Annotated in this window: 115 protein-coding genes, 1 tRNA gene and 6 pseudogenes (1 of these 122 cut by a window edge); 83 read left to right on the top strand and 39 right to left on the bottom strand. The window is 59.2% G+C overall.

Annotated features, from left to right (window positions below; translation table 11 throughout):
* The 11 genes from Q0O99_RS07265 to Q0O99_RS07215 form a co-directional block, all read left to right on the top strand.
* Positions 1 to 114 carry the 3' end of a BolA family protein gene (locus Q0O99_RS07265; protein WP_293749956.1) on the top strand. The gene continues 129 nt to the left of window position 1, outside the view, so 114 of the gene's 243 nt are visible here — the last part of the coding sequence; its start codon lies off the left edge, out of view; the stop codon is at positions 112 to 114.
* A 38-nt stretch (positions 115 to 152) separates the two neighbouring features.
* Positions 153 to 1,418 carry a UDP-N-acetylglucosamine 1-carboxyvinyltransferase gene (gene murA, locus Q0O99_RS07260; protein WP_293749954.1) on the top strand — a complete coding sequence of 422 codons (1,266 nt, stop codon included), beginning with the start codon at positions 153 to 155 and terminating at the stop codon, positions 1,416 to 1,418.
* A complete protein-coding gene (gene hisG, locus Q0O99_RS07255) occupies positions 1,415 to 2,056 on the top strand; it encodes an ATP phosphoribosyltransferase (RefSeq protein WP_293749952.1) in 642 nt (213 codons plus the stop codon). Before murA ends, hisG begins: the two co-directional genes overlap by 4 nt.
* 14 nt (positions 2,057 to 2,070) lie before the next feature.
* The gene (gene hisD, locus Q0O99_RS07250; protein ID WP_293749965.1) at positions 2,071 to 3,465 is read left to right on the top strand and encodes a histidinol dehydrogenase; all 1,395 of its coding nucleotides are present in this window, start codon (positions 2,071 to 2,073) and stop codon (positions 3,463 to 3,465) included.
* Positions 3,462 to 4,547 (top strand): histidinol-phosphate transaminase, encoded by a 1,086-nt coding sequence (gene hisC, locus Q0O99_RS07245; RefSeq protein ID WP_293749950.1) that lies wholly within the window; start codon positions 3,462 to 3,464, stop codon positions 4,545 to 4,547. Before hisD ends, hisC begins: the two co-directional genes overlap by 4 nt.
* Positions 4,544 to 5,134: an imidazoleglycerol-phosphate dehydratase HisB gene (gene hisB, locus Q0O99_RS07240; protein ID WP_293749948.1), complete on the top strand. Its 591-nt coding sequence runs from the start codon at positions 4,544 to 4,546 to the stop codon at positions 5,132 to 5,134. Before hisC ends, hisB begins: the two co-directional genes overlap by 4 nt.
* Position 5,135: 1 nt before the next feature.
* The gene (gene hisH, locus Q0O99_RS07235) at positions 5,136 to 5,792 is read left to right on the top strand and encodes an imidazole glycerol phosphate synthase subunit HisH (protein WP_293749946.1); all 657 of its coding nucleotides are present in this window, start codon (positions 5,136 to 5,138) and stop codon (positions 5,790 to 5,792) included.
* A gap of 45 nt (positions 5,793 to 5,837) precedes the next feature.
* Entirely contained in the window at positions 5,838 to 6,578 is a 741-nt protein-coding gene (hisA, locus tag Q0O99_RS07230) for a 1-(5-phosphoribosyl)-5-[(5-phosphoribosylamino)methylideneamino]imidazole-4-carboxamide isomerase (RefSeq protein ID WP_019429780.1), read from the top strand.
* Between the two features lie 5 nt (positions 6,579 to 6,583).
* On the top strand, positions 6,584 to 7,441 hold the full coding sequence (locus Q0O99_RS07225) for a D-hexose-6-phosphate mutarotase (RefSeq protein ID WP_293749943.1): 858 nt from the start codon (positions 6,584 to 6,586) through the stop codon (positions 7,439 to 7,441).
* 17 nt (positions 7,442 to 7,458) lie between these two features.
* Positions 7,459 to 8,259 carry an imidazole glycerol phosphate synthase subunit HisF gene (gene hisF / locus Q0O99_RS07220; RefSeq protein WP_293749941.1) on the top strand — a complete coding sequence of 267 codons (801 nt, stop codon included), beginning with the start codon at positions 7,459 to 7,461 and terminating at the stop codon, positions 8,257 to 8,259.
* An 804-nt stretch (positions 8,260 to 9,063) separates the two neighbouring features.
* Positions 9,064 to 9,843 (top strand): class I SAM-dependent methyltransferase, encoded by a 780-nt coding sequence (locus tag Q0O99_RS07215; protein WP_293749939.1) that lies wholly within the window; start codon positions 9,064 to 9,066, stop codon positions 9,841 to 9,843.
* A gap of 41 nt (positions 9,844 to 9,884) precedes the next feature.
* Here Q0O99_RS07215 and Q0O99_RS07210 read toward each other — a convergent pair whose 3' ends face one another.
* A complete protein-coding gene (locus tag Q0O99_RS07210) occupies positions 9,885 to 11,726 on the bottom strand; it encodes a PhoX family phosphatase (protein ID WP_293749937.1) in 1,842 nt (613 codons plus the stop codon).
* Between the two features lie 256 nt (positions 11,727 to 11,982).
* Between Q0O99_RS07210 and hisI the strand changes: the two genes are divergently transcribed.
* From hisI to tatC, 7 genes are all read left to right on the top strand, one after another.
* Positions 11,983 to 12,372, top strand: coding sequence for a phosphoribosyl-AMP cyclohydrolase (gene hisI / locus Q0O99_RS07205; RefSeq protein WP_293749935.1), 390 nt, complete (start codon positions 11,983 to 11,985; stop codon positions 12,370 to 12,372).
* 14 nt (positions 12,373 to 12,386) lie between these two features.
* Positions 12,387 to 12,755, top strand: a complete 369-nt coding sequence (locus Q0O99_RS07200; RefSeq protein ID WP_293749933.1) for a phosphoribosyl-ATP diphosphatase — start codon at positions 12,387 to 12,389, stop codon at positions 12,753 to 12,755.
* Positions 12,756 to 12,800: 45 nt separating this feature from the next.
* Positions 12,801 to 13,163: a hypothetical protein gene (locus tag Q0O99_RS07195; protein WP_293749931.1), complete on the top strand. Its 363-nt coding sequence runs from the start codon at positions 12,801 to 12,803 to the stop codon at positions 13,161 to 13,163.
* Between the two features lie 21 nt (positions 13,164 to 13,184).
* The gene (locus Q0O99_RS07190) at positions 13,185 to 13,541 is read left to right on the top strand and encodes a histidine triad nucleotide-binding protein (protein ID WP_293749929.1); all 357 of its coding nucleotides are present in this window, start codon (positions 13,185 to 13,187) and stop codon (positions 13,539 to 13,541) included.
* Between the two features lie 95 nt (positions 13,542 to 13,636).
* Positions 13,637 to 13,885 (top strand): Sec-independent protein translocase subunit TatA, encoded by a 249-nt coding sequence (tatA, locus tag Q0O99_RS07185; protein WP_293749927.1) that lies wholly within the window; start codon positions 13,637 to 13,639, stop codon positions 13,883 to 13,885.
* Positions 13,886 to 13,911: 26 nt separating this feature from the next.
* Entirely contained in the window at positions 13,912 to 14,379 is a 468-nt protein-coding gene (tatB, locus tag Q0O99_RS07180) for a Sec-independent protein translocase protein TatB (RefSeq protein ID WP_293749925.1), read from the top strand.
* A 42-nt stretch (positions 14,380 to 14,421) separates the two neighbouring features.
* Entirely contained in the window at positions 14,422 to 15,210 is a 789-nt protein-coding gene (tatC, locus tag Q0O99_RS07175) for a twin-arginine translocase subunit TatC (RefSeq protein ID WP_108353509.1), read from the top strand.
* Positions 15,211 to 15,285: 75 nt separating this feature from the next.
* Here tatC and Q0O99_RS07170 read toward each other — a convergent pair whose 3' ends face one another.
* Positions 15,286 to 16,446 carry a trypsin-like peptidase domain-containing protein gene (locus Q0O99_RS07170; RefSeq protein WP_293749923.1) on the bottom strand — a complete coding sequence of 387 codons (1,161 nt, stop codon included), beginning with the start codon at positions 16,444 to 16,446 and terminating at the stop codon, positions 15,286 to 15,288.
* Positions 16,447 to 16,577: 131 nt separating this feature from the next.
* On the opposite strand from Q0O99_RS07170, the gene Q0O99_RS07165 reads away from it, so the two are divergent.
* A complete protein-coding gene (locus Q0O99_RS07165) occupies positions 16,578 to 17,330 on the top strand; it encodes a Nif3-like dinuclear metal center hexameric protein (RefSeq protein WP_293749921.1) in 753 nt (250 codons plus the stop codon).
* Between the two features lie 17 nt (positions 17,331 to 17,347).
* On the top strand, positions 17,348 to 18,418 hold the full coding sequence (pdxA, locus tag Q0O99_RS07160) for a 4-hydroxythreonine-4-phosphate dehydrogenase PdxA (RefSeq protein ID WP_293749920.1): 1,071 nt from the start codon (positions 17,348 to 17,350) through the stop codon (positions 18,416 to 18,418).
* An 11-nt stretch (positions 18,419 to 18,429) separates the two neighbouring features.
* On the opposite strand, the gene mscL is transcribed toward pdxA, so the two are convergent.
* A complete protein-coding gene (mscL, locus tag Q0O99_RS07155) occupies positions 18,430 to 18,861 on the bottom strand; it encodes a large conductance mechanosensitive channel protein MscL (protein ID WP_293749919.1) in 432 nt (143 codons plus the stop codon).
* Between the two features lie 138 nt (positions 18,862 to 18,999).
* Between mscL and petA the strand changes: the two genes are divergently transcribed.
* The 6 genes from petA (at position 19,000) to Q0O99_RS07125 (ending at position 23,146) form a co-directional block, all read left to right on the top strand.
* Positions 19,000 to 19,596, top strand: coding sequence for a ubiquinol-cytochrome c reductase iron-sulfur subunit (petA, locus tag Q0O99_RS07150; protein ID WP_293749918.1), 597 nt, complete (start codon positions 19,000 to 19,002; stop codon positions 19,594 to 19,596).
* A gap of 11 nt (positions 19,597 to 19,607) precedes the next feature.
* Positions 19,608 to 21,041, top strand: coding sequence for a cytochrome bc complex cytochrome b subunit (locus tag Q0O99_RS07145; RefSeq protein ID WP_293749917.1), 1,434 nt, complete (start codon positions 19,608 to 19,610; stop codon positions 21,039 to 21,041).
* Positions 21,042 to 21,061: 20 nt separating this feature from the next.
* Positions 21,062 to 21,826 (top strand): cytochrome c1, encoded by a 765-nt coding sequence (locus Q0O99_RS07140; protein ID WP_293749915.1) that lies wholly within the window; start codon positions 21,062 to 21,064, stop codon positions 21,824 to 21,826.
* Positions 21,827 to 21,917: 91 nt separating this feature from the next.
* Positions 21,918 to 22,529, top strand: coding sequence for a glutathione S-transferase N-terminal domain-containing protein (locus Q0O99_RS07135; RefSeq protein ID WP_062406307.1), 612 nt, complete (start codon positions 21,918 to 21,920; stop codon positions 22,527 to 22,529).
* A gap of 43 nt (positions 22,530 to 22,572) precedes the next feature.
* Positions 22,573 to 23,016 (top strand): ClpXP protease specificity-enhancing factor, encoded by a 444-nt coding sequence (locus tag Q0O99_RS07130; RefSeq protein WP_293749911.1) that lies wholly within the window; start codon positions 22,573 to 22,575, stop codon positions 23,014 to 23,016.
* A 54-nt stretch (positions 23,017 to 23,070) separates the two neighbouring features.
* Positions 23,071 to 23,146 (top strand) — tRNA-Thr (locus Q0O99_RS07125).
* A gap of 72 nt (positions 23,147 to 23,218) precedes the next feature.
* Here the strand turns inward: Q0O99_RS07125 and Q0O99_RS07120 are convergent.
* On the bottom strand, positions 23,219 to 23,521 hold the full coding sequence (locus tag Q0O99_RS07120; RefSeq protein ID WP_293749909.1) for a DciA family protein: 303 nt from the start codon (positions 23,519 to 23,521) through the stop codon (positions 23,219 to 23,221).
* A gap of 240 nt (positions 23,522 to 23,761) precedes the next feature.
* Here Q0O99_RS07120 and secA point away from each other — a divergent pair, with 240 nt between their 5' ends.
* The 4 genes from secA (at position 23,762) to Q0O99_RS07100 (ending at position 29,215) form a co-directional block, all read left to right on the top strand.
* On the top strand, positions 23,762 to 26,530 hold the full coding sequence (gene secA, locus Q0O99_RS07115) for a preprotein translocase subunit SecA (RefSeq protein ID WP_293749907.1): 2,769 nt from the start codon (positions 23,762 to 23,764) through the stop codon (positions 26,528 to 26,530).
* A gap of 89 nt (positions 26,531 to 26,619) precedes the next feature.
* The gene (gene argJ / locus Q0O99_RS07110; protein ID WP_293749906.1) at positions 26,620 to 27,849 is read left to right on the top strand and encodes a bifunctional glutamate N-acetyltransferase/amino-acid acetyltransferase ArgJ; all 1,230 of its coding nucleotides are present in this window, start codon (positions 26,620 to 26,622) and stop codon (positions 27,847 to 27,849) included.
* Positions 27,846 to 28,736, top strand: coding sequence for an ATP-binding protein (locus Q0O99_RS07105; protein ID WP_293749904.1), 891 nt, complete (start codon positions 27,846 to 27,848; stop codon positions 28,734 to 28,736). Before argJ ends, Q0O99_RS07105 begins: the two co-directional genes overlap by 4 nt.
* On the top strand, positions 28,733 to 29,215 hold the full coding sequence (locus tag Q0O99_RS07100) for an NUDIX domain-containing protein (RefSeq protein WP_293749902.1): 483 nt from the start codon (positions 28,733 to 28,735) through the stop codon (positions 29,213 to 29,215). The genes Q0O99_RS07105 and Q0O99_RS07100 overlap by 4 nt, the downstream gene beginning before the upstream one ends.
* An 8-nt stretch (positions 29,216 to 29,223) precedes the next feature.
* Here the strand turns inward: Q0O99_RS07100 and Q0O99_RS07095 are convergent, their stop codons facing one another.
* The 6 genes and pseudogenes from Q0O99_RS07095 to Q0O99_RS07070 all read right to left on the bottom strand — a co-directional run.
* Positions 29,224 to 29,439, bottom strand: coding sequence for a DNA gyrase inhibitor YacG (locus Q0O99_RS07095; protein ID WP_293749900.1), 216 nt, complete (start codon positions 29,437 to 29,439; stop codon positions 29,224 to 29,226).
* Positions 29,436 to 30,191, bottom strand: a complete 756-nt coding sequence (gene zapD / locus Q0O99_RS07090; RefSeq protein WP_293749898.1) for a cell division protein ZapD — start codon at positions 30,189 to 30,191, stop codon at positions 29,436 to 29,438. The genes Q0O99_RS07095 and zapD overlap by 4 nt, the downstream gene beginning before the upstream one ends.
* 22 nt (positions 30,192 to 30,213) lie before the next feature.
* Positions 30,214 to 30,828 (bottom strand): dephospho-CoA kinase, encoded by a 615-nt coding sequence (coaE, locus tag Q0O99_RS07085; protein ID WP_293749897.1) that lies wholly within the window; start codon positions 30,826 to 30,828, stop codon positions 30,214 to 30,216.
* 6 nt (positions 30,829 to 30,834) lie between these two features.
* Positions 30,835 to 31,653, bottom strand: coding sequence for an A24 family peptidase (locus Q0O99_RS07080; RefSeq protein WP_293749895.1), 819 nt, complete (start codon positions 31,651 to 31,653; stop codon positions 30,835 to 30,837).
* A 1-nt stretch (position 31,654) separates the two neighbouring features.
* Positions 31,655 to 32,869, bottom strand: a complete 1,215-nt coding sequence (locus Q0O99_RS07075; RefSeq protein ID WP_293749893.1) for a type II secretion system F family protein — start codon at positions 32,867 to 32,869, stop codon at positions 31,655 to 31,657.
* Positions 32,866 to 34,041 (bottom strand): annotated as a pseudogene (locus Q0O99_RS07070) (GspE/PulE family protein); the annotation flags it as partial. The pseudogene Q0O99_RS07070 and the gene Q0O99_RS07075, both read right to left, overlap by 4 nt.
* 250 nt (positions 34,042 to 34,291) lie before the next feature.
* On the opposite strand from Q0O99_RS07070, the pseudogene Q0O99_RS07065 reads away from it, so the two are divergent.
* Both Q0O99_RS07065 and Q0O99_RS07060 read left to right on the top strand, forming a co-directional pair.
* A pseudogene (locus Q0O99_RS07065) lies at positions 34,292 to 34,765 on the top strand (NAD(P)-dependent oxidoreductase); the annotation flags it as partial.
* Positions 34,751 to 35,185, top strand: a complete 435-nt coding sequence (locus tag Q0O99_RS07060) for an NAD-binding protein (RefSeq protein WP_293749963.1) — start codon at positions 34,751 to 34,753, stop codon at positions 35,183 to 35,185. The pseudogene Q0O99_RS07065 and the gene Q0O99_RS07060, both read left to right, overlap by 15 nt.
* A 28-nt stretch (positions 35,186 to 35,213) precedes the next feature.
* Here Q0O99_RS07060 and Q0O99_RS07055 read toward each other — a convergent pair whose 3' ends face one another.
* From Q0O99_RS07055 to Q0O99_RS07045, 3 genes are all read right to left on the bottom strand, one after another.
* Positions 35,214 to 36,209, bottom strand: coding sequence for a tripartite tricarboxylate transporter substrate binding protein (locus tag Q0O99_RS07055; RefSeq protein WP_293749892.1), 996 nt, complete (start codon positions 36,207 to 36,209; stop codon positions 35,214 to 35,216).
* A 239-nt stretch (positions 36,210 to 36,448) separates the two neighbouring features.
* Positions 36,449 to 36,850: a surface-adhesin E family protein gene (locus tag Q0O99_RS07050; protein ID WP_293749890.1), complete on the bottom strand. Its 402-nt coding sequence runs from the start codon at positions 36,848 to 36,850 to the stop codon at positions 36,449 to 36,451.
* Positions 36,851 to 36,874: 24 nt separating this feature from the next.
* Positions 36,875 to 37,858 carry a polyprenyl synthetase family protein gene (locus Q0O99_RS07045; RefSeq protein ID WP_293749888.1) on the bottom strand — a complete coding sequence of 328 codons (984 nt, stop codon included), beginning with the start codon at positions 37,856 to 37,858 and terminating at the stop codon, positions 36,875 to 36,877.
* A 212-nt stretch (positions 37,859 to 38,070) separates the two neighbouring features.
* On the opposite strand from Q0O99_RS07045, the gene rplU reads away from it, so the two are divergent.
* The 4 genes from rplU (at position 38,071) to proB (ending at position 41,077) form a co-directional block, all read left to right on the top strand.
* On the top strand, positions 38,071 to 38,382 hold the full coding sequence (rplU, locus tag Q0O99_RS07040; RefSeq protein ID WP_293749886.1) for a 50S ribosomal protein L21: 312 nt from the start codon (positions 38,071 to 38,073) through the stop codon (positions 38,380 to 38,382).
* Positions 38,383 to 38,394: 12 nt separating this feature from the next.
* Positions 38,395 to 38,655, top strand: a complete 261-nt coding sequence (gene rpmA, locus Q0O99_RS07035) for a 50S ribosomal protein L27 (protein WP_293749884.1) — start codon at positions 38,395 to 38,397, stop codon at positions 38,653 to 38,655.
* A gap of 103 nt (positions 38,656 to 38,758) precedes the next feature.
* Positions 38,759 to 39,883, top strand: coding sequence for an Obg family GTPase CgtA (gene cgtA / locus Q0O99_RS07030; RefSeq protein ID WP_293749882.1), 1,125 nt, complete (start codon positions 38,759 to 38,761; stop codon positions 39,881 to 39,883).
* Positions 39,884 to 39,940: 57 nt separating this feature from the next.
* Positions 39,941 to 41,077, top strand: coding sequence for a glutamate 5-kinase (gene proB, locus Q0O99_RS07025; RefSeq protein WP_293749881.1), 1,137 nt, complete (start codon positions 39,941 to 39,943; stop codon positions 41,075 to 41,077).
* A 35-nt stretch (positions 41,078 to 41,112) separates the two neighbouring features.
* On the opposite strand, the gene Q0O99_RS07020 is transcribed toward proB, so the two are convergent.
* Entirely contained in the window at positions 41,113 to 41,727 is a 615-nt protein-coding gene (locus tag Q0O99_RS07020; RefSeq protein WP_293749879.1) for an RNA pyrophosphohydrolase, read from the bottom strand.
* A gap of 99 nt (positions 41,728 to 41,826) precedes the next feature.
* Here Q0O99_RS07020 and Q0O99_RS07015 point away from each other — a divergent pair, with 99 nt between their 5' ends.
* The 5 genes from Q0O99_RS07015 to Q0O99_RS06995 all read left to right on the top strand — a co-directional run bounded on the left by Q0O99_RS07015 (position 41,827) and on the right by Q0O99_RS06995 (position 46,932).
* Complete coding sequence (locus tag Q0O99_RS07015; protein ID WP_293749877.1) at positions 41,827 to 43,572, top strand: proline--tRNA ligase; 1,746 nt, start codon at positions 41,827 to 41,829, stop codon at positions 43,570 to 43,572.
* A gap of 17 nt (positions 43,573 to 43,589) precedes the next feature.
* Entirely contained in the window at positions 43,590 to 44,216 is a 627-nt protein-coding gene (locus tag Q0O99_RS07010) for a lytic transglycosylase domain-containing protein (RefSeq protein ID WP_293749875.1), read from the top strand.
* Positions 44,217 to 44,285: 69 nt separating this feature from the next.
* Positions 44,286 to 44,684 carry a GntR family transcriptional regulator gene (locus tag Q0O99_RS07005; protein ID WP_293749873.1) on the top strand — a complete coding sequence of 133 codons (399 nt, stop codon included), beginning with the start codon at positions 44,286 to 44,288 and terminating at the stop codon, positions 44,682 to 44,684.
* Entirely contained in the window at positions 44,681 to 45,514 is an 834-nt protein-coding gene (locus Q0O99_RS07000; RefSeq protein WP_293749871.1) for an ABC transporter ATP-binding protein, read from the top strand. The genes Q0O99_RS07005 and Q0O99_RS07000 overlap by 4 nt, the downstream gene beginning before the upstream one ends.
* Positions 45,511 to 46,932: a hypothetical protein gene (locus Q0O99_RS06995; protein WP_293749869.1), complete on the top strand. Its 1,422-nt coding sequence runs from the start codon at positions 45,511 to 45,513 to the stop codon at positions 46,930 to 46,932. Before Q0O99_RS07000 ends, Q0O99_RS06995 begins: the two co-directional genes overlap by 4 nt.
* A 76-nt stretch (positions 46,933 to 47,008) precedes the next feature.
* On the opposite strand, the gene grxD is transcribed toward Q0O99_RS06995, so the two are convergent.
* From grxD to hemA, 4 genes are all read right to left on the bottom strand, one after another.
* Positions 47,009 to 47,332, bottom strand: coding sequence for a Grx4 family monothiol glutaredoxin (grxD, locus tag Q0O99_RS06990; protein WP_090043594.1), 324 nt, complete (start codon positions 47,330 to 47,332; stop codon positions 47,009 to 47,011).
* Between the two features lie 85 nt (positions 47,333 to 47,417).
* The gene (gene prmC / locus Q0O99_RS06985; protein WP_293749866.1) at positions 47,418 to 48,260 is read right to left on the bottom strand and encodes a peptide chain release factor N(5)-glutamine methyltransferase; all 843 of its coding nucleotides are present in this window, start codon (positions 48,258 to 48,260) and stop codon (positions 47,418 to 47,420) included.
* Entirely contained in the window at positions 48,257 to 49,345 is a 1,089-nt protein-coding gene (prfA, locus tag Q0O99_RS06980) for a peptide chain release factor 1 (protein WP_293749864.1), read from the bottom strand. Before prfA ends, prmC begins: the two co-directional genes overlap by 4 nt.
* Positions 49,346 to 49,440: 95 nt before the next feature.
* Positions 49,441 to 50,712, bottom strand: a complete 1,272-nt coding sequence (gene hemA / locus Q0O99_RS06975; protein ID WP_293749863.1) for a glutamyl-tRNA reductase — start codon at positions 50,710 to 50,712, stop codon at positions 49,441 to 49,443.
* Between the two features lie 136 nt (positions 50,713 to 50,848).
* Between hemA and Q0O99_RS06970 the strand changes: the two genes are divergently transcribed.
* The gene (locus Q0O99_RS06970; protein WP_293749861.1) at positions 50,849 to 51,124 is read left to right on the top strand and encodes a hypothetical protein; all 276 of its coding nucleotides are present in this window, start codon (positions 50,849 to 50,851) and stop codon (positions 51,122 to 51,124) included.
* A 46-nt stretch (positions 51,125 to 51,170) separates the two neighbouring features.
* Here Q0O99_RS06970 and ugpQ read toward each other — a convergent pair whose 3' ends face one another.
* The 5 genes from ugpQ to ugpB form a co-directional block, all read right to left on the bottom strand.
* Positions 51,171 to 51,914 carry a glycerophosphodiester phosphodiesterase gene (gene ugpQ, locus Q0O99_RS06965; protein WP_293749859.1) on the bottom strand — a complete coding sequence of 248 codons (744 nt, stop codon included), beginning with the start codon at positions 51,912 to 51,914 and terminating at the stop codon, positions 51,171 to 51,173.
* Positions 51,914 to 52,933 carry a sn-glycerol-3-phosphate ABC transporter ATP-binding protein UgpC gene (gene ugpC, locus Q0O99_RS06960; protein WP_293749857.1) on the bottom strand — a complete coding sequence of 340 codons (1,020 nt, stop codon included), beginning with the start codon at positions 52,931 to 52,933 and terminating at the stop codon, positions 51,914 to 51,916. Before ugpC ends, ugpQ begins: the two co-directional genes overlap by 1 nt.
* Before the next feature lie 10 nt (positions 52,934 to 52,943).
* Positions 52,944 to 53,801: a sn-glycerol-3-phosphate ABC transporter permease UgpE gene (gene ugpE, locus Q0O99_RS06955; RefSeq protein WP_293749855.1), complete on the bottom strand. Its 858-nt coding sequence runs from the start codon at positions 53,799 to 53,801 to the stop codon at positions 52,944 to 52,946.
* A gap of 19 nt (positions 53,802 to 53,820) precedes the next feature.
* A complete protein-coding gene (gene ugpA, locus Q0O99_RS06950) occupies positions 53,821 to 54,708 on the bottom strand; it encodes a sn-glycerol-3-phosphate ABC transporter permease UgpA (RefSeq protein WP_293749853.1) in 888 nt (295 codons plus the stop codon).
* Positions 54,709 to 54,793: 85 nt separating this feature from the next.
* Positions 54,794 to 56,098: a sn-glycerol-3-phosphate ABC transporter substrate-binding protein UgpB gene (gene ugpB, locus Q0O99_RS06945; protein ID WP_293749851.1), complete on the bottom strand. Its 1,305-nt coding sequence runs from the start codon at positions 56,096 to 56,098 to the stop codon at positions 54,794 to 54,796.
* Between the two features lie 271 nt (positions 56,099 to 56,369).
* Between ugpB and Q0O99_RS06940 the strand changes: the two genes are divergently transcribed.
* From Q0O99_RS06940 to aspS, 10 genes are all read left to right on the top strand, one after another.
* Positions 56,370 to 60,248: an FAD/FMN-binding oxidoreductase gene (locus Q0O99_RS06940; RefSeq protein ID WP_293749849.1), complete on the top strand. Its 3,879-nt coding sequence runs from the start codon at positions 56,370 to 56,372 to the stop codon at positions 60,246 to 60,248.
* Positions 60,249 to 60,264: 16 nt separating this feature from the next.
* Positions 60,265 to 60,684: a DUF971 domain-containing protein gene (locus Q0O99_RS06935; protein ID WP_293749847.1), complete on the top strand. Its 420-nt coding sequence runs from the start codon at positions 60,265 to 60,267 to the stop codon at positions 60,682 to 60,684.
* A 10-nt stretch (positions 60,685 to 60,694) separates the two neighbouring features.
* Positions 60,695 to 61,426 (top strand): bifunctional demethylmenaquinone methyltransferase/2-methoxy-6-polyprenyl-1,4-benzoquinol methylase UbiE, encoded by a 732-nt coding sequence (ubiE, locus tag Q0O99_RS06930; RefSeq protein WP_293749845.1) that lies wholly within the window; start codon positions 60,695 to 60,697, stop codon positions 61,424 to 61,426.
* A 35-nt stretch (positions 61,427 to 61,461) separates the two neighbouring features.
* On the top strand, positions 61,462 to 62,469 hold the full coding sequence (locus Q0O99_RS06925; protein ID WP_293749844.1) for a Tim44 domain-containing protein: 1,008 nt from the start codon (positions 61,462 to 61,464) through the stop codon (positions 62,467 to 62,469).
* A gap of 48 nt (positions 62,470 to 62,517) precedes the next feature.
* The gene (locus Q0O99_RS06920) at positions 62,518 to 63,078 is read left to right on the top strand and encodes a hypothetical protein (RefSeq protein ID WP_293749842.1); all 561 of its coding nucleotides are present in this window, start codon (positions 62,518 to 62,520) and stop codon (positions 63,076 to 63,078) included.
* Positions 63,078 to 64,652, top strand: a complete 1,575-nt coding sequence (gene ubiB, locus Q0O99_RS06915; protein ID WP_293749961.1) for a ubiquinone biosynthesis regulatory protein kinase UbiB — start codon at positions 63,078 to 63,080, stop codon at positions 64,650 to 64,652. Before Q0O99_RS06920 ends, ubiB begins: the two co-directional genes overlap by 1 nt.
* A gap of 24 nt (positions 64,653 to 64,676) precedes the next feature.
* On the top strand, positions 64,677 to 66,152 hold the full coding sequence (locus Q0O99_RS06910) for a sodium:solute symporter family protein (RefSeq protein ID WP_293749840.1): 1,476 nt from the start codon (positions 64,677 to 64,679) through the stop codon (positions 66,150 to 66,152).
* 114 nt (positions 66,153 to 66,266) lie between these two features.
* A complete protein-coding gene (locus Q0O99_RS06905; protein WP_293749839.1) occupies positions 66,267 to 66,593 on the top strand; it encodes an FmdB family zinc ribbon protein in 327 nt (108 codons plus the stop codon).
* Between the two features lie 36 nt (positions 66,594 to 66,629).
* Positions 66,630 to 67,295, top strand: coding sequence for a DUF502 domain-containing protein (locus tag Q0O99_RS06900; RefSeq protein ID WP_293749838.1), 666 nt, complete (start codon positions 66,630 to 66,632; stop codon positions 67,293 to 67,295).
* A gap of 47 nt (positions 67,296 to 67,342) precedes the next feature.
* Positions 67,343 to 69,157: an aspartate--tRNA ligase gene (gene aspS, locus Q0O99_RS06895; RefSeq protein WP_293749837.1), complete on the top strand. Its 1,815-nt coding sequence runs from the start codon at positions 67,343 to 67,345 to the stop codon at positions 69,155 to 69,157.
* A gap of 234 nt (positions 69,158 to 69,391) precedes the next feature.
* On the opposite strand, the gene Q0O99_RS06890 is transcribed toward aspS, so the two are convergent.
* From Q0O99_RS06890 to Q0O99_RS06880, 3 genes are all read right to left on the bottom strand, one after another.
* Positions 69,392 to 69,829 (bottom strand): RNA-binding protein, encoded by a 438-nt coding sequence (locus Q0O99_RS06890; protein ID WP_293749835.1) that lies wholly within the window; start codon positions 69,827 to 69,829, stop codon positions 69,392 to 69,394.
* A gap of 277 nt (positions 69,830 to 70,106) precedes the next feature.
* Positions 70,107 to 70,619 (bottom strand): lytic transglycosylase domain-containing protein, encoded by a 513-nt coding sequence (locus Q0O99_RS06885; RefSeq protein WP_293749834.1) that lies wholly within the window; start codon positions 70,617 to 70,619, stop codon positions 70,107 to 70,109.
* Positions 70,620 to 70,725: 106 nt separating this feature from the next.
* Positions 70,726 to 71,373 carry an ATP-binding cassette domain-containing protein gene (locus Q0O99_RS06880; RefSeq protein WP_293749833.1) on the bottom strand — a complete coding sequence of 216 codons (648 nt, stop codon included), beginning with the start codon at positions 71,371 to 71,373 and terminating at the stop codon, positions 70,726 to 70,728.
* Between the two features lie 71 nt (positions 71,374 to 71,444).
* Here Q0O99_RS06880 and Q0O99_RS06875 point away from each other — a divergent pair, with 71 nt between their 5' ends.
* The 13 genes and pseudogenes from Q0O99_RS06875 to Q0O99_RS06815 form a co-directional block, all read left to right on the top strand.
* Positions 71,445 to 71,729 carry a molybdopterin-dependent oxidoreductase gene (locus Q0O99_RS06875; protein WP_293749832.1) on the top strand — a complete coding sequence of 95 codons (285 nt, stop codon included), beginning with the start codon at positions 71,445 to 71,447 and terminating at the stop codon, positions 71,727 to 71,729.
* Positions 71,730 to 72,024: 295 nt separating this feature from the next.
* The gene (locus Q0O99_RS06870) at positions 72,025 to 73,617 is read left to right on the top strand and encodes a response regulator (RefSeq protein ID WP_293749831.1); all 1,593 of its coding nucleotides are present in this window, start codon (positions 72,025 to 72,027) and stop codon (positions 73,615 to 73,617) included.
* Between the two features lie 93 nt (positions 73,618 to 73,710).
* A complete protein-coding gene (gene nudB / locus Q0O99_RS06865; protein WP_293749830.1) occupies positions 73,711 to 74,193 on the top strand; it encodes a dihydroneopterin triphosphate diphosphatase in 483 nt (160 codons plus the stop codon).
* Positions 74,190 to 74,945 (top strand): endonuclease/exonuclease/phosphatase family protein, encoded by a 756-nt coding sequence (locus Q0O99_RS06860; RefSeq protein WP_293749828.1) that lies wholly within the window; start codon positions 74,190 to 74,192, stop codon positions 74,943 to 74,945. The genes nudB and Q0O99_RS06860 overlap by 4 nt, the downstream gene beginning before the upstream one ends.
* Positions 74,946 to 74,947: 2 nt before the next feature.
* A complete protein-coding gene (gene clsB / locus Q0O99_RS06855) occupies positions 74,948 to 76,174 on the top strand; it encodes a cardiolipin synthase ClsB (RefSeq protein WP_293749826.1) in 1,227 nt (408 codons plus the stop codon).
* An 87-nt stretch (positions 76,175 to 76,261) separates the two neighbouring features.
* Positions 76,262 to 76,996, top strand: coding sequence for a GTP cyclohydrolase I (gene folE, locus Q0O99_RS06850; protein WP_293749824.1), 735 nt, complete (start codon positions 76,262 to 76,264; stop codon positions 76,994 to 76,996).
* Between the two features lie 4 nt (positions 76,997 to 77,000).
* Entirely contained in the window at positions 77,001 to 77,423 is a 423-nt protein-coding gene (locus Q0O99_RS06845; protein ID WP_293749822.1) for a BLUF domain-containing protein, read from the top strand.
* A gap of 37 nt (positions 77,424 to 77,460) precedes the next feature.
* Positions 77,461 to 78,276, top strand: a complete 816-nt coding sequence (locus Q0O99_RS06840; RefSeq protein WP_293749820.1) for a DUF429 domain-containing protein — start codon at positions 77,461 to 77,463, stop codon at positions 78,274 to 78,276.
* A 126-nt stretch (positions 78,277 to 78,402) separates the two neighbouring features.
* Entirely contained in the window at positions 78,403 to 78,900 is a 498-nt protein-coding gene (locus Q0O99_RS06835) for a DinB family protein (RefSeq protein WP_293749818.1), read from the top strand.
* Between the two features lie 55 nt (positions 78,901 to 78,955).
* Complete coding sequence (locus Q0O99_RS06830) at positions 78,956 to 79,204, top strand: DUF1272 domain-containing protein (protein ID WP_293749816.1); 249 nt, start codon at positions 78,956 to 78,958, stop codon at positions 79,202 to 79,204.
* A gap of 27 nt (positions 79,205 to 79,231) precedes the next feature.
* Positions 79,232 to 79,726: a pyridoxamine 5'-phosphate oxidase family protein gene (locus Q0O99_RS06825; RefSeq protein WP_293749814.1), complete on the top strand. Its 495-nt coding sequence runs from the start codon at positions 79,232 to 79,234 to the stop codon at positions 79,724 to 79,726.
* On the top strand, positions 79,723 to 80,178 hold the full coding sequence (locus tag Q0O99_RS06820; protein ID WP_293749812.1) for a GNAT family N-acetyltransferase: 456 nt from the start codon (positions 79,723 to 79,725) through the stop codon (positions 80,176 to 80,178). The genes Q0O99_RS06825 and Q0O99_RS06820 overlap by 4 nt, the downstream gene beginning before the upstream one ends.
* A 301-nt stretch (positions 80,179 to 80,479) precedes the next feature.
* Positions 80,480 to 80,768 (top strand): annotated as a pseudogene (locus Q0O99_RS06815) (PLP-dependent aminotransferase family protein); the annotation flags it as partial.
* Between the two features lie 27 nt (positions 80,769 to 80,795).
* Here the strand turns inward: Q0O99_RS06815 and Q0O99_RS06810 are convergent.
* From Q0O99_RS06810 to Q0O99_RS06795, 4 genes are all read right to left on the bottom strand, one after another.
* A complete protein-coding gene (locus Q0O99_RS06810; protein ID WP_293749810.1) occupies positions 80,796 to 81,587 on the bottom strand; it encodes a hydroxyacylglutathione hydrolase in 792 nt (263 codons plus the stop codon).
* Between the two features lie 380 nt (positions 81,588 to 81,967).
* Positions 81,968 to 82,759, bottom strand: coding sequence for a fumarylacetoacetate hydrolase family protein (locus Q0O99_RS06805; RefSeq protein ID WP_293749808.1), 792 nt, complete (start codon positions 82,757 to 82,759; stop codon positions 81,968 to 81,970).
* Positions 82,756 to 84,216, bottom strand: a complete 1,461-nt coding sequence (locus Q0O99_RS06800; RefSeq protein ID WP_293749806.1) for a sulfatase-like hydrolase/transferase — start codon at positions 84,214 to 84,216, stop codon at positions 82,756 to 82,758. Before Q0O99_RS06800 ends, Q0O99_RS06805 begins: the two co-directional genes overlap by 4 nt.
* Positions 84,217 to 85,191: a tripartite tricarboxylate transporter substrate-binding protein gene (locus Q0O99_RS06795; RefSeq protein WP_293749804.1), complete on the bottom strand. Its 975-nt coding sequence runs from the start codon at positions 85,189 to 85,191 to the stop codon at positions 84,217 to 84,219.
* A 118-nt stretch (positions 85,192 to 85,309) separates the two neighbouring features.
* Between Q0O99_RS06795 and Q0O99_RS06790 the strand changes: the two genes are divergently transcribed.
* On the top strand, positions 85,310 to 86,071 hold the full coding sequence (locus tag Q0O99_RS06790; protein ID WP_293749802.1) for a Crp/Fnr family transcriptional regulator: 762 nt from the start codon (positions 85,310 to 85,312) through the stop codon (positions 86,069 to 86,071).
* Positions 86,072 to 86,265: 194 nt separating this feature from the next.
* Here the strand turns inward: Q0O99_RS06790 and Q0O99_RS06785 are convergent.
* From Q0O99_RS06785 to Q0O99_RS06775, 3 genes and pseudogenes are all read right to left on the bottom strand, one after another.
* Positions 86,266 to 87,095 (bottom strand): annotated as a pseudogene (locus Q0O99_RS06785) (tripartite tricarboxylate transporter substrate-binding protein).
* Positions 87,096 to 87,277: 182 nt separating this feature from the next.
* A complete protein-coding gene (locus Q0O99_RS06780) occupies positions 87,278 to 88,459 on the bottom strand; it encodes a monodechloroaminopyrrolnitrin synthase PrnB family protein (RefSeq protein WP_293749800.1) in 1,182 nt (393 codons plus the stop codon).
* A gap of 32 nt (positions 88,460 to 88,491) precedes the next feature.
* On the bottom strand, positions 88,492 to 89,655 hold the full coding sequence (locus Q0O99_RS06775; RefSeq protein WP_293749798.1) for a pyridoxal phosphate-dependent aminotransferase: 1,164 nt from the start codon (positions 89,653 to 89,655) through the stop codon (positions 88,492 to 88,494).
* Positions 89,656 to 89,943: 288 nt separating this feature from the next.
* On the opposite strand from Q0O99_RS06775, the pseudogene Q0O99_RS06770 reads away from it, so the two are divergent.
* Both Q0O99_RS06770 and Q0O99_RS06765 read left to right on the top strand, forming a co-directional pair.
* Positions 89,944 to 90,078, top strand: a pseudogene (locus Q0O99_RS06770) (IS30 family transposase); the annotation flags it as partial.
* 267 nt (positions 90,079 to 90,345) lie between these two features.
* Positions 90,346 to 91,929 (top strand): sulfatase-like hydrolase/transferase, encoded by a 1,584-nt coding sequence (locus Q0O99_RS06765; RefSeq protein ID WP_293749959.1) that lies wholly within the window; start codon positions 90,346 to 90,348, stop codon positions 91,927 to 91,929.
* Between the two features lie 34 nt (positions 91,930 to 91,963).
* On the opposite strand, the gene Q0O99_RS06760 is transcribed toward Q0O99_RS06765, so the two are convergent.
* Genes Q0O99_RS06760 through Q0O99_RS06750 form a run of 3 tightly spaced genes read right to left on the bottom strand, consistent with a single transcriptional unit; the run spans position 91,964 to position 95,285 of the window.
* Complete coding sequence (locus Q0O99_RS06760) at positions 91,964 to 92,692, bottom strand: SDR family NAD(P)-dependent oxidoreductase (protein WP_293749796.1); 729 nt, start codon at positions 92,690 to 92,692, stop codon at positions 91,964 to 91,966.
* On the bottom strand, positions 92,689 to 94,284 hold the full coding sequence (locus Q0O99_RS06755) for an FAD-dependent monooxygenase (RefSeq protein WP_293749794.1): 1,596 nt from the start codon (positions 94,282 to 94,284) through the stop codon (positions 92,689 to 92,691). Before Q0O99_RS06755 ends, Q0O99_RS06760 begins: the two co-directional genes overlap by 4 nt.
* Complete coding sequence (locus Q0O99_RS06750) at positions 94,281 to 95,285, bottom strand: ABC transporter substrate-binding protein (RefSeq protein WP_293749792.1); 1,005 nt, start codon at positions 95,283 to 95,285, stop codon at positions 94,281 to 94,283. The genes Q0O99_RS06755 and Q0O99_RS06750 overlap by 4 nt, the downstream gene beginning before the upstream one ends.
* A gap of 72 nt (positions 95,286 to 95,357) precedes the next feature.
* Here Q0O99_RS06750 and Q0O99_RS06745 point away from each other — a divergent pair, with 72 nt between their 5' ends.
* From Q0O99_RS06745 to Q0O99_RS06735, 3 genes are read left to right on the top strand one after another with little or no spacing between them, the layout of a single operon-like run.
* Positions 95,358 to 96,158 (top strand): ABC transporter ATP-binding protein, encoded by an 801-nt coding sequence (locus tag Q0O99_RS06745; RefSeq protein ID WP_293749790.1) that lies wholly within the window; start codon positions 95,358 to 95,360, stop codon positions 96,156 to 96,158.
* Positions 96,158 to 96,931 (top strand): ABC transporter permease, encoded by a 774-nt coding sequence (locus Q0O99_RS06740; protein WP_293749788.1) that lies wholly within the window; start codon positions 96,158 to 96,160, stop codon positions 96,929 to 96,931. The genes Q0O99_RS06745 and Q0O99_RS06740 overlap by 1 nt, the downstream gene beginning before the upstream one ends.
* A 16-nt stretch (positions 96,932 to 96,947) precedes the next feature.
* Positions 96,948 to 97,916, top strand: coding sequence for a tripartite tricarboxylate transporter substrate binding protein (locus tag Q0O99_RS06735; protein ID WP_293749787.1), 969 nt, complete (start codon positions 96,948 to 96,950; stop codon positions 97,914 to 97,916).
* On the opposite strand, the gene Q0O99_RS06730 is transcribed toward Q0O99_RS06735, so the two are convergent.
* Positions 97,913 to 98,581, bottom strand: coding sequence for a GntR family transcriptional regulator (locus tag Q0O99_RS06730; RefSeq protein ID WP_293749785.1), 669 nt, complete (start codon positions 98,579 to 98,581; stop codon positions 97,913 to 97,915). The two genes, Q0O99_RS06735 and Q0O99_RS06730, sit on opposite strands and share 4 nt — an antisense overlap.
* A gap of 92 nt (positions 98,582 to 98,673) precedes the next feature.
* Between Q0O99_RS06730 and Q0O99_RS06725 the strand changes: the two genes are divergently transcribed.
* From Q0O99_RS06725 to Q0O99_RS06695, 7 genes are all read left to right on the top strand, one after another.
* A complete protein-coding gene (locus Q0O99_RS06725; protein ID WP_293749784.1) occupies positions 98,674 to 99,090 on the top strand; it encodes a cupin domain-containing protein in 417 nt (138 codons plus the stop codon).
* On the top strand, positions 99,087 to 100,151 hold the full coding sequence (locus Q0O99_RS06720) for an Ldh family oxidoreductase (RefSeq protein ID WP_293749782.1): 1,065 nt from the start codon (positions 99,087 to 99,089) through the stop codon (positions 100,149 to 100,151). Before Q0O99_RS06725 ends, Q0O99_RS06720 begins: the two co-directional genes overlap by 4 nt.
* 29 nt (positions 100,152 to 100,180) lie before the next feature.
* Positions 100,181 to 100,579, top strand: coding sequence for a RidA family protein (locus tag Q0O99_RS06715; RefSeq protein ID WP_293749780.1), 399 nt, complete (start codon positions 100,181 to 100,183; stop codon positions 100,577 to 100,579).
* Between the two features lie 10 nt (positions 100,580 to 100,589).
* On the top strand, positions 100,590 to 101,486 hold the full coding sequence (locus Q0O99_RS06710) for a fumarylacetoacetate hydrolase family protein (RefSeq protein ID WP_293749778.1): 897 nt from the start codon (positions 100,590 to 100,592) through the stop codon (positions 101,484 to 101,486).
* Positions 101,487 to 101,497: 11 nt separating this feature from the next.
* Positions 101,498 to 102,421 carry a VOC family protein gene (locus tag Q0O99_RS06705; protein WP_293749776.1) on the top strand — a complete coding sequence of 308 codons (924 nt, stop codon included), beginning with the start codon at positions 101,498 to 101,500 and terminating at the stop codon, positions 102,419 to 102,421.
* Positions 102,418 to 103,293: an amidohydrolase family protein gene (locus Q0O99_RS06700; RefSeq protein WP_293749775.1), complete on the top strand. Its 876-nt coding sequence runs from the start codon at positions 102,418 to 102,420 to the stop codon at positions 103,291 to 103,293. Before Q0O99_RS06705 ends, Q0O99_RS06700 begins: the two co-directional genes overlap by 4 nt.
* 94 nt (positions 103,294 to 103,387) lie before the next feature.
* Complete coding sequence (locus tag Q0O99_RS06695) at positions 103,388 to 103,525, top strand: hypothetical protein (protein ID WP_293749773.1); 138 nt, start codon at positions 103,388 to 103,390, stop codon at positions 103,523 to 103,525.
* 29 nt (positions 103,526 to 103,554) lie between these two features.
* Here the strand turns inward: Q0O99_RS06695 and Q0O99_RS06690 are convergent.
* Positions 103,555 to 103,828, bottom strand: a pseudogene (locus Q0O99_RS06690) (BrnA antitoxin family protein).
* 151 nt (positions 103,829 to 103,979) lie between these two features.
* Here Q0O99_RS06690 and Q0O99_RS06685 point away from each other — a divergent pair.
* The 5 genes from Q0O99_RS06685 to Q0O99_RS06665 all read left to right on the top strand — a co-directional run bounded on the left by Q0O99_RS06685 (position 103,980) and on the right by Q0O99_RS06665 (position 109,403).
* Positions 103,980 to 105,221, top strand: coding sequence for an ABC transporter substrate-binding protein (locus Q0O99_RS06685; RefSeq protein WP_293749772.1), 1,242 nt, complete (start codon positions 103,980 to 103,982; stop codon positions 105,219 to 105,221).
* Positions 105,222 to 105,367: 146 nt separating this feature from the next.
* Complete coding sequence (locus Q0O99_RS06680; RefSeq protein WP_293749770.1) at positions 105,368 to 106,144, top strand: carbohydrate ABC transporter permease; 777 nt, start codon at positions 105,368 to 105,370, stop codon at positions 106,142 to 106,144.
* Entirely contained in the window at positions 106,141 to 106,983 is an 843-nt protein-coding gene (locus tag Q0O99_RS06675) for a carbohydrate ABC transporter permease (RefSeq protein ID WP_293749768.1), read from the top strand. The genes Q0O99_RS06680 and Q0O99_RS06675 overlap by 4 nt, the downstream gene beginning before the upstream one ends.
* A 16-nt stretch (positions 106,984 to 106,999) precedes the next feature.
* Positions 107,000 to 108,325, top strand: coding sequence for a GH1 family beta-glucosidase (locus Q0O99_RS06670; RefSeq protein ID WP_293749766.1), 1,326 nt, complete (start codon positions 107,000 to 107,002; stop codon positions 108,323 to 108,325).
* 1 nt (position 108,326) lies between these two features.
* Positions 108,327 to 109,403: an ABC transporter ATP-binding protein gene (locus Q0O99_RS06665; RefSeq protein ID WP_293749764.1), complete on the top strand. Its 1,077-nt coding sequence runs from the start codon at positions 108,327 to 108,329 to the stop codon at positions 109,401 to 109,403.
* A gap of 93 nt (positions 109,404 to 109,496) precedes the next feature.
* On the opposite strand, the gene Q0O99_RS06660 is transcribed toward Q0O99_RS06665, so the two are convergent.
* The coding region (locus tag Q0O99_RS06660) for an Ig-like domain-containing protein (RefSeq protein WP_293749762.1) at positions 109,497 to 109,990 on the bottom strand (494 nt) is incomplete at its 5' end.

The following is a 109,990-nucleotide window of genomic DNA, read 5'->3' as shown; positions in this document are numbered from 1 at the left end:
GCGCGGCACCAGCGGGTGTACGCCACGCTGGGACAGAAAATGCACACCGACGAGGTGCACGCCTTGTCGATGAAAACATTCACGCCCGCCGAATGGGCTGCGCAAACCAAATGAAACGAAGGCCTTCGGGCCGCAACGCACCGACCTGACCCATGGACAAACTGATCATTCGCGGCGGCAAGCGCCTGCAAGGCACGCTCGATGTGGCGGGAGCCAAAAATGCCGCTCTGCCCGAGTTGTGCGCCGCTTTGCTGTGCGCCGAACCCGTCACACTGACCAATGTGCCGCGCCTGCAAGACGTCTCGACCATGCTCAAGCTGATCCGCAACATGGGCGTGTCGGCCGAGCATCACGACGACGGCCGCGTCAAGCTGGACGCCGGAGCTTTGAACAACCCTGAAGCGCCATACGAGTTGGTGAAAACCATGCGCGCCTCGGTGCTGGCATTGGGCCCCTTGTTGGCCCGCTTTGGCCACGCCAAGGTGTCTCTGCCTGGCGGCTGCGCCATCGGTTCGCGCCCAGTGGACCAGCACATCAAAGGCCTTCAGGCCATGGGTGCCCTCATCACGGTTGAACACGGTTACATGCTGGCCAGCTTGCCTGCTGGCCGCACGCGTCTGAAGGGCGCGCGCATCACGACCGACATGGTCACGGTGACGGGCACTGAGAATTTCATGATGGCCGCGGCCCTGGCTGAAGGCGAGACGGTGCTGGAAAACGCTGCGCAAGAGCCAGAAATTCCTGATTTGGCCGAGATGCTGATCAAGATGGGTGCCCAGATCGAAGGCCACGGCACACGCCGGATCCGCATTCAGGGTGTGCAGCGTTTGCACGGGGCTCAGCACCAAGTGGTGGCCGACCGCATCGAGACGGGCACTTTTCTTTGCGCGGTTGCGGCCACGGGCGGTGACGTGGTGCTGCGCCACGGCCGTGCCGACCACTTGGAAGTGATCATCGAAAAACTGCGCGAGGCTGGTGCCACCATCGAAGCCGGTGAGGGCTTTATCCGTGTCAAATCTGAAGGCCGCTTGAAAGCCCAGAGCTTTCGCACCACCGAATACCCGGGCTTTCCGACCGACATGCAGGCTCAGTTCATGGCGCTCAACTGCATCTCGCAAGGCGCGAGTAAGGTGACCGAAACGATTTTTGAAAATCGTTTCATGCACGTCAACGAGTTGGTGCGCCTGGGTGCGCACATCCAGATCGATGGCAAAGTCGCGGTGATTGAGGGCGTGCCCAAGTTGTCGGGCGCGACCGTGATGGCCACCGACTTGCGTGCTTCGGCCAGCTTGGTGATCGCCGGCTTGGTGGCTGAGGGTGAAACCACCGTCGAGCGCATCTACCATCTGGACCGCGGTTATGACCGCATGGAAACCAAATTGCGCGCCTTGGGCGCTGACATCGAAAGGGTGAAATGATCACGCTGGCCTTGTCCAAAGGACGCATCTTTGATGAAACCCTGCCGCTGCTCAAAGCCGCTGGCATCGAGGTGCTGGAAGACCCCGAAAAATCCCGCAAGCTGATCTTGCCCACCAACCAGCCCAACGTGCGCGTGGTGCTGGTGCGCGCCAGCGACGTGCCCACCTATGTGGAATACGGCGGTGCCGATTTGGGTGTGACGGGTTTGGACACCTTGATCGAGCACGGCGGCCAAGGCCTGTACCAGCCGCTGGACCTGAACATCGCCAAATGCCGCATGAGTGTGGCTGTGCGCGCCGATGATGACTATGCCGCGCTGGTGCGCACCGGGGCACGCCTGAAGGTGGCCACCAAATACACAGCCATAGCTCGCGACTTTTTTGCCACCAAGGGCGTGCACGTGGACCTGATCAAGCTTTACGGCAGCATGGAGCTGGCGCCGCTCACCGGCTTGGCCGACGCCATTGTCGACTTGGTGTCCACTGGCAACACGCTCAAGGCCAACCACCTGGTCGAGGTCGAACGCATCATGGACATCAGCGCACGCTTGGTGGTCAACCAGGCTGCGCTCAAACTCAAGCAAGCGCCGATCCGCGCCATCATCGACGCCTTTGCGGGTGCGGTGAAGAAAGACTGAACGCCATGGACACGTTGGGCTTGCAGGCCAAACCCTTGCAATTGAACACGCTTGACGCCGGTTTTGAAGCGGCCTTTGCCGCCCGACTGCATTGGTCTGCCGACACCGACGCCGCCATCGAGCAGCGCGTGGTCGACATCCTGGCCGATGTGCAGCAGCGTGGCGACGCGGCGGTACTGGAGTACACCCAACGCTTTGACGGCCTGCAAGCGGCTGACGTGCGCGCCTTGGAGATCACCCAGGCTGAACTCAAAGCGGCACTCGACGGTCTGCCCGCCGCACAACGCGAAGCCCTGCAAGCTGCCGCCACCCGTGTGCGCAGATACCATGAAGCGCAAAAGAAAGCGTCGGGTGAAAGCTGGTCATACCGCGACGAAGATGGCACCTTGCTGGGCCAAAAAGTCACACCACTCGACCGCGTGGGCATTTATGTGCCCGGTGGCAAGGCCGCTTACCCATCTTCTGTTTTGATGAACGCGATTCCCGCCCATGTGGCGGGCGTGCAAGACATCATCATGGTCGTGCCCACGCCCGTGCGCGGCAGCGTGGCCACTGGGGGCTCTGGAGAAGCGGCCGCTTCCAGCCGGGGTGAACGCAATGAACTCGTGTTGGCTGCCGCTTATGTGGCGGGTGTCACGCGGGCCTTCACGGTGGGCGGTGCGCAAGCGGTGGGGGCTTTGGCCTACGGCACCGCCACCATTCCCAAAGTGGACAAAATCACCGGCCCCGGCAACGCCTATGTGGCCAGCGCCAAAAAGCGCGTGTTCGGCACCGTGGGCATCGACATGATCGCGGGCCCCAGCGAAATTTTGGTCTTGGCCGACGGCACCACACCCGCCGAATGGGTGGCGATGGATTTGTTCAGCCAGGCCGAGCACGACGAATTGGCGCAAAGCATTTTGCTGTGCCCCGATGCCGGTTACATCGTCCAAGTGCAGGCCGCCATCGACCGCTTGCTGCCCGAGATGCCACGCCGCAAAATCATAGCCAAATCGCTCAACGACCGGGGTGCCTTGATCCTGACGCGCAACATGGCAGAAGCTTGCGCCATCAGCAACCGCATCGCGCCCGAGCACCTGGAGGTGTCAAGCAGTGAGCCGCATCGCTGGGAGCCACTGCTGCGCCACGCGGGGGCCATCTTTTTGGGCGCGTTCACCAGCGAATCGCTGGGCGACTATTGCGCAGGCCCCAACCACGTCTTGCCCACCAGCGGCACGGCACGTTTTTCGTCGCCTTTGGGCGTATACGACTTCCAAAAACGCAGCAGCCTGATCGAGGTGAGCGAAGCCGGTGCCCAGCCGCTGGGCCGCATTGCTGCCGAGTTGGCCTATGGCGAAGGCCTGCAAGCCCACGCCCGGGCCGCCGAACTCCGTTTGAACCCTGTGCCCCCGATGCGAGACCCGAAATGAGCAACATCAGCCCCCTATTGATGCAACGCATTCGCCAAGACGTGCAATCCATGCACGCCTACGCCATCCAGGAATCGGCGGGCATGGTCAAGCTCGACGCGATGGAGAACCCGCACAGGTTGCCTGCTGATTTGCAAAAGGCTTTGGGCGAGCGACTGGGCGCGTTGGCGCTGAACCGCTACCCCGGCGAGCGTGTGAACGATCTGCGCCATGCGCTGGCCAGCTATGCGGGCATGCCCGAAGGCTTCGACATCATGCTGGGCAACGGCTCAGACGAGTTGATCTCTTTGCTGGCCATGGCCTGCGACGTGCCCGGGGCCAGCATCCTGTCCCCGTTGCCTGGCTTTGTGATGTATGCCATGAGCGCCCAGCTGCAAGGCCTGGCCTTCCACGGTGTGCCGCTCACGGCCGATTTTGAGCTCGACGAAGCCGCCATGCTGGCCGCCATTGACCAGCACAAGCCGTCCATCGTGTACCTGGCGTATCCCAACAACCCCACGGGCAACTTGTGGAGCGACGACACGATCGAGAAGATCGTGCTGGCCCAAGGTGCGCAAGGCGGCTTGGTGGTCATGGACGAGGCCTACCAGCCCTTTGCCAGCCGCAGCTACGCAGGCCGCATCACACGCCACTCGCATGTCTTGCTCATGCGCACGCTCAGCAAGTTTGGCCTGGCCGGTGTGCGTCTGGGCTACATGGTGGGCCCCAAGGCGTTGGTCGCCGAGATCGACAAAGTGCGCCCGCCCTACAACATCAGCGTGCTCAACACCGAGTGCGCCCTGTTCGCGCTGGAGCATGCCGAGGTGTTTGCCGCGCAGGCCCAAGACCTGCGCCAAGAGCGCACCCGCTTGCTGCAAGCGCTGACGGCCTTGCCCGGTGTGCAGCCTTTCCCCAGTGAGGCCAACATGATCCTGGCCCGCGTGCCCGATGCGGCCAAAACCTTTGACGGCCTCAAGGTCCAAGGTGTGCTGATCAAGAACATTTCTAAAATGCACCCGTTGCTGGCCAACTGCCTGCGCCTGACGGTGGGCACCGCCGAAGAAAACGACCAACTCCTTGCCGCACTGAAAGCCTCCCTATGAACCGCACCGCTGCAGTCACCCGCAAGACGGCCGAGACGAACATCCGCGCCGCCATCAACCTGGACGGCACAGGCCAAGCCAAGCTGGCCAGCGGCATTGGTTTTCTGGACCACATGCTGGACCAGATCGCGCGCCACGGCTTGATTGACCTCGACATCGCTTGCGAAGGCGACCTGCACATCGACGGCCACCACACGGTCGAAGACATTGGTATCACCTTGGGCCAGGCCTTTGCGCAAGCCATGGGCGATAAAAAAGGCATCCGCCGTTATGGCCACGCCTATGTGCCGCTGGACGAAGCATTGAGCCGCGTGGTGGTGGATTTTTCGGGTCGCCCTGGTCTGCACATGGACGTGAACTTCACCTCCGGCTCGTTGGGTTCACTCGACACGCAGTTGGTGTACGAATTCTTCCAAGGCTTTGTGAACCACGCGCTGTGCACGCTGCACATCGACAACCTCAAGGGCGTGAACGCGCACCACCAGTGTGAAACCATCTTCAAGGCCTTTGCCCGCGCTGTGCGTGCCGCGCTCGAACTCGACCCCCGCTCGGTCGGTGTGATCCCTTCCACCAAAGGCAGCCTCTGACATGAGCGTGAACCGCGTTGCCGTGGTCGACTACGGCATGGGCAACCTGCGCAGTGTGGCGCAGGCGGTGATGCATGCGGCCTCCAGCGTGGACCATGCCGAGGTCACCGTGACCTCTGACCCGCAAGTCGTGCGCAACGCGCACCGCGTGGTCTTGCCAGGGCAGGGCGCCATGCCCGACTGCATGCGCGAGCTGCGCGAGTCGGGCCTGCTGGACGCTGTGCTTGAAGCTGCTGCCAGCAAACCCCTGTTTGGCGTGTGCGTGGGCATGCAGATGCTGCTGGACCACAGCGACGAAGGCAACACGCCGGGCCTCGGCTTGATCCCTGGCCGCGTCGTTAAGTTCGATCTGGCGGGGCAAATCCAGCCCGATGGCACCCGCTACAAAGTGCCGCAAATGGGTTGGAACCAAGTCTGGCAAGCCTCACCTGCCCACCCGCTGTGGCAGGGCCTTGACGACGGCAGCTGGTATTATTTTGTGCACAGCTTCTACACCCAGGTTGCCAACCCGGCGCACGCTGCGGCCGAAACCGATTACGGTGGCCGTTTTGCGTGTGCCATTGCCCGTGACAATATTTTTGCCACCCAGTTTCACCCCGAAAAAAGCGCGGCCCAAGGCCTGGCCTTGTTCCGCAATTTCCTCCACTGGCAGCCTTGAGTGGTTTTCAGGGCCGTTTTTTCCTTCACCTGCATTTAACTCGCCATGATTCTGATCCCCGCCATTGACCTCAAAGACGGCCACTGCGTTCGCCTCAAACAGGGCGATATGGACCAAGCCACCACCTTTGGGGAAGACCCCGCAGCCATGGCCCGCACCTGGCTCGAAAAAGGCGCACGCCGCTTGCACTTGGTGGATCTGAACGGCGCCTTCGCCGGCAAGCCGCAAAACTTCGGTGCCATCAAGTCCATCCTCAAGGCGGTGGGCGACGACATCCCGGTGCAGCTGGGCGGCGGTATCCGCGATCTGGACACGATTGAAAAATACATCGACAGCGGCTTGCGTTACGTCATCATCGGCACCGCCGCCGTCAAGAACCCCGGCTTTTTGAAAGACGCCTGCACCGCCTTTGGCGGCCACATCATCGTGGGCCTGGACGCCAAAGACGGCAAAGTGGCCACCGACGGCTGGAGCAAGCTGACCGGCCACGAAGTGGTCGATCTGGCCAAGAAGTTCGAAGACTGGGGCGTCGAGTCCATCATCTACACCGACATCGGCCGCGACGGCATGCTGAGCGGCATCAACATCGACGCCACCGTCAAGCTGGCCCAAGCCCTCACCATCCCCGTGATCGCCTCGGGCGGCCTGTCCAACATGGCCGACATCGAGCAGCTGTGCGCGGTGGAGGGCGAAGGCGTGGAAGGCGTGATCTGTGGCCGTGCGGTTTATTCTGGCGACCTCGACTTCGCGCTGGCGCAGCAACGCGCCGACGAACTCAACGGTTGAACCCCATGACTGCGCAGGCCACGGGCCGCGAGACCACCTTCGCGGGCCTGCCCGCCGTCGAGCTGGCCTTGCCCCAGGGCGACACGCTGCGGGTCACGCTGCACGGCGCGCAGGTGCTGTCTTGGGTGTCGGGCGGCCAAGAGCGCCTGTACCTCAGCCCCAAAAGCACCATGGACGGCCAGGCTGCTATTCGCGGCGGTGTGCCAGTGTGCTTTCCGCAGTTCAACCAACGCGGCCCCATGGCCGAGCGCCTGCCCAAACACGGCTTTGCCCGCAACCTGCCTTGGCAGGCCGCTGCACCCGAGCTGTCGGCCGACTGCGTCCAGCTTTGCCTGCATCTGCAAGACAACGCGCACAGCCGCGAATGGTGGCCACAGGCTTTTGCATTGCAACTGCACATCACCCTGCGCCCCGGCGCGCTGCGCATCAGTCTGAACGTACACAACGCCGACACCCAGCCGCTGGCTTTCTCGGGTGCTTTGCACACCTATTTGGCCGTGCCCGATGTGACGCAGGCCACGCTGCAGGGCTTGGGCGGCCAAGCCGAATGGGATGCTGTGGCCAACACCCACGCCAGCGCCGCTGAAACGCTGCAGTTTGCGGCCGAGTTTGACCGCGTGTATGCGGCCAGCAAGCAAGCGCTGCGCCTGAACGAACACCTTTACATCCAACAAAGCGACAGCTGGGCCAACACCGTTGTCTGGAACCCCGCACAAGCCCTGTGCCAACGCTTGGCCGACATGCCCGAAGACGGCTGGCGACACATGATCTGCGTCGAAGCTGCCCAGGTCTATGAGCCCATCACCTTGCCTGCGGGCGAGCGATGGGAAGGCTGGCAGCAGCTGACCGTGCCAACCCCTTGAATTGAAAAGAGCCCCCCATGCTGGCCAAACGCATCATTCCCTGCCTTGACGTGACCGGCGGCCGCGTCGTCAAAGGCGTCAACTTTGTCGAGCTGCGCGATGCCGGCGACCCGGTCGAAATTGCTGCGCGCTACAACGAGCAAGGCGCCGACGAATTGACCTTCTTGGACATCACCGCCACCAGCGATGGCCGCGACGTGATCCTGCACATCATCGAAGCCGTGGCCAGCCAAGTCTTTATTCCGCTCACCGTGGGTGGTGGCGTGCGCACCGTCGAAGACGTGCGCCGCTTGCTCAACGCTGGGGCCGACAAAACCAGCTTCAACTCGGCGGCCATTGCCAACCCGCAAGTCATCCGCGACGCCTCGGCCAAATACGGCGCGCAGTGCATCGTGGTGGCCATCGACGCCAAGAGACGCACGCTTGACGACGAGCAGCGCATCGGCACTCACGGTTTAGCCCTAGGCCCCGGCTGGGACGTGTACAGCCACGGCGGTCGCAAAAACGTGGGTCTGGACGCCGTGGCCTGGGCCCAGCAGATGGCCGAGCACGGCGCAGGCGAAATTTTGCTGACCAGCATGGACCGCGACGGCACCAAAAGCGGCTTTGACTTAGAACTGACCCGTGCCGTCAGCGACGCGGTCAGCGTGCCCGTGATTGCGTCTGGCGGCGTGGGTAATCTGGACCATCTGGCCGACGGCGTGAGCATCGGCGGGGCTGATGCTGTGCTGGCGGCGAGCATCTTTCATTACGGTGAATACACGGTGCAGCAGGCCAAAGAGCGGATGCGCGAACGTGGCATTCAGGTCCGGTTGTGACGTACTGATCAATCGATGACGTTAGAAAATATCGAAACCGCTCCCGCACATGATTGAGCAAACGTGTGGATTTCAAGGATCGTCTTTGCTCGGATGTATCTTGTGAGCTTTGCGGTTCACACTAGTTAGGCTGCACAACCAACATGGCTGCTCTCGTCATCTCTGTTCACTCCAAAAACACACATGCGTTTTCGAAGGACACGCTTGCTTCCATTTCTATTGTGGCAGGCCAAGGGGTGGAAGGGGACGCACATTCCGGGGTAACAGTTCAACACCGGTCACGTGTCGCCAAAGACCCAACCCAACCTTCGCCAAGTTCACCTGATTCATCAGGAATTGCTTGATAAGCTTCAACTTCGAGGGCTACCTGTCCGTTCTGGTCAGATGGGAGAAAACATCACGACAACAGGGCTGCCGCTTCTAAATCTGTCAGCCTGAACGCTGCTGCGCATTGGATCAGACGCAGTACTGAAAATAACGGGTCTTCGCAATCCATGCAGCCAAATTGAAGGGTTCATGCCCGGCTTGTTGGCCGCAGTGCTGGACCGATCGGCCGATGGAGCATTGATTCGCAAAGCAGGTGTAATGGCCGTTGCACTCGAATCAGGCGTCGTGTTTCCAGGGGGCAAAATTGAAATCATTTCGACACCGGAAATACACGTCCCGTTACAGCCAGTCTAGAGTGCAACCTAACCATATGCCCAGCAGGAACCATTGCGGCATGCGACTGAAGGCCCTCTATTTCATTCTGGGCCTTTAGCCCTATGCCGAAACGGTCTGGTTATCCCAAACCTTAGGCTTCAGATGCAAGCACTCTATGACTCCATCGGCACGACGTACACCAAGTCGCGTCAAGCTGACCCTGCAATCGTTCAGGCACTCTCGCAGAGTCTAGGTCTCCTACCTTCACGCGCCTACTTGGACCTTGCATGCGGGACCGGCAATTACACGGTCGCCCTAAGCGGTCTCGGCGGACAGTGGAGCGCGATTGATGTATCGGCCGTCATGCTCACGCAAGCAAGAGATAAGGACAACTCCGTGTCCTGGATTCAATCCAGCGCGGACGCTCTTCCTTTCCCCGACGGGTACTTCGACGGTGCCATCTGCACTCTTGCCATCCACCACTTCTCTGATCTGAGAAGGCCTTTCGCCGAGGTCTACAGAACCCTGCGGGGCGGAAAGTTCGTCCTCTTTACGGGTCTTGCCGAACAAATGCAGCACTACTGGTTGCGCCACTATTTTCCGGAGATGATGGCGCGGTCCATCGCGAACATGCCGACAGAAACGAAGATAACTGAAGCTTTACTGGAGGCGGGCTTCAAGTCAGTGACTGTCGAACCGTTTTTTGTTACCAACGAGCTTCAGGATCTATTTTTTTATTCAGGGAAGCATCGCGCGAGCCTTTACCTGGATCCGACTGTCCGGGCTAACATCAGTTCTTTTGCGCGACTCTCTTGTGAATCTGAAGTTCAGACCGGATTAGCTCAGCTTAGCGCCGACATCAAGAGCGGCGCCTTTCCGAGCATTGCAGCTACATACGCCACAGAGCTTGGCGACTATGCGTATATCCAATGCGCGCGCTGACTCCTAACCCCCTAGCTCAAGCGGAGCGACCAGCGCTATTTTTATGAACCGATGACCTTGCCGTCAGTCCGTTGGATCACTATGGTGGAAGACTTACCCTGGCCGGCCACGGTGCCAGGCCAAGTGGTGGGGTGCTGAATGTTGACGAAAAAGGTCTTAAGGTCTGGTGTGTAAGTCAAACCAGTGATCTCGCAGCCGTCCGGCCCGGTCAGGAAGCGGGTGGATTTTTTCGTGACAGGGTCTACCGAATACATGGCGTTATTGCCGAAAGTGTTGGTCGTGGTCGAGCTGGTTGAAGCGTCGGTTTGCACCCACAAGCGTCCTTTTGGATCAACGTTGATGCCATCTGGGCTGGAGAAGGCATCCCCTTTGATGTTGCCCTGGAGGTTGCTTGCTGTCAGTCGAGGGTCACCACCTTGGATGAAGAGTTCCCAGACAAAGGCGATGGCTTTGGCACTGTTGGCGGTTTCAGTCCAGCGGATGATGTGGCCGTGCGAGTTGCTGACTCGCGGATTTGCGGCATCGATCCTTTTGCGGTTGCCGTTGTTGGTAAAGGTGCAGTAAATGCGGCGGTCCGGACCCACCGTCACCCACTCGGGACGGTCCATCAGGGTGGCACCGGCCACGCGAGCAGCGGCCTTGGTTTCGATCAGCACATCTGACTGCGTGTCAAAGTTGACAGTCGTCGCTGTGGGCGTCACGCCTACATCGAGTTGTGTGACATTACCCAAGTCTTGGGCGCCCGCTACCAGGCCGTTCACGCCTTGCGAAAGCTCAAGCCATTCGCCCGTCCCGTCTGCGTTGAACTTGGCGGCATAGAGCTTTCCGGAGTCCAACAGGTCTTTGTTGGCATCGCGGTTGGTGGGGTTGTACTTGTTGGTGGCCACAAACTTGTACACACAGCCGGGCGTGGAGTCATCCCCCATGTAAATGGCCAGTGTGTTGTCGCTGTCCAGCATGTAAGCTGTGTTTTCGTGGTTGAAGCGGCCCAGAGCCGTGCGCTTGACGGCTGGGAAAACGCCTTGCGGGTCAATTTCTAAAACCCAGCCATAGCCGTTGACAGGTTGTGAGGGGTCAATGTAGTTTTTGGTGGTTTCTTCGCAGGTCAGGTAAGTGCCCCATGGCGTCATGCCGCTGGCGCAGTTGTTGAGCGTGCCGATAGCGGAGTTGCCTGCTGCTGCAGCGGCCGGTCCTCTGAGTTCAAAAGTGGTGTTGCCGCTGAAGCGCTTGTTGAAGCTGGAATTCTTTTTGACCGTCCATTTTCCACCGCTTTGCACCACCTCAATCACCGACACGCCCACTGTGGACAAAAGGCGCTTGCGGGTTTCCGCGTTGGCGTTAGTGATGTAGCTCATCCGGGTCACGCCAAATGCCAAGCCGTCGGGTTCCAAAATGGACAAGTCAGGTGCTTCGTGATTGATGACCAGCAAGCCGCCCACATTGGGATCTACACCGGGCAGGGGGAAAAGAATCATGCCATCGTGGTTACCACCGGACACCTTTTCCATCGCGCCCGAGTCCATGGCAGTACCCGTGAAACCTGTGGCGTCGGCCACGACGGCATCGCCCGCAGAAAACAACACGGAGCTTGTGTAGCCTTGAGGAACCACGACCGTGTTGCCCGTCACCGCTGGAATGCCCTTGAAGCTCAAAGCGTAGAGGTCACCCGCTCCTTCTACTGCCTTGCCGCTTCCGCCCCAGGCGGGAAGCAAGACCGAGCCACTAAGGGCTGCAGCAAATGCTGCACCGACGCCACTACGCAAAATGGTTCTGCGTTGAGCGCCAGCATCTGCCAGCACCTCATGCATCATTTGGCCTGGAATTTCTGCGGTGTTGGTCTGATTGCCTGATACCGCACGGAGTTCATCGGTGATGTATGACATAAATTAAGTCCCTTGAATGAGGTGAATCAGGTGAATCAGGTGAATTTGATGGGTGGTCAAGCGCCGTATGTCAAGTTCACCAACCAATCTAAATGCTTTTTGTAAATGGTTGATGAAAATTATTCGACATTGCGCCAAACTGAAAAGCGTCGGATTTTGAGGAGGCTAGACACTCTGAGAAGATGGCACTCTTATTCATGGCACTGTGGGGTGCCCCTGCAGTCCTGACACCCCAATGTCTTAAGATCACTCCCCTATGAACTGGCTTGATCAAATCAAATGGGACGACAAAGGCCTGGTGCCGGTCATCGCCCAAGAAAAAGACACTGGCGACGTGATGATGTTCGCTTGGATGAACCGTGAGGCGCTGCAAAAGACGGCCGAACTCAAGCGGGCGGTGTATTTCAGCCGTTCGCGCAACAAGCTGTGGTTCAAGGGCGAGGAGTCGGGCCATGTGCAGACAGTGCACGACATCCGCATCGATTGCGACAACGATGTGGTGCTGCTCAAAGTGACGCAGCTGGGGCACGAGCCGGGCATTGCCTGCCACACGGGCCGCCACAGTTGCTTTTTTCAGAGCTTGCAGCCCGACGGCTGGCAGGCTGTGGACCCGGTCCTGAAGGACCCTGAAACCATTTACAAGTGAGTGCCCCAAAGTCTATGACCAACCAGGACATCCTTGACCGCCTCGCTGCCGTGGTCGAAAGCCGCAAACCCGCCAACGGCGGCGACCCCGAAAAAAGCTATGTGGCCCGCTTGCTGCACAAAGGCCCAGACGCCTTTTTGAAGAAGATTGGCGAAGAAGCCACCGAGACCGTGATGGCGGCCAAAGACGTGGACCATGGCGGGGACAAAGCCAAGCTGGTGGGTGAGGTGGCCGACCTGTGGTTCCACAGCATGATCGCGCTGGCACACTATGGCCTGACGCCTGCCGACGTGGTCAACGAGCTGGCCCGCCGCGAGGGCCTGAGCGGCCTGGAAGAAAAAGCCCTGCGCAAAGTGCAAGAGCGCGAGCGCCTGGGTGAGTAAATTGCACGCTTGGGCAAATAACCAGCAGGCTTCGGCGAATAAACCATGAACGACCAACCCATCGACGACAGCACCCACACCATCAGCTGGGTCAGCTACATCTTGCACCTGATCGTGGCGGTGAGCGCCATGATTCCGGGCGCGCAGATGGGCCCGGCCTTGCTGGTGGTGGCGCTGATCATCGATTTGGTCAAAAAGGGCGATGCCCCTGGCTGGGAGGCCACACACTTCAGCTACCGCATCCGCACCGTGATATGGGCGGCTTTGCTGTACCTGGTCACAGCGCCCTTGTGGTTGTTGATGTTTTTCCCAGGCTGGCTGGCCTGGGTGGCCATTTCCATTTGGTTTTTGTACCGCATCGTGCTGGGCATGGTGCGCTTGAACGGGCAGCGACCCGTGGCGGATTGATTTTTTTAAGCTGAGCAGACCATGACCGACGACCATTGTATTTTTTGCAAAATCATCGCAGGCAAGATTCCTTCGCGCAAGGTGCATGAGGACGAGCATGTGTTCGCCTTCCACGACATCAACCCCTGGGCGCCCATCCATTTTCTGATCATTCCCAAACTGCACATCCCTTCGATGGTGCAGCTGACCCCCGAGCACGCTGCCCTGATGGGCCACATGATGACGCTGGCCCCCAAGCTGGCCGCGCAGGAGGGGTGCAACCCTTACCCGGAGGGCGGTTTCCGCACGGTGATCAACAGCGGGACGGAGGGCGGCCAAGAAGTGCACCACCTGCACATGCACATCATGGGCGGTCCGCGGCCATGGTTGCGCGGCTGAAATTTAGAATTGTCATCAAATCCTTGTCTAATCAAGGCAGTTTTTTTGACAGGGCTTCAGCCCTTAGAATCCACCAACTAGTTTAGGAGATTTTCATGGGAACTTTTTCGATTTGGCACTGGCTGATCGTGCTGCTGATCGTGGTCATGGTGTTCGGCACCAAAAAGCTCAGAAACATGGGCTCTGACCTTGGGGGTGCTGTCAAAGGGTTCAAAGACGGCGTGAAGGATGGTGGCGTCAAGCCCGAAGATGGTACGGCGCCAATTGCCGGCCAAGTCACAGCTTCGACCACGGCTCAAACCGAAAAAAACACCATCGACGTTGAAGCCAAGACCAAGTCTTGAACTTTTGAACGACTGAACGCTGCACTGTGCTCGACTTAAGTTTTTCGAAAATGGCCCTCATCGGGGTGGTGGCGTTGATCGTCATCGGGCCCGAAAAGTTGCCCAAAGTGGCTCGCACGCTGGGCGCTTTGCTGGGCAAAGCGCAGCGCTATGTGTCAGACGTCAAGGCTGAGGTCAACCGGTCCATGGACCTCGAAGAGCTCAAAAAGATGAAAGAGACCATGGAGACGGCGGCTCGCGATGTCGAGCAAACTGTCCAAACCACGGCATCTGATTTTGAAAAAGACTGGGCCGAAACAACGGCAGCGCTGAACAGCGATTTACCCGACCTCGAGCCTCCGCCGCCCCATTACAAACGTCCCGAGAAGAACTGGCGTCTCAAGCGGGGTGCGATGCCCCAGTGGTACAAAGCGCGTTCTGGGGTGCGCACCAAAGCCTTGTCGGGTGCCGCCCGCGTGGCCCGTTACCGGCCCAAGCCTCTTAATTCCTTTTGACGTTGGCGCGCTTGCTGCGCGCCCGCTTGACTGACCCATCCCATGTCTGAAACCCCTTCCCAGCCCGACGACGAACTCAAAGGTTCAGAGCAACCTTTTGTGGCGCATTTGATCGAGTTGCGAGACAGGTTGATGTGGGCCGTGGCCGCCGTGGCCGTCGCTGCCGCAGCTTTGGCCATTTACCCGGGGCCAGGCAATTTGTACGACATTTTGGCGGCTCCCCTGGTGGTGCATCTGCCCAAAGGGGCCACCTTGATCGCGACTTCGGTGATTTCGCCTTTCATGGTGCCGCTCAAGATTTTGCTGATGAGTGCCTTCCTCGTTGCTTTGCCGGTGGTCTTGTACCAAGTTTGGGGATTCATTGCGCCAGGCCTTTACAGCCATGAGAAAAAGCTGGTCATGCCTTTGGTGGTCTCCAGCACCTTGCTGTTCTTCATCGGGGTGGCTTTTTGTTATTTCTTTGTGTTCGGCCAGGTTTTCAGCTTCATACAGAGCTTCGCCCCCAAAAGCATCACGGCTGCGCCTGACATTGAAGCCTACCTGAGCTTTGTGCTGTCCATGTTCTTGGCTTTTGGTCTGGCATTTGAAGTGCCGGTGGCCGTGGTGGTGTTGGCCCGCATGGGCGTGGTCACCATTCAAAAGCTCAAGGATTTCCGAGGCTACTTCGTGGTGCTGGCTTTTGTGATCGCCGCTGTGGTCACGCCGCCCGATGTGGTGTCCCAGCTGGCACTGGCCATACCGATGTGCTTGCTCTACGAGCTGGGCATCTGGGCAGCGCAAATCTTCATCAAGCACACCCAGGCCCCAGATGCGGCTGCGGATGGCAGTTGATGTTTTGTTTGGATGAAAACCGAAAAAGGGCCGCCAGGCCCTTTTTTCATGTTCTCCCCAAAGCTTGCATCTCATTTAAGGCGCTTTCTTTTTAGGGGAGGGCCTTTCCGCAGGGGTGAGACGCAAAGACAGTGGGGCTTGTTGGCGCCATATGAGCACCTCGGCAGGCTCGCCTGGCTTCAGGCTGGCGACCTGGTTGAGCAGGTCGGACACGCTGCCCACGGGTTGCTTGGCCACTTGCAGGATCACGTCCCCGGGACGGACGCCCGCTTTGGCTGCCGGGCCGTTTTGCAACACGCCGGTGATGACGACGCCCTGTTGGCTTTGATCAGATTTCACTTTGGGAAGCTGAAAGCTTTCAGCCAGTTCCGGCGACAGGTCTTGTGGCTCCACCCCGATCCAGCCCCGGACGACCTTGCCGTTTTGCAGCAAGTCCTGCATGACTTGTTTGGCTGTCGAGATCGGGATGGCAAAGCCAATGCCCATGCTGCCACCTGAACGGGAGTAGATGGCGGTGTTGATGCCCATCAGGTGGCCATTCACATCGACCAGCGCCCCGCCTGAGTTGCCCGGGTTGATGGCGGCATCGGTCTGGATGAAGTTTTCAAAAGTGTTGATGCCCAATTGGCTGCGGCCCAGGGCGCTGACGATGCCCGAGGTCACGGTCTGGCCCACGCCAAAGGGATTGCCAATGGCCAGCACCACATCGCCCACCTGCAGGTCTTGCAGCTGACCCAAAACGATCACGGGCAGTTTGTCCAGGGAGATTTTCAGCAAGGCCAGATCGGTGTCCGGGTCAGAGCCGATCACTTTGGCCAGCGTCTTGCGGCCATCGCTGAGCACCACTTCAATGTTGTCGGCATCTTCGATGACATGGTTGTTGGTCAGGATATGACCCTCGGCGCTGACGATCACGCCACTGCCCAGGCCACCCGGGTTCTGCTCTTCCTGTTCGCCATAGAAAAACTTGAACCAAGGGTCTTGCCCATGCGGATTTTGGCTTTTGCCTTGGCGGGTGTTGATGCTCACCACCGCTGGGGAGGCTTTTTGCGCTGGCCCGCTCAGACTGCCGACGGGCCGATTGCCGCTGACGGCCGGTGGGGCTTGCAGCAAAGTCATGCCGTCCACCGAGCGCTTGACACCGCGCAGCCATTGAGGCTGGAGCGTGGCCACCACAAACCAGATGGCCAACAAAACGGTCACCCATTGAGAGAATAAAAGCCAATAACGTTTCATGGTTGCAGATTGTCCTTGATTCGGTTGAGTCGCACTTCAAACTGTGCGCATCAACCAGCACAGACGCAAGGACGTGACCCCGTCCGACCTGAGCCACAATGGCGCATCCAAGCCAAGTCAAATCCGTCATCATGACCACTGCCAAAACCCTGGGCCAAGCTTTTGATGCCTTGCTTCAGCCCGAAAAGTTCCGCGATTACGGCCCCAACGGACTGCAAGTTGAAGGAGACCGCGAGGTGCGGCTGCTGGTCAGCGGTGTCACCGCCAGCCGCGCCCTGATCGAAGCGGCCATTGACGCCCAAGCCGACGCCATCGTGGTGCACCACGGCTTGTTCTGGCGCGGTCAAGATGGGCGCATCACGGGTTGGATGCGTGAGCGGCTGCGTTTGCTGCTGGCGCAGGGCATTCACCTGTTCGCCTACCACCTGCCTCTGGACGCTCACCCCGAACTGGGCAACAACGCCCAACTGGCCCGTGTGCTCGGCTTGAAGGCCGATGGCCGATTTGGCGAACAAGACCTGGGTTTTGTAGGGGCGGGCACACAGATTTGGGCGCGGCCTCAGGCCCTGGCCGAGCATGTGGCTGCCGTGCTGGCTCGCCCGGTGACCTGCGTGGGCGATACCGATCGGCCTGTTAGACGCGTCGCCTGGTGCACGGGCGGTGCTCAAAGTTACTTCGAGTCGGCCATTGCCCAAGGCGTAGATGCGTTCATCACCGGTGAAATCTCCGAGCCGCAAGCCCATCTGGCGCGTGAAACCGGCGTGGCCTTTTTGGCCTGCGGACACCATGCCACAGAGCGCTATGGCGCACCTGCCTTGGGCGCGCATGTGGCGCAGGCGCTGGGCATTGCGCACCGTTTCATCGAGATCGACAACCCGGCCTGATGCCGCCCTTTTGCGCCATGAACCTGTCTGACCTGACCCGTCCCATCGCCATCACCCCCGGTGACCCCTGCGGCATTGGCCCCGAAATCATCGCCCGGGCCTGGTTCATTGCGCCTGAACTCACCCAGGGCTGCTTTGTGGCGGGCGATGTGGGCCTGATGCGCCGCGCCATGGCTTTGGTTCAGCCGTCAGTGCGCTACCCGGTTTGTGAAATTGAAACACCAGCGCAAGCCCTTCAAATTCCCCCGAGGTGTCTGCCCGTGCTGCAAGTGGTGCCGGTGGCACCCGAGATGCCTTGGGGCCAAGTCGATGGGCGGGCCGGGCAGTTGGCGGGCGAGGCTGTGTTGTGGGCCACGCGTGCGGCCTTGCGGGACGAGGTGGCCGCGCTGGTCACCGCCCCCTTGCACAAAGAGGCCTTGTACGCTGCAGGGGCACCCTACAACCAATACCCGGGCCACACCGAGTTGCTGCAGGCCGAGGCGGCCCGGCATGCGGGGGTGACGCTCGCGCAAATGCCCGTGCGCATGATGCTGGCCAACGACGAGTTGCGCACGGTGCTGGTGAGCATCCATGTGTCCTTGCGCGAGGCGCTCGACGCCATCACCTTGGACCGGGTTCTGGAGACCTTGCGCATCACCCACACGGCTTTGTCAGCTTTGCTCGGCCGCAGGCCACGCATCGCGGTGGCGGGTGTCAATCCGCACGCGGGCGAGGGCGGCTTGTTTGGACGGGAAGAAATCGAGGTCTTGCAGCCCGCCATGTCGCGGGCCCGCCAAGAGGGTCTGGATGTGCACGGCCCCTGCCCGCCCGATACGGTCTTCATGCGGGCCCGCCAAAAACCGGGTATTCAGCGGGAATTTGATGTGGTGGTGGCCATGTACCACGACCAGGGCTTGATCCCCGTGAAGTACCTGGGGGTGGAGCAGGGGGTGAACGTGACTTTGGGCCTGCCCGTGATCAGGACCAGCCCGGACCACGGCACGGCCATGGACGTGGCCGGGCAAGGATTGGCGGATGCCAGCAGCATGGTCCAGGCCATTCGCATGGCGCGTCAGCTGGTGGCGGGCAAGGCCCATGGCCGGGCCTGAACCCGGAAGTTTCAGGCCTGGTTTTTCAGACTGTCGCGGATTTCACGCAGCAGCAACACGTCTTCAGGCGGGATGGGAGCGGCCTCTGGTGCGGCTGTGGCGGGTTCACTGGCCTTGAGGCGGTTGATCTGGCGCACCATCACAAAAATCAGCAAAGCCAAAATGATGAAGTTCAAGGCGACCGTGACGAAACTGCCATAGGCAAAAACGGCTCCCAGCTTTTTCGCCTCAGCCAATGGCAAGCTGGCCGCTTGACCGGCCAGCGGCAGGTAGTAATTGGCGAAGTCGAGCCCGCCAAACACCAGGCTCACCAACGGCATGATCATGTCGGCCACCAAAGAGTCCACGATCTTGCCAAAGGCCGCACCGATGATCACGCCCACCGCCAGGTCCATGACGTTGCCTTTCAGTGCAAAAGATTTTAATTCCTGAAAAAATGTCATTTTAAATATCCAAAAAAACAAAGTGATGGCTATTGTGCCCCAGTCAGAAGAAAGCTTATCGGGTTGTAAGTCGGTTGTTTGTTTCACTCCGCTACAATTACGGGTTGACCCTGATAACGACTCGCTAAGAGGATTCCCATGAGTGACACCCCAGTCGACAGCAGCAAGCGGACGTGGCTGATTGCCTCCACTTGCGCAGGTGCCGTAGGCGCTGGCTTTGTGGCCACCCCCTTCGTCAGCAGCTTCCAACCCTCCGAGCGGGCCAAAGCGGCCGGTGCGGCCGTAGAGGTGGACATTTCCGCCTTGAACCCGGGCGAAAAGCTCACGGTTGAATGGCGCGGCAAACCCGTGTGGATCATGAAGCGCTCGCCAGAGCAGCTCGAATCCCTGAAAAAAATCGAGGGCCAGTTGGCCGATCCCAGCTCCTTGCGGACCGCCTACCCTACCCCCGAATACGCCAAAAATCAGTACCGATCTATCAAGCCAGAGATCATGGTGGCGGTCGGCATATGCACCCATTTGGGTTGCTCACCATCTGATAAGTTTGCTGCAGGCCCTCAGCCTTCATTGCCTGATGACTGGAATGGCGGCTTCCTGTGCGCCTGCCATGGCTCGACCTTTGACTTAGCCGGCCGCGTGTTCAAGAACAAGCCCGCACCCGACAACCTTGAAGTGCCGCCTCACATGTACCTGTCTGACACCAAGTTGATCATTGGTGAAGACAAGAAGGCTTGATGGAGAACAACATGGCTCAATTCAAAGACATTTCCCCTAACGCCCCCGCTGGCGAAAAGCTGCTCAACTGGGTAGACAACCGCTTCCCTTTGTCCAAGCTGTACAAGGACCACCTGTCCGAGTATTACGCGTCTAAAAATCTGAACATTTGGTACGTATTCGGCGCTTTGTCCCTGCTGGTTTTGGTAATCCAGATCGTGACTGGCATCTTTTTGACGATGCACTACAAGCCAGACGCAGCACTGGCTTTCGCTTCGGTCGAATACATCATGCGCGATGTGTCTTGGGGCTGGTTGATCCGTTACATGCATTCCACCGGTGCTTCGGCTTTCTTTGTGGTGGTGTACCTGCACATGTTCCGGGGTTTGTTGTACGGCTCGTACCGCAAGCCGCGTGAATTGGTCTGGATTTTCGGTTGCGCCATTTTCTTGGTACTGATGGCCGAAGCTTTTATGGGTTACCTGTTGCCTTGGGGCCAAATGTCTTACTGGGGCGCTCAGGTGATCGTGAACTTGTTCTCGGCCATTCCCGTGATTGGCCCTGATTTGGCTTTGCTGATCCGAGGTGACTTTGTGGTGGGCGATGCCACTTTGAACCGATTCTTCAGCTTCCACGTGATTGCCATGCCTTTGGTGCTGTTGGGTCTGGTGGTGGCGCACATCATTGCGCTGCACGAAGTCGGCTCCAACAACCCTGACGGCATCGAAATCAAAGCGTCTGATGCGCCCAAAGACGCCAAAGGTAACCCTTTAGACGGTATCCCTTTTCACCCTTACTACACCGTTCATGACATTTTCTCGGTGAGCGTGTTCTTGATGGCGTTCACGGCGATTGTGTTTTTTGCCCCTGAGATGGGCGGCTATTTTCTTGAATACAACAACTTTATTCCAGCCGATCCATTGACCACGCCTTTGCACATTGCTCCCGTTTGGTACTTTACGCCCTACTATTCGATGTTGCGCGCCATCACCAACGAGATGATGTATGTGTTGGTGGCTTGCGTGGTCATAGGCTCCGTGTTGGCTGTTGCCAAAGGCAAACTGCCCTCATTTCTCAAAGCTGGTGTGGTGGGTGCTGCGGTCTTGATCTGTGCCCTGATGTTGTCCATTGACGCCAAGTTCTGGGGTGTGGTGGTCATGGGCGGTGCTGTGATCATTATGTTTTTCTTGCCATGGCTCGATTACAGCCCTGTCAGGTCGATTCGATATCGACCGGACTGGCACAAGTACATCTACGCTGCCTTTGTCTTTATGTTCATCGTTCTCGGTTACTTGGGTGTTAAGGCACCAGGTGTCTGGGGCATCATCGCTGGACAAGACATCGCAGAACGTGTTTCACAGCTATTCACATTGGGCTATTTCGGTTTCTTTCTCTTGATGCCTTGGTGGAGTAAGCTGGGCACGTTCAAGCAAGTGCCTGACCGCGTGACCTTCACGCCCCACTGAGACCCCGAAGAGTCAAGAACATGAAAAACCTCAAGAAACTCGCATTGGGCTTTGTGATGGCCCTGGGCCTTATCTCTGGAGCTCACGCCGCTGTTGGTGGCATTGCCTGGGACAAGGCTCCCCACAAAACCAACGACTTGGCGGCTTTGCAAAACGGCGCCAAGTTGTTTGTCAATTACTGTCTCAATTGCCACTCCGCGGCTTACATGCGCTACAACCGCCTGAAAGACATCGGTTTGACCGATCAGCAGATCAAGGACAACCTGATGTTTGCCACCGACCGTGTTGGCGACAACATGAAAGTGGCTGTAGACCCTGTGTTGGCCAAAGACTGGTTTGGCAAGAACCCACCCGACTTGACGTTGATGGCCCGCTCGCGTTCAGGTCCCGGTGGTTCAGGTGCAGACTACCTTTACACCTACTTGCGCACGTATCACCGTGATTCGACCAAACCCACAGGTTGGAATAACTTGGCAATGCCCAACGTGGGCATGCCCAATCCGCTGTGGGAATTGCAAGGCGAGCGTGAGCCCGTTTATGTGGAAAAAGAAGAGCATGGTCACAAAGTCCAAATCTTCTCTGGCTGGAAGCAAGTCAAGCCCGGCACCATGACGCCTTTGGAATACGATCAAGCCATTGGTGACTTGGTCGGGTACATGCAATGGATGGCCGAGCCAGGGCAGAACTCCCGTGTGCAAATTGGTGTGTGGGTTTTGATTTTCTTGACCTTCTTTACTTTCATTGCCTGGCGTTTGAATGCGGCATACTGGAAAGACATCAAGTAACTGATCTTTCACCCGGCGATTCAGCCGGGTCCTTTGGAGTGGCAGGTCTTTGGGCCTCCCACTCTTTTTGATTTTTTGAGGAGCCTCCACCATGATGGTGCTTTATTCCGGTACGACCTGCCCTTTCTCACACCGCTGCCGCTTTGTGCTGTTCGAAAAAGGCATGGACTTCGAGATCCGCGATGTGGACTTGTACAACAAGCAAGAAGACATCAATGTGATGAATCCCTACGGTCAGGTGCCGATTCTGGTTGAGCGTGACTTGATCCTGTACGAGTCGAACATCATCAACGAGTACATTGACGAGCGTTTTCCGCACCCCCAGTTGATGCCCGGCGACCCGGTGGACCGTGCCCGCGTGCGTTTGTTCTTGCTCAACTTCGAAAAAGAACTGTTCACCCATGTGCTGACCTTGGAAAATCGCGCCCTCAAAGGCAACGACAAGGCATTGGAAAAAGCCCGCTCACACATCCGCGACCGCCTGACCCAGTTGGCCCCGGTGTTCCTGAAAAACAAGTTCATGCTGGGCGATAACTTCTCCATGCTGGATGTGGCCATTGCCCCTTTATTGTGGCGTCTGGACTACTACGGTATCGAACTCAGCAAAAATGCAGCCCCGTTGCTCAAGTATGCTGAGCGCATTTTTTCGCGTCCTGCCTACATCGAGGCGCTGACGCCTTCTGAAAAGGTCATGCGCAAATAAAGTCCGGTGTTTTCGGGTAATCAATGGCGATGGAGGACAACGCATGATCAGTAACACCGAACTGCCATCTACCAGGCCTTACCTGATTCGCGCCTTGTACGACTGGTGTTCTGAAAATGGCTTCACACCCTATGTGGCGGTGAAGGTGGACAACTCGGTTCAGGTGCCGCGTGAGTACGTGCAAGGTGGCGAAATCGTGCTGAACGTCAGCATGGATGCCACCAGTTCATTGAAGCTGGGCAACGACTTCATCGAGTTCAAAGCCCGCTTTGGTGGCAAGCCGCGTGAAATCATGGTGCCGATCCATCGGGTCATGGCCATCTACGCCCGCGAAAATGGACAGGGCATGGCTTTTCCCGTGAGCGATGAAGAAGCGCCTCCTGCCGCTTTGTCGTCGGTTGAAGGCCCGTCGCTTGCAAGTGCCGACAGCGAGGACAAGCCTGCAGCGCCCAGCCCCAGCAGACCCGCACTCAAGCGGATCAAATAAAAAATTGAGGTGGTGTGCCAAGTCACCTTCGTAGCACGTTAAAATTCAGCCCGTGCCGCTTTAGCTCAGTTGGTAGAGCACCCGCCTTGTAAGCGGTAGGTCGTCAGTTCGAATCCGACAAGCGGCACCAAAATATCAGCCCTGACCCTCAAAAGTCAGGGCTTTTTTGCGCACAAAACTTGCAGCTGAAAACGGTGGGGCCTCATCGATTTTGCACCTTGATGCGGATCGAAGACACCCCCAAACCTTGGCCATTGAGGTGGGCTTGCAAGGCGGGCAGCAATTGACGCAGCTTGGCGGCCACGGCGTTTGAGCTCACCAGCAGACACCAGGCGCCATCTTCAATGGGGCCGGCTTGGATGCTGGCGCGCAAAGGCGCAGGCAGCAAACTGCGAATGGCTTGCAGGCGATCAGAAGAATCGCGCACCCGTCCCATCAGCAGTGAAAAGGTGGGCGACTCTTGGGCGGCTTGTTGCAGGGGAATGGCTTGGTGGCGTCTTTGCATGGCGAGTCTTTGGACTCGATTATCTGGCAAGGCGTGCAGCCTCGGCACAGTGCCATGAAAAGGCTTTCTAAGAGGGCTGGTCAAGCGGCTAAAATCATCCGGTTATACAGGTTGCCCTTAGGTGGCTTGTCGGGTTGGCTGGGTGATGTGCCTGGCGGGCCTGGATTTCATGAAACTTTTAACCAGACAGGATAGACGGTCTGTTTTTCAGCCTCTGTGCTGAATGTGGATCTAATTGACATGGCCATCCCATTCCTCACCAAGATTTTCGGCAGTCGCAACGACCGCTTGCTCAAGCAATACCGCAAAACCGTCGAGCGCATCAACGCCATGGAGGCTGGACTTGAGAGCCTGAGCGACGATGAGCTGAGGGCCAAAACCCAAAATTTCCGTGATCGTGCTGCCACGGGTGAGAGCCTGGATACCTTATTGCCCGAGGCTTTTGCAGTGGTGCGTGAGGGCTCCAAGCGGGTCATGAAGATGCGCCACTTCGATGTGCAGCTCGCCGGTGGCATCGCCTTGCACAATGGCAAGATTGCCGAGATGGGCACGGGTGAGGGCAAAACCCTGACCTCTACGCTGCCGGCCTACCTCAACGCCATCGCAGGCAAGGGCGTGCATGTGGTCACGGTGAACGACTACCTGGCCAGCCGTGATGCCACATGGATGGGCAAGCTCTACAACTTCCTGGGCCTCAAGGTGGGCATTAATTTGCCGCAAATGCCGCGAGAAGACAAACAAGCCGCTTACAACGCTGACATCACCTACGGCACGAACAACGAATACGGTTTCGATTACTTGCGCGACAACATGGTCTACGAAGCCCATGACCGTGTGCAGCGCCCGCTCAACTACGCCATCGTGGACGAGGTTGACTCTATTTTGATCGATGAGGCCCGTACGCCCTTGATCATCAGTGGTCAGGCTGAAGACCACACGGCCACTTACTTGGCGATGAACCAGGTCGTGCCACTGCTCACCCGCCAAGAAGGCGAGGCCGACCCTCGCACGGGCGAGGGCATCATCACACCCGGCGACTTCACGGTCGATGAAAAATCGCACCAGGTTTTCTTGACCGAAGACGGCCATGAAAAAGCCGAAGCCGTGCTCGCGCAAATGGGATTGATCCCAGCAGGCACGAGCCTTTACGACCCGGCCAACATCACGCTGATGCACCACTTGAGCGCTGCTTTGCGTGCGCGACACCTTTACCACCGCGATCAACACTATGTGGTGCAGGAAGGCGAGATCATCATCGTCGACGAATTCACCGGCCGTCTGATGACGGGCCGCCGCTGGAGTGATGGCTTGCATCAGGCGGTGGAGGCCAAAGAGGGTGTGCAAATCCAGGCCGAAAACCAGACGCTGGCCTCCATCACCTTCCAGAACTATTTCCGCTTGTACAACAAAATCGGTGGCATGACGGGCACGGCCGACACAGAGGCCTACGAGTTCCAGGAAATCTATGGGCTGGAGACCATGGTGATTCCGCCGCACCGCAAGAGCCAACGCGAAGACCAGCTGGACCGGGTGTACAAAACCTCGCAAGAACGTTACACCGCGGCCATTGCGGACATCCGCGAATGCTTTGAGAGAGGCCAGCCGGTGCTGGTGGGCACCACCTCGATCGAAAACTCAGAGCTGATTGCGCAACTGCTGGCGCAGCAAAAGCTGCCACACCAGGTGCTCAACGCCAAACAGCACGCCCGCGAGGCGGACATCGTGGCCCAGGCCGGACGACCCGGCATGATCACGATCGCCACCAACATGGCCGGTCGTGGCACCGACATCGTGCTCGGTGGAAACATTGAAAAAGACGTGCAGGCCATTGAAGAAGATGCGAACCTGCCAGAGGGGGTCCGCCATGAAAAAGTGGCTCAGCTGCGCGAGCAATGGAAAGTCGTGCATGAGCAGGTCAAGTCCTTGGGCGGCTTGCGCATCATCGCGACTGAGCGTCATGAGTCACGCCGCATCGACAACCAGCTGCGCGGCCGTTCGGGCCGCCAAGGCGACCCCGGTTCTTCACGCTTTTACCTGAGTCTGGACGACCCGTTGATGCGCATTTTTGCGGGTGACCGTGTGCGCTCCATCATGGACCGGCTGAAGATGCCCGAAGGCGAGGCGATCGAAGCGGGAATCGTCACCCGCAGCATTGAAAGTGCCCAGCGCAAGGTAGAGGCGCGCAACTTTGACGTCCGTAAACAGCTGCTCGAATACGACGACGTGTCCAATGACCAGCGCAGGGTGATTTACCAGCAGCGCAATGACATTCTGGATGCCCAAGACATGCACACCCAGATCACGGCCCTGCGCGAAGGGTGCTTCACCGATCTGGTGCGCCAGTTTGTCCCGGTCGAGTCGGTCGAAGAGCAATGGGATCTGCCGGCTCTGGAAAAAGTGCTGGCTGAAGAGTGGAGCATGACGCTGGATTTGCAAGGCAAGGTCCAAGCTTCCAGCGCTATTTCGGACGAAGACCTGCTGGAGACGGTCGTGACGGCTGCCCATGCACAGTTTCAGTCCAAGCTCGACCAAGTGGGGGCCGAGAGTTTCGTGTCCTTTGAACGCATGATTTTGTTGCAGAGCATCGACACCCACTGGCGCGAACACTTGAGCGCTTTGGACTACCTGCGTCAGGGCATCCACCTGCGGGGCTATGCGCAAAAGCAACCCAAGCAGGAATACAAGCGTGAGGCCTTTGAGTTGTTTGGCCAATTGCTCGACGCTGTGAAAAACGAAGTCACCAAGACTTTGATGATGGTGCGCATCGATTCAGGCGACCAAATACAGCAAGCAGCCCAAGCCATTGAGGAGCGGGCTGAACAGATCAGCAATGTGACTTACAGTGCCCCGGATGAAACAGGACAGCCACAGTTGCATGCTGCCGGAGCCGCTGCAGCTGCCGGTGGGCTGGCCGATTTGGCCAGCACCTGGGGCCAGGTGGGGCGCAACGAGCCTTGCCCTTGTGGCAGTGGCAAAAAATTCAAACAATGCCACGGCAAGCTCGCCTGAAAAGGCGGAGCTTATGAAACGGGCTTCGGCCCGTTTTCTTTGAGCTGCCCCGCTTGTGCTGTGAAACCCTGCTTTTGTGAAGGACCGACATGCCCGTGAACCTGCCCCCCCTTGATTCGGCACAACTCAAACCCATCGCTGGCGTGCGCATCGGCATCGCGCAAGCAGGTGTGCGCAAAGCCAACCGAAAAGACCTCACGGTGTTTTTGCTGGACGAAGGCACCAGCGTGGCGGGTGTGTTCACCCGCAACCGTTTTTGCGCCGCCCCTGTGCAGGTCTGCCGTGAGCACCTGGCCGCGGGCAGCGCCGTGCGCGCCTTGGTCATCAACACCGGCAACGCCAATGCGGGCACGGGTGCACCGGGCTTGGCCCATGCCCACCAGACTTGTGAGGCCTTGGCCAGCTTGCTGCGCTGTACGCCTGCGCAAGTGCTGCCGTTTTCGACGGGTGTGATCATGGAGCCGCTGCCGGTGGACCGCATCGTGGCTGGCCTGCCTGCTGCGCTGACCGATGCGCAAGCCGCCCACTGGGCCGAGGCTGCACAAGGCATCATGACCACCGACACCGTGCCCAAAGCCGCCAGCGCGCAGGTGCAAGTGGGTGGCAAGACCGTCAGCATCACCGGCATCAGCAAAGGTGCTGGCATGATCCGCCCCAACATGGCCACCATGCTGGGCTTTGTGGCCACCGATGCCTGCATCGCCCCGGCCTTGTTGCCTGCGCTGGCCAAGCAACTGGCCGATGGTTCGTTCAACCGCATCACCATCGACGGCGACACCTCGACCAACGACTCCTTCATGTTGATCGCCACGCACAAGGCGGCGCAACCCCCCATCACGTCGCTGGACAGCGCCGACGGTCAGGCTTTGCTTCAGGGCTTGATGCAAGTGGCCCGCCAGTTGGCGCACGCCATCGTGCGCGATGGCGAAGGCGCCACCAAGTTCATCACCGTGCTGATCGAAGGCGGCCGCACGGCCGAGGAATGCCGCCAGGTGGCTTATGCGATCGCGCATTCGCCGCTGGTCAAGACCGCCTTCTTTGCCAGTGACCCGAACCTGGGCCGTATTCTGGCCGCCGTGGGTTATGCGGGCATCGATGATTTGGACCAAGGCCTGATCGAGCTGCACCTGGACGACGTGCATGTGGTCTCGCAAGGTGGTCGCCGCGCCGAATACCGCGAAGAAGACGGCCAGCGCGTCATGAAGGGCAGCGAAATCACCGTGCGCGTGGGCCTGGGCCGGGGCACGGCCAGCGACACTGTGTGGACGTGCGATCTGAGCCACGATTACGTCACCATCAACGCGGATTACCGTTCATGAACTCTCCTGCTTCCTCACCTCTGGATCAACTTTTGGCCAAAGTCAGCCAGTTGGTGGACCGCATCGAGTCGGTCTTGCCCCAACCCCTGTCGGCCCCTGACTGGACGCAAGCCATTGCCTGGCGCTACCGCAAGCGCTCTTCAGGCCATGGTGTGCTGGAGCCGGTGCGCCATGTGGCGGCCATGACGCTGGCTGACCTCAAGGAAATCGACGACCAAAAAGAAAAGCTGCAGCGCAACACCGAACAGTTTGTGCATGGCCATCCGGCCAACAATGTGCTGCTCACGGGCGCACGCGGCACCGGCAAATCCTCGCTCATCAAGGCCTGTCTGAACACCTATGCACCGCAAGGCTTGCGCCTGATCGAGGTGGACAAGGAAGACCTGACCGATTTGCCCGACATCATCGAAGTGGTGGCCGGGCGGGATGAAAAGTTCATTGTGTACTGCGACGACCTGAGCTTTGAAGACGGTGAGCCGGGCTACAAGGCGCTCAAGTCCATTTTGGACGGCACCGTGGCCGCCTCGACCCCCAATGTGCTGGTGTACGCGACCAGCAACCGCCGCCATTTGTTGCCTGAGTACATGAGCGAGAACCTCACCTACAAGCACACCGACGACGGCGAAGTGCACCCGGGTGAAGGCGTGGAAGAGAAGATCTCTCTGTCAGAGCGCTTTGGCCTGTGGATCAGTTTCTATCCCTTCTCACAAGACGAGTATTTGACCATTGCAGGCCAATGGCTCAGCGCTTTGGGCGCCACACCCACGCAAATCGATGCGGCGCGCCCCGATGCGCTGCTCTGGGCTTTGGAGCGCGGCTCACGCAGCGGCCGTGTGGCTTACCAGTTTGCCCGAGACATGATGGGCCGCCAATCGGACCGCGCATGAGCGCAGGCCTGCTGGTCGCAGACGGTGAGCGGGTACGGCTAGACCTGGCAAAGGGCCAGGCCGAGCGCGCCGTGGTCGATGTGGCGGTGGGTGTGTTGCTGCAATCCGATGGCCAGTTTTTACTGACCTCGCGCCCCGAAGGCAAAGTGTATGCAGGCTATTGGGAATTCCCGGGCGGCAAACTTGAAGCGGGCGAGTCGGTCGAGCAAGCGCTGCGCCGAGAACTGCAAGAAGAGCTGGGCATCACCATCGGCCCGCCACAAGTCTGGAAAACCCAAATGGTCGATTACCCTCACGCCTTGGTACGGCTCCATTTTTGCAAGGTGTGGGCGTGGCAAGGCGAGTTGCAAATGCGTGAAGGGCAATCACACGCTTGGCAGACCTTGCCTGTGGCCGTGGTGCCTGTGCTGCCGGGCACCATCCCCGTGTTGACTTGGTTGGCGCAAGAGCGGCAATTCACAGGCCAGACGCACGCCTGAGCTTCACGTCACTGCAGGCGTGGATCGCCAAAAGTCTCGTCGGGCGGGGTCTCGTCGGGCAGTTTGAATTCTTCGCTGGCCCAGGCCCCCAAGTCCACGCCTTTGCAGCGGCCGCTGCAAAACGGGCGGTAAGGGTTGGCGGGGCTGTAAAGGCTCAGGCCTGCACAGGCAGGACAGCGCACGTGGCGTGGTTTGAAAGATTCAGGTGGGTTCACGACGCTCATGCGCACAAGGTCATCTCGAAGGGCACGTCATCGGTCGTGGCCACCAATTTGCCGTCGCTTTGCTGGCGCAGCATGCGAATGACCACCAGCAAGCGATTACAACTGATCTCGGGCGTCAAACCCAAGGAGGGGTCGATCTTCAGGCGCAGCAGCTGAAAGCTTCGCCCTTGGGGCAGGTTTTGTTGCAACTGACCTGAAGTGGCCATGACTTTTTGGCTCGAGCCCGATTCGCGCAGCATTTGCAACAACTGCTCAATGGCTTGAGCCCAAGGCGCAAAAGGCAAAATCCATTGTTGCAAATCACGGGCACGGCTGCTTGCAGCATGGTGCTGCCAAGCGTGATAGGCGGGCAAATCAAATTCGCAAGTACCCCCCGGGATGGCCACACGGCTTCTGAGGGCCATCAGGAAATCATGGTCCGCTAAGTTTTGGCCCATTTTCCCTGTCACATGATTGAGGGCTTCAAAGAGGTGATCGAGTTGCGCAATCAGCCCGTCCAGCGCTTTTTCGGAAATGGCGGGATTCCCCCTGTAAGCGCTATAAACTTGCTTTTGCCGCTCAAGGTCTTTGAGTACCTCGGACTTGAGTTCCGATCGGCCCCCCACCTCCATGATTTCAAACAGGGTGATCAAGGCAAAATGGTGGTCCAGAGCCTGATCGCGCCCGACCAGTTGACCCAAGCGGGAAAACAGCTGCTGCAGTCGCAAATAGGTGCGAATGCGTTCATTAAATGGGTATTCGTACAGTATCACGCGGCATTTTCCAATCACGCCATCATAGCCCGAAGTCGGCGGCAAGCTGAGCCACCCGGGTCTCTAAATCATTAAAACCAAGGCCTTGATTGAAGAGAACGGTATCGGCGCAGGCCAGACGCTGTGAACGCGAGGCTTGTTGAGCCATGATGCGTTCGACCTCTTCGCTGGCCAGGCCACTGCGGGCCATGACCCTTTGCTTTTGGGTCTCGGTATCGCAGTCCACCACGATCACCCGGTCCACCTGTTTGCGCCAACGCTCACCCGACTCCACCAGCAAGGGCACATCAAACACCAAGACATGGTGACCACTTTGCACGGCCGCTTGCGCTTGCACGTTCGTGATCTGGCTGACCAGGGGATGGATGATGTGTTCGAGTTGGCGTTTGGCTCGCGGGTCACGGAAGATGCGATCGCGCATGGCCTGGCGGTTCATGGCGCCGTCCGGGTTGAGCACCTCGTGACCAAAGGTGCGGACGATGGCCGCCATGGCCTGGCCACCTGGGGCCGTGAGGCTGCGAGAAATGGCATCGGCGTCGATGATGGCGGCGCCGCGCCGCGCCAAAAAGCCCGCCACGGTGCTTTTGCCGCTGCCAATGCCGCCGGTCAGGCCAAAGCGCCAAGTGCGATGTGTCATGGACATTCAGATCAAAAACCAGGGCAGGGGGCCCAAAATCATGATCCACAAACCTGCCAACACCAAAAAAGGCCCGAAAGCCAACTGGCCATTGTCCGCCAATTGACCCCGCATTTTGAGCCAGAGGCCGCCGATCATCCCGGAAAAAGAGGCGATCAAGATCAAGGACAGGAACGCGGGCCAGCCCAGCCAAGCCCCCAGGGCGGCCAGCAGTTTGAAGTCGCCTTGACCCATGCCCTCCTTGCCGGTCACGGCTTTGAACAACCAGTAGACCGTCCACAGAAACAGGTAGCCAGCAGCGGCACCCCAAAGGGCTTCATTCAGGCCGATGCCGGTCAACCCCAGACTGGTGGCAATCAAACCCGCCCATGCCAGGGGTTGGGTGATGGCGTCGGGCAGCAAGCGCGTGTCGGCATCGATGGCGGCCAGCGCCACCAAGGCGGCTGCAAATCCCGCCCAGACAAGCGCCTGAAAACCCAAGCCGTGTGCGGCTGCTGCCCACATGAACAGGGCAGATGTAACCAATTCAATGGCCGGGTATCGCCAAGCAATTTGAGCTTGGCAGTGGGCGCATCGGCCGCGCAGTCGAATGAAACTCAGTAGCGGAATGTTCTCGTGCCAAGCCAAGGCGTGTTGGCAGTGTGGGCAGTGCGAACGAGGCACAGCCAGATTGAAGGGGGGTGAGCTCGGTGGGGCCTCGTCTGGCGGGGTGTCCCACTGCGCTTGCAGCATGAGCGGCAAGCGGTGGATCACCACATTCAAGAAACTGCCGATCATCAACCCCAGCAAAGCCGCCAGGCCGAGTGCCAAAACGCTGTCGTTCATGTCAAAAAACTTGCCCCAAACTGAAAATAGGTAGGTACATGGCCACCAAAATGGCCCCAATGAAGCCGCCGAGTACCACGATGATCAGCGGCTCCAGCAAACTGCTCAGGCCATTGACCTGGTCGTCGAGCGCGCTTTCCATCAGGCTACCGGCACGGCTGAGCAAGCTGTCCAAGGCCCCGGTTTCTTCACCTGTGGCGCACAACTGCACGATCATCGCCGGAAAACGCCCGCTTTGGTCCATGCTCTCACTCAAACTTTGGCCCTGCACCACCTGGCGCTGGATTTGCAATGTGGTGCGCGCAAAAACTGCATGATCGCACGCTTGGGCTGTAGGCCCTAAGGCTTCGGTCAAGGGCACGCCCGCAGCCAGCAAGGCCGACAGGGTCTGAGCCCAACGCGCCACCACCGCCGTGGTCAGCAGCGGCCCAAGCACTGGCCAGCGCAGCCACCACCGAGCCAGCCATTGCCGCATGCGGCTGGCTGCTGGGCTGTTGTGTTGTGCTGCCCACAGCAGCAACAGCGCCAAAGGCAGGGCCGCAGGCCAGGCCCGCACCAGTGCGTAGCTCATGCCGACCACCAGTTGCGTGGCCAAGGGCAATTCGGCCCCAAAGGACTGGAACACGTCCTGGAAAACCGGCACCACCAGCACCAGAATCAGCACCAAAATACCCAAGGCCACGGCCATCACCGCGATGGGGTACATCAAGGCCGAACGAATTTTGGAGCGCATTGCCTCGTTTTTTTCCAGCGTCAAAGACAGCCGCTCCATCATCGTGTCCAGAATCCCGGCGGCTTCGCCGGCTTGCACCATGTGCACATACAGGCCGCTGAATTGTTTCGGGTGTTTGGCCAGGGCGTCGTGCAGGGCCACGCCGGCTTCGACATCGCTGCGCACACGGGTCATCACGAGCACCAGACCTTTGGCGCTCATGCTGCGGCACAGCATGGCCAGTGCCTGCACGACGGGCACGCCTGCGCGCAGCATGGCCGCCCATTGGCGCGTCATGACGGCCAGGTCTTTGGCTTTGACGGTATCCGGCGGCGACCACCACAGGCGCTGAAGCTGCACTTTTTGTAGCCCCTGCCTGCGCAGCTGAGCCCGGGCCAAGTCGGCGTTCAGGGCCTGAATTTGACCGCTTTGGGCACGGCCTTGATGGTCGCGGCCGCTCCAGCGAAAGACCGTTGTGGCGCGGGCCGCCGGCAGGGCACTCATGCGCTTTCTCGCGTGGCGGCCAGCACCTCGTCCAATGAGGTGATGCCCTGCAGCACTTTGCGCAAGCCGGCCATGCGCAAGCTGCTCACCCCTTCGCTTCGGGCTTGGCGCGCCATCTCTTGTATCCCAGCTTCATGCAAAACCAGTTGCTGCATCTCGGCGCTGACGGTCATGACCTGGAAAATCCCGGTTCGCCCGGCAAAGCCTTTGTGGCACTGCGGGCAACCCTCGGGCTCGAACACCGGCACGGGGTCTGCTAAGTGCAGACTGGGCGGCCAACCTGCTTTGTGCCAAATCACAGCGGGCACGCTGGCCGCGCGCTTGCAGTGCGTGCACAGGCAGCGCACCAGGCGTTGCGCCGTGATCAAGCTCACACTGGCAGCGATGTTGTAGGGGGCAGTGCCCATGTTGCGCAAGCGCACCAAGGTGGCCGGGGCGTCGTTGGTGTGCAAGGTCGAGAGCACAAGGTGCCCGGTTTGCGCAGCCTGGATGGCGATATTGGCGGTCTCCAGATCGCGCACTTCACCGACCATCAAAATGTCCGGATCTTGGCGCAAAAAAGCACGCAAGGCCACGGCAAAGCTCAGGCCGGGTTTGTCCTGCACATTGACCTGATTGATGCCCGCGAGCTGGATTTCACAGGGGTCTTCCACCGTGGCGATGTTCACTTCGGGCGTGTTCAGCAGGTTCAGACAGGCGTACAAGGATTGCGTCTTGCCCGAGCCGGTGGGGCCTGTCACCAGCACCAACCCGTGCGGTGCGCGGATAGCGGCCTGCAAGCGATCGAGGTCTTCTGCTTCGTAGCCCAGAAGGCTCAAGTCCAGTTGAGACTGCGCGGAGTCCAGCACCCGAATCACCAGTTTTTCACCAAACAAGGTGGGCAAGGTGCTGACACGCAAGTCCAGCTCCCGCCCTTGGGCCAATTGCAGTTTCATGCGGCCGTCTTGCGGCAGGCGCTTTTCGGCAATGTCCAGGCGTGACATCACTTTGATGCGCGATGCCAACCGGTCTTTAAGGGCCATGTGCGGTGAGGCCACCTCGCGCAGTTCTCCATCGATGCGCATGCGTACCCGGTACTGGTGTTCATAAGGCTCAAAGTGCAGGTCAGAGGCCTTGAGCGCCACCGCCTGCTCCAGCAGTTTTTGAACGTAGCTGACCACTGGGGCGTCATCGTGCCCAGTCAGTGGCGGGCGTGTCGGAGCAGAATCCATGATGTACCGTCCATTTGTTGGTAACTAAAATGGTAAATCATGGGACTAGGTGTGTTATTTGTAAATCTATTTAAATGGACTTTGCGGGTCGTGTTGTGTCTTGCCAAGGGCGAGAGACGACTGAAAAAGCGACGCGTCAAGGACCTCTGTTGCAGTGAGTCTTTCGCATTTCCCTCAAAATCAAGGCCATTGAACTGGACAACAGGAGACAAACATGCACGTGGGTATTGCAGGCATCGGCAAGATGGGCGCAGCGATTGGGTCGCGGTTGTTGTCACTGGGCATGCCCGTGACGGTTTGGAACCGCACCGCCGAGCGAGCCCAGTCCTTGGTGGTCACAGGGGCTCAGTGGGCTGAATCACCCAAAGCCTTGGCTGAGTCGGTCGATGTGGTCATCACTTTGCTGACCAATGAGGCGGCGCTCGACGACGTTTATGGTTCGGCATCGGGTTTGCTTGCGGGTAAAGTTCATGACAAGGTGTTCATCGACATGAGCACCGTTCGCCCTGCCAAGCCGCAAGAAATGGCTCAGCGTGCGCAAGCGGTCCAAGCCCGGTTTTTGGAGTGTCCGGTGGGCGGTAGCGTGGGGCCCGCCAAAGAGGGCAAATTGTTGGGCTTTGTCGGTGGCGATGCGCAGGACTTGCAAAAAGTCCAGGCTTTGCTCGACGGGATGTGCCGCCGAGTGGAGCATGTGGGGCCACACGGTGCGGGCGCCACCATGAAACTGGCTGTCAATTTGCCATTGATGGTGTATTGGCAAACTTTGGGCGAGGCACTTTCTTTGGTTGAACCCCTGGGCCTCGACCCCCAGCGCGTGATCGATATCCTGTCTGACTCATCGGGTGGGCCCAACATGCTCAAGGTGCGTGGCGGCATGATTGCCAAGACCCTGAGTCAGCAAAAAAGTGATCAGGTCACCGTCAATGTGGCGACGATGCGCAAAGATATGCAGTCCATGCTGGACTTGGGATCGGCGATGCGTAAGAACTTGCCCCTGACGGCTTTGGCCCTGCAAAAATTCGAAGCTGCCGCACAGAGCGGGCTGGATGCGAAAGATTGTTCAGAGCTGCTGGTGTGGTGGTTGACCCAAGGTGGCCGCGCCTGATTCTGGCGCAGCCACTGGGATGAGGACTTCACTCGAGGCGCATTTCCCGGATGATGGCGCGGAACTGGTCCATCTGCCGGCGCAGCATGGCGTCTTGCTCGGCCGGTGTTGAGCCCACGCCCTCGGCACCTAGATCGTTCAGGCGCTTGACCACATCGGGGTGGCGCACTGCGGCGATCACTTCCTTGTTCAGCCGTTCAATGATGTCCTTGGGCGTTTTGGCTGGGGCGAACACACCGTTCCAGCCTTCCAGTTCAAGGTTGGGAAAGCCCAACTCCCTGACAGTGGGCACATCGGGCAGGCCCGGGATGCGTTTGGATGCCGTCGTGGCAATGGCCTTCAGGGTACCGGCCTTGATCTCGGCCAGGGAGGAAGACAACTGATCGCCACCGACTTGGAGTCGACCCGCTAGCAACTCCTGCTTAAGGGGGGCCGCGCCCTTGAACGGAATGTGGGTGATATTGACTTTGCCTTCTTTTTTGAAGGCCTCACCCAAGACGTGCATGGTGGAGCCCGGACCTGTCGACCCATAGTTGTACTGCAGCGCAGGGTTGCTGCGCAACAAGTTGGCCAGCTCTTTCAGGTCTTTGGCGGGTACGCTGGGACTGGCCGTCCAGACAAAAGGCACATACACGGCGATCGACACCCCTGCAAAGTCGGTGTCCACATTGAAGGGCGAACGGTTGGCCAGAGCTTGCGCCACTGAGGCCAGCGGAAACGACAGGTTGTGCATCAAGATGGTGTAACCATCGGGGGCCGCTTTGGCCATCAGGTCGGCACCGATTGCGCCACCCGCTCCGCCCCGGTTGTCCACCGTGACGGGTTGGCCCATGGATTCGCTCATTTTTTGCGCCACGATACGGGCAACAATGTCGGTGGTGCCTCCTGCAGGGAACGGCACGATCATTTTGATGGGTTTGCTGGGGTAGGACTGCGCCAGGGTTGCGGGGTGAAGCGCCAGCGTCACCAGGCCCAGCAATCCAGAGGCGCAGATTTGGCGCCATTTTTGAGGTATCAAACGCATGAAGTCTCCTTGTGGTTGTGACCTCCTGACCATGCCGAACAGGAAGAAAAATCACTATCACACAAGTCAATTGACCCGACGCATCACCAAAGTGACAAGCGCTAGATCCGCACGCGCCTTTGGGTTGACATGGAGAAGTTCGGTTTTCTCAAGAATTTCAATCCCACAACCAGCGTCCACACGCCGTTAGCAGAGGTAAGTTCATTCAGAGCAGAGTCTGGTGCCTGAATTTGGGTATTTCAGCAGACCCGTCGTGCGATTTTGTGAATGGCCGATGTGGGATCGATGTCCATCCAATCGTGCAGCATGCCTTGGCGACCGATCACCTTGCCTGTCAACATGGCACCACTGTAGTGAGTCAAATGCATCACGCGAGCCATTTTGGCTTTGCAGTTGATCATCAGTTGAGTTTGGACCGACAGATAAGGCTTGCCCTCAGCGGTCGATTGAGTTTTTTTGTAATCGATCGCACTCCAAACAAGCTTACGACCCGCTTCTTGCTGGATGGAATTGGCATCGATGTAGAACATGCCTTGATCGTTCAAAACGATGACTTCCCATTTGGGCGCAGCTGTGCCAGGGGCTGCCAAAACGCAGGACAAGGCGATGAGCACCCTAGTGGATATTTTGAAATACGTCATGTTCATTTTTGCCGGGCGCTCAGCTCAGGTGCGTCGAGCAAGCAGCTGCGATGCCAGCAGCACCATGGCCTGACGGTGGGCGTTGTTTGGCAACTGGAGTGCTGCATCGATGGCCCTTTGGGCCTCGGCGGCGGCGGCATCCCGGGTGGCTTCCAGGGCTCCGGTTTCACGCACGATGGCCACGATGTCGGTCAGCCGTTCCACGCTGCCGGTTTCAATGGCTTCGCGCACGGTTTGGCTTTGTGAGGCGTTGCCGCGCTGAATGGCCAGAATCAAAGGCAAGGTGGCCTTGCCTTCGCGCAGGTCATCACCCAGGTTTTTGCCCATCTCCGTGGCATTGCCGTCGTAGTCGAGCACATCGTCGATCACCTGAAAGGCAGTTCCCAAGGCCTGACCGTAATCAGCGCACGCGGCTTCAATGTCTGAAGAGCTGCCCGCCAGGATGGCGCCCAGACGGGCGCTGGCTTCGAACAACTTGGCAGTTTTGAAGCGAATCACGCGCAAATAGCCTTCTTCGTCCAGCGAGGCATCGTGCATGTTCATCAGTTGCAGCACTTCGCCTTCGGCAATCACGTTGGTGGCATCGGCCAGGGTTTGCATGATGCGCATGCTGCCCGCATCGACCATCATTTGGAATGCGCGCGAATACAAAAAGTCACCCACAAGAACGCTGGCCGGGTTGCCAAAGCGTTCATTCGCCGTGGGCCTGCCGCGCCTGAGGGTGGACTCGTCCACCACATCGTCGTGCAGCAAGGTGGCGGTGTGGATGAATTCGACTACGGCCGCCAGGTTGTGGCGCTGGCCACCGGTGTAGCCCAAGGCCCCGCAAGTGAGCAGCAGCAGGACCGGGCGCAGGCGCTTGCCTCCGGCTGAAATGATGTACCGTGCCACCTCTGCGACCAAAGGCACACCGGAATCGAGGCGCTGGGCAATGACGTGGTCGACCCTGGCCATGTCTGGGGCCACCAGTTCAAGAACGGCTGAGGTGCTGTTTTCTGAAGCAGACAAATGGAGGATCCGACTGGGGAGCTCGGCGGAGCCGAGGCGGGTGGAATAAAACGCACTCAGTGCGAGTTGAGATTATAGAGATCGTCGCGCTTGGCCCCCTGAAACAAGTGCACTGGACAACGCTTCGGATTTGCCATTCATGGGTGGCCGTGCTACAATCGCAGGTTCCTTGGGGATAAGCCCTTGGAAACTTCCATTCAAAGAGGTCATTTATGTACGCAGTCATAAAAACCGGTGGCAAACAGTATCGTGTTGCCGCTGGCGAAAAAATTAAAGTAGAACAGATCGCTGCGGACGTTGGCCAGGAAATCGTGATTGATCAAGTTCTCGCAGTCGGCAACGGCGCAGACCTGAAGATTGGCACGCCCCTGGTGTCCGGCGCAACAGTCACAGTCACCGTGTTGGCACATGGCAAGCACGACAAAGTGCACATCTTCAAGATGCGCCGTCGCAAGCACTATCAGAAACGTCAGGGTCACCGCCAGCAGTTCACAGAACTGCAAATCGGTGCAATCGCTGCCTGAGGAGAATAGGTCATGGCACAGAAAAAAGGCGGCGGCTCTACGCGCAACGGACGTGATTCCAAGCCAAAAATGCTCGGCGTCAAGGCTTTCGGTGGTGAACTGATCAGCGCTGGCGCAATCATCGTTCGTCAACGCGGCACCAAGTTTCATGCTGGCAGCAATGTTGGCATCGGCAAAGACCACACTTTGTTTGCCCTGGTGGACGGCCATGTGTCGTTCTCGACCAAAGGCGAACTGAGCAAGCACATGGTCAACGTGACACCGGCTGTTTAAGCCCGTTGCGCCCATGGCGAAGAGGAGCCCCGCAAGCCGGGGCTTTTCGCATTCTGGCCCGCAGACCTTTTGACCTCGGGCCCACCGCTACACTGGATACCCCATGAAGTTCGTTGACGAAGCCTATATTGACATCTCCGCAGGTGACGGCGGGAACGGCTGCGTCTCGTTCCGCCATGAAAAGTACAAAGAATTCGGTGGCCCCAACGGGGGCGATGGCGGGCGTGGTGGGCACGTCTTCGCTTTTGCAGACATCAACCTGAACACCCTGGTCGATTACCGTTATTCGCGCCGCCACGAGGCCAAGCGCGGCCAGCACGGCATGGGCTCGGACATGTTTGGGGCGGCGGGTGACGACGTCACACTCAAAATGCCGGTGGGCACCATCATCACCGACGCCGAAACCGGCGAAGTGCTGTATGAGCTGCTGGTCCCAGGTGAAACCATCATGATCGCCAAGGGTGGTGATGGGGGCTTTGGCAACATGCGCTTCAAAAGCGCGATCAACCGCGCACCGCGCCAAAAAACGCCTGGCTGGTTGGGGGAGAAGAAAGAGCTCAAACTCGAATTGAAAGTGCTGGCCGATGTCGGTCTGCTGGGCATGCCCAACGCGGGCAAGTCCACTTTCATCGCGGCCGTCTCCAACGCCCGCCCCAAAATCGCCGATTACCCCTTCACCACCTTGCATCCCAACTTGGGTGTGGTGCGCGTCGGCCCCGAGCAAAGCTTTGTGGTGGCCGATGTGCCGGGCTTGATCGAAGGCGCTTCGGAAGGCGCTGGCTTGGGCCATTTGTTCCTGCGCCATTTGCAGCGCACCCGTTTGCTCTTGCACGTGGTTGACTTTGCGCCATTTGACGAGAACGTCGATCCGGTGCAGCAGGCCAAGGCCATCGTGGCGGAGCTTAAAAAATACGATTCCGGTTTGTACAACAAGCCCCGCTGGCTGGTGCTGAACAAGCTGGACATGGTGCCGACCGAGGAGCGAGAGGCGCGGGTGAAAGATTTCATCAAACGCATGCGCTACAAAGGGCCGGTTTTCCAGATCTCGGCCTTGACCCGCGAAGGTTGCGAGCCGCTGATCAAGGAAATCTACAAACACATCCGTGCCCAGCAAATCATCGAGCAGGGCATTGTGGAAATTGACCCCCGCTTCACCGAGCAGGACAAGCCGCAAGAGCCGGATGCCGATGACCCGCGTTTCAAGCCGCTGCCGTCTGATGCGGACTGATTCGGTGGCGTGCGCCTAAATTTGCCCTCTTTTCTTCACGCCCAGTCAATCCCCAGCATGACTTCTGCCGCCGTTTCCAACCTGTTGCGCGACGCGCGCCGCATCGTCGTCAAAGTCGGCTCCAGCCTGGTGACGAACGAAGGGCGTGGCCTGGACGAGGGTGCGATTGGCGAGTGGTGCCGCCAGATGGCGCTGCTCAGCGCCCAAGGCAAAGAGGTGGTCATGGTCTCCAGTGGTGCGATTGCTGAAGGCATGAAGCGCCTAGGCTGGACCACCCGCCCGAGCGAAGTCCCTGCCTTGCAGGCCGCTGCCGCTGTGGGCCAGATGGGCCTGGCGCAAATGTACGAAACCAAGCTGCGCGAAAACGGCATGGGCAGCGCCCAAGTCTTGCTCACGCATGCCGATCTGGCCGACCGCGAGCGCTACCTCAACGCCCGCTCGACTTTGCTCACCTTGCTCCAGCACCGCGTGCTGCCTGTGATCAATGAAAACGATACGGTGGTCAACGACGAGATCAAGTTTGGCGACAACGACACCTTGGGGGCGTTGGTGGCCAACCTGATCGAAGCCGATTTGCTGATCATCCTGACCGACCAAAAAGGTTTGTACACCGCCGACCCGCGCAAAGACCCCTCGGCCACCTTCGTGCATGAGGCTCATGCCGGTGATCCGGCCCTGGAAGCCATGGCGGGCGGTGCGGGCTCCAGCATTGGGCGGGGCGGCATGATCACCAAAATCCTGGCAGCCAAGCGTGCTGCCGGTTCGGGCGCGTCCACTGTGATTGCCTGGGGGCGCGAACCCGATGCGCTGCTGCGCTTGAGTCAAGGTGACAACATGGGCACTTTGCTGGTGGCCCAGACGGCCAAACAGCAAGCGCGCAAACAATGGATGGCCGACCACCTGCAGTTGCGCGGCTCGGTCACGGTGGATGCAGGTGCAGCGCACAAAGTGCTGACCGAAGGCAAGAGTTTGCTGCCCATCGGCATGACGGGCGTCGCGGGTGATTTTTCGCGCGGGGACGTGATCGCCATCCGGGACGAGCAAGGTGCAGAAATTGCCCGAGGCTTGGCCAACTACGCCAGCGCTGAAGCCCGCTTGCTGTGCCGCAAGCCCTCACACGACTACGAGGCCTTGCTGGGTTACACCGCCGAGCCCGAGATGGTGCACCGGGACAACATGATCCTGAGCCGCTGAAGCCAAGGGGGGGAGTCAGCCCATCGCCAGATGGGTCAGCCTTGCGGGTTCGGGTCGAAGCTGGCGCCCGGGGGCAACTCCATGTGCTGGGGAGGCTGCATCTCGCCGTGATCGTGGTCCATGCCGTGATCACGTGGACCCCGGTTGCCGCCACGCAAATAGCGGTTTTGACGCTCTTGCCGAGGCAGGTAGCGGGCCAGTTCAGTCAGCGCCATTTCGTACACGCCACGCTTGAACTCCACCACCACATCGAGCGGCACCCAATAGTCGTTCCAACGCCAAGCGTCAAACTCGGGGTGGTCGGTGGCACGCAAGTTCAGGTGGTGGTCGTGTGTGACCATCTGCAGCAGGTACCAGATTTGTTTCTGGCCCTTGTAAAAGCCGCGTGCATCCCGTCGGATGAAGCGGTCCGGCACCTCATAACGCAACCAGTCGCGGGTTCGGGCCACGATGCGCACATGCTCCGGTTGGAGCCCCACTTCTTCATGCAGTTCGCGGAACATGGCCTGCTCGGGACTTTCGCCCCGATCGATGCCGCCTTGCGGAAATTGCCAGCTGTGGGTTCTGATGCGCTTGCCCCAGAAAACCTGGTTTCTCTGGTTGAGCAGAATGATGCCGACGTTGGGCCTAAAGCCTTCACGGTCAAGCATAATCAACCTCAAATTTTTAAATTGTGTCCATTATGCACGCCGCACCGGCGCATGCTCTTGGATGTTTCCCTGATCCCCCTGCTGAGTTAGCCCGCCGCGATGAAAGCCTCCCAGTTCCTCATATCCACCCTCAAAGAAGCCCCAGCCGACGCCGAGGTGGTCAGCCACAAACTGATGACCCGCGCCGGCATGATCAAAAAGCTGGGTGCGGGCATCTACAACTACATGCCCATGGGTTTGCGCGTGATCCGCAAAGTCGAGGCCATCGTGCGCGAAGAAATGAACCGCGCCGGTGCCATCGAGATGACCATGCCTGTGGTGCAGCCCGCCGAGTTGTGGCAAGAGACCGGCCGCTTTGACAAGATGGGCCCCGAATTGCTGCGCATCAAGGACCGCCACGGCCGCGACTTTGTGATCCAGCCAACCAGTGAAGAGGTGGTGACCGACGTGGTGCGCCAGGAAGTACGCAGCTACAAGCAGCTGCCTAAAAACTTCTACCAAATCCAGACCAAATTCCGCGACGAGCGCCGTCCGCGTTTTGGCCTGATGCGTGGCCGCGAGTTCACCATGAAGGACGCCTACAGCTTTGACCGCGACGTGGTGAGCGCCAAGGCCAGTTACCAGGTGATGGCCGGGGCTTACCGGAAGATTTTCGACCGATTTGGCCTGACCTACCGCGCCGTGGCCGCTGACAGCGGGGCCATCGGGGGCGATTTGTCCGAAGAGTTCCAGGTGATCGCCGCCACTGGCGAAGACGCCATCGTGTACTGCCCCAGCAGCAGCTACGCTGCCAACATCGAAAAAGCCGAAGCCCTGGCCCCCAGTCAGCCACGTGGCGCAGCAGCCCAAGCGCTGACCAAGACCCCCACGCCCGGCAAGAGCACCTGCGAAGATGTGGCCGCTTTGCTGAATGTGCCCCTGTCCACCACCGTCAAATCCTTGGTGCTGGCCACCGACACCCTGAACGAACAAGGCGAGATCGTCAAGTCGCAAGTCTGGCTGTTGCTCTTGCGCGGCGACCACGACATGAACGAAGTCAAAGTCGGCAAGCTGCCTGGCATGGAAGGCGGTTTCCGCTTCGCCACGCTGAGCGAGATCGAAGACCACTTTGGTTGCAAACCCGGTTACCTGGGTCCCTTGAACTTGAAGCAGCCCGTCCACCTGGTGGCCGACCGCGACGTGGCCGTTATGGCCGATTGGATTTGCGGCGCCAACGAAGAAGACTGCCACATCACCGGCGTCAACTGGGGCCGTGACCTGCCTGAGCCTGCATTGGTGGCCGACATCCGCAACGTGGTGGCGGGTGACAAGTCGCCCGACGGTCAAGGTGAGCTGGCCATTGAGCGCGGCATCGAGGTGGGCCATGTCTTCTATTTGGGCACCAAATACTCCAAGACCATGAACGCCACCTTCCTGGACGAGAACGGCAAGCCGCAGTTCTTGGAGATGGGCTGTTACGGCATCGGCATCACGCGCCTGCCCGCCGCCGCCATCGAGCAAAACCACGACGAGCGCGGCATCATCTGGCCCGACGCCATTGCCCCGTTCACATTGGTGATCTGCCCCATCGGCATGGACCGCAGCGAAGCCGTCAAGCTGGAAGCCGAACGCATCTATGCCGCCTTGCTGGTCGACGGGGTCGACGTGATCTTGGACGACCGTGGCGAGCGCCCCGGTGCCATGTTTGCCGACTGGGAATTGATCGGCGTGCCGCACCGCATCACGATTGGTGACAAGGGCTTGAAAGACGGTCTGGTCGAGTACCAGCACCGGCGCGACGCCGAGTCCAGCAAAGTGGCGGTGGCCGACATCCTGGGTCACCTCAAGGCGCGGTTGGCCCCCTGAGCCGCACGCCTGGGTCCATGACACGCCCGGTCTTGCCCAGCCGCCGGGCTTGTTTGCTCAGTCTGTGTGGGACTTTTTTACCTGTCGGGCCGGTCCATGCTGGACGGCAAATCGAAGAGCCCCTGTCGCACGCCGTGCGTTCGGCCCTGAGCGCGGCGGTGGCGGCGGCAGCACCCCCTCAACCCCTGCTGCCCACCGCCGCTGATCAGCAGGCCTATGCGCAGTGGCAAGCGGCCAGCAGCCAACGCCTGTCGCGCTACAAAAACCCCCCCACCGAGCGGCAAGAATTTTTGCAAACCCTTTGGTATGAAGCCCGCAGGGCAGGCCTGCCGCTGTCGCTGGTGCTGGGCGTGGTGCAGGTGGAAAGTGCGTTTCGAAAATACGCCATCTCCAGCGCTGGGGCACGTGGCTACATGCAGGTCATGCCGTTTTGGGCACGCTTGATCGGCGATGGCGACGACAGCCGCCTGTTTCACATGCAGACCAACTTGCGTTTTGGCTGCGTGATCCTGCGCCACTACCTGGACCGCGAACGGGGCGACACCTTCATGGCGCTGGGTCGCTACAACGGTACACGCGGACAGAACGTTTATCCGCAGGCCGTTCAAGCGGCGCAGCGCGGGTGGTTGCATGCCGAAGATTAAATTGAGTACTTTAGAATTTAAAAAATAGACTGAAGTTTTGTTTTTGTGTATTATTCAAGTAATACACCAATGCACATGATCTTCAGCATCGCCCCCAGTGACCCAACGCCGATCTACCGCCAGATCGTCGATCAGGTGCGCCGCCAGATAGCGGGAGGGGTAATCGTCCCGGGTCAAGAGCTGCCCAGCGTGCGCGCCATGGCGCAGCAGCACACGATCAACCCCATGACGGTGTCAAAGGCTTACAGCCTTCTGGAGGCCGAAGGGCTGTTGGAGCGTCGTCGCGGCATGGGCATGGTGGTGGCGAACCACTCCGAACAAAGCGACAAAGTACAGCCGCAAGACCTGCTGCGCCCTAGCCTGAAAGCGGCAGCACAGCAAGCCCGGCAGCTGGGCCTGACGGCGCAGGCCGCATTGGCGCAGTTCGAAGAATGCTTGAAAAAAACACATCAGGAGGAGACACCATGAATGAGCCCATCATCAGCGCCCATGCCGTGCAGCATGTTTATCAACGCAAAACCGTGCTGAATCAGATCAGCCTGGATGTGCCCGAGGGGGCTGTGCTGGGCTTGGTCGGTCGCAACGGTGCGGGCAAAAGCACCTTGCTGCGCAACCTGGTGGGTCTGACGGTTCCGGACAAGGGTTTTTGCAAACTGGATGGCTGCCTCAGCACCGACCTGAGCGACAGCGTGCGTGAACGTCTGGGCTATGTGGCGCAAACCCCGGATTTGTTTGACTGGTTGACGGGTGATGCGCACTTTGAACGCATCGGCAGTCTTTATGCGCGCTGGGACCAGGCGCATGCCTATGCGCTCGCAGCTCAATTGGATTTGCCTCTGCACACCAAGGCCAAAGACTTGTCACTGGGTGATCAACAAAAACTCAGCGTGGTGCTGGCGCTGGGGCACGACCCGGACATCCTGATTCTGGACGAGCCTGTCGCCAGCCTTGACCCGATGACGCGTCGTGCCTTCATGCGGGCATTGTTCGAGCAACGCGGCAGCGAGAGCCCGCGCACCGTCATCATCAGTAGCCACCTCTTGACCGATCTGGAGCGCGTGGTCACCCATGTGGCTTTCATGCGCGAAGGCCGCATCCAACTCATGGACGAATGGGATGCACTGACCGAACATTTACGTTTGGTGCAAGTCAAGGGAGCAGAGACACCTCTGGGTGGAATCTTCCAAAGTCGCCAACCGGAGCATGGGCGGTGGCTGGTGGACACCCGCCTGCCTGGCGCACCTTTCGACGGACGGGCGCTGAACCTGGACGACCTGTTTCTGGAGCTGAACGCATGAAAGCCGGTGCACGTCGGGTATCGGGGCTCACGACCGAATCCCCAGCCGTACCTACCAAAGGCCGGTGGCGCAGAACGCCCGAGGCCTTGGTCTGGATGTGGCTGCTGGTGTTCATGATCACGTTGCTGTGCGCAATTTTCAGTTATTCGGCCCCTGCTGAATTCGCCTTTTTGCTGTGCACTCTGAGCAGTCTGGCTGCGGTGTGTGTCACCCATGCAGGCCTGCGCGACGTGCACACCTTCGTGAAGCGCGTGGTACCTGTACATCAGGTAAGTCAACGTATGCATGACATGGCTCACGGTTGGTGGGTGACCGGCTTGTTGTTGGGTTTGGCAACGCTGATGGGTGCTTGGGTGTCATTTCTCGCCGCGTTCGACAGCCACCCCTCCGAGTTGGGGGTTGTGTTGTTGCTGGCACTCGTTTGGCACGCCGTATGGGTGTGTGCGGTGTATGCCTGGTGGGGCGTGGCGCATCCAGCGCACCTGGCCGTGCCCCTGCTGGGTGGGCTGCTCACCGTTTTTTGGCCCGGTCCAGTGTTGGGGGCCTGGCAGCATGCGCCCTTGTGGGTGTGGTTGCTGGCAGCGGCTTATGGTCTGGGCGCTGGGGTGTGGCAGTTACGTCGGCAGTTGACGCCAACTCGCTCGGCGTTGACATGGCTTCCCGGTCCGGGTGGGCGACTTGATGCCTGGGCTCGGCGCTTGGTGGCGCGTGCCGGATTCATTGAGCAGGGTGATTTGGCGCGAAGGCCTTGGAGCGCGATCTTTGGGCTAGGTGTGACATTTGCACTGCTTCCGATCCAACAAATTGGAAGCATTCGCATGCTGGAGCCCTGGGGCAGTGAGATCACGTATTACGAGCTTTGGCGGATAGGTTTTCTCTGTCTGTTTTTGCTGCCCGTGCTTCGCTCCAGCCAATGGCATTGGCGCTATTGGCTGTCGCCCGGTGGGCAAATGCGTCGTCAATTGGGCCTGAACCTGATCACCTCAACCCTGCGATTTGTCGCGATGTGGTTTTGTCCGGGATGGGCCATGTTTTATGGGGCCAAGCAATTTTTCTTTTCTGACCAAAGTGGTTTGCAAATTTTGACCCATCTGGCTTTGTACCTGCCCGTCATGGCCGTGGATTTTTGGGTTGCCACAGCGCTGGCGGTCTGTCTCATGGGTGCATTCAAAACCTGGTGGCGGCTGTTGTTCACCTGCGTCTTGCTTTTTTCGCCTGTGGTGTTGATAGGGATGACGCAGGTGGACAACCGCTGGGCATGGTTGCAGCACTGGGGCCACCGCCAGGGCGTCTGGCTGATCGTGATGACCCTGGTCGCGCTGATGCTGACCATCTTGGCCCAGCGCATCTGGCGCAAGGCAGACCTTGCGCAGGTCTGGCGCGAGTACGAGGCAAAAACGCAGACCCTCCAGGGCTGAACCCCGGGTCATATGGGCCATAAATTCCCCGCAAAAAAGCCACCCGAAGGTGGCTGTTTGCAAGGGGGGGAGGCGATCAAGCCTGGCCGTTGATCACTTGCTGAAGTTCACCCGACTCGTACATTTCCATCATGATGTCCGAGCCGCCGATGAATTCACCCTTGACGTAAAGCTGGGGGATGGTGGGCCAGTTGCTGTATTCCTTGATGCCTTGGCGGATTTCGGCATCGTCCAGCACGTTCACGGTTTTGACCGTCTTGGGGTCCACGCCGCAAGCTTTTAACAGTTGGATGGCACGGCCCGAAAAACCGCACATGGGAAAGTTGGCGTTGCCTTTCATGAACAGGGTGATGTCGTTGCCTTTGACGAGTTCGTCGATGCGTTGTTGGGTGTCGCTCATGTTGTTGCTCCAAATGGGGTCGGTGTCGGACGAGGTGAATTATGTCTCTGATTGAAAGTCTGCCATTTTTGCAGGGATGTTGCTGTCAATTCGGCATCACCGCGCCTGTACAGCGCTCGATTCCGCTCAGATCGCGGCGCGATTGCACCTGCACAAAACCGGCCGTGCGCAGCAGCGCTTGGACCGCGGTGGCCTGGTCCCAGCCGTGTTCCAGCAGCAGCCACCCGCCTGGGGCGAGGCGGCTGGGGGCATGGGCGATGATTTGGCGGATGTCATCCAGACCATCGGGGCCGCTGGCCAGGGCCTGCAGGGGCTCGTGCGTCAGGGCGGCGAGGTGCGGGTCGCCTTCGGCCACATAGGGCGGGTTGGACACGATCAATTCAAACGGACCCGGCACGGCGTCCATCCAGTGGCTCAGCACGCACCGCATCGGCAAGTTCAGGCGCTGGGCGTTGGCGCTGGCCACGGCCAGGGCGTCGGCACTGGCGTCCACCGCCGTCACCTGCGCGGCAGGGCGCTGCTGCTGCAGGGCCAGGGCCACGGCCCCGCTGCCGGTGCCCAGGTCCAGCACGCGGGCTGGTTGGCCCGAAGGCAGCAATTCCAGCGCCCATTCGACCAGGGTTTCGGTGTCGGGGCGCGGGTCCAGCACGCGGGCATCCACCTTCAGCGTCAGGCCAAAAAAGTCTTTGTGCCCGGTGATGTAGGCCACGGGCTCGCCTTGCAGGCGGCGCTGCAGGGCGTGGTCCCAGCTGCGTTGTTGGGCCTCGGTCAACAACCCGGTGTCGTGGGCCAGCAGCCAGGCGCGGTCATGCAGCGGGCGCGCCAGGGCGTGCAGCAGCAGCATCTGCGCGTCCGCGCGTGCCAGCCCTTGTCTGTGGGCTTGTTGCAGGCATGCGGCCACGCTGGGGCTGGCGTGCGAGGCCGTCACGCGGCGGCCCCGATTTCCAGTGCAGCCAGTTGTTCTGCGGCTTCGTAGGCCTGCAGCGCATCGACCACGTCTTTCAAATCGCCTTCCATGATGGTGAGCAATTTGTACAGCGTCAGGTTGATGCGGTGGTCACTCAGGCGCCCTTGCGGGAAGTTGTAGGTGCGGATGCGGTCGGAGCGGTCGCCGCTGCCGATCAGGCTTTTGCGCTCGGCGGCGTCTTTGGCGGCGCGCTCGGCCCGGTCTTTTTCCTGAATCCGGGCGGTCAGCACTTTCAGGGCTTGCGCCTTGTTGCTGTGCTGGCTGCGGCCGTCCTGGCATTCGGCCACGATGCCAGTGGGCAAGTGGGTGATGCGCACCGCCGAGTCGGTCTTGTTGATGTGCTGCCCACCCGCGCCACTGGCGCGGTAGGTGTCGATGCGCAAATCCGACGGGTTGATCTTGATGGCCTCGGCCTCGTCTGGCTCAGCCAGCACCGCCACGGTGCAGGCGCTGGTGTGGATGCGGCCCTGGGTTTCGGTGGCGGGCACCCGTTGCACGCGGTGGCCACCCGATTCGAACTTGAGTGCGCCATAAACCTGGTCGCCTTCGATGCGCACTACGACTTCTTTGTAGCCACCCAGTTCGCTCATCGACTCCGAGATGATCTCGCAACGCCAACCCTGGCTTTCGGCAAAGCGCGTGTACATGCGCAGCAAGTCTGCGGCAAACAGGGCCGATTCGTCGCCCCCGGTGCCTGCGCGGATTTCGACAAAAGCCGGACGTGCATCTTCCGGATCTTTGGGCAGCAGCATGCGCTGCAACTCTGCTTCCAAGCTTTGCAGCTCGGCGCTGGCGCTGGCTGCTTCCTCTTCGGCCATCTCGCGCATATCCTCCTCATCCAGCATGGCCTTTGCGGCGATCAGGTCGGCGCTGCGCTGCTGAAAGCGGGCAAAGCGCGAGGCCACAGCGCTGACTTCGGCATGCTCCCGAGACAGCTTTAGGAACTGCGTCATGTCGGCCATGATGTCTTCGCGGGACAGCAAAAAGTCCAATTCGGTCAAGCGCAGGGCGTAACGTTCGAGTTGCTGGATAAGAAATAGTTTCATGCGGCCAGAGTTTTTGTAAGTTGGATCTTGAAGTCCAACGGGCATGGAGCAGGGAGGGTGTCGGCGTTGATGTGCCGACCTGCCAAGACAAGCCGCTAACGCTCTTTGCGCAAGAAGACGCGCTGCACAGTTTGAATGGTGTGCTCACGGTTCTCGGAATCGGACCCGCGCAACTCGGCCAGGGCGCCGTGCAGCATTTTCTGAGTCAGACCTTTGGAAAGGGCCTCCATCACGGAGATCGGGTCATCTCCCCGGGCCAACAGCTTGCGGGCACGGGCCATTTCAGCTTCGCGCCAAGCGTCGGCTTGGTTTTGCAGCTGCTGGATCAGGGGCACGGTGCCGCGCTGGCCCATCCAGTGCATGAAACTTTGCACACCCGCGTCGATGATCACTTCGGCTTCGGCCACAGCCGCTTGCCGGTGCGCCTGTCCTGCCTGCACCACGCTGGCCAAGTCGTCCACGGTGTACAGGTAAACGTCTTGCAGAGCCTTGACTTCGGGTTCGATGTCACGCGGCACCGCCAGATCGACCATGAACATGGGGCGGTATTTGCGTTTTTTAAGTGCACGTTCGACCGCACCCAAACCGATCAGGGGCAGGGTGCTGGCGGTGCAGCTGATGACCGCGTCGAATTCGTGCAGGCGCGCGGGCAGGTCGGCCAAGGGCATGACCCCGGCCCCAAATCGGTGGGCCAGCAACTCGGCGCGGTCCAGGCTGCGGTTGGCAATCACCATGCCTTTGGGCTGCTTGGCTGCAAAGTGGGTGGCCACCAATTCGTTCATTTCCCCCGCGCCGACAAACAGGATGCGGATGTCTTGGATGTCTTCGAACAACTGGCTGGCCAGGCGCACCGAGGCAGCGGCCATGCTGATGGAATGGGCGCCGATTTCGGTGGAGCTGCGCACTTCTTTGGCCACTGCAAAACTGCGCTGAAACAACTGGTTGAGGGTGCTGCCCAGGGCGCCGGCTTGTTCGGCTGCACGCACGGCGTCCTTGAGTTGGCCCAAAATCTGGGCTTCGCCCAACACCATGGAGTCCAGGCCGCTGGCCACGCGAAAGGCATGGCGGGCCGCCTCATTGCCTTCGAGCAAATAAGTGTGGGCGTGCAGCTCGGACGCGCTCACACCACCGGCTTGAGCCAGCCACCGCAAGGTGCCGTCGGTGGCAGCCTGGTCGGCGGCACAATAAATTTCGGTGCGGTTGCAGGTCGAAAGAATAGCCGCTTCGGGCGCTTGAGCCGTGTGGCTGGCCAGGTTCTGGCGCAAACCGTGCAGCGTGGGCACCAGTTTGTCCACGGCGAACGCGAACCGCCCGCGCAGATCCAGCGGTGCAGTGGTGTGGTTCAAACCCAGGGTCCATACAGGCATGCGAGCCATTATAGGCAAGGGTTGTCAACTTTTCTTGACACAACCCAAGAGAGGCAAGTGAACGTGGTTTTGCATGCACAATTTCAGGATATGGCGCACCTTGAGGGCGTGCTCGGAACAACAGGAGCGAGATTTCATGACGTTTTGGCAATTGGGATTGCACCTGTTCAATTTTCTGCTGCCCGCTTTGGCCTTGGCGATCTTCATGCCTTTGGCTGGGGGCTGGGTTATGGGGTCGGGTCGAGCCAGCTTGGGTCTGCGCATGGGGGTGCATGTCCTGAGCGGGCTGGCCGTGCTGGTCACCGGGTTATGGCTGCACGGCCAAGATGGCAAGATGAGTACCTACATCGCCCTGCTGCTGGTGGCCGCCACGGCCGAGTGGCTGATGCAGCGGGGCTGGGCCAGCAAGTAACAGAGTCAACACGAGACGCCTTCGGCCAGGGGTGGTTGAACCTATTTCAAATCGGACTGAACCCATCCACCCGGTCGGTGATGATGCCGTCGGTGCCCAGGGCCAGCAGGTGCTGGGCGGCACAGTCGTCGTTGACGGTGTAGCTCAGGCACTTGAGCCCCGCGCTGTGCACGCGGGCCACGGTGGCGCTGTCCCACAGCGCGTAGTTGGCGACCACGGCCACACAGTCCAGGTTCAGGGCTTTTTCCAGCCAGCCGTCCCACAACGTATCCATCAGCAGGCCACGCGGCAACTCGGGTGCCGCCGTTTGCGCTGCCGCCAGCGCGTCGGGTTTGAAAGATGTCAGCAGGGGCGGCACTTCAGCGCCTTGCCACAGTTGCGCTGCCAGACGTGCAACCGCGTCGCCCGTAGCCGCTTCGGTGCCCGGCGTGGGCTTGATTTCGATGTTCAGCAGGTAGCGGTTCGCCAGACAAAACCGGGCCAAGGCTTCCAGAGTGGGCAGGGGCTCGCCCGCAAAAACCCGCGAATGCCAGCCGCCCGCATCCAGCTGCGACAGGGCATGCCAAGGCAGGTCACCGCCGATGCCTTTCCCATTGGTGGTGCGCTCCAGCGAGGCGTCGTGCATCAAGAACACCACGCCGTCAGCACTGAGCTTGGCGTCGCACTCGAACATGCGGTAGCCGTGCGCCGCGCCCAGCCGGAAGGCGGCCATGGTGTTTTCCGGGGCGAGCTTGCCAGCGCCTCGGTGCGCGATCCAGCGTGGGTAGGGCCAGTGTTTCATGTTGCTCATCAGGCGATGCGTTTTTGAGAGGCAGCGTCAAACCAGTGCAGCCGGTCGGCGCGTGGCGTGGCGTGGAAGGTGCTGCCCGGTTGCGGCGCGGGCAGGGATTCGTCCAGTCGCAGGGTCAGCGTTTCTTGGCCGAGACGGGCGTGCACCAGGCGCTCGGCGCCCAGCAATTCCACGGTGTCCACCGTCAGTGTCCAGCCACCGTTTTCGATGACAGGCGTGATGTCCAGGTGCTCGGGGCGGATGCCCAGAATTTGCCCTGCGGGCGTGCCCGGTGCGTGCTGCAGCAGGTTCATCGGCGGTGAGCCGATGAAGCTGGCCACGAAGGTGCTGGCTGGGCGGTTGTAAACCTCCTCGGGCGTGCCGAACTGTTCCATGTGGCCGCCGTTCATGACGATCATGCGTTGGGCCAGCGTCATGGCTTCGACCTGGTCGTGCGTGACAAACAGGCTGGTGATGCCCAATTCGCGGTGCAGCTTTTGAATCTCCAGCCGGGTCTGGGCGCGCAGCTTGGCGTCGAGGTTGGACAGGGGTTCGTCGAACAAGAACACCTGTGGCTGGCGCACGATGGCGCGGCCCATGGCCACGCGCTGGCGCTGGCCACCGGACAGTTCGCGCGGCTTGCGCTGCAGCAGCTGAGACAGCTCCAAAATCGCAGCGGCCTTGTCGACCCGGGCCTTGATCTCGGCCACCGGCAGCTTGGCGATTTTCAGGCCATAGGCCATGTTGTCGAACACGCTCATGTGCGGGTATAGCGCATAGTTCTGAAACACCATGGCGATGTCGCGCTCAGCGGGCTCCAGTTCGTTGACCACGCGTTCACCAATGGCAATGGTGCCGCCCGTGATGTCTTCCAGGCCCGCAACCATGCGCAGCAGGGTGGATTTGCCGCAGCCTGAGGGGCCGACGATGACGACAAATTCACCATGCGCGATCTCGGCGCTCAGGTCGTGGATGACGGTGTTGGCTTTGTCGCCCGCGCCGTAGGTTTTGAGGATGTGAGAGAGGGTAATGGAAGCCATGAGGAGGTATTTATTTTTCCGTATCAACCAGGCCCTTGACGAACCATTTTTGCATCAGGATCACGACCAGCGCCGGGGGCAGCATGGCCAAAATGGCGGTGGCCATGACCACGTTCCATTCGGTGGATGCATCGCCACCCGCCATCAAGCGTCTGATACCCATGACGATGGGGTACATGTCTTCAGTTGTGGTCACCAACAGTGGCCAGAGGTACTGGTTCCAGCCGTAGATGAACTGGATCACGAACAAAGCGGCGATCGAAGTGCGCGAAAGGGGCAACAAAATGTCCAGAAAAAATCGCATGGGGCCGGCGCCATCCATGCGTGCTGCTTCCACCAACTCGTCTGGGACGGTCAGAAAGAACTGACGAAATAAAAAGGTGGCGGTTGCTGAGGCGATCAGAGGCAAAGTCAAGCCCGCATAGGTGTCCAGCATGCCCAGAGACGACACCACCGCATAGGTAGGCAAGATGCGCACCTCAACAGGCAACATCAGGGTGATGAAAATCATCCAGAAAATCAGATTGCGAAAAGGGAAGCGGAAATAAACAATGGCAAATGCTGACAGCAGTGAAATGGCAATTTTTCCAAAGGAAATGATGACGGCACTGACCAAGCTCACCCACAACATCGGTGCCACCGCGGGCAATGTGTTGCCTTTGGCCGTTTGACCGCCGAACAAGGCCTGGTGAAAGCTCGCCCATAGATTGTCGCCAGGGACCATGGACATGGGGAAATTCTGGACGATTTGCTCGCTGGTCTGGGTGGTCGCGACCAAGGCAAGCACCACGGGAAAGGCCACGATCAGAACACCCGCCAGCACGATCAGGTGGGATAGAAAAGTAGCCAGAGGACGTCGTTCGATCATGAATGGATGCCAATGAATATCAGTAGTTGACGCGTTTTTCGATGTAACGAAATTGCAGAACCGTGAGCGCAATCACAATGGCCATCAAAACCACGGACTGGGCTGCTGACCCCCCCAAATCCATGGCCTTGAAACCGTCTTGGTACACCTTGTAAACCAAAATGGCCGTGTCTTTGCCAGGCCCACCACTGGTGGTGGCATCAATGATGGCGAAGGTGTCAAAAAATGCATAAACGATATTGACCACCAACAAGAAGAACGCCGTGGGCGTGATCAGTGGCAACTGAATGGTCCAAAAGCGCATCCAAGGGCCCGCGCCATCGATGGCGGCGGCTTCCAGCAGACTTTTAGGGACCGATTGCAAAGCCGCCAGAAAAAACAAGAAGTTGTAGGAAATCTGCTTCCAGACAGCGGCTGTGACTATCAAGGTCATGGCGTGCGTGCTGTTGAGCAGATGATTCCAATCCACACCCGCTTGCTTTAATGCATGGCTGACCACCCCCATCGAGGGCGTGAACATGAAGACCCATAAAACGCCCACCACTGCAGGTGCGATGGCATAGGGAACGATCAAGGATGTTTTGTAAAAAAGACCACCGTGAACAATGCGGTCGGCCATGACTGCCAAAAGCAGTGCGATGGTGAGACCACAACCCGCCACCCATATTGAAAAAATGGCGGTCGTCCAAAAGGATTGAAGGTAGGTTTCGTCCGCAAAAAGACGTTTGAAGTTGTCCAATCCGACGAAAGTGGAACTCATGCCGAATGCGTCTGACTCGTACACGCTTTCCAGCAAAGCTTGCCCCGCAGGCCAGAAAAAGAACAGCACCACCACCAGCAACTGCGGTGCAACCAAAGCCCAAGGGAGCCAAGAGGATCGAAAACGGACTCTTTTTTCAAATGTCATGAAAACACGCCGACTTTTTGCCAAGAAAAAAACCCAACTTGCGAACAAACGCAAGTCGGGCTCATGCCGAAATTCGGCTTAAACGTCAGCGGTTGGCGTTCTCGAAACGCACCAACAACTCGTCACCGCGCTTTTTGATGGCCTCAAGACCGTCTTTGGGGCTCTTTTTGCCCGACCAGACTTGTTCCAATTCCTCATCCATGATGGTGCGAATTTGAACGAAGTTGCCCAAACGGATGCCCTGTGAGCGATCCGTTGTCTTGCGAACCATCTGGGTCACTGAAACATCTGTGCCTGGGTTTTGTTTGTAAAAACCCGATTTTTCTGTGGCCTGGTACGCAGCTGTGGTGATGGGAAGATAGCCGGTGTCTTGATGAGACTTTGCTTGGACATCGGTTTTGGAAAGGTGATCAAAAAATCCAGCAACACCTTTGTATTCATTTGAATTTTTGCCGGCCATGACCCAAAGGCTGGCACCGCCAATGATGGTGTTTTGGGGGGCGCCTTTGACATCAGGGTAATAAGGCAATGTGCTAACACCAAACGCAAATTTTGCATTGCGCTTGATGCCCGCATAGGCGGCCGAAGAGTTGGTGTACATGGCGCACTCACCAGACTCAAAGGTTGCTCCTGCAGCACCAGCACGGCCTTTGTAGACAAACAAACCATTGGCAGACATGTTGGCCAGGTTCTCAATGTGGCGCACATGCAGGGGCGTTGTGACGTTCAGGCGGGCATTGAGGCCCTTGAATCCGTTGCGCTGCGTGGCAAATTCAACGTCATGCCAGGCGGAGAATGTTTCCAAGTGAACCCAAGTTTGCCATGCTGTTGTGAAGGGGCATTTGTGTCCACTGGCTTTGAGTTTGCTTGCAGCCAAAGTCAACTCAGTCCAAGTTTTGGGTGGAGACTCAGGATCCAGGCCGGCGGCTTTAAAAGCGTCTTTGTTGTACCAGAATACGGGTGTTGAGCTGTTGAAAGGCAAACTTTGGATGTCGCCATTGGGTGCGGTGTAGTAACCGGCCACAGCAGGAATGTAGACCGAGGGGTCGAATTTGTAACCAGCATCTTTCATGACCTTGGCCACGGGCACGATGGCACCCTTGCTGTACATCATGGTGGCAGTGCCCACCTCAAAGACTTGCAAAACATGGGGTGCATTGCCGCCACGAAATGCAGCCATCGCTGCCGTCATGGATTCGTCGTAGTTGCCTTTAAAAACTGGAACAACTTTGTAATCCTTTTGTGACTGGTTATAGCTGTTGGCAAGGCCGTTGACCCATTCACCCAATGCACCACTCATAGAGTGCCACATTTGGATTTCAGTTTGTGCTTGTGCGCTCAAGGCTGTCAAAGCCAGAGCCATTGATGTGAGTGTATTTCTCAGTTTCATGGGTGTTCCAAAAGGTGCTGACATCAACAATTCGAGATGAATTGATCCGATCGCAGTTTTTAAACCTTGTTAATGACAAAAATGTGAATGCTCTATGAAGATCAAGAGTTTTCGTGACTTGAGGCTAACACAGACCATAATTCTGTTGTGTGCCCCCACCCTCTGCGCGTGATTGTTGCGCTGCGGTAACATCTGACTTCAGCCAATATATGACACTTTCCCGGGTCTGGCTGACAGCGTCATCAACGACGCCTTTGACTGCGCCACACCCATGAATGCACCCACCACGCTCCTACATTTAATGCAAGCCGACGCCGATGCGCCGCGCTTGCGCGAAATTCCTTACAACTACACCAGCTTTTCAGATCGCGAAATCGTGCTGCGCTTGCTGGGCGATTCGGCTTGGGATCTGCTGAACCAGTTGCGCCAGGAACGCGGTACGGGTCGATCTGCTCGGATGTTGTACGAAGTGCTGGGCGACATTTGGGTGGTCGAGCGCAACCCTTATTTGCAAGACGACCTGCTGGACAACCCGGCACGCCGCAAACTGCTGGTCGAGGCCTTGCAACACCGTCTGGGCGAGGTGCAAAAGCGCCGCACCCCAAGTGTGGACGCCGCCCGCGACGCCTTGGTCGGCCAATTGCTGGCCATGGCCACCCAGGCCGTGACGCAGTTCAATGAGCGCTTTGGCCGCATGGCCAAGTTGCGCAGCCAGGTGCAAAAGACGCTGGGCCGCTTGACGGCCAAAGACAACATCAAGTTCGACGGCCTGTCGCGCGTGAGCCATGTGACCGACGCCACCGATTGGCGCGTGGAATACCCTTTTGTGGTGCTGACGCCCGACACCGAAGAAGAAATGGCGGGGCTGGTCAAGGGCTGTATTGACCTGGGCCTGACCATCGTGCCCCGTGGCGGCGGCACGGGCTACACCGGTGGCGCTATTCCATTGACCTGGAAGAGCGCGGTGATGAACACCGAAAAGCTCGAAGCCATGACCGAGCTCGAGATGTTCGACCTGCCCGGCGTGGCCCACCCGATTCCCACCATCTGGACCGAAGCCGGGGTGGTCACACAGCGCGTGGCCGATGCGGCCGAGCGCGGTGGTTTTGTGTTTGCCGTCGACCCGACTTCGGCTGAAGCCAGTTGCATTGGCGGCAACATCGCCATGAACGCGGGTGGCAAAAAGGCGGTGCTTTGGGGCACGGCTCTGGACAACCTGGCCAGCTGGCGCATGGTCACCCCTGACGCTGAATGGCTGGACGTGGTGCGCATGGACCACAACATGGGCAAGATCCACGACGCCGAAGTCGCCACGTTTGAGCTGCGTTATTTCAAAGCCGACGGCAAGACCCCGATCCGCACCGAAACCCTGGTGATTCCCGGCAAAACCTTTCGCAAAGAAGGCTTGGGCAAGGACGTGACCGACAAATTCCTCTCCGGCTTGCCGGGTGTGCAAAAAGAAGGCTGCGACGGCCTGATCACCAGCGCCCGCTGGGTCATGCACCGCATGCCCACGCACACCCGCACGGTGTGCATGGAGTTCTTTGGCCACGCCCGCGAGGCGGTGCCCAGCATCGTCGAGATCAAAGACTTCATGTTTGCCGAGCAAAAACGCACCGGCACCGTGATGGCGGGTCTTGAGCACTTGGACGACCGCTATTTGCGCGCCGTGGGTTATTCCACCAAGTCCAAGCGCGGCGGATTCCCCAAGATGGTCTTGATCGGCGACATCGCTGGTGACAACGCCGACGACGTGGCCAAGGCCACATCCGAGATCGTGCGCATCGCCAATTCGCGCAGTGGCGAAGGCTTTATTGCCATCAGCCCCGAAGCGCGCAAAAAGTTCTGGTTGGACCGCAAGAAAACAGCGGCCATTTCGCGCCACACCAACGCCTTCAAGGTCAACGAAGATGTGGTGATTCCGTTGCCGCGCATGGCCGAGTACACCGATGGCATCGAGCGCATCAACATCGAGCTGAGCCTGCGCAACAAGCTCAAGCTGTGCCGCGAAATCGAAGCCTTTTTGGAGCGGGGCAACCTGCCTTTGGGCAAGCAAGACGATGCCAACGACATCCCGTCGGCCGAGCTGCTGGAAGACCGCGTGGCGCAAGCCCTTACGGTGGTGCGCGAGGTGCAGGCACAGTGGCAAGGTTGGTTGACCGATGTGGACGCGCTGTTCCCCCAGTTGCAAGAACACACTTTGCGCGCCAGCTGGAAGACACAAATCCGCCCGGCCTTCCAGAACATCTTTTCGGGCTCGGCCTTTTTGCCGATCCTGAACGAGGTCACGGCCATCCACCAGCGCGTGCTCAAGGGCCGCGTGTGGGTGGCGCTGCACATGCACGCCGGTGACGGCAATGTGCACACCAACATCCCCGTGAACAGTGACAACTACGAGATGCTGCAAACCGCGCACGAAGCGGTCGCCCGCATCATGGTGTTGGCGCGCAGCCTGGACGGCGTCATTTCTGGAGAGCACGGCATTGGCATCACCAAGCTGGAGTTTTTGACCGATGCCGAGCTGGCCAACTTCACGGCATACAAAGCCAAGGTGGACCCCGAAGGGCGTTTCAACAAAGGCAAGCTGCTGCGCGGCGCGGCCCTGACGGGCTTGGGCAACGATGTGCACGCCGCCGACTTGACGCACGCCTACACCCCCAGCTTTGGCCTGATGGGCCACGAGTCGCTGATCATGCAGCAGTCGGACATTGGCGCCATTGCGGCCAGCGTGAAAGACTGCCTGCGCTGCGGCAAGTGCAAACCCGTATGTGCCACGCATGTGCCGCGTGCCAATTTGCTGTACAGCCCGCGCAACAAAATCCTGGCCACCTCCTTGTTGGTCGAGGCGTTCCTTTACGAAGAGCAAACCCGCCGGGGCATCTCGATCAAGCACTGGCAAGAGTTTGAAGACGTGGCCGACCACTGCACCGTGTGCCACAAGTGTCTGTCGCCTTGCCCGGTGAACATTGACTTTGGCGAGGTGTCGATGAACATGCGCAACTTGCTGCGCAAGATGGGACAAAAGAGTTTCCGGCCCGGTAATGCGGCGGCCATGTTCATGCTGAACGCCACCAACCCCGAAACCATCAAGCTCGCGCGCTTGGCCATGGTCGATGTGGGGATGCGGGCGCAGCGCTTTGTGGCTGGCTTGCTCAAAGGCGTGGCCCGCAAGCAAACCAGCGCACCGCCCGCTTCGGTGGGCACGGCGCCCATCAAAGAGCAGGTGATCCACTTCATCAACAAGAAGATGCCTGGCAACTTGCCCAAAAAGACAGCGCGCGCCCTGTTGGACATCGAAGACAACGATTACGTCCCCATCATTCGCAACCCCCAGACCACCACGTCAGAGACTGAGGCGGTGTTTTACTTCCCCGGTTGTGGCTCCGAGCGCCTGTTCAGCCAAGTGGGCCTGGCCACCCAAGCTATGCTCTGGCATGTGGGGGTGCAAACCGTGTTGCCACCGGGCTACCTGTGCTGCGGTTACCCGCAAAAAGGCTCGGGCCAGTTCGACAAGGCCGAAAAGATCATCACCGACAACCGCGTGCTGTTCCACCGCGTGGCCAACACGCTCAATTACCTGGACATCAAGACTGTGGTGGTGAGCTGCGGCACCTGTTATGACCAGTTACAAGGCTACGAGTTCGACAAAATTTTCCCCGGCTGCCGCATCATTGACATCCACGAGTTCTTGCTGGAAAAAGGCATGAAGCTGGACGCAGGCGGCGCTTACCTTTACCACGACCCTTGCCACACGCCCATGAAGATGCAAGAGCCTATGAAGACCGTGAAGGCGCTGATGGGTGACAACGTGATCGAGAGCAAACGCTGCTGCGGCGAATCGGGCACTTTGGGCGTGTCGCGCCCGGATATTTCGACCCAGGTGCGCTTTCGCAAGGAAGAAGAGCTGCTCAAGGGGGAGGCCGCTTTGCGTAACAGTGGCGCGCTGGCCCCGCAGGCGAATGTGAAAATCCTGACCAGCTGCCCCAGCTGCCTTCAAGGCTTGTCGCGCTTTGGCGACGACATGAAAAATGGCCTGCTCGAAGCCGACTACATCGTGGTCGAGATGGCCAAGCACATTCTGGGTGAAGCGTGGATGCCTGAATACGTCAGTGCGGCCAATGCGGGCGGCATCGAGCGCGTGCTGGTTTAACCCCTGAAAGAACAAGATGGCCGGATTGAAAAAAGACATGCCCCACCCCGAGTCGCTGACCCTGCATGGTCAGACCCGGGTGCTGGAAATCGGGTTTTCTGACGGGGCGCAGTTCCGCATTCCTTTCGAGCTGATGCGCGTGTACTCGCCCTCGGCCGAGGTGCAAGGCCACGGCCCGGGCCAAGAGGTGCTGCAAACCGGCAAGCGCGAAGTGGGCATTGCCGGGATCGAACCTGTGGGCAATTACGCCGTGAAACCCACCTTCACGGATGGTCATGAATCGGGCCTATTCACCTGGGAATACCTGTACTTTCTGGGCGACCAGGCAGCCGCTCTCTGGAAACAGTACGAAGACCGCCTGCAAGCCGCGGGCATGAGCCGGGACGCGCCCATGATCGAAGCCTCAGCGGGCGGCAGCTGTGGTCACAAACATTGAGAAAGTTGGCATGAGTTCCACTCACTTTGGTTTCAAAACCGTCGACGAGACCGAAAAAGCCAAGCATGTGCGTGGCGTGTTCGATTCGGTCGCGTCCAAATACGATGTCATGAACGACCTGATGTCCATGGGTCTGCACCGCCTTTGGAAGGCTTACACCGTGCAGGTGGCCAACCTGAAAGAGGGCGACCAAGTGCTGGACATCGCAGGCGGCACGGGCGACTTGGCCATGGCGTTTGCCAAAAAAGTCGGCGCCACAGGCCGTGTGGTGCACACCGACATCAACGAAGCCATGCTTTGCACCGGGCGTGACCGCTTGGTCGACCAAGGCCTGGCCTTGCCCACGCTGGTGTGTGACGCAGAAAAATTGCCGTTCCCGGCTGGCCACTTCAACGTGGTGAGCGTGGCCTTTGGCCTGCGAAACATGACACACAAGGATGTCGCGCTCAAGGAAATGTGCCGCGTGCTCAAGCCCGGCGGCAAATTGCTGGTGCTGGAGTTTTCTAAGGTGGCCAAGCCCCTTGAAAAAGCCTACGACTGGTACAGTTTCAAGATCCTGCCCACTTTGGGCAAACTGGTGGCAGGCGACGCGGACAGTTACCGTTACCTGGCCGAATCGATTCGGATGCACCCTGGCCAGGAAGATCTGAAAACCCTTATGAAAAATGCCGGATTTGGGCATGTGGATTTTCACAATTTGTCGGCGGGGGTGGTAGCCTTACACATGGGCATCAAGTGTTGAAGCCTGAAAACTGAATTTACTGAGATGGAGATACCATGAACAGGAAACTTGTAACCCTGATGCTCGCCGGCGTGATGGCCTTGGGCAGTTTGAACGCCGAGGCTGCACGCCGCATGGGTGGCGGCAAGTCTGTCGGACAGCAATCCAACCAAGTGACCAAGCGCGACGCCGCGCCCCAAACACCGGCTGCACCTGCGCAAAACGCGGCACCTGCCAACGCCGCCAAACCCGGTGCTGCGCCTGCCGCTGCTGCACCCAAGCGCCCATGGGGCGCCATGTTGGGTGGCTTGGCTGCTGGCCTGGGTTTGGCATGGTTGGCCAGCTCACTTGGTATGGGTGAAGCCTTTGGCAACATCTTGATGGCTTTGTTGATTGGCGTCGCCGTCATCGCCGTGATTGGCATGATTTTGCGGGCCCGCCGAGGAGGTTCTGCGCAGACGTCTGGCAACGGAGGTCTGGCTTACCAAGGCGCGGGTGCCTCGGCTGAAAACCCTTCCACATACAAACAATACAGTCCCCAAAACGTCGGCAACGACGCTTCTGCCCGCCCATGGGAAGGCCAAAACACCCGTTTTGACAGCTCTGCTGCTGCAGCACCGACCGGCTCCATGATCGGTTCGGCCATTGGCTCTGGCTTGGGTGGTTCGGAGGCCTGGGGCATCCCCGCTGGCTTTGACGTGGACAGCTTCTTGACGGCCGCCAAGCGCAATTTCGTGACCTTGCAGGACGCCTGGGACCGTTCAGACATCAGCGCCCTGCGTTCCATGATGACCGACACCATGGTGCTGGAAATTCGCAACCAGTTGTCTGAGCGCGAAGCCCAGTTCCCCGGCCAGCCCAACAAGACCGAAGTGGTCATGCTCGAGGCTCAGCTTTTAGGGATTGAAGAGCAGACCGATGCCTACCTGGCCAGTGTCGAGTTCAACGGCATGATTCGCGAAGATGCGGCTTCCGGCCCCAGCCCATTCCGTGAAGTCTGGAACATGACCAAATCCAAGCAAGGTGGTGGCTGGTTGGTCGCTGGCGTGCAAGCGCTGCAATAAAGCCCGCCCCTCTGGGGTAGCCTGTACTTTCGGGAATAATCGGGGACTATGGCAACACAGTCCCCTTTTTCATGGGCCACTCAGGCTCTCCCCGATGTAGTCAACCGTCTTGCGGCCAACTTCCAGCCTCCGGCTTGGGTGGTGGACGAGGGCGTCAACCGTCTTGTTTTGTTCCTAAACCATGTGCTGATGAGCGAGCCTGAGGCCATGGCCCGCTTGGCTCGGCAAAAGGGGCAACGCATCGAGCTGGTCTGGGAGCGCATGCAACTGCAACTGACGCCAACACCTGCAGGATTGCTGGAGCGAGGCTGCTTTGAAGGTTTTGACCTGCGCCTCACGGTGACCGAAGAAACGCCTGTCTCACTCGCATCGGCGTTGGCCCGGGGTGACAAACCTAAAGTCCGTGTTGAAGGCGATGTGCAACTGGCTGCCGAGGTCAACTGGTTGATCGACCATGTGCGCTGGGATGCCGAAGAGGATCTGGCCCGCCTGATCGGCGACGCCCCAGCCCACACCCTGGCGCAATCCGCAAGGCAGGCCATGGCAGCTTTGCGCAGTTTTGTCGCCCAGCGGCCAGGCGCCGGGCTGCGAGCGGGCAGCGCAGCATGATGCGCTGGGGCCGTTTCGGGCGAGGCGCTTTCATCGTTTTCATTGTCTTGCGCTACGGCCTCGATGAGTTGGTGCTGTCGAGCTTTCAAAAACCCTGGATCCGCCTGTTGGCCCGCGTGCTCTCGGTCGGTCGTGACTTGCGCTCGCCCCGTGCGGTGCGTCTGCGTGAAGCGCTTGAGCGCTTGGGCCCGATTTTTGTGAAATTTGGCCAGGTGTTGTCCACGCGACGTGACTTGCTCGCGCCCGATATCGCAGAGGAGTTGGCCAAGCTGCAAGACCGGGTGCCGCCTTTCAGTTCGGCCATCGCGGTGGCGTCGATCGAGCGGGCTTTCAACCGCAAAGTGGATGACATTTTCGAGACTTTTGAGCGCGAGCCTGTGGCCAGCGCTTCGATCGCGCAAGTGCACTTTGCCACTTTGCGCGGCAAGGGGGGCGTGGTGCGCGAGGTGGCGATCAAGGTCTTGCGCCCGGGCATGCTGCCCGTCATTGACAAAGACCTCAGCCTCATGGGCATGATGGCCGGCTGGCTGGAGAGTCTGAGCGCAGATGGCAAACGCCTCAAGCCTCGCGAGGTGGTGGCTGAGTTTGACAAATACCTGCACGACGAGCTGGACCTGGTGCGTGAAGCGGCCAACGCCGCGCAGTTGCGCCGCAACATGCAGGGGCTTGATCTGGTGCTGATCCCCGAGATGATCTGGGATTTTTGCCACCCCGAGGTCATCGTCATGGAGCGCATGCATGGCGTGCCCATCAGCCAGGTGGACCGTTTGCGTGCAGCGGGGGTGGACATTCCCAAACTGGCCCGCGATGGCGTGACCCTGTTTTTCACTCAGGTGTTTCGCGATGGTTTTTTCCATGCCGACATGCACCCCGGCAACATTCAGGTTAGCTTGGCCCCTGAGACCTTTGGTCGCTACATCTCGCTGGACTTCGGCATCGTGGGCACGCTCACCGAGTACGACAAAGAGTATCTGGCACAAAATTTCACCGCTTTTTTCCGCCGTGACTACAAGCGCGTGGCCGAACTCCACATCGAGTCGGGCTGGGTACCGCCCGAGACGCGGGTGGACGAGCTGGAATCGGCCATTCGCGCCGTCTGCGAGCCATACTTTGACCGCCCACTCAAGGAGATTTCCTTGGGCATGGTGCTGATGCGCCTGTTCCAGACTTCGCGTCGTTTTCAGGTCGAGATCCAGCCGCAGCTGGTGTTGCTGCAAAAGACCCTGCTCAACATCGAAGGCCTCGGTCGCGATCTGGACCCCGAGCTGGACCTGTGGAGCACGGCCAAGCCTTTCCTCGAAAAATGGATGCTGGCGCAAATCGGTCCCAAAAAGCTGTGGGAAGAACTCAAGGCGCAGGCCCCGCTCTACGCCAAACTGTTGCCGCAGTTGCCTCGCTTGCTGCACGGGTATTTGCAGCAGCCGCAGAAAAACGATGCGCGTCAAATCGAGCAGTTGTTGACCGAGCAACGTCGAACCAATAAATTGCTGCAAACCCTAATTTACGCAGGTCTTGGCTTTGTGGTTTCCTTGATAGTGATGCAGGTGGGAATGCACCTGCATGTTTTTTCATAAATCCCAATTTTGGAGGGTTCAAAGGTGTTGCTGACTTTTGTAATCGCTTATTTGACCGTGACCATCGGCATCGGCTTGTTGGCGGCTCGTCGCGTGCACGGGGCCAAGGATTACCTGGTGGCAGGGCGCAGTTTGCCTCTTTACATGAACGTGGCCACGGTATTCGCTACCTGGTTCGGGGCTGAGACCGTCTTGTCGGTGTCGGCCACCTTTGCCAAAGACGGCCTGAACGGCATTCCCGGTGACCCGTTTGGGGCCACCGTCTGCTTGGTACTGGCGGCTTTGTTGTTCGCCAAGTTGTTTTACCGCCTGAACCTGCTGACCATCGGAGACTTCTACAAGGTGCGCTACGGCAAGTCGGTCGAGGTGCTGACGAGCGTGGCGATTGTGTTGTCTTACCTGGGCTGGACCTCGGCGCAATTGACGGCGCTGGGCTTGGTCATCCATGTGCTCTCGTCCGGGGCGATTGACCTGAACCACGCCATCATGATGGGCGCGGCCGTGGTGCTGTTCTACACCGTGTTTGGCGGCATGTGGTCGGTGGCTTTCACCGATTTGTTTCAGACTGTGGTCATCGTGGTGGGCCTGATTTCGGTGGCTTTGTTGGTGGGCGGCAATGCGGGCGGATTTGACAAAGTGGTGGCACAGGCCGCAGCCGATGGCAAATTCGACATGTTCCCCGCCGACATGGATGCCGCCGCCTGGTGGGCCATGGCCGGGGCTTTCTTTGCGTTTGCCTTTGGTTCCATCCCGCAGCAGGATGTGTTTCAACGCATGACCAGTGCCAAGGACGAAAAAACCGCCGTGCGCGGCACCGTCATCGGCGCCCTGATGTACTTCGTGATGGCCTTCATACCCTTGTACATCGCTTATGCGGCGCTGATCGCTCACCCTGAGCTCAAGGCCTTGTTCGAGTCGGAAGACGCCCGCGCCATCCAGCGCATCCTGCCCGACCTGGTGCTGGGCCAGATGCCCATGTGGGCGCAGATTTTGTTCTTTGGCGCTTTGCTCTCAGCCATCTTGTCCACGGCCAGCGGTGCCTTACTGGCCCCCACGGCCACCTTCACCGAAAACGTCCTCAAGCCCTTTGTGCCGAACATGAGCGACCGCCAGTTCTTGCTGCTCTTGCGCGTGATTTTGGTCGCCTTCACGGCTTGCGCCTTGCTGTTTGCCATGAACAGCACCAGCACCATGTATGAGATGGTGCAGAACGCCTACAACGTCACCCTGACCGGGGCCTTTGTGCCGCTGGTAGCGGGTGCTTTTTGGCGACGCGCCAACACCCAAGGCGCGCTGTGTTCGGTGGTGCTGGGTGTGGGCACGTGGCTGGCGTTCAACTTCCTGGCGCCCGAGACTTTGGTACCCGCCAACTTGTTGGGTTTGGCCGCGTCCTTTGTCGGCATGCTGCTGGGTTCACTCGCCCCAACGCTGATTCCGAATCGGGGACAGTCCATGGCCAGCGCCTTGGGGCACGCCGACAAAGCCCCATCTGGTCATTGATTCGACATAACCGTTGCCCCTCGCAGCTGGGGCACTCAGAAGCTGCAAAGCCTTGAACGGCCTTGCCAAGACTATAATTGAAGGTTTTCTTGCATTACCTTCAAAGGCTCTCACATGCCCATTTACGCCTACAAATGCGACGCCTGCGGCCATGCCAAGGATGTTCTGCAAAAAATGAGCGACGCGTCCCTCACCGATTGCCCGGTTTGCGGTGCGCCCAAGTTCAACAAACAGTTGACGGCGCCAGGCTTTCAACTTAAAGGCACGGGTTGGTACGCTACCGATTTCAAAGGCGGCGGCACTGCAGCCCCTGCGGTGCCTGCCGCAGCCGACGCTGTGGCAGCACCTGCACCTGCCGTTGCCACGGGCGGTGATGCGGCGTCTACCTCGACCACTTCCAGCAGTGCCGGGGCCTGTGCGGCCTCTTGCGCCTGCCATTGATTTTTTGAGCCCTGACCTCACCGATTGCCCCTCCCCATGAAAAAACGCAGCTTCAAACAGTATTTCATCACCGGCTTGCTGGTGTGGCTGCCCATGGGCATCACGGTGTGGGTGCTCATGTGGTTGGTGGGCATGCTCGACGCCATTTTCCTGGCCGTGCTGCATGCAGCCGATACGCTGATTCCCGGCGTACACGCCAGTGCCGAATACCTGCGCAGCGTGCCCGGTTTGGGCGTGGCTATCGTGGCCTTGGTGATCTTCGCCACCGGCGTATTTGTGGCCAACATGTTTGGCCAGTGGGCACTGCGCAAATGGCACGGCCTGATGAACCGCATCCCCGTGGTGCGCACCATCTACACCAGCGTCAAGCAGGTGGCCGACACCTTGTTTTCGGGCAGTGGACATGCCTTCTCGAAGGCCTTGCTCGTTCAATACCCGCGCCAGGGATCGTGGACCATCGCTTTTTTGACCGGCACGCCGGGGGGGGAAGTGGCCAGGCACCTGGACCAGCCCATGGTCAGTGTGTATGTGCCCACCACGCCCAACCCTACATCGGGCTTCTTTTTGATGATGCCCAAAGCCGACGTGGTGGAACTCGAGATGAGCGTGGATGACGCCCTCAAGTACATCATCTCCATGGGTGTGATCGTGCCCGGCACGCCCGTCTCCAAGTCATCTGCCACTCAGGCCCAGTTGGGTTGAAGCCTATTTCCGAATCCTGTCCCTGCGAATCCTGAAAGTCCCACAACATGTCCATGCGTTCCCACTATTGCGGTCTGGTGACCGAAGCCCTGACCGGTCAAGCCGTGAGCCTGTGCGGCTGGGTCAACCGCCGCCGTGACCATGGCGGTGTGATCTTCATCGACCTGCGCGACCGCGAAGGTTATGTTCAGGTGGTGTGCGACCCCGATCGCCCGGACATGTTCAAAGTGGCCGAAGAGGTGCGCAACGAATACTGCGTGCAGATCAAAGGCAACGTGCGTGCGCGGCCTGATGGCACCACCAACGACAACCTCAAAAGCGGCAAGATCGAAGTGTTGTGCCATGAGCTGATCGTCCTGAACGAGTCGGTCACGCCGCCGTTCCAGATCGACGAAGACAACCTGTCCGAGACCACGCGCCTGACTCACCGCGTGCTGGACCTGCGCCGCCCGTACATGCAAAACAACCTGATGCTGCGCTACAAGGTGGCGATGGAAGTGCGCAAGTACCTCGACGAAAACGGCTTTGTCGACATCGAAACCCCCATGCTCACCAAGAGCACGCCCGAAGGCGCGCGTGATTACCTGGTACCCAGCCGCGTGCACGATGGCCAGTTCTTCGCCTTGCCTCAGTCGCCGCAGTTGTTCAAGCAGCTCTTGATGGTGGCGGGCTACGACCGCTATTACCAGATCACCAAGTGCTTCCGCGACGAAGACTTGCGCGCTGACCGCCAGCCCGAATTCACCCAGATCGATATCGAAACATCGTTCCTGACCGAAGAAGAAATCCGCGACATGTTCCAAAGCATGATCAAGCGCGTGTTCCAAAAAACCATCGGCGTGGACTTGGGTGAATTCCCGGTCATGACCTACCAGGATGCCATGCACATCTATGGCTCTGACAAACCCGACCTGCGCGTGAAACTGCAGTTCACCGAAGTCACCGATGTCATGGGCGATGTGGACTTCAAAGTGTTCGCGGGTGCGGCCAACATGAAGGGCGGCCGCGTGGTGGCCCTGCGCGTGCCGGGCGGCTCGGTCGAAGGCGGCGGCATCAGCCGTGGCGAGATCGACGCCTACACCGAGTTCGTGAAGATCTATGGCGCCAAGGGTCTGGCCTACATCCGCGTGAACGACCTGTCCAAAGGCCGTGACGGTTTGCAGTCGCCGATCGTCAAAAACATCCACGACGCCGCACTCAACGCCGTTCTGGAGCGCTCAGGCGCACAAAACGGCGACCTGATTTTCTTTGGTGCGGACAAGGAAAAAATCGTCAACGACGCCATCGGCGCGCTGCGCATCAAGATCGGCCACAGCGTGTTCGGCAAAGCCAACGGCCTGTTCGAAAACCGTTGGGCCCCGATGTGGGTGGTGGACTTCCCGATGTTCGAGTTCGACGACGAGAACCATCGCTATACCGCCGTGCACCACCCCTTCACCGCACCGAAAGACGGTCACGAAGACTGGATGGTCACTGCGCCCGAGAAGTGCATCTCCAAGGGCTACGACATGGTGTTGAACGGCTGGGAGATGGGCGGCGGCTCGGTGCGTATCCACCGCGCTGATGTGCAGCAAAAAGTGTTTGACGCCCTCAAGATCACACCCGAAGAAGCCCAGCTCAAGTTCGGTTTCTTGCTCGACGCCTTGCAATATGGCGCCCCCCCGCACGGCGGCTTGGCCTTCGGTTTGGACCGCATCGTCACTTTGATGACCGGTGCCGAATCCATCCGCGACGTGATTGCCTTCCCCAAGACCCAGCGCGCGCAGTGCCTGCTGACCCAAGCGCCCAGCCCAGTGGACGAGAAGCAATTGCGCGAATTGCACATCCGTTTGCGCAATGTGGATGCAGTCAAAACAGCGTAATCTGCCTTCAAACCCGCCAAAAGCCAACGCCACCTTCGGGTGGCGTTGGCTTTTTTAATTCCTATTAACCAGTTCAGACGGAGCCGCAGACGCATCGCCCGTGGGCTGAGTCGGATTGACCCACAAAAAAGGCTTCAAAACCGAAGTCTTGAAGCCTTAGATGTCTGAACTCAGCGCCAGGCTGGATCGGAAATTTTGTAACGGCACTGCTGCCGTTGACTGGGTTTGCAGGGCTTAGTAGCCGCCGCGACCGCCGCCGCCACCGCCGTAGCCGCCACCGCCGGAGCGATCGCCACCACCGCCGCCGTAGCCGCCGCCGCCGGAGCGACCGCCACCACCACCGTAGCCGCCGCCGCCGGAGCGGTCACCGCCACCGCCATAACCGCCACCACCACCGAAACCACCGGTGCGAGGAGGACGTGCCTCCATCGGACGGGCTTCGTTGACAGTGATGCTGCGACCACCCAAAGATTGGCCGTTCATGCCAGCGATCGCGGCTTGGGCTTCGGCATCGCTGCCCATTTCCACAAAACCGAAACCTTTAGAGCGGCCTGTGTCGCGCTCCATCATGACTTTGGCGCTGGTGATGGCGCCGAATTCGCCGAATGCCTGCTGCAGGTCTTCGTCGCGAACGGTGTACGGCAGGTTGCCGACGTAAAGTTTATTGCCCATGGGGACTCCTGAAAAACACATGAAAACAAAAGCGATGGGGTCCCGAAAGCACAACAAACCTGAAAAGTGCCGCCGTAGCGCGCGAAACTGACCGATCACCTCAAATGTGACGTTTTATTAACGTTCACCAATAGATTATGGGGCATAGCGTCCAAACAGCACAAAATTTCGTTAATGTTTCGTGATTAACCTTGTTATCAAGAGCCCTCTTGTGTCATTTAACACCACGAATGCGCTGCCAGCAAGGCCAAGACCCCGTAGCCAGACCTGAGCGATCTCAGCGCCAAGCACCTGTGCGCACCAATTCTTGCCGCACCAAAGCCTGATACCGCAGGTTGTGGGCAGGCGTGACCGAGTGGTAGGCGGCCACGCCAAACCAGGTGTTGCCGTGGCGCAGCATGACGCGTTTGAGATGCCAGGCCGCCACATGCGTGGCCACGCAGGGATCCAGCAGCCGCTCGGGCGTGATGCCCCATTGCGACAGTTCACGAAAGTGAATCGAGTTGATTTGAGCCATGCCCACATCGATGCTGCCATTGCGGTTGCGGTTCACCACATGGGGACGCATGCCCGACTCGACTTGCAAGATGGCCCGCAGGATGTGCGGATTGACACCATGGCGTTGCGCTGCCGGCATGAGGCATTGGTCTGCCGCCGGGTTGGAAACCGGCTTGGCTTGGGTCGGGGTTTGGGCATGGGCTGCGGCGTGCGCCCATGCCAGCACGCACATGCATAAGGATGAAGCTGCAGAATGCTGAAGGACAAAGCGCAACAAGGTAGTGATACTCAAGGTTCGTGAGGACTAGACAGAGCAGACCATGTTGAAGCATCGGCACGGCGACTGTTTTCTTGAGCCCCAAGCCCGCCGGATGGGCGGGTGGACCCATCACCAGACTTCAGAGGTGGTGCACCGATGCCAGCGGCAGATAGGAGGGCTTTTCGTAGTCGGCGATCAGCCAAGCGCGCTCGGTGTTTTGACCCACTTGCGTCAAATGCGCCTGAAGGCTGCGGATGGAGGCCTGGTCCAACGACACGAAAGGCTGGTCCAGCAGAGTGACCGTGGCTCCGCTGGCCAGCGCCGCCACCAGGCCCACTTTGCGGCGGCTCCCAGTCGACAGCATGTTGAGCCTTTTGTCCAGGTGTGGGGCCAACTGCAAGGTCTCGATCAGCTCGTTTTGCGTGGCGTCGGACCAGGCGGGTAAAGACAACCGTAAGTGTGCCCAGCATTGCCCGGGTGTATCGCTGCCGTGTAGCGGCAAACGCAGGTCGGTCCAAAAAACCGCCGAATGCCGGGGCAGAGCCAAAGGGGTGGCCTCGTTCATCAAGCGCAGCTGGCCAGCAGTGGGTGCCAAATCGCCGCTGAGCAAGCGCATCAAGCTGGTCTTGCCCGAGCCCTCGTCGCCCAGCAAGGCGGAAAGACCTGCGGGCAGTTGCAGGTTGAAATCTCGGAAAAGCGGCAGTTCGATGGGCCCACCGCTGAGGCCGGAGACGCTCAGCACAGTGTTGGTGGACTTTGGGATGGGGGCAGCAGTCTGTTTCAGCATGACCTGCATGCTAGCAGCAGACCCATCTGAGCTTTCGCGTATGAAATTTTGCAGCAATTGGTCAAAAGCCAGTGACCTTCAGCGGACCCTTGTTGCGCGATGTCTTGCAGCTGGTTAAGGCCAAAGGCCAGCACATCCGGGCGCTGGCCCTCAACGATTACCGAGTGAAGCTGCCCCTGTCCGATGCGCTTGAGCACGATGTGGTAGTGGCCGTGCCAATTAATGGTCAGGCGATACCGGTCCGTACCAAGGGGCCTTTGTTCATCGTTTACCCCTGTGACGCCAAAAAAGAACTCCATCACAAGACCTACTACGAGCGATCCATCTGGCAACTCAAGGCCATTGAGGTGGAGTGATGCAAACGCGCGACACCACGCCTGAGACTCCAAGGCCGAGAGGCCTGGCACCGTCTCGATTCTTTTGGAGCCTGGCCTTCGTAGCGGTCCTTGTGATCTCTGCATTGGTGGTGGCCACCACCGTGCAATGGCTTCAAGCACAGGCGCTGGAGGTTGCTGCGCGACTGCAGGACGACTCGTTCACGGCCATTACCATGAATCTGTAGCGTGAGTTGTGGCGTTTCGATGCGGCCATGACACGTGCAGACCGCGCTCGGCCGGGCTGACCCCGCCGGACTTTGGCGCGGAGCGGTCATTGCGTTTTAATATGTTGCTCAGCCGGGTCGACTTGTTGCTCAACAGCCCCAGCCTTGAACGGGTGCACCGCCGTGAGGAATACACCGAATTGGCCCCCCGCTTGCTCAGCTGGGTGGCCAGATCCACCCCTTTGGCCGATGGGCAAGACTGGGCATCACCCGCGAGGTCTTTGCTCATGACAGAGCTCCAGCAAATGGCGCCTGAGGTTCAGGCCCTGAACTCGGCCTCAGACATTGTCATGGGCGAATGGGTACAAAAACAAGTAGGCACCGTGCGCGAACAAAGCCAATGGATCGCCTGGCTCACGCTGGCACAGATCCTGGGTTTGGTGTTGGGCGCTGTGGGTTTGTATGCGCACGAGCGCCAGCAATATCAGTCCCAAAGGGAGCAGCAACGCTTGCATGCGCAGTTGATGCAAGCCAAGGAACAGGCCGAAAATGCCAACCAAGGCAAGAGTCGGTTCTTGTCAAATATGAGCCATGAGTTGCGTACACCTTTCAATGGCATTATGGGAATGCTGGGTTTGCTGGCAAAAACCCAGAAAGGCTCAGAGCAAGCCGATTTGATTCAGACCGCCAAGGGCAGTGCATCGCACTTGTTGGCCGTGCTCAACGATGTGCTGGAGGTCTCGGCTTTGGAAGCCGGCAAAATTCAAGTGCGTCCAGAGCCCACAGATATGGGCGATTTTATGCAGGAAGTGCACCGATTTCTGCGGATGCAAGCGCACAACAAGGGCCTGCATCTGCAGCTGATTGGCGACCTGCACAAGCCATGTGTCGTGATGCTCGACCCACTGCGTTTGCGGCAAATTCTGTTCAATTTGCTTGGCAATGCCATCAAGTACACCGATACAGGGCAGGTTGACATCCGGGTTCGGCGTGAGTCACTTGTCGATAGCGTGCACTGGGAGATGGACATCGTCGACACTGGCATCGGCATGAGCGAGGCCACGCAACATGGTTTGTTTGAGCGCTTTCAATGGGGCGACGCCTCTCTCACGCGCAAGCAATCGGGATCCGGTTTGGGTCTGGAGATATCCAGATCCTTGGCCCGCCTGATGGGCGGCGAATTGACGGCGCGCAGCCAGTTGGGGCAAGGTTCGGTGTTCATACTGAGCTTGAAAACCCCAAGGGCAACTTTGGCGGCAGGCGCTGTGCCAGCACCCGGCTCGGGCAACAGCGCGAGCCCCGACCTGCTTGAGCCTGGTTTGGCCAACGAGGCCTTGCGCGTTCTGGTGGCGGAAGACCATCCGGTCAATCGAAAAGTGGTGGGGCTGTTATTGCAGAGCATGGGCCATCAGGTCAGTTTTGCAGAGGACGGCCAACAAGCGCTCATGCAAGCGAGTCAGTTCGATTTTGATCTGGTGCTGATGGACATCCACATGCCGGTGATGGATGGCCTGAGCAGTACGCGCCACATACGGGCACTGCCGGGTGAGCGGGGGCTGGTGCCCATTGTGGCGCTCACGGCCGATGTGATGAGCGATGCGGCTGACCAGGCGATGGCTTCGGGCATGAATGCGTTTTTGTCCAAACCTTTGCAAAAAACACAGCTGCAGGCGGTCATGCCGCTCAAGCGGCGGCAGACTTGATGCGCTGAACGGCGCGCTTGTCCGTGTTCAACAAGGGGCTGACTACAATGAATTGATCTTCTGGTCACTCATTTGGAGTCTGTCCTGTCCATATTGCAACCGCTCCGCCCATCGCCTGCCGCTTTCAAAATTCCGGAGTCGGTGCTGGTGGTCATCTTCACGCCCGATCAAGAGGTCTTGCTGATCCGTCGTGCCGACTGGGGCACCTGGCAATCGGTCACGGGGAGCAAGGACCACCCCGAAGAAAGCTGGCTGCAGACGGCCATCCGCGAAGTGCAGGAAGAAACCGGTATCGACGCGCGGCACCCGGATTGCCGCCTGCAAGACTGGCAACTGGAAAACGTGTACGACATTTACCCTGCCTGGCGTTGGCGCTACGCGCCCGAAGTCAGCCGTAACACCGAACGGGTGTTCGGCCTGTGTGTGCCGCAACGCACCCCTGTGGTGCTCAGTCCGCGCGAGCACACCGAAGCGCAATGGCTGCCTTGGCAGGTCGCGGCCGATCTGTGCTTTTCCCCCTCCAACGCCGAAGCTATCCTGATGCTGCCGCGTTTTGTACCGACCGCCCCGCAATGAAGCCCGAACGCCACGAACACCCGGTTTTACGGGTGGCCACTTACAACATCCACAAAGGCGTGCAAGGGCTGGGCCCTGCAAGGCGTCTTGAAATCCACAACTTGGGCCATGCGGTGGAGCAGCTCGACGCCGACATCGTGTGCCTGCAAGAGGTGCGACGCGAGCACCGCCGCGAGGCAGCATATTTCAGGCATTGGCCCAGCCTGCCACAAGCCGAGTATTTGGCCCCCGAAGGTTACGAGGCTGTCTACCGTACCAATGCCACCACGCGCCACGGTGAGCACGGCAACGCCTTGCTCTCGCGCTGGCCCGTGCTCTCATACCAGCACCGCGACATCTCGGACCACCGATTCGAGCAACGCGGGTTTTTGCACACCCAGATTGAGGTGGTGGACCGTGTGGTGCATGTGTTGGTGGTGCACTTGGGGCTGGTGCCTGCCAGCCGCGTGCGCCAGCTGGCGGTTTTGTTGGCCCACATTTCGAAAGACATCCCGGAACACGAGCCGGTGCTGGTGGCGGGCGACTTCAACGACTGGGGCACGGGCCTGGGGCGGCGCATGGCGCAGGCCGGTTTTCGAGAGTGGCGCGAGCAGCCCACACCCACCTACCCCTCGCGCCTACCGCTGAACCAGCTTGACCATGTGTACGCCCGGGGCCTGACGCCTGTGCATGCCATGGTGCCCTCTGGTCGCATCTGGCAGCGCATGTCTGACCATTTGCCACTGGTGGCCGAATTTGCCTGGAACGACTGAACATGCGGCACAACCCAGCGCTGCGTGACGGGCACCAAATCCGCCTGATCGAAGGGGGGCAGGATTACTTTGAAGCCCTGGTCGCAGCGCTCAACCAAGCCCGCTCGCACGTGCTGCTGGAGACCTATATTTTTGACCTCCATGGCGCTGCCGTGCGGGTGGCCGAGGCGCTGGAGCGAGCGGCCTTGCGCGGCGTGCGTGTGTGGCTGGTGGTCGACGGTGTGGGCACTCCCCAGCTGCCCGAGGTCTGGCGCGTGCGCTTTGCGCTCGCGGGGGTTGATTGGCGAATTTATGCACCTTTGGGCGCCTTGGGCTTGCTCATCCCCAGCCGCTGGCGTCGGCTGCACCGCAAACTGTGCGTGGTGGATGGGCAGACCGCCTTTTGTGGTGGCATCAACATCCTGGACGATTGGTACGACCCACACCACGGCAGCCTGGCCCGGCCCCGGCTGGACTTCGCCGTCAGTGCGCAGGGCGAACTGGTGGGTCACATCCAAGACAGCATGTCCCAATTGTGGTGGCGTTTGCAAGGCGCAAAAAACGCCCGGGAACGCAAGATTCCACAGGCACTGCACTCGTTCATAACGGCAGGCCTGCCGCTGCCCTGGAAGCCGCCGCTGCCCCTGCCCGATGGCTCACCGCCACCCAGCCGAGCCGCCTTGCTGCTGCGCGACAACGTGCTGCACCGCACCCAAATCGAGCGCGCCTACCGCAAGGCCATTGGTCTGGCCCGGCACGAAGTGGTGATCGCCAATGCCTACTTTTTGCCGGGGCGCAGGTTGCGTCAAGCCTTGGTCCACGCAGCCCGGCGAGGGGTGCGCGTGCGCTTGCTGTTACAAGGGCGATATGAATACTTCATGCAATACCACGCAGCCCGCCCGGTCTATGGCACCTTGCTGGCCGCAGGAGTCGAAATCTACGAATACGATGCGAGTTTTTTGCACGCCAAAGTGGCGGTGGTGGACCCCGACAACGAGCGTCCCTGGGCCACAGTGGGCTCATCTAACCTGGATCCGCTCAGCCTGTTGTTGGCGCGAGAGGCCAATGTGGTGGTGGCCGACCGCCAGTTCGCGCAACAACTGCACCGGCGTTTGATTCAGGTGATTGCGTCACAAAGCACGCCTGTTTTGGCCGCCTTCGGCCAAAGGCTTTGGCATCAGCGACTGCGCGATCGGCTGGCTTTTGGCCTCATGCGCATGGCACTTTTTCTCACAGGGCACCGGTATTGAGGGGTGGCGGACAAGCAAGAACAGAAGTAAAGGGGCCAAACCCCCTGATCGCTGTGCGCCGACCAATCGCTGTTACGATCAATGACCATGTTAATGAAATCTACAGACGCCATGACTGCTTCTGCCGCCACGCCCGACGACGAAGGCGTACCTGTATCTGCCAAGATCCGCGAGCGCATTCAAGCTGCCCGAAAACGCTTCCACGCCAATGACAACATTGCTGAATTCATTGAACCCGGCGAGTTGGAGAAGCTCCTCGACGAGGTCACTGCCAAGATGGCAGGCGTGCTCGACAGCTTGGTGATCGACACCGTCAGCGACCATAACACAGGCGATACCGCACGCCGTGTGGCCAAGATGTACTTGAAAGAAGTGTTCAAGGGCCGCTACGTTGAAGGCCCTGCCATCACCGAATTCCCCAACGCCGAACACCTCAACGAATTGATGATCGTCGGCCCCATCACCGTGCGCAGCGCTTGCAGCCACCACTTTTGCCCTGTGATTGGCAAGATCTGGATCGGTGTGTTGCCCAACGAACACACCAACGTGATTGGCCTGTCCAAGTACGCCCGCCTGGCCGAATGGATCATGGGGCGTCCGCAAATTCAAGAAGAAGCCGTGGTTCAGCTGGCTGACTTGATTCAGCGCAAAACCCAGCCCGATGGATTGGCCATCGTCATGGAAGCGAGCCACTACTGCATGGGCTGGCGCGGCGTGAAAGACATGGACAGCAAGATGATCAATTCGGTCATGCGCGGTGCGTTCCTCAAAGACGTGAACCTGCGCCGTGAATTTTTGTCACTGATTCCCGGAAGGAGTTGACACCATGTTGGTCCGTTTGCTTTACGCCAGCCGCACGGTCGATCCTCGTCCTGAGACCATCGAATCGATCCTGGCTCAATCTCGTCAGTTCAACCCGACCAGTGGCATCACCGGCATCCTGTGCTACGGCGGTGGCATCTTTTTGCAAGCCATCGAAGGCGGGCGCAGCGCGGTGAGCGAGTTGTATGGTCACATCCAAAAAGACGCGCGGCACAAAGACGTGGTCTTGCTGCACTACGAAGAAATTTCTGAGCGCCGTTTTGGCGGCTGGACCATGGGCCAGGTGGATGCGTCTCGCGTGAACACCAACATCTTGCTCAAATACTCCGAGCGTGCCGAGCTGGACCCGTACAACGTGTCGGGCAAAGTGTCCCTCGCCCTGCTTGAAGAGCTGATGGCCACCGCGTCCATCATCGGGCGCGCCTGAGCCTGGTAAAAGCGACGCCCTCGTCGCGAAGTGAACCATGAACCTCATCGGCTGTGATTTTTCCAGCAGCCCCAGCAAACGCAAACCAATTGTGCTGGCGCTGGGCCAAGCCCGGCAGGGCAGGGTGCAACTGCAGGCGCTGCAAACCTTTGACACGCTGAGCGAGTTTGGCAACTGGCTGGCGCAGCCTGCCGATTGGGTGGGCGGTTTTGACTTGCCCTTTGGCTTGCCGCGTGAACTGGTTGAAACCCTGGACTGGCCCACCGATTGGGCTGCATGCATGGACCATTACTGCGCCTTGGAGCGCGCCCAGATCCGCGAACAGTTTGCAGCGTTCTGCAACGCCCGCCCCGTGGGCGGCAAGTTTGCCCACCGCGCCGCCGACCGGCCCGCCGGCTCTAGCCCGTCCATGAAGTGGGTCAATCCGCCCGTGGCTTACATGCTGCACGCGGGCGTACCCTTGTTGCGCCAAGCGGGGGTGCACCTGCCCGGGTTACATGTGGGCGAGGCCCGCCGCGTGGCGCTGGAGGCCTACCCTGGTCTGCTGGCGCGCGAGGTGCTGGGCAACCAAAGTTACAAGAGCGATGACAAGGCCAAACAAACGCCAGAGCGCTTGCTGGCCCGGCGTGAATTACTGAGCGCACTGGAGCTCGGCCAGACTCGCCTGGGCCTGCGCTTGGTGGCCAGCAACGCGCTGCTGGGGCGCCTGGCCGACGACGCCAGCGGAGATTCCCTCGACGCCACCCTGTGCCTGATGCAAGCGGCTTGGGCGCAGCAACAGCACGAAGCCGGGCACCCGCAATACGGCTTGCCGCCGTGTGATCCGCTGGAGGGTTGGATCGTGACGGCATGAGGCGGCTTAGAACGCCGCCTTGGGCGTCGCCAAGGGTTGAAAGCAATACAATGTGATTCCTATTTTGGGCTGGCCAATGTGTTCAGACCCCAATCAAAAGGCATCACAAAGTAGAGACTTGCAGCCGTGAAAACCCTCCAATCGCTTTTTGCCCACAAGACCTGGGCCAACAACGAGTTGTTCAATGTATTGGCCGATGTGGACTCGCCAAGCCACACTGACGCCCTGCACACGGCGATTCGCATCCTGAACCACATCCATGTGGTGGACAGCATTTTCCAAGCGCATTTGCGGGGCCAAGCCCATGGATTTAGCGCCACCAACACCGACGCCACACCCGCCTTGGCCGAACTTCACTTCAAAGTGGCGCAAACCGATGCCTGGTTCGAGGCCTATGCCGCCCGCTTGACGGCCCAGCAAGCGGCCGAATCCTTGGCATTTCAATTCACCGACGGTGACGCTGGCCTGATGACGCGGGAAGAAATGCTCTTGCACATCATCACCCATGGCGCTTACCACCGGGGCAATGTGGGTCAAGTGCTCAAGTCGATCTCGGTCGCACCGCCGCGTGATCTGTACACGAAGTTTCTGCACCTGAGCGATCCGTCGCGCCGGTCTGCCTAAACTGCCGCTCAACTCAAATCGCAGAACTGCGTTCAATTACACCGAGGAATACGACATGCTTCAGTTGCGCCCAAGTTGCGAATGCTGCGACAAGGATCTCCCACCAGAGTCCACAGAAGCACGTATATGCTCGTTCGAATGCACATTTTGCGAATCCTGCGCAACGAAAACACTCGCTGGCAAGTGCCCTAACTGTGGCGGTGAACTGCTGACCCGACCTCGCCGTCCCCCATCCAAGCTTGCCAAATTTCCTGCATCTACTGACCGAATCGTCAAACCGAACGGTTGCCATGAGGCTGCGTGAACTCAACACAAGGAAACGGGACGGGCCATGAGTACTGTTCAGGCTCCTTTGACTGACGCCATTCGCGAAACCGCCCGCCGCAGCGTGCTGTGCTGGCTGGCCACGGTGGATGCCGAGGGGCAGCCCAACGTCTCGCCCAAAGAGGTTTGGGCGATTGCCGACGACCAGCATGTGGTGGTGGCGCACATCGCTTCGCCCATCAGTGCGCGCAATATCGCGCAGCACCCGCAGGTGTGTTTGAGCTTTGTCGATGTGTTCGTGCAAAAGGGCTTCAAGCTCATAGGCACCGCGCGCGAGGTGCGTGCCACTGATGCGGAATTTCCCGATTGGGCTGCACCGCTGCTGGCCATGGCAGGCCAGCGCTTCACCATCCAAAGCGTGTTGCTGGTTTATGTGAAATCTGTCGCTGCCATCGTGGCGCCAAGTTACCGCTTTTACCCCGATGACACCACCGAGGCTTCGCAAGTGGCCTCAGCCATGCGAGCCTACAACGTCCAAGCTGTAGAAAAGGGAAAAACATGACTTCAATCACCATACGTCAAGCGGTGTTGGCCGACCTTGATGTCGTCGTCACCCTGTTTGATGGCTATCGCCAGTTTTACGGTCAGGCCAGCGATGGCGTGGCTGCACGGACTTTCTTGCAGGCGCGCTTTGAGCACGGTCAATCGGTGGTGCTGTTGGCCGAGTCACAAGGGCAAGCTGTGGGTTTCACCCAGCTGTACCCAAGCTTTTCATCCGTGTCGATGGCCCGGGTGTTTGTGCTCAATGATCTGTTCGTGGCACCCACGGCCAGGCGCTTGGGCGTGGGCGAGGCTTTGTTGACAGCAGCTGCCGACCATGCGCGCCAACTGGGTGCTGTGCGCTTGTCCTTGAACACGGATGTGCAGAATTTGCCTGCTCAAGCCTTGTACGAGTCGATGGGTTGGGCGCGTGATCAAAAGTACCACGCCTACCACTTGGCATTGAAGCCATGAAAGTCACCTGGGCTGGTCAATCATCTTTCACCCCAGCTGCCAGTTCAGCGGCTGCAAGTCGGCATTTTGCTGGGGGATATCACGCCAGCTAACGTCAGCGTCAGCGCGACGGCACTGGGCTGGCTCCTGTTGGCCCTTTGCCCAAAGCGGCTTCCCGATCGCCGAATCGGTCGACCAGTGCGTCTGGATCGGCCTTGGCGCGCTGGTCTGTGACTTCTGAGTCCAGCATTGATGCAGAAACGATGCCATGTGCTCGCGGATTGGCCGATGGTCATCATGCGCAGCGAGGTTCACGGTTTGGCAGTGATCAGCCGCCATGGGCGCTGGTTTGAAACGAGAACTGGGCGACCAGAGGCGTTCACGCAGCCTAAGGGTGGTTTGTTCTTTTGGGCCCGACTCACCGGTGCCAACGGCAAAACCAAAGACGCGGTCGGGTTCTCCAAAAAAGCCATTGCGCAAGGCGTGGCGTTTGTGCCGGATGCGCCGTTTTTGCGGCTGACCCAGACATGTCAACACTGCGCGTCATCTTCGCCATGGCCGATGTGGCGAAGATTGAAGAGGGCATTGCTCGGCTTGGCAAGGCGTGTTGAACAACAGGTTCAGTAGCCCAGCCCAACTCACCATGCGTTGCGCAGTTCCCGCAGCTTCTTAAACACCGTTTTTGCATCCGGCTCTGCTGGCAAGTCGGGAAAGCTTTCCCGCAGCTGAGCGATGACGCTTGGGTTGCTCAGACGCATGAAGGTGTTGAACTCTTTCTCGTCTTTCAGCGTGGTCACGACAGAGGTTGCCGGGTTGTGACTGGCGACATTTGGCAAGAGCGCTGCAGCGGCCGCATTGTCGGGCTCACGGGCCAGCGTGAACTTCAGGTTGTTCTCGATGTAGTCGTGGCCGGGGAAGATGCGGGTGTTGTCAGGCAGGCGCATCAGCTGCTCGGTGAAGCTGCTGTAGAGCGCTTCGACGTCGCCGCCGTTGTGCACGTTGCCAGCACCAGCGTTGAACAAGGTGTCACCTGAGAAAAGCGCCGGCTGTTCAGCGTGCGCACACAGGCAAATGTGGCAATAAGTGTGGCCAGGGGTGTCCAAACATTCCAGCTCAATGTGTTTGCCCACCTTGATCACGTCACCGGCTTGTAAACCGCGCTCCATGCCCGGAATCTTGCCTGCGGCTTTGTGGTGCGCAATCACTTTGGCACCGGTGGCGGCCACCACTTCGGCATTTCCGCCGATGTGGTCGTGGTGTTCATGCGTGTTGAGAATTTGCGTGATGTTCCAACCCTTGGCCTTGGCGGTGGCCAAGCATTTTTCATGGTCCAGCGGATCAATTGCCAAGGCTTCGCCGGTGTCGGGGCAGGCGATCAGGTAATTGAAATTGCGCAGGCTGTTGCCCGTCCAGATGCGTTCAACGATCATGCGTAGCCTTGTGTGGTGTGGTTAATGGATTTATTTTAGGATCGCTGCGCATCGCCTGTGCTCTGCAAGGCTGTTCCCCGCTTGCTGCAAAACGCTCAGTCACAGATGGTGCCCTTCAATTTTTGCAGACCCTATGAGAATCAAACTCGCCAGCAGTGGCCTTGTTTATTCGACCGACAGCGGACGCACCTGCCAAGCTTGCCGCAAAGCGGTGTCTCAGTGCATTTGCAAAAGTGGCAAGCCTCGGCCCGCCACCGACGGTGTGGTGCGCATTTCCCGTTCTTCCTGGGTCGGATTGAGGATGGGAAAATGGATCGGGCGATTGACGTGCAAACCCGATCCTGCCGACCCCGTTACGAGACGCACGACGCCTGTTCAGATCAGTTCGGTCCGACCGAAAACCCAACCGAGCCCAGCTGCGCGAAATGAACCGCCATGTGGCTGCCCGCGCTCAACACCACCGGTTCGGTGGCCGAGCCCGACAGCACGATGGTGCCGGCTTCTAGCGGGTGTCCGGCGTCACTGGCCAGCCTTGCCGCCGCCAGCAGCGCCTGCAGCGGGTGGTCCAGGATAGACGCGCTGCTGCCCTGTGCCACCAGTTTGCCGTCCAGTTCGACCTCGACCGTCAGAGCGCCCAGTCCCATGGAAGGTGGCTGCCAGGGGCCAAGCACGAAGGCGCAGGCGGAGGCGTTGTCGGCCACTACGTCGGCAGGCGAGAAGCGGAAATCGCGGTAACGTGAATCGATGATTTCCACCGCCGCGGCCACCGACTGCACCGCGCGCAGGGCTTGGTCCAGGCTGGCCGCGCCGTCCAGTCGGCGCGACAGCAGGAAGGCGATCTCCGGCTCCCCGCGGGGTCGGATCAATCCCTGCAACGCCAACTGGCCGCCGTCTGGCACCTGCATGGCGGCGGACAACACGCCGTACACGGGTGCATTGACTCCCAAGTGGGCCATCGCCTTGCGGTTCGTGAAGGCCAGCTTGAGGCCGACCTTGCGGTCGCCGCGTCGGCAACGCTGCGCCATGCCCAACGCCTGCACGGCATAGGCTTCCTGCAGCGTGATGGCCGCCGTGCCGGTCCATTGTGCGATCGGCATCCCGGTGCACAGAGCCTGGTCTAGGGCCGAGGCCAAGCGTTCGACCTTTGAAAGCCCGTCCGGCATGCGACTCATGGCGCCACCTGCGGCACTGGTGTGGCGCCGATCTTCCCTAGCCCGAACGCTACCGCGCGGCCGCCGACGCGCTCCACCAGCAGGTTCTGGTCGTCTTTGGCGCGCCGATCGGCCATGACTGGATCCACGATGGCGCGCAGGCGCTGCGCGAATTCGTCCCGCACTGCCCAGTGCGCGCCAGACTGCGCCAGGTTGTGTGCCTCTTGCGGATCGTCCTCCAGGTCGAACAGCTCGGGCTCATATCCTACATAGTGGTGGTATTTGTAGCGCCCGCGCGCCACCATGAAGGCCGCCGCGGGTGAGCCGACCGCGTGGTACTCGCTGAAGGCGGTACGATCGATGTCCGGCCGCGTTGCAAGGTCGATCAGGGAGCGTCCCGGCAGGTCCGCTTCCTCGGGCAACGGCGGCAACGCGAACGCCTCCAGTACGGTCTGATAAATGTCGACCAGCGAGGCTGGGGTGTCGCAGCTGCGTTGCGGCACCCCGGGCCCCGACAGGATCAGCGGCACCGCGGTGGACTCGCGGTACAGCAGCGACTTGTTCCACATACCGCGCGCGCCGAGGTTGTCGCCGTGGTCGCTGGTGTAGATGACCAGGGTCTCGTCACTTAACCCTGCATCCGACAGCGCCGTTAGCACGCGGCCAATCTGCGCGTCGATGAAGCTCACCAGCCCGAAATAACTGGCGATCGCCAAGCGCCGGCGCGCATCGTCGCCCAATTCCGCATCCAGGTCGTTGAACTCGGCCTGGCGCTGCACCCACGGGTGGCGCACGAATCCGCTCTCGGGCCGCAGCTTGGGCCAGGGCACGCTGCCCGGCGGGTACAGGTCAAGGAATTCCTTTGGCACCACGAGTGGAAAATGCGGCGCCACGAAGCCGGCGAACAACAGCGCCGGATGCGCGTCGCGCGCCGCTGGCGCCAGCCCGGCACGTTCCTGCAGCCAGCCGATTGCGCCGTCCGCCACGCGCCGGTCGAAGCGGTTGTATTCGGTCTCGCCAGCACCTAAGTGCCGTAAGAGTCCTACGCCTTCGCTGCGATCGGGCAGGGGGTCGCGCACGCAGCCCCAGACCTGCCCCATGCCTCCGGCAATGTGCACCGCCTCACGCTGGCGCTCGAAGCCGGTGTTGTCCTGCGCACTGCGGTAGTGCAGCTTGCCGATCGATTCGACACCGATGCCGGCCGTGCGCAGCCGGTGCGCCCAAGACGGCTGCCGCCCAGCGTAGGCAATCGCGTTGTCCCAGCAGCGGTGGTCGTGTACCCAGCGTCCGGTGGCCAGGCTGGCGCGCGCCGGCACGCAGATCGGGCTGGGTGTGTAGGCGCGCCTGAATACCGTGCCCGTCGCTGCCAAGCTGTCCATGTGCGGCGTTCGCACGACTGGGCTGCCCATGAAGCCGCTGTGCCGCGGATCGTGTTCGTCCGAACACAACAGCAGCACGTTGCGGTAGAGCGCGCGCATTCAGGAGGACTCGGCGCTGAAGCCGATGCTCTTGACCATTGCACCGCGCCGCGCGAACTCCGACTGCAGCAGCTTGCGCAATTCGATCGGCCCCAGTGGCGCGGCGATGGTCTGGCCTTCATTCACAGCCGGCAGTTCGCGCGATCCGGCCGCTTGCATGGCGGCGATCGAAGCCTTCTCGATCATGGTTTGCGGTGTTCCAGTCCGAGCCAGGACCCAAGTGCCCTCGTTCAATGTGAGTTGTCCCATGCCCAGTTCGGCGAACGTCGGCACCTGCGGCAACACCACAGAACGCGTTCGGCTGGTTGTCGCCAGGATGCGCACCGTGCCAGCCTTGTGCTGCTGCGTGAGGGTCGAAGTCACCGCAACGATGCCCGACAAATGCCCGCCGGCCACGTCGTTCAGCACCAGGGTGTTGCCCTTGTAGGGCACGTACAGCAGCTTCACGCCCAGCTCCTTGCCCATCAACAGGCCAAACATATGCGTTACCGAACCCGCCCCCGCCGAACCGAAGGCGGCCTTGTCAGGGTTCTTTCTGCACCAATCAGCGAACTCCTTCAAGTTGGTCGCCGGCACCTTGGCGCTGATGGCAAACGCAAAATCATTCTCCACGACCTGCGCCACCGGAACGAAGTCGGTCAACACGTCGTAGCCGAGGTCGCTGTAGACGTGAGGCAGATGCACAATGTTGGACGCTGGGGCCACCCAGTAGGTGAAGCCGTCGGCCGCTGCGGCCTTGACCGCCTGCCCAGCAATGCGGCCGTTGGCGCCCGGCCGGTTTTCCACCACCACCGGCGCGTCCATCGCGCTGCGCATCTGTTCCGCCACCGCGCGCGCCACCTGGTCGGGCAGGCCGCCAGGCGGAAACCCGACGAACAGGCGGACCGTGTTGCGTTGGGCATAGCTAGGAAACACAGAAGCGGCGGCCGAGGCGGCAAGGATCCGTGCTGTGAAATGGCGTCGATTGATGCGCATGGCGATGTCCTTAAGTTGAAGGTGGGGCGATGGCGGTCAAACGGATAACCGCCATGTGGCTAAGTGTTCGGCGACGATGGTTCATGTTGTTGACTCCGTGAAGTGAACAAAAAGGATGATGGATTTTTGTATTGCTCAATTCAGTTACTTCGGTAACAATTTAGGGATGACCCTAATGCTGACGAACCCATCATCCAGCAGCGCTGTCGATTGGCAGACCAGCCAAAGCTTGGCTCGTCAATTGGTTCAGGCCATAGCTTTGCCGGTGGATTTGAAATCCCGCCCATTGCACCACTTTGAATCGGGAAGGACGTTGGTCAAGACGGGTGATGTTGTGGCCCGCTTGCCTTTTGTCATGAGTGGCCGGCTGAACGCTGTGGTCCACATTTCAGGAACGCAAAGTGGGCAGATTGTGCCCATCGCATTTGGCTCCGGCGAAATCGCGCTTTTGTCTTTTCTGTTCAATCGCTTGCCCAGCGGTAGCGATTTAGTCGCAAGTCAGGCCTCGGCCATTCAATGGATTCCAATCGATGAAGTGGAGTCTGCCTTGCTCAATGACCCTCAATTGATGGCAGTTTTGGTCAGATTTTTGGGACTGCGTTTGCGAGAAGGTCAGGTTCGAGAAAGGGCTGCCTCTGCGCGCAGTGTTCTGACAAGATTAAGCGCCAGCTTGAGCCGTATCTTGGCCGTTCTGCCAGCTCGGCCCGATGCAAGGCTGCTAATCCATGCGACCCACGAGCAACTGGCGAGCAGTTGCGGGGTCAGCCGACCCAAGGCGTCTCTGGCTTTGAAAAAAATGGAGCGTGATGGCATTGTTCTATTGGGTCGAAAATGGATTGAGGTGCTGGACGCCACGGCCCTGCGCACCTTATCGGCTTGAAACAATCATTTCGCTTATTCAGTGCTTGAACCCAGAAGGCTCAAGGTGCTGTGAGCAAAATTTTTCGGAAATCATGCAAAGGCCGAATTGTCGTTTAGTCTTACAGCGACACAACCCGAATTAGCCCGTCCGCTTCTCCATCAGGCGCCCGAGGGTGGTGGTCAAGTACTGGCTCTGCGGCCGCGCAGCAGCCGTCAGGGTTTGTAGCCGGAATTCTGGATCACCGGAGTCCATTGCTCACGAAAGGCCTGGACCATGGCCTCGGTCTGTGCACGGTTGCTGACCACGGGCACCAGATTGGCATCGGTGAAACGCTTTTGCGTGTCAGGATCTTTCATTACTTCCTGAATGGCGTTGGAAATACGGTCAACTTTGCCCAGGGGCATGGACTTGGGGGCGAAAAACGCATTCCACGCGGTGGCCACGATGTTCAACCCAGTTCCTGAAACGTGGGCACATCGGGAAGGAAGGATAAGCGCTTGGCACTTGAAACGGCCAAGATACGCAATTTGCCAGCGCGGTGATACGGCTCTACGCTGTCCGGGGAGTCCAGCGCCAAGGGAATCTGCCCACCAAGCAGGTCGTTTAGCAGGGGGGCTGAGCCGTTGCAGGGGACCACCAGCGGCTGAATCTTGGCAGCCTCACCCAACATCAGCGCAAAGAAGTAAGGCAGACTGCCCGGAGCAGGTACACCGAAGTTGGCTTTCTGCGGGTTTGCTTGAACCCAGGCCATCAACTGGGAGAGTTCTCGCACCGGCACCGCGGTGGACACGGCCAGGGCCATATCAAAAAGGTTCACGGTGGACACTGCCGTGAAGTCAGTTATCGGATCGTAACCGGCGTCCTTGTAGAGCAGCGGACCGATCACCATACCGGCCGGGTTGGCCAATATGAGCACGTTTTGTCCTGTCGGCGCGTTCTTCACCGCTAGGGCGGCGATCCGGCTGCCTGCGCCCAGCTTGTTTCCAACAATCACAGGTACGCCCAGCTTGTCTTTGAGCTTATCAGCCACGATGCGCGCCATGCGGTCTAACGAGCCCCCAGCTTGAAAGCCCACCACGATGCGAAGGGTTCCATCGTACAAGGGTTGAGCCTGCGTTGCCATGACCTGAGCAGCCAAACTAAGCCCAACCAACAATACACGGCATGCCATTGAGATCTTGAACATTTGAATTCCTCAATTAAAAAAAGGCAGATCTATTCACCTCAAGTCGCCTGACAGGCCCGGCGCAAGCATTGCAAGTCGTAATAGCGGGTTTCAATGTCGTCACGTTGCACCCCGGCACGCTTGTCGGTAAGCGACTTTAGGCTGTGCAACAGAACCTCTAAAGGGGGCCCGCTGGCGGTGATTTGCTTGAGGTGTCGGATATCTACTTGGGTTGCCGGTTCCTCGATGAAACGGGTGACCAGCACGTGGTGGTGCAGCACGGCCGCTCGGCCATGCGCCTCACACACCGCCAGGAAGCTCTGCAAAGCCAGACGACTGGACTCGTCCAAGGGGCCGCGCGGCAAGGCTTCCAGCCAACGGTCCATCAAACTGGTCTGTCGTGCGCAGCTTTGCAAGCCGCGTTGATCTTCCGAGGTCATAAAAGGCATTTTTTCCAGCATCTGCGCGCTGTAGGCGGCGTCGGTTATGCGGCACAGGCCCAGGATGAGGTCGATTTCATTGATGGCGGAAAAGTCACCGGCATTCGCACCACGGTAGTCGGTGCGCCCGACCTTGTACGTCTTAAAGTAGGGTCGCACGTTGTAGAAGAACCGACGCACATCGAGCGTCTGGTTCAGCACCTCGGTGTAGTGAGACACTTCATCAAGTGCCGCCGTGGCATCGGCCAACAGCTTGGGTGTGACCGGGTGCGTCACCCCCAAAGGCAAGACCCGGCGCAGCACATCCGCAGCCCGGATGTACCCTAGGATGGAAAAGCAGTTGTTGATGATGAAGACGGACTCGTCGTGCAGCCAGGTAAAGCTCTTGTGTGCACCGCCGTGTGCCAGATTGCGCAGATTCACGTGCGGGGTTGCGAACCTAGGAGCCACTCCCAGCCCGGCGGCCAGTTGCATGGCCAAAGCGCTGGCCTGGGCAAAGGGTGAACGCTGCTCTCGGTCGGGATTGCTCAGTTCGTGGCGTCGCAAGGCCGCCATGTACAGACCGACATTGCCCAGCAAATCGTAGGCAGCGGCTTCATCGCTGGGCAATGTTGCTGCCGTCAGAATCGCTTGAATGTGGCCCAGTCCCTCGTCATGCAACATCTGTTGCTCCACGTGTTCAGGACGCATGACGTCAGCGGGATCGTCCTGCCCAAAGTAGCGCTCCTCCAACTGGGTGTTGAGGTCTTTGAAGCGGTGACGTATCCATCCGTCAAATTGCTCGATCGGGTCAATTGGCATAAAGAGCTCCTCAGCGGTTGGGGGCAGTTTCTTCAGGTGATCACGGTGGCCATGCGCTGCATCGCTTCATGCAGCCGTTCATAGCTTTCCCCGCCAAAGCAAATGCGAATATAGCCTTCACCGGCCGGACCGTAGAAGGCTCCTGACTCCACCACCACCTGCACTCGCTCCAGAAGCAAGTCGGCCAGCGCTTGGCTGGTGTGGCCGGTGCCACGGATATCGGCCCAGGCGTAGATGGTGCTGGTGGGCACTGTGCAGCGCACACCCGGCATGGCGTTGAGTTGTTGGCACACCATGTCACGGCGACGCCGATCCTCATCGACCATGGCTTGCACGGGAGCCTGGTCGCCCATCAAGGCAGCCACCCCGCCGGCTTGAATGAAAGTGTTGACGTGGGAGACATCGTTCATGGTGATCTTCATGAGGGCGGGCATGAAACGCGGCGCCGCCACGACCCACCCCATACGCCAGCCGTCCATCGCGTAGGCCTTGGTGAAGGCGAACAGGCTGAACGTACGTTCAGCCATGCCCGGCAGCGAGGCGATGCTGATGTGCTGAGCACCATCGAACACGATGCGCTCGTAGACCTCGTCGGAGCACACCAGCAAATCATGCTGGATCGCGACCCGTGCCAGCCCTTCAAGCTCCGCTCGGCTGTAGACGCGGCCCGTGGGGTTGTTTGGATTGACCAAGCAAATCATGCGGGTACGGGGCGTGATCGCGGCTTCGAGGGCCTGCACATCGATGCTGAACCCACCAGCAGCGTTGAGCGGTACAGTCACCACCACACCGCCAGCGAGTTGGATCTTGTTGATGACCTGCGGATAATAGGGTTCCAGCAAGATCACCTCATCACCCGGATCGATGGCTGCAAGCATGACGGCAAAGGAGGCATGGGTCAGGCCATTGGTGACCAGGACTTCTTGGGCGGTCACTGGGATCTGGTTGACCTGGTTCATGCGCTGGGCGATCACTTCCCGCAGATCGGTTTCCCCTGCGAATTCACCATAATGCACCCGGCCTGCGTCCAGCGCGTCCTTGGTGGCCTGTTTGATATGCGCGGGCGTGTCGAAATCCGGTCGTCCGACCTCGAGGTGAATCATGCTGGCACACTGCGGGTACAAACGCACCGACTTTTCGTACATCCCGAAACTCTTGGGAGCGCTGAGGGCAATGCGGTCAGATGGCCATTTCATGGGCGGATACTCCTCTCGGTGAATCTTCTGCGGCGACGATGGTTCATGTCGTGAACCTTGTGAATTTAACAATCAAGATGATGAATTTTTGTGTGGGTCTATTCAGTTACCTTGGTAACAGTTTAGGGATTACCCTGGTTCTAAAGCACCCGTCATTCAGCAGTTGCATTCCACCTCACCGCACTACTGCCGGCTTCAGCCTGAAGACCGCATGACATTGGCCAGCTTGCCGCTAGAACTACAGCGTCCGGACTCTTGGTTGCCTGCCTGCGCCACGTACATAAGAAACGAACACCACGCAGTCAAGGCCAAGACAGACGGGGCCAGATTCCCGACAGGCTCAGCGTCCATGTGCATCCGCCTGAGAGTGAAGACCGGCTGTTCCCTAGGCACTGGGAGGGCGACCTTATAAAAAGGCGAAGCCAATGCCAGCGCCGCTGGATGATGGGTGCTTCAGAATTAGGGTCATCCCTAAACTGTTACCAAGGTAACTGAATAGAGCCACATAAGAATCCATCATCTTTTTAATTCACTTCGCTGAGGACACAACATGAGCCATCGTTGCCGCAGAAGATTCACCGAGAGGCGTATCCGCCCATGAAATGGCCATCAGACCGCATTGCCCACAGCGCCCCAAGAGTTTGAGGGGGTGCGCATGGCTGAATTGAAACAGCGACATCCGTCTGGAGCATTTTTGTGAACGTACTCTTCATCATGGCCGACCAGCTGCGCTGGGACCATCTGTCCTGCGCCGGCCACCCCTACCTGCAAACGCCGAACCTCGATGCGCTGGCCGCGCGCGGGGTGCGATTCTCGCAGGCCTACGTCAACAGTGGCGTGTGCGGCCCCAGCCGCATGAGCTACTACACCGGCCGTTACCCCATCAGCCACGGGGCGACCTGGAACCGGGTGCCGCTGTCCATCGGCGAGGTGACGCTGGGTGAGATGATCCGCGCCCACGCAGCCTCCCAAGGCGATGCTGCCTCGGGCCCCGACCTGTGGCTGGCCGGCAAGACACACGTGATGCCCGATTGGGACGGGTTAAAGCGGCTGGGCATCGAAGGTACGTGTGAACTAGGCCACCTGCTGCAGCGCGGTGGGTTTCGCGAAATCGACCGCCACGACGGCCACCATGAGACCGGTGACGCGCAAGGCTACGGCGCCTGGTTGCGCGCGCAGGGCTACGGCAGCGCCAACCCCTGGGGCGACTATGTCATCTCGGCCATCGACGAGACTGGGCAAGTGGTCAGCGGCTGGAACATGCGCAACGTGCACTTGCCTGCCAGGGTGCAGGAACCCCATTCAGAGACGGCCTACATGACCGATCAGGCCATCGACTTCATGCGCCGGCAGGGCAGCCGTCCCTGGGTGCTGCACCTGAGCTACGTGAAGCCGCACTGGCCCTACATGGCGCCCGCCCCGTACCATGCGCTGTACCGTGCCGAGCACTGCCTGCCCACCGTCAAGCGGGCCTCGGAGCTTGAGGGTGCGCACCCGGTGGTGGCCGCCTACCGCCAACATGAGGAAAGCCAGACCTTCTCCCGCGACGACGTGGTGCGCCACGTGCGTCCGGTCTACCAGGGGCTCATCAAGCAGCTGGACGATCACCTGGGTCGACTGTTCAACGAGATGGTCGGCCTGGGCCGCCTAGACGACACCCTTGTGATCTTCTGTGCTGACCACGGCGACTTCCTGGGCGATCACTGGCTGGGCGAAAAGGAGCTTTTCTACGACACCGTGCAGCGAGTGCCCTTCATCGTGTCCGACCCGCGCGCGACCGCTGACGCCACGCGTGGGCAGGTGGATGAACGGTTCGTCGAGTGTGTGGACGTGGTGCCCACCATCCTCGAAACGCTGGGTATCCCGGTGCCCGGCCAACGGGTGGAGGGGCGCAGCCTGCTGCCCTTGTTGCGTGGTGAGACGCCAGTTTGGCGCGACTTCGTCTACAGCGAACTGGACTACAGCTTCAAGGCGGCGCGGCTTGCCCTTGGCCGCTCGCCCCAGCAGTCACGCGCATTCTCTCTGCGTTCGGCCACGCACCGCTACGTGAACTGGTTGGACCTGCCTGAGCAATTGTGGGATCTGCGCACCGACCCCGACCAGTTCGAGGATCTGGGCACCGACGCCACATCTCAGGCCCAGCGTCAAGGTCTGCGTGAGACCTTGCTGGACTTCATGGCCCGGCGCAAGCACCGCACCACCATGAGCGACGAGGCGGTGGAACGTAGCACCAACCGACACAAGGCGGGGGCGGTGTTCTACGGCCAGTGGTGAGCAGCCGAGCAGCGATCTCCCTATCTCCTGATGGTTAGGCGCGTGGAATCAGGCGACGCTCGATCACGTTGCCCGAAATGGTCACGGAGGCATCTGACATCAGGTGCATCAGGGTGGGAACCACTTCGACGGGCTGTGAAACGCCAAGCGATCGCTCGTACATCGCCAGCTCCTCCGGAGTGGCCGATTGCAGGAACACCGGCGTGGCCACGAGCCCGGGCGACAAGGCGTTAATACGCACGCCGAACGTGCGCAACTCCAGCGCTGCGCACTTGACGAGTCCGGTGATCCCCGCCTTGGTCGCGGCGTAAGCCGCAGCGCCGGGCCAGCCGTTGGTCGCCAGGCCGGAGGTGAAGGCGACGATCGAACCGGATTTTTGCGCCTTCATGGCCGGGAACAGGGCGCGCAGGAAATAAAAGATGCCCGACAGATTCACGTCGAGATGTCGCTGCCAAGCCTCATCGCTCGTTTCCTCGATGAGGCTGCGGTGCTGGATGGCGCTTGTCAGCACCGCTCCGTCGATGCGCCCCTGCAGCCTGAGGACCTCATCGACCAGTGCCTGAACGGCCGCAGAGTCCGCAATGTCGATCTGACGCGGCAGCCACCGGGCATGCGCGACACGCGCCAAACCGTCCGCATCGATGTCCACCGCGATCACCGTCGCGCCCGCTTCCAAGAAGGCGAGCGCCGTCGCGTGGCCGATGCCCGATGCCGCGCCGGCGACGAGCAATGTGTGGCCGGAGAAATCGTAGTGGGCTTTCATGGTGTTGCGGTTCGCATTGGAGGGGGCAGTCCGGTGATGGCCTCGTAGAGGGCTTGGGCGGAGACGTTGTCGTCCATGAGCTCGATGGCTGCGATGTATTCGTCAGGACGCACCAGCACCAAGGTGCCAGGTGCGATGCCCAGGCGCCGGAAAAGGGCGTTGCCCGGGTCTAGCAGGCTGCGGTCTCGCAAGCCCGAGTCAAATGGCGCATCAAAGCGTGACACTACCCAGTGGTCGAGCGCGGGCGATATGTTGGCCGGCACGGCGGGGCGGCGTCGCACGTCGGCGAAATACAGTGCGATGAACTTTCCAGCACACAGATCGTGGATGCGCTGCTGGCGTCCGTCCGGTGTGTGAACCAGGTAGTCGGGCAACCGGTCGCCAACAGCGACCGCGGGGCGCGTGCTGCGCGTGACCATGGACCAGTTGCCAGCGCCCGCCACGTCGAGCTTTACGCCGAGCATGGAGCGGGTGTACGCGTTGGACCAGTTGTTGTCGGTCATGGCGCTCACGGACTCTGTGCGCTTGGACATGGAAAGCCGCGCTGCCTCGGCCATCTCGCCCGAGCCTTGGATCGCAAGCGGCTTTTGTTCGCGCTCATAGCCTTCCAGTAGATCGGCCGTGGCCCAGCCCCGAAGGAACCACGACAGACGCCAAGGCAGGTTGGATGCATCCAGGGCACCAGTGTTCAGGCCGAGCGCCCACATCGGCGTGATCAGGTGGGCAGCATCTCCCATCAGGAACACGCGGCCGCGATGCCACTCGGAGGCGACTCGGTGGTGGACACGGTAGGTGACCTTGTTGAGGATCTGCACGTTGGCGACGTTGCCGATGAAAGAGAGCGACTTGTCGCGCAGTTCTTCGGCCGTCGGCTCATCCGCACCCTCGGCCATCGGGTAGAGAAAGCGCCAGCAGTGCGGATGCCTTACCAGTATCATCCATTCCACCGGGTCAGCGAAGTAGGCGAGGTAGGGGTAGTCGCGCGGATTTTCAAGATCCAGGTCGACGACAAGATCGACGAGCGCATATTTGACAGGTAGGGACGTTCCTTCGACTGGTACCCCCATCTGCTCCCGGATGGTGCTGCGTCCGCCGTCGCACGCCAGCAGGAATGAGGCATCCTGCGTGACGATGCCGTCAGAGTTCTGCACCCGCACGCTCACGTGGTCACCATGGTCAGTATGGTCTATCAGTTTGTGCCCCATGCGGAGAGTAATCAGGGGATGCAGGTCGATGGCGTGGCCGAGGATGGGCTCGAGGTCCTGCTGCGGCAGGTTGATGACGAACGGATAGCGCGTTTCGTCCGACAGGGCATCGAGCGAAATGGGGAAGGTTGACTTTTGGGTTCTGCGGTCGATCTCGCCGATCTCATCGACGCGCAGCGCCTGCGCTAGAACGGCGTCGGCTACCCCGTAGCGCCGGAAGATTTCGAGCGTCCGGCTGAGCAAGGTGCCCGCCTTTGTGTCCGACGACAGGTTCAAATCGTCTTCATAGACGATACATGCGACGCCGTAGTGCGCGAGCCCGAGTGCCGTGGTCAGGCCGATTGGGCCCGCGCCCACGATCACAATGGGCAGGGGCTTAGGGTTCATGGCTTGATAGCGGGCGATGGAAGAAAGCCATCGACCTGAATGCCGTCTGCAGTCAGTTTGGTACCCGTTACTTCGACGTTGTCGTTGATGAATTGCACGGTACGACGCATCTTCTCCTTGGACATCGTGCCGAAGCCGTTAGCGATCACTTCGGGTGTAACGGTGATGCGCTTGAGGATCATTATTTCTTGTTCAATGATCTGCGGGTCGAGCGCCTTCAGGTATTGAACCTGAATCTTGGCAGCTTCGGCTGGGTTGGCCAGCGCATCCTTCCAGCCGCGAAAAGCCGCACGGATGAAACCGCGAACGACCGCAGGGTTCGCCTTCAGGTAGTCTTCTTTCACGCCTATGCTGTTGGCGTAGATGTCGAGGCCGTAGTCGCCGAGCAGAAGACACTTGGCCTGCGCGTCGCCAGCGGCACGCTTGATCGAAGGCTCGCCCATGATGAACTGGTCGATGGCTGCCACCTTTTTCGAGACCAGCATCGGGACGCGTGCAGCGCCGTCGATGTTCACGATCTTAAGTGTGGACGGGTCGAGGTTGTTCATCTTCATGAATGCGGCAAAGATGCGCGGCATAAAAGAGGCACTGCTCGAACCGATTTCTAGGCCGACCATGTCTTTCGGGGAAGACACGTTTGCGCCGGGATTAAGGCTGAAAACGCAGTAAGGAGGCTTCTGGTAGACGGCGCCCACGATGCGCACCGAGTTGCCGGCGGCGCCACTGGCGACCAGGCTAGGAATATCGATGAAACCGATTTCGGCGAGTCCAGATTCGACGAAGCGCACGGCATCGGCCGTACCCTTTGTGGGGAGGATCGTTACGTTGAGGCCCTCTTCCTTGAAGTAGCCCTTTGACAATGCGACATACCAAGGTGCATGCCGTCCCAAAGGAATGAAGTCCAGCGCGAACTTGATGTCCTTTTCCTGTGCATGAACCGCTGGCGTGAAGAGCGTGCACGCCGCGAAAACCGCCCCGATCACCTGCTTGAAAATTTTCATGTGAATCTTCCGTGGGTTGACAAGTTTTGTAATATATCACATGATATCTGAAACAATTATAGGAAACCAGCGATGCAATTCGGTTCTGTGCGCGGTGCGCGAAAAGTGTTCCTCGCAAAGGAACTTGGTGGGGGCGCTCAGGAAGACTTGGTCGCACTCGACGATGCAAGTTTCGACTTCGAGTCGGGCGAATTCGTGGCGCTCCTCGGCCCCAGTGGCTGCGGTAAGACCACCTTGCTTCGGATGGTTGCAGGATTGATCCCAAGGTCGGGGGGCAGTATCACGATCAATGGAAAGGACGTGGACGGGCCTTACGGTGACTACGGATTCGTATTTCAGGCGCCAAGCCTCATGCCGTGGCGTACGGTGCTCCAAAACGTCTTGTTTCCTATGGACGTGCTGAATCGCAACGATGTGGCAGCCCAAGGCCGGGCGCGCGAGTTGCTCGCACTGGTTGGCTTGTTGGATTTCGCGGCGGCACGGCCCCATCAACTCTCCGGCGGCATGCAGCAGCGCGTGGCGCTTTGCCGTGCTTTGATCCACGCACCGAAATTGCTGCTCATGGATGAGCCTTTTGGTGCACTCGACGAACTCACACGGCTCGAAATGAACGACCTTTTATTAAAGATCCGCAAAGAGACCCAGGCGAGCGTGCTCTTTGTCACCCATTCCATCTCCGAGGCCGTCTACCTTGCAGACAAGGTGCTGGTGTTCAGCCGGCGCCCCGCCCGCGTCATCGCACAGTTGAGTGTGAACCTGGGTTATCCGCGTAGCCAGGCAGTACGGTTCACGCCCGAATTCACTCAGGCCGAAAGACATGCTAGCGAGGCACTCGGCATTGTGGCGGCCACCTCGGGTGCGGAAGGCTACTGATGATGAACCGCAACAATTTCGAACGCGTTGCCTATCCGTTACTGGGGGTGGTGATCGTCCTCGCGCTGTGGCAACTGATCTGTGTCGCGTGGAAAATGCCTGAGGCGGTGCTTCCCACCCCGATGAACGTTGCACTAGCCATCGCGAAATACTGGCCGGCCCTGGTAACCGAGGGCTGGGTGACGTTGAAGGCGACGCTCTATGGCTTCGCACTCGCCCTGTTGCTGGGCATTCCGATCGCGGTGGCGGTGTCCATGTCACGCTTGGTGAATCTTATGTTCTACCCGTTGCTGGTGGCCTTGCAATCGGTCCCAAAGGTCGCACTCGCCCCGATTCTGCTGGTCTGGCTCGGTACTGGTATCGAATCTAAGCTCGCAATCGCGTGGCTTGTGGCATTTTTCCCGATCGTCGTCGACACGGCTGCAGGCCTGCAGTCCACCCCGCGCGATCTGCTCGAACTCGGCCGCAGCCTGAAGGCCACGCGCTGGCAGGTGTTCTCCATGGTCCAGTTTCCAGCCGCGTTGCCCTACGTGTTCACCGGTGCTAAGGTGGCCGTCACCCTGGCGGTTATTGGTGCGGTGATCGGCGAATTCGTCGGCTCCAGCGACGGTCTGGGCTTCCTGCTGCTGAGCGCCACTTCGCAGATCAACACCTCGCTGGCTTTCGCGGCGCTGTTCGCCTTGTCAGTACTCGGAACCATCGCGTATCTGATGGTGGTCGCCGTCGAGCGTGCGTTGTCGGGCTGGCTGCCCGCGCCGCCGCCGCAGCATTGAAACGGAATTTCCCTTAATGAACAAGTTCGTCGCACTTGTCCTGACCGCGCTCTACCTGTGCGGGGCCGCTTTGGCACAGACGCCTTTATTCCCGACCAAGCCTATCCGGCTCGTGGTGGCGTACCCGCCGGGCGGCTCCGCCGATGTGCTATCGCGTGCCATCGCAGAAGGCGTGTCACAGCGGCTCGGTCAACGCGTTGTGGTCGAGAACAAGCCGGGGGCCAACGGCAACATCGCGGCCGATCTGGTGGCAAAGAGCCCCGCAGACGGCTATACGCTGCTGATGACCGCGCCCGGTCCAGTGGCTGTGAATGCGAGTCTTTATGCGTCGCTGCCTTTCGATCCTGCGACCGCGTTTGCGCCGGTGTCCCTTGCCGGCGTGGCCCCGCTCTTGCTGGTCGTACCGGCCAATTTGCCTGTGCGCAACCTGAAGGAACTGCTCGACTACTTGAAGGTCAATCCTACAAAGGCCACTTTCGCGTCCCAAGGCAATGCATCTTCGGGCCATTTGGCGATGGAACTGCTGAAGGTGCGCACCGGCATGCAAGCCACGCACGTTCCCTACAAAGGCAGTGCGCCAGCGCTCAACGACCTACTTGCAGGCCATGTCACTATGATGTTCGATAACACGACGTCGAGCCTTCCGCTTGTGCGCGCGGGTACATTGCGCGCCATAGCCGTCGCTGAAGAGAAGCGACTGATCGCGTCGCCGGACATTCCTACGGTCGCGGAACAGGGTTTGCCCGGCTTCGTCTCGACACCATGGTTCGGCGTCGTGACGACCGCTGGCACGCCCAACGCGATTGTCGAAAAACTAAGCGCGGCGATCAACGAGACCCTCAGGACACCTGCCGCCCAGGTCCGCTTCCATGAAATCGGGGTAGAGCTGCGCCCGAATTCCCCCCAAGCTTTCGAGCGCTACATCTCGGCCGAGACGGTGAAGTGGAAAGAAGTGGTCAGATTGTCGGGCGCCAAGCTCGACTAGATGTCCATGGATCCTTCGAGAATCCGGTTGTGGAGCGAATGAAGATGGTTTTCCATGGCTTTTCGCGCCGCATGGGCGTCCCGTTCGGCGATGGCCGTGAAGATGTTCATGTGCTCGCGCTGGTTCACGACCAACCCGTCCTCTCGCATCACCCGCAGCTGCCAGATCAGTTCGGAACGCTCGTGCAGCGGGCGTTGGGCATCGGCGAGGATTTTGTTTCCGGCAGCGTCGCCGATCAGTGCGTGAAAGGCGCGGTCCAGCGACATGAAGGACATGCGCTCAGTCTGGTTCACGATACGCTTGGAATCCATCACGATCTTCTTAAGTGCGGCGATCTGCTGCTTGCTTGCACGCTCGGCCGCCATCGCCGTGATGTTCGGCTCCATCGCAAGCCGGGCTTCGAGCAGGGACAGCATGTCCTTGAGCGAGTCCGGCCGGATCACGAGCCCCTTGCGAGGGATCACTTCGACCAAGCCTTCGACCTTCAGGCGTTGCACGGCTTGGTGCACCGGCATACGCCCGATGCCGAGCATCTCGGACAGGGTGAGTTCATTAAGGAACATCCCCGGACGTAGCTGGAGCGTAAGGATGCGCTCTTTCAGCTGCAAATAAGCTTTTTCCGAAAGGGAGATCGACGGAGTAGGGGAGGGGTTTTTGCTTGCCATAAGAATGTTCGACTTCGGGTAGGAATGGTAATCCCTCGAAGCTGTATTAGAATCAATCGTGATATTTCATATAATATATCAAAGGAGTTTTTATGGCAGACGAGAAGATGGTTACCATGCCGGCCGGCGCGCCGGCTTTCGAGGAGATATTGGTTCAGACGGCCTCGATGCCCTGGCGGGAGAAGTCGCTCAAGGGGGTGCACGAGAAAATGCTGTTCCGCGACGCCGACACCGGCGCCTCGGTCTCCCTCATCAAGTTCGACAAGGGCGCGGGTATTCCTTCGCCCCATTCGCACGCATCCAACCAGTCGATGTACTGCCTGTCCGGAAAGTACGAGTACACATCGACCGGTGTCACCCTTGTTTCAGGTTCGTTCTACTGCAATCCCAAAGGCAACGTCCACGGTCCTACGTTCGCTCATGAAGACACGATTGTTGTCGAGGTCTACGACGGACCGCACTATCCCGTGAAGCCCGAGTGGTACACGGATGAGCGGGACGCCCATTGAGCGCCGCGCCTGACGGTGATTGCGCCGTCGATGTGGTGCGTCTCACGACCGTCCTTTCCTTGCTTTTCGGCGCTGCTGGTGTCTCGGCCGCGGACGCACGCGTTACTGTGGACTCGCTGGTGGCCGCTGAGGTGGATGGCGTGTCCTCGCATGGCGTCGCTCTCGTTCCGCTGTACCTTGAGCGCCTAAATGCAGGCGGCGTTGTGGCCGCCGCAGTGCCGACTATCGTGGAGGACCTCGGCGGTCTGGTCGTGATCGATGCCGCGCACGCACTTGGTCAAGTTTCTTCGCACATGGCAGTCGAGCTTGCGGTCGCGCGGGCTCGTGTGCATGGTTTGGCCTTTGTGACGGTGCGTCACGCGTTTCACTTCGGCACGGCTGCGTTCTGGACGCGACAGGCTGCTGCGCTCGGCATGATCGGTTTCGCCTTTTCGAATACGCGTCCGTTGATGCCCGCGCCGGGCGGCGCTCAGCGTGTAGTGGGCAACAACCCCTTGTCCATCGCATTTCCCTCAGCCGAAGGGCTGCCGCTGGTGGTAGACATGGCAATGAGCGCCACCGCCATGGGCCGCATACGGATTGCCGAAGCAAAAGGCCTGACGATACCTGAGGGCTGGGCGACCGACGATGCGGGCTTACCCACGACGAGTGCGGCTGATGCCATCAAGGGCTTGCTGCTCCCGGCAGCCGGACCCAAGGGATTTGGTCTGGCCGTGGCCATCGACCTGCTGTGCGGTGCGCTGTCAGGCGGCGCCATCGGCTCGTCGGTTAAACCCCTGTACGGTAATGCTGCCCAGCATTACGACTGCTCCCACGCCTTCATCGTCATTGACGCTTCGCGCGCCAATGGCGGAGAGGGCATCGCTGGGCAGGTGACTTCGTTCGCCAACGAAATCCGGGCGTCGACGCCGGCCTCGGGTACGACGCAGATCTACGCGCCCGGCGACCTCGAACGCGCGCGACGCACCCAGCGCTCAACGTCGCTGCCGCTGTCTAGTGCGCTCGTGGCGCAAATCGACGCGCTCGCTGAAAAGGCTGGCCTCACGGCCCGCCTGTACTAAAACCAGAACACCATTCAAGGACTTTCGCCATGAAGCAACAACTCGTCTCTCCAAAGCTCGCCCAGCCCAACGGTCATTTTTCGCACGCCACGATGATCGAAGCACGCGGACGCCTGGTCTTCATCTCGGGTATGACCGCTCGCGCCGCCGACGGCGTGACCATCACCGGTGTAGGCGACATTGAGGCGCAGACGCGCCAGGTATGCGATAACCTCAAGGCCGCCTGCGAAGCCGCCGGGGGTACGCTCGAGGACATTTGCCGTGTTGATGTCTATGTGCGAAACATCGAGCACTTCGAAATTATTCACAAGGTGCGCCGCGAATATTTCAAGAGCCCGGTACCCGCTTCGACCATGGTAGAGGTGTCCAAGATGGTGAAGCCCGAATACCTGATCGAGATCAGCGCGATCGCGGTGATCCCGGAATGAGTAAGGTTAAATGAAAATAGGAACTGTCCGCGCAGGCGCCATCGAACGTGTCGCACTGCTCACTCACGACAAGGGCGGTGTGCTGCTGCCTTTTGCGTTCGGCGATCTCGTGACCATCATCAATTCAGGACCCGTAGCGCTCGACAGTTTGAAGCGGGTTGCGGCCGATTCCGCAGCTGAGAAGTTCGACCTTGCGACCGTGACTCTGCTCGCTCCCATTCGCCGCTTTCGCCGCGATGTGCTGTGCACCGGTTGGAACTACTGGGATCATTTCTACGAGAGTGAAGGCAAACGCGAAGGCCAGGATGTGCCAAAGCCCGATGCACCGACGTTCTTCACGAAGGCCCCCGATGCAGTGATCGGCCCGAACGACGACATCGCGTTCGATGCCAAGCTCTCCACCAAATGGGACTACGAGGCCGAAGTCGTTGTGATAGTGGGCAAGACCGGCCGCAGTATTCCGCTGGCCAAGGCGATGGACCATGTGTTCGGCTATTGCATGGCTAACGACGTGTCGCAGCGCGACCTGCAGCGCCGGCACGGCGGCCAGTGGCTCAAAGGCAAGAGCATCGATGGCACGATGCCCCTCGGACCCTGGATCACAATGCGCGACGACATCGATATCTCGACAGTGATGATCGAGTTTGAATTGAACGGAGTGATGATGCAGTGCGCCGGCATCGCCGACATGGCTTTTCCGATTCCCGAGTTGATCGCCGAGCTGTCGTCGGGCATGACGTTGTATGCCGGTGATGTTCTGCTCACCGGCACTCCGAGCGGCATAGGCAATGCCCGCACGCCGCCTGTTTTCCTTGCCCAGGGAGACCGGCTCATCACACGGGGCTCAGGCCTCGGCGAACTCGTCAACACCATGCGCACGGTCGATCTGACCGTGTACCGGACCTGAAGGAGCCTTCCATGCAGCAGCTGAGAGTCGAATACCTTGCGGGCTACGGCCTCGAAGTGCCTGACGTCACTTTGGCCGAAGCGTTTTATACCGCTTTCGGCCTGCAGGCCGATACGACGACGGCCGCTCTGCAGATGCGGGCTAAGGAGCCAGGGCCGGCCGAACTTGTGATCGTCAAGGGACCAAAGAAGCGCCTGCACCATCTATCTTTCGCCATCCGCCAGCAGGACATGGCAGCGTTCTCGGAACGCCTGAAGACGTTCGATATCGACACGGTCACGCCGCCGTTCGGACCGATTCGCGACGGACTGTGGTTTCAGGATCCTTGGGGCACCTGGGTCAACCTCGTGCCAGTCGAGGCTAAGCCCCCCGTGCTCGTGGCCGAACCTGTCCTTTTACAGCCCCGTGTCGACCGTCACCTGTGGCAAGAGCTGGAACGCGATATCCGTCCCAACAAGCTCGGACACCTGCTCATGTTCACGCATGATTACGATAAATCTGAAGCGTTCTACGTGAACGCTCTGGGTTTGCGGATCACAGACAAGGTGCCAGGGAAGGTGGCATTTCTCTCCGGAGGCAAAGGCATTCGCGACCATCACTGCTTCGGGTTGATTCCGAGCACACACCGCGGATTCCAGCATGGCAGCTTTCACGTCGATTCGGTCGATGACATTGGGTTCGGCGCGCTACAGATGCGCAAAGCCGGTTTCAAGGACGGCTTCGGCCTCGGCCGCCATGCTCTTGCATCAAATCTCTTCTACTATGTGCGAGACCCATGGGGCAGCTGGGTCGAATACTACACGGACATGGACAAGATCAGCGAAGCCTGGCAGTCGCGCGAATGGAACGGCTTGCCTTACATATGGCCAGATTGGGCACCGGAGTTCTGGGGCAAGGAAATGAACGCCAATCTTGAGGCATCGCCCTCGTCATGAGCACGATCGCGCTTGACGTCCACACGCACCTTGCGCCGGTGGGGCCTGCCCTCGTGGGCATGCCGGGCGTCGAGTGGGACGCACACAAGGAGCTGCTCGCGCTCGACGGGCACAAGGTCGGTATCAAGGACCTGTTCCATGTGGAGCGGTTGATCGCGCGCATGGACCGGCATGGTGTCGCGCGATCACTTGTGTCCATCCCTCCCCCGCTGTACCGACAAGGACTGACCGCTGAAGCATCCTTGGCCTGGGTGCAGTATGCGAACAGGGCGCTTCGAGATCTGGTGGCGTCGAACCCCTCTCGGCTTGGGGCACTGTTTCATCTGCCCCTCGAGCATCCGTCTCTGTTCGTCACTCTCATGCCCCTCTACGATGCAGGCGGTTACGAAGGCATTTCCCTCGCAGCCGGCGGGCATCCGGACATTGTTTTTTCAGACCCGAAGTTCGATTCGCTGTGGCAATGGCTCGATGCGAAGGAGGCTTTCGTGTTTCTGCATCCCGGCACCTGCGCGGACCCGCGACTCGCACAGTTCTACCTCGAAAATCTCGTGGGCAACCCGGTCGAGACCGGTGTCGCCGCGGCGCACCTGATCATGGCGGGGGTGCCTTCACGTTATCCACGCATCCGGTTCACGCTGGCACATGCAGGCGGCATTTTCACGGCGCTGATCGGACGTTTAGAGCGAGGGTTCGAGACAACCCGTCCAGGCGTGTATACGGCCGTCGAGCGGCCGCTACAAGCTGCACGGCGCTTTCATGTTGACAATATCGCGCACCATGATGGCCTTCTTGAATTGGCTGGCAAGATGGTCGGTGAAGAGCATGTGCTGTACGGATCGGACTGGCCGTTCCCTATGGGTTTGCCCGACTGATTTTCGTCGACACGCCTTACAAGGGCGGCATTGGTCAACGTGGCGCCGGCGACAATGTGACGCACGGGTATCTCGTCAGTTTTTGATCGCCCTCATGACATCACCCCCTTTCACTTTGCTCATTGGCTCGGGCGCAGGCTACACCAGAGACCGCATTTTGTTGGCGCTCAAACTGGCCGAAAAACGCCAGTTCGGCGACCTCATTCAACGGTATTTTGAGTGCATTCTTTGAGGACCAATACCCCAAAATTCTTCCGAGTCTCAAACCGGCGATTGCGTCTTATGCCACTCCCGCAGCACTGTGTTCATGCGGGTTTGCCAGCCGGGACCACCTGCGCGAAAGGCGGCCCAGCACGTCACAATCAAATCGTATGGTGGTGGACTCCTTGTCGCTGCCCGTGGGGCGTTCGCGTTGACAGCGGTAAGCCTCGATGCCCGCCTGCATTTCTTCGTGCGTTAGCGGTCGATCGCCTTCATTCTCGCCGTCCCAAACACAGGGTTTTGCGATTTGGACTCGTTTCACAAGCAAAAAAATTGAAGACTTTGAGAACTGGTGATGGTTGAAGACCGGGTCAGTGGACACACTGGGATTGCTGAATAGCGAAGAGGCTCAGTAGAAACCCTTGAGTGACTTGACTTTACAGAGGATCAGAATAAAAATGAAAGCGCTTTCAAAAGAGGTTTTCATGAAAAAAGCAACGATTTTTTGGCTTTGCGCCATGTCGATGGGCATGGCCTTAGCCCAAAAAACAAGCATCACGGTGGCCGCATTTCCAGCAGTCGATGACATCGTCAAAGCAGCCCTGCAGGAGTGGCAAAAGAAAAACCCCCACGTGGATGTGAAGGTGGTCAGCCGCGAGTATGCAGACCACCACACAGCCATGACGACCGGATTGGCCACATCGACAGGCCTGCCTGATGTGATGACGATTGAATACGGCTACTTGGGAAGATTCGCCCAAAGTGGAGGTCTTGAAGATCTGGCCAAAGCTCCGTACCAGATTGGCCAGCATGCATCAAAAATCGTGCCCTACGCCATGGCACAAGGCCGCTCTGCCACCCACGGGCAAGTGGCTGTGCCGACAGACATTGGGCCTGGGGCCATGTTTTACAGACAAGATTTGTTGAGCAAGGCCAAGGTCAAGGAATCAGACCTGACTCAATCATGGGAAAGCTTTATTCAAAGCGGACAAAAAATCAAAAAAGAAAGTGGGGCATATTTAGTGGCGCATGCCCGTGATGTCAAAGACATTGTGATCAGGACGGGCATCCCCGCAGGCCACGGTGTTTACTTTGATGACCAAGGCAAGTCCGTCATTGACACCTCACCTCGATTTAAACGCGGTTTTGAGATCGCGCAGCAAATCAGAGCGCAAGGCCTGGACGCCAAAATCAACGCGTGGTCCAACGAATGGGGCGAGTCCCTCAAACGCGGTACGGTGTCTGTGCAGATGATGGGTGCCTGGTTGGGTGGGCATTTGCAAAATTGGTTGGCGCCTAACACCAGTGGGCTTTGGCGCTCTACCGTGTTGCCTGAGCGGATTGCCACCTCGTGGGGCGGTACCTTTTATGCCATCCCGAAAAAAGCGGTGAACAAGGAATTGGCTTGGGATTTGATCCAGCACTTGACCTTGAACAGCAAGCAGCAACAGATGGCGTTTGAGAAATTCAATGCATTTCCTGCCCTGATCGAAGCGCAAAACGGAGAGTTTTTTAACCAACCTGTGGCATTCTTGGGTGGGCAAAAAGCCAGACTCGAATGGAAAAATACAGCGGCCCAAATCAAACCCACCATGGTTTTCAAGAACGACAGTGTGGCCGAAGAAATCGTCAACGCAGAACTGGATTTGGTCTTGACGAAAAACAAGCCCATAGACCAAGCGCTCAAGGACGCACACCGCTTGGTGCAAAGACGAGCGAGCCGTTGATGAAGCCCGTGCTGACACCCGCGTTGGCACCTTATGTGCTGATCAGCCCATTTCTGTTGCTGTTCTTGGTATTCGGACTGTTTCCCATTGTTTTTTCCTTCGTGTTGATGTTTCACATGTGGGATCCGGTACAGGGACTCGGTTCCATGAAATATGTGGGACTGGAAAATGTGATGTTTGCCATCGAGGATCCCTTGGTGTGGACCTCCTTGGGCAACACCTTGTGGATGGCTCTGGCGTCTGGCATGCCGCAACACCTTGTCGCCATTCCCTTGGCTTATTTGATCAACGAAAAAATGGGTCGCTGGCGCAATGCCGCCATGGGCGCTTATTTCCTGCCCTACATCACCTCAACGGTGGCGATCGCCATCATGTTCAGCACCTTGTTTTCAACCGACTACGGCATGGTCAATGCCGCCTTGGCTGAGATGGCGCAATGGCCATGGCTGAGCGCGGTGATGCCCGAGCAAAACATTGATTGGCTGGGCAGTCCAGAGGCGATCAAACCCGTGGTCTCCGCCGTGGTGTTCTGGCGCTACTTGGGATTCAATGTGATCTTGTATGTTGCGGCGATGCAAAGTATTCCGCGTGATTTGTACGAAGCTGCGCGCATGGATGGCGCCAAAAACTGGCAACAGTTTTGGTACATCACTTTGCCCCAGCTCAAGCCCATGATGTTCTTTGGGGTCACCTTGACCGTCATTGGAGGCCTGCAGCTGTTTGAAGAGCCATTCATTTTGACGGGGGGCAAAGGGGGCCCCGAATATGCCGGCATGACCACCGCCATGTACATGTACCGCACGGCGTTTGATTTCAATGACTTTGGCTTGGCCAGTGCGATTTCGTGGATGCTGTTTGTCATCATTTTGCTCATGACCTTGGTCACGAACAAAGTGTTTAAAAACAAAGAAGGTCAAGCATGAGCCAAGCCATGTCAGAAGCCAAATCCACACTGGGTGTGATGGGGTGGATCTTCATCGTGTTGGGCGCCTTGTTGATGCTGGGCCCGTTTTATTTCATGTTCGTTTTTGCCACGCAATCGCGGGCGGACATTTTCAGTGTTCCACCCCCCTTGTTTTTTGGTGATCACTTCTTCGACAACATGAAGATTTTGATGGCCAAGATTCCATTTTGGAAAAACCTGGGGTGGTCGCTGTATGTGGGCTTGATGGGGACGGCGCTGACCCTGTTGTTTTGCTCCATGGCGGGTTTCGCCTTTGCGGTGTACGAATTTCGCTACAAAAAAATGTTGTTTGCACTGGTCATGGGCACGATGCTGGTGCCATCGTTTTTGGGCATGATCCCCACCTTCTTGATCATGGATGCGCTCAACTGGATCGACCAACCCAGGGCACTTTATTTGCCAGGCGCAGCCCCTGCTATGGGCATCTTCTTGATGCGCCAATACATCACCTCAGCCATTCCGAAAGAGTTGATTGAAGCGGCCCGCATGGACAACTGTGGTGAATTCAGAATTTACTGGAGTGTGGTCGTGCCTTTGCTGGGACCTGCATTTGGCACGCTGGGACTCATCGCATTCATTGCCTCGTGGAACAACTTCATTGGCCCCTTGGTCGTGATGCGTTCACCCGAGATGTACACCTTTCCCTTGGCGCTGCGCAGCGTGCAAAGCCCGGTCGACACCGAGTGGGGTGCTTTGATGGCTGGATCGGCCATCGCGGTGATCCCCTTGTTGATCATTTTCATTTTCTCTTCGCGCCGACTGATTGAAGGCCTGACATCAGGCGCTGTGCGCGGCTAAAACAACCCCTTTGAACATGAGTACCATGACCGTCTCTCGCGACCAGTTCCCCCAAGACTTCAAGTGGGGTGTTGCCACATCCTCTTTCCAAATTGAAGGCGCGCACGACCGCGATGGCAAAGGCCCATCCATATGGGACACCTTTTGTGCGACCGATGGAAAAATTGCAGATGCCAGCAACGGACACGTGGCTTGCGAGCATTACACCCGGTGGCCTGAAGACGTTGAGTTAATCACCCGCATGGGCGTCAATGCTTACCGATTCTCGATGTCCTGGCCACGCGTACAGCCCGATGGTCAAAGCGCGTGGAATGAAGCGGGCTTTGCCTTTTATGACCAGTTGATTTCGGCGCTTGCCCAGCGCGGGATTGAATTGCACTTGACCCTGAACCATTGGGACTTGCCGCAGTCACTGCAAGACCAAGGCGGCTGGGCCAACCGCGAGGTCTGCGCGCATTTCACACGCTATGCCACCGAAGTGGCCCGCAGATTTGGCCACCGCGTGCACAGCATTTGCACGCACAACGAGCCTTGGGTCATCGCCATATTGGGATACGAACAAGGAATTTTTGCGCCAGGTATTCAGTCCAGAAAACAAGCCATGCAAGCGGTGCACCATCTGTTGCTCAGCCATGGCATGGCATTGCAAGCCATGCGTGGCCTGGGGCTGGCCACCGCCATGGGCATTGTGCTGAACCTGTCACCCATTTACCCTGCCAGTGATGACCCCCTGGACGTGGCCAAGGCAAAACTGGACGATGGCCTGATCCTGCGCCTGTACATGGATGCATTGTTCAAAGGCGTCTACCCGCAGGATGTGATTGAGCATTTGGGTGCCGATGCGCCGCCCGTGCAGCCCGGTGATTTGGCAACCATTGCACAGCCCAACGACTTTTTGGGCGTCAATTACTACACTCGCAATTTTTCTTCGTGTGGCAACCCTTGGGATGTGGCCAGCACCGGCAACACTGTGACCGACATGGGCTGGGAGGTGTACCCCCAGGGCCTGACCGTATTGTTGTGCCGCTTACACAAAGACTACCAACCTCAAAGGCTTTGGGTGACTGAAAACGGTGCCGCCTTCAAAGACCAATTGGTCAACGGTGTGGTGGACGATGCGCAGCGGCTGGCCTACATCCGCGACCACATTGCCGCGACACACGACGCCATGGCGACAGGCGTGCCGGTGGGGGCCTACTTTGCCTGGAGCCTGATGGACAACTTTGAATGGGCCAGCGGTTACGCCAAGCGTTTTGGCTTGGTGCATGTGGACTTTGAGACACAGCAACGAACATTCAAAAACAGTGCCCTGTGGTATCAAAAATTTCTGAGTGAGAAATAACGTGGCATCGATCGAACTCAAAGGCGTCACCAAACACTTTGGTGAAACCGTGGTCATTCCGGGCCTGGATTTGCAAGTCCGTGATGGCGAATTCATGGTGTTTGTAGGCCCATCGGGCTGCGGCAAATCCACCATGCTGCGCATGATTGCCGGACTTGAAAACATGACCAGCGGGAGCATTCACATCGGTGACGAAAACGTCAGCGACAAAGGCCCTTCCGAACGTGGCGCTGCGATGGTCTTTCAAAGTTATGCGCTTTACCCGCACATGACCGTGGAAGACAACATGGGCTTTGGCTTGCGCATGTCAGGCACCTCCAAAACAGAAACCGCCAAGCTCGTTCAAGACACGGCAGAGCGCTTGCAACTGAGTCCTTTGCTCAAGCGTTACCCCAAACAATTGTCGGGTGGCCAACGTCAGCGCGTGGCCATTGGCCGCGCCATTGTGCGTCGCCCCAAAGTGTTTTTGTTTGACGAACCCTTGTCCAATCTGGATGCCTCATTGCGCGTGCAAATGCGCATTGAACTGGCCAAGCTGCACGCCGATCTGAAAACCACCATGGTCTACGTCACCCACGACCAGACCGAGGCCATGACCTTGGGTAACCGGATTGCGGTGTTCAACCAGGGGCGGATTGAGCAGGTGGGGACCCCGGTCGAGCTGTACCAAAAACCCGTCAACCGCTTCGTGGCGGAGTTCTTGGGCTCCCCCAAGGTCAATTTATTGGGCTACATATGGGATGCGCAGCACCAACTTATTCGCATCAGCCCGAGCTTGGCGCTCCCGCCCACACTGTTCAGGGCAGACCCTGCGCGCCTGGCCCAAGGCGCGTTCTTAGGCTTGAGGCCAGAGCACTGCGTGTTGAGTTCGCATCACACTGGCTTTGTCGGCACCATTGAATTCATGGAGTACCTGGGCGACTCTGTGCTGGCCTACCTGCGCCTGAGCGGCGTGGAAGAGCTCTTCAAGCTCAAAATCAACCAGCCGCACAGCCCATTGAAGGTCGGGCAGGTCGTCAACATCGCTTGTTCGAACGTTGAGCTGATGGTTTTTGGGGCGGATGGACTGGCGGTTTGAAGTTTCTGCAAGTTCATTTGTTGTCATCACAGCCGCCGAACAAAGCCAATGAGCACAGTCGAAGGCTCGGGCTCAGGGCTCATGCCCTGAGTGTCATAGCACTGTAAAGTTGTAATTCCCATGCGGATAACTGAATGCATTTGCTGATGTATCTGCAAATGCATCCACGAAGCCCAAGTGATATCCCGTGCCCGTCTGAAAATCAGCACTGGGGTTGATCGTGACCACATTCCCATTAATTTGAACCTTGCTGGTGTCATTCACAGCGATTTCCTCGATCATCTGGTGATTGAAGTTGTAGTCGGTCATCAGTTGGATCGTCCCACCTTCACGAGCGACAACCAGCTCACTGAAGTTCAGCACGATATTTGCGCTGGCTGATACGCCTGTTGCGTCGTCTAAAGGGCTAAAGCTGGTCACAGTTGGACTGGTAGTGTCTGGCAATTCGCCCACAAAGCTGACATCGTCAACGTAGTAGGTAACGCTTGTTGATGGGGGTGTGCCAACGGCTTGGTTATCGTAGGTGTAGCCGTTGTTCCAGTCGATGAAGATGGCGAGCTTGTCGTAGGTGACCTCATCGTTCAGTG

Source organism: Limnohabitans sp. Rim8 (genome assembly GCF_945901735.1).
Lineage (GTDB): Bacteria > Pseudomonadota > Gammaproteobacteria > Burkholderiales > Burkholderiaceae_C > Limnohabitans_A.
Note: the sequence above shows the minus strand (reverse complement) of the source record. Positions and strands in the feature narration are given on the sequence as shown.

What these genes read in the sequence shown, in the direction of transcription:
- murA (WP_293749954.1), top strand. Translation starts at nt 153, where the DNA reads ATGGACAAACTGATCATTCGCGGCGGCAAGCGCCTGCAAGGCACGCTC.
- hisG (WP_293749952.1), top strand. Translation starts at nt 1,415, where the DNA reads ATGATCACGCTGGCCTTGTCCAAAGGACGCATCTTTGATGAAACCCTG.
- hisC (WP_293749950.1), top strand. Translation starts at nt 3,462, where the DNA reads ATGAGCAACATCAGCCCCCTATTGATGCAACGCATTCGCCAAGACGTG.
- hisB (WP_293749948.1), top strand. Translation starts at nt 4,544, where the DNA reads ATGAACCGCACCGCTGCAGTCACCCGCAAGACGGCCGAGACGAACATC.
- hisH (WP_293749946.1), top strand. Translation starts at nt 5,136, where the DNA reads ATGAGCGTGAACCGCGTTGCCGTGGTCGACTACGGCATGGGCAACCTG.
- hisA (WP_019429780.1), top strand. Translation starts at nt 5,838, where the DNA reads ATGATTCTGATCCCCGCCATTGACCTCAAAGACGGCCACTGCGTTCGC.
- Q0O99_RS07225 (WP_293749943.1), top strand. Translation starts at nt 6,584, where the DNA reads ATGACTGCGCAGGCCACGGGCCGCGAGACCACCTTCGCGGGCCTGCCC.
- hisF (WP_293749941.1), top strand. Translation starts at nt 7,459, where the DNA reads ATGCTGGCCAAACGCATCATTCCCTGCCTTGACGTGACCGGCGGCCGC.
- Q0O99_RS07215 (WP_293749939.1), top strand. Translation starts at nt 9,064, where the DNA reads ATGCAAGCACTCTATGACTCCATCGGCACGACGTACACCAAGTCGCGT.
- Q0O99_RS07210 (WP_293749937.1), bottom strand. Translation starts at nt 11,726, where the DNA reads ATGTCATACATCACCGATGAACTCCGTGCGGTATCAGGCAATCAGACC.
- hisI (WP_293749935.1), top strand. Translation starts at nt 11,983, where the DNA reads ATGAACTGGCTTGATCAAATCAAATGGGACGACAAAGGCCTGGTGCCG.
- Q0O99_RS07200 (WP_293749933.1), top strand. Translation starts at nt 12,387, where the DNA reads ATGACCAACCAGGACATCCTTGACCGCCTCGCTGCCGTGGTCGAAAGC.
- Q0O99_RS07195 (WP_293749931.1), top strand. Translation starts at nt 12,801, where the DNA reads ATGAACGACCAACCCATCGACGACAGCACCCACACCATCAGCTGGGTC.
- Q0O99_RS07190 (WP_293749929.1), top strand. Translation starts at nt 13,185, where the DNA reads ATGACCGACGACCATTGTATTTTTTGCAAAATCATCGCAGGCAAGATT.
- tatA (WP_293749927.1), top strand. Translation starts at nt 13,637, where the DNA reads ATGGGAACTTTTTCGATTTGGCACTGGCTGATCGTGCTGCTGATCGTG.
- tatC (WP_108353509.1), top strand. Translation starts at nt 14,422, where the DNA reads ATGTCTGAAACCCCTTCCCAGCCCGACGACGAACTCAAAGGTTCAGAG.
- Q0O99_RS07170 (WP_293749923.1), bottom strand. Translation starts at nt 16,446, where the DNA reads ATGAAACGTTATTGGCTTTTATTCTCTCAATGGGTGACCGTTTTGTTG.
- Q0O99_RS07165 (WP_293749921.1), top strand. Translation starts at nt 16,578, where the DNA reads ATGACCACTGCCAAAACCCTGGGCCAAGCTTTTGATGCCTTGCTTCAG.
- pdxA (WP_293749920.1), top strand. Translation starts at nt 17,348, where the DNA reads ATGAACCTGTCTGACCTGACCCGTCCCATCGCCATCACCCCCGGTGAC.
- mscL (WP_293749919.1), bottom strand. Translation starts at nt 18,861, where the DNA reads ATGACATTTTTTCAGGAATTAAAATCTTTTGCACTGAAAGGCAACGTC.
- petA (WP_293749918.1), top strand. Translation starts at nt 19,000, where the DNA reads ATGAGTGACACCCCAGTCGACAGCAGCAAGCGGACGTGGCTGATTGCC.
- Q0O99_RS07145 (WP_293749917.1), top strand. Translation starts at nt 19,608, where the DNA reads ATGGCTCAATTCAAAGACATTTCCCCTAACGCCCCCGCTGGCGAAAAG.
- Q0O99_RS07140 (WP_293749915.1), top strand. Translation starts at nt 21,062, where the DNA reads ATGAAAAACCTCAAGAAACTCGCATTGGGCTTTGTGATGGCCCTGGGC.
- Q0O99_RS07135 (WP_062406307.1), top strand. Translation starts at nt 21,918, where the DNA reads ATGATGGTGCTTTATTCCGGTACGACCTGCCCTTTCTCACACCGCTGC.
- Q0O99_RS07130 (WP_293749911.1), top strand. Translation starts at nt 22,573, where the DNA reads ATGATCAGTAACACCGAACTGCCATCTACCAGGCCTTACCTGATTCGC.
- Q0O99_RS07120 (WP_293749909.1), bottom strand. Translation starts at nt 23,521, where the DNA reads ATGCAAAGACGCCACCAAGCCATTCCCCTGCAACAAGCCGCCCAAGAG.
- secA (WP_293749907.1), top strand. Translation starts at nt 23,762, where the DNA reads ATGGCCATCCCATTCCTCACCAAGATTTTCGGCAGTCGCAACGACCGC.
- argJ (WP_293749906.1), top strand. Translation starts at nt 26,620, where the DNA reads ATGCCCGTGAACCTGCCCCCCCTTGATTCGGCACAACTCAAACCCATC.
- Q0O99_RS07105 (WP_293749904.1), top strand. Translation starts at nt 27,846, where the DNA reads ATGAACTCTCCTGCTTCCTCACCTCTGGATCAACTTTTGGCCAAAGTC.
- Q0O99_RS07100 (WP_293749902.1), top strand. Translation starts at nt 28,733, where the DNA reads ATGAGCGCAGGCCTGCTGGTCGCAGACGGTGAGCGGGTACGGCTAGAC.
- Q0O99_RS07095 (WP_293749900.1), bottom strand. Translation starts at nt 29,439, where the DNA reads ATGAGCGTCGTGAACCCACCTGAATCTTTCAAACCACGCCACGTGCGC.
- coaE (WP_293749897.1), bottom strand. Translation starts at nt 30,828, where the DNA reads ATGACACATCGCACTTGGCGCTTTGGCCTGACCGGCGGCATTGGCAGC.
- Q0O99_RS07080 (WP_293749895.1), bottom strand. Translation starts at nt 31,653, where the DNA reads ATGAACGACAGCGTTTTGGCACTCGGCCTGGCGGCTTTGCTGGGGTTG.
- Q0O99_RS07075 (WP_293749893.1), bottom strand. Translation starts at nt 32,869, where the DNA reads ATGAGTGCCCTGCCGGCGGCCCGCGCCACAACGGTCTTTCGCTGGAGC.
- Q0O99_RS07060 (WP_293749963.1), top strand. Translation starts at nt 34,751, where the DNA reads ATGTGCCGCCGAGTGGAGCATGTGGGGCCACACGGTGCGGGCGCCACC.
- Q0O99_RS07055 (WP_293749892.1), bottom strand. Translation starts at nt 36,209, where the DNA reads ATGCGTTTGATACCTCAAAAATGGCGCCAAATCTGCGCCTCTGGATTG.
- Q0O99_RS07050 (WP_293749890.1), bottom strand. Translation starts at nt 36,850, where the DNA reads ATGACGTATTTCAAAATATCCACTAGGGTGCTCATCGCCTTGTCCTGC.
- rplU (WP_293749886.1), top strand. Translation starts at nt 38,071, where the DNA reads ATGTACGCAGTCATAAAAACCGGTGGCAAACAGTATCGTGTTGCCGCT.
- rpmA (WP_293749884.1), top strand. Translation starts at nt 38,395, where the DNA reads ATGGCACAGAAAAAAGGCGGCGGCTCTACGCGCAACGGACGTGATTCC.
- cgtA (WP_293749882.1), top strand. Translation starts at nt 38,759, where the DNA reads ATGAAGTTCGTTGACGAAGCCTATATTGACATCTCCGCAGGTGACGGC.
- proB (WP_293749881.1), top strand. Translation starts at nt 39,941, where the DNA reads ATGACTTCTGCCGCCGTTTCCAACCTGTTGCGCGACGCGCGCCGCATC.
- Q0O99_RS07020 (WP_293749879.1), bottom strand. Translation starts at nt 41,727, where the DNA reads ATGCTTGACCGTGAAGGCTTTAGGCCCAACGTCGGCATCATTCTGCTC.
- Q0O99_RS07015 (WP_293749877.1), top strand. Translation starts at nt 41,827, where the DNA reads ATGAAAGCCTCCCAGTTCCTCATATCCACCCTCAAAGAAGCCCCAGCC.
- Q0O99_RS07010 (WP_293749875.1), top strand. Translation starts at nt 43,590, where the DNA reads ATGACACGCCCGGTCTTGCCCAGCCGCCGGGCTTGTTTGCTCAGTCTG.
- Q0O99_RS07005 (WP_293749873.1), top strand. Translation starts at nt 44,286, where the DNA reads ATGCACATGATCTTCAGCATCGCCCCCAGTGACCCAACGCCGATCTAC.
- Q0O99_RS07000 (WP_293749871.1), top strand. Translation starts at nt 44,681, where the DNA reads ATGAATGAGCCCATCATCAGCGCCCATGCCGTGCAGCATGTTTATCAA.
- Q0O99_RS06995 (WP_293749869.1), top strand. Translation starts at nt 45,511, where the DNA reads ATGAAAGCCGGTGCACGTCGGGTATCGGGGCTCACGACCGAATCCCCA.
- grxD (WP_090043594.1), bottom strand. Translation starts at nt 47,332, where the DNA reads ATGAGCGACACCCAACAACGCATCGACGAACTCGTCAAAGGCAACGAC.
- prfA (WP_293749864.1), bottom strand. Translation starts at nt 49,345, where the DNA reads ATGAAACTATTTCTTATCCAGCAACTCGAACGTTACGCCCTGCGCTTG.
- hemA (WP_293749863.1), bottom strand. Translation starts at nt 50,712, where the DNA reads ATGCCTGTATGGACCCTGGGTTTGAACCACACCACTGCACCGCTGGAT.
- Q0O99_RS06970 (WP_293749861.1), top strand. Translation starts at nt 50,849, where the DNA reads ATGACGTTTTGGCAATTGGGATTGCACCTGTTCAATTTTCTGCTGCCC.
- ugpQ (WP_293749859.1), bottom strand. Translation starts at nt 51,914, where the DNA reads ATGAGCAACATGAAACACTGGCCCTACCCACGCTGGATCGCGCACCGA.
- ugpC (WP_293749857.1), bottom strand. Translation starts at nt 52,933, where the DNA reads ATGGCTTCCATTACCCTCTCTCACATCCTCAAAACCTACGGCGCGGGC.
- ugpE (WP_293749855.1), bottom strand. Translation starts at nt 53,801, where the DNA reads ATGATCGAACGACGTCCTCTGGCTACTTTTCTATCCCACCTGATCGTG.
- ugpA (WP_293749853.1), bottom strand. Translation starts at nt 54,708, where the DNA reads ATGACATTTGAAAAAAGAGTCCGTTTTCGATCCTCTTGGCTCCCTTGG.
- ugpB (WP_293749851.1), bottom strand. Translation starts at nt 56,098, where the DNA reads ATGAAACTGAGAAATACACTCACATCAATGGCTCTGGCTTTGACAGCC.
- Q0O99_RS06940 (WP_293749849.1), top strand. Translation starts at nt 56,370, where the DNA reads ATGAATGCACCCACCACGCTCCTACATTTAATGCAAGCCGACGCCGAT.
- Q0O99_RS06935 (WP_293749847.1), top strand. Translation starts at nt 60,265, where the DNA reads ATGGCCGGATTGAAAAAAGACATGCCCCACCCCGAGTCGCTGACCCTG.
- ubiE (WP_293749845.1), top strand. Translation starts at nt 60,695, where the DNA reads ATGAGTTCCACTCACTTTGGTTTCAAAACCGTCGACGAGACCGAAAAA.
- Q0O99_RS06925 (WP_293749844.1), top strand. Translation starts at nt 61,462, where the DNA reads ATGAACAGGAAACTTGTAACCCTGATGCTCGCCGGCGTGATGGCCTTG.
- Q0O99_RS06920 (WP_293749842.1), top strand. Translation starts at nt 62,518, where the DNA reads ATGGCAACACAGTCCCCTTTTTCATGGGCCACTCAGGCTCTCCCCGAT.
- ubiB (WP_293749961.1), top strand. Translation starts at nt 63,078, where the DNA reads ATGCGCTGGGGCCGTTTCGGGCGAGGCGCTTTCATCGTTTTCATTGTC.
- Q0O99_RS06905 (WP_293749839.1), top strand. Translation starts at nt 66,267, where the DNA reads ATGCCCATTTACGCCTACAAATGCGACGCCTGCGGCCATGCCAAGGAT.
- Q0O99_RS06900 (WP_293749838.1), top strand. Translation starts at nt 66,630, where the DNA reads ATGAAAAAACGCAGCTTCAAACAGTATTTCATCACCGGCTTGCTGGTG.
- aspS (WP_293749837.1), top strand. Translation starts at nt 67,343, where the DNA reads ATGTCCATGCGTTCCCACTATTGCGGTCTGGTGACCGAAGCCCTGACC.
- Q0O99_RS06890 (WP_293749835.1), bottom strand. Translation starts at nt 69,829, where the DNA reads ATGGGCAATAAACTTTACGTCGGCAACCTGCCGTACACCGTTCGCGAC.
- Q0O99_RS06880 (WP_293749833.1), bottom strand. Translation starts at nt 71,373, where the DNA reads ATGCTGAAACAGACTGCTGCCCCCATCCCAAAGTCCACCAACACTGTG.
- Q0O99_RS06860 (WP_293749828.1), top strand. Translation starts at nt 74,190, where the DNA reads ATGAAGCCCGAACGCCACGAACACCCGGTTTTACGGGTGGCCACTTAC.
- clsB (WP_293749826.1), top strand. Translation starts at nt 74,948, where the DNA reads ATGCGGCACAACCCAGCGCTGCGTGACGGGCACCAAATCCGCCTGATC.
- folE (WP_293749824.1), top strand. Translation starts at nt 76,262, where the DNA reads ATGTTAATGAAATCTACAGACGCCATGACTGCTTCTGCCGCCACGCCC.
- Q0O99_RS06845 (WP_293749822.1), top strand. Translation starts at nt 77,001, where the DNA reads ATGTTGGTCCGTTTGCTTTACGCCAGCCGCACGGTCGATCCTCGTCCT.
- Q0O99_RS06840 (WP_293749820.1), top strand. Translation starts at nt 77,461, where the DNA reads ATGAACCTCATCGGCTGTGATTTTTCCAGCAGCCCCAGCAAACGCAAA.
- Q0O99_RS06830 (WP_293749816.1), top strand. Translation starts at nt 78,956, where the DNA reads ATGCTTCAGTTGCGCCCAAGTTGCGAATGCTGCGACAAGGATCTCCCA.
- Q0O99_RS06825 (WP_293749814.1), top strand. Translation starts at nt 79,232, where the DNA reads ATGAGTACTGTTCAGGCTCCTTTGACTGACGCCATTCGCGAAACCGCC.
- Q0O99_RS06820 (WP_293749812.1), top strand. Translation starts at nt 79,723, where the DNA reads ATGACTTCAATCACCATACGTCAAGCGGTGTTGGCCGACCTTGATGTC.
- Q0O99_RS06810 (WP_293749810.1), bottom strand. Translation starts at nt 81,587, where the DNA reads ATGATCGTTGAACGCATCTGGACGGGCAACAGCCTGCGCAATTTCAAT.
- Q0O99_RS06805 (WP_293749808.1), bottom strand. Translation starts at nt 82,759, where the DNA reads ATGAGTCGCATGCCGGACGGGCTTTCAAAGGTCGAACGCTTGGCCTCG.
- Q0O99_RS06800 (WP_293749806.1), bottom strand. Translation starts at nt 84,216, where the DNA reads ATGCGCGCGCTCTACCGCAACGTGCTGCTGTTGTGTTCGGACGAACAC.
- Q0O99_RS06795 (WP_293749804.1), bottom strand. Translation starts at nt 85,191, where the DNA reads ATGCGCATCAATCGACGCCATTTCACAGCACGGATCCTTGCCGCCTCG.
- Q0O99_RS06790 (WP_293749802.1), top strand. Translation starts at nt 85,310, where the DNA reads ATGGATTTTTGTATTGCTCAATTCAGTTACTTCGGTAACAATTTAGGG.
- Q0O99_RS06780 (WP_293749800.1), bottom strand. Translation starts at nt 88,459, where the DNA reads ATGCCAATTGACCCGATCGAGCAATTTGACGGATGGATACGTCACCGC.
- Q0O99_RS06775 (WP_293749798.1), bottom strand. Translation starts at nt 89,655, where the DNA reads ATGAAATGGCCATCTGACCGCATTGCCCTCAGCGCTCCCAAGAGTTTC.
- Q0O99_RS06760 (WP_293749796.1), bottom strand. Translation starts at nt 92,692, where the DNA reads ATGAAAGCCCACTACGATTTCTCCGGCCACACATTGCTCGTCGCCGGC.
- Q0O99_RS06755 (WP_293749794.1), bottom strand. Translation starts at nt 94,284, where the DNA reads ATGAACCCTAAGCCCCTGCCCATTGTGATCGTGGGCGCGGGCCCAATC.
- Q0O99_RS06750 (WP_293749792.1), bottom strand. Translation starts at nt 95,285, where the DNA reads ATGAAAATTTTCAAGCAGGTGATCGGGGCGGTTTTCGCGGCGTGCACG.
- Q0O99_RS06745 (WP_293749790.1), top strand. Translation starts at nt 95,358, where the DNA reads ATGCAATTCGGTTCTGTGCGCGGTGCGCGAAAAGTGTTCCTCGCAAAG.
- Q0O99_RS06740 (WP_293749788.1), top strand. Translation starts at nt 96,158, where the DNA reads ATGATGAACCGCAACAATTTCGAACGCGTTGCCTATCCGTTACTGGGG.
- Q0O99_RS06735 (WP_293749787.1), top strand. Translation starts at nt 96,948, where the DNA reads ATGAACAAGTTCGTCGCACTTGTCCTGACCGCGCTCTACCTGTGCGGG.
- Q0O99_RS06730 (WP_293749785.1), bottom strand. Translation starts at nt 98,581, where the DNA reads ATGGCAAGCAAAAACCCCTCCCCTACTCCGTCGATCTCCCTTTCGGAA.
- Q0O99_RS06725 (WP_293749784.1), top strand. Translation starts at nt 98,674, where the DNA reads ATGGCAGACGAGAAGATGGTTACCATGCCGGCCGGCGCGCCGGCTTTC.
- Q0O99_RS06715 (WP_293749780.1), top strand. Translation starts at nt 100,181, where the DNA reads ATGAAGCAACAACTCGTCTCTCCAAAGCTCGCCCAGCCCAACGGTCAT.
- Q0O99_RS06710 (WP_293749778.1), top strand. Translation starts at nt 100,590, where the DNA reads ATGAAAATAGGAACTGTCCGCGCAGGCGCCATCGAACGTGTCGCACTG.
- Q0O99_RS06705 (WP_293749776.1), top strand. Translation starts at nt 101,498, where the DNA reads ATGCAGCAGCTGAGAGTCGAATACCTTGCGGGCTACGGCCTCGAAGTG.
- Q0O99_RS06700 (WP_293749775.1), top strand. Translation starts at nt 102,418, where the DNA reads ATGAGCACGATCGCGCTTGACGTCCACACGCACCTTGCGCCGGTGGGG.
- Q0O99_RS06695 (WP_293749773.1), top strand. Translation starts at nt 103,388, where the DNA reads ATGACATCACCCCCTTTCACTTTGCTCATTGGCTCGGGCGCAGGCTAC.
- Q0O99_RS06685 (WP_293749772.1), top strand. Translation starts at nt 103,980, where the DNA reads ATGAAAAAAGCAACGATTTTTTGGCTTTGCGCCATGTCGATGGGCATG.
- Q0O99_RS06680 (WP_293749770.1), top strand. Translation starts at nt 105,368, where the DNA reads ATGAAATATGTGGGACTGGAAAATGTGATGTTTGCCATCGAGGATCCC.
- Q0O99_RS06675 (WP_293749768.1), top strand. Translation starts at nt 106,141, where the DNA reads ATGAGCCAAGCCATGTCAGAAGCCAAATCCACACTGGGTGTGATGGGG.
- Q0O99_RS06670 (WP_293749766.1), top strand. Translation starts at nt 107,000, where the DNA reads ATGAGTACCATGACCGTCTCTCGCGACCAGTTCCCCCAAGACTTCAAG.